103 protein-coding genes and 4 tRNA genes (1 of these 107 running past the window's edge) are annotated in these 115,343 nt (G+C 34.9%); 48 read left to right on the forward strand and 59 right to left on the reverse strand.

The window, feature by feature from the left end; translation table 11 throughout:
• Together AAEO57_RS05345 and AAEO57_RS05350 are read left to right on the forward strand one after the other, a co-directional pair.
• Positions 1-218, forward strand: a 218-nt coding sequence (locus AAEO57_RS05345) for a hypothetical protein (protein WP_341690289.1), incomplete at its 5' end; no start/stop codon positions are given.
• 90 nt (positions 219-308) lie between these two features.
• Positions 309-950 carry an O-methyltransferase gene (locus tag AAEO57_RS05350; protein WP_341690291.1) on the forward strand — a complete coding sequence of 214 codons (642 nt, stop codon included), beginning with the start codon at positions 309-311 and terminating at the stop codon, positions 948-950.
• A 326-nt stretch (positions 951-1,276) separates the two neighbouring features.
• Here AAEO57_RS05350 and AAEO57_RS05355 read toward each other — a convergent pair whose 3' ends face one another.
• The 8 genes from AAEO57_RS05355 to AAEO57_RS05390 form a co-directional block, all read right to left on the reverse strand.
• A complete protein-coding gene (locus tag AAEO57_RS05355) occupies positions 1,277-1,840 on the reverse strand; it encodes a phosphatase PAP2 family protein (RefSeq protein ID WP_341690293.1) in 564 nt (187 codons plus the stop codon).
• Between the two features lies 1 nt (position 1,841).
• Complete coding sequence (locus tag AAEO57_RS05360) at positions 1,842-2,189, reverse strand: Sec-independent protein translocase subunit TatA/TatB (RefSeq protein WP_341690295.1); 348 nt, start codon at positions 2,187-2,189, stop codon at positions 1,842-1,844.
• A 104-nt stretch (positions 2,190-2,293) separates the two neighbouring features.
• A complete protein-coding gene (locus AAEO57_RS05365) occupies positions 2,294-4,537 on the reverse strand; it encodes a M1 family metallopeptidase (protein ID WP_341690296.1) in 2,244 nt (747 codons plus the stop codon).
• A gap of 155 nt (positions 4,538-4,692) precedes the next feature.
• The gene (locus AAEO57_RS05370; RefSeq protein ID WP_341690297.1) at positions 4,693-5,199 is read right to left on the reverse strand and encodes a DUF6702 family protein; all 507 of its coding nucleotides are present in this window, start codon (positions 5,197-5,199) and stop codon (positions 4,693-4,695) included.
• Positions 5,196-5,951, reverse strand: coding sequence for a BamP family beta-barrel-assembly machinery protein (gene bamP, locus AAEO57_RS05375; protein ID WP_341690299.1), 756 nt, complete (start codon positions 5,949-5,951; stop codon positions 5,196-5,198). Before bamP ends, AAEO57_RS05370 begins: the two co-directional genes overlap by 4 nt.
• The gene (locus tag AAEO57_RS05380) at positions 5,941-6,666 is read right to left on the reverse strand and encodes a carboxypeptidase-like regulatory domain-containing protein (protein ID WP_341690301.1); all 726 of its coding nucleotides are present in this window, start codon (positions 6,664-6,666) and stop codon (positions 5,941-5,943) included. Before AAEO57_RS05380 ends, bamP begins: the two co-directional genes overlap by 11 nt.
• Positions 6,653-7,345: a hypothetical protein gene (locus AAEO57_RS05385; RefSeq protein WP_341690302.1), complete on the reverse strand. Its 693-nt coding sequence runs from the start codon at positions 7,343-7,345 to the stop codon at positions 6,653-6,655. The genes AAEO57_RS05380 and AAEO57_RS05385 overlap by 14 nt, the downstream gene beginning before the upstream one ends.
• A 55-nt stretch (positions 7,346-7,400) precedes the next feature.
• On the reverse strand, positions 7,401-8,123 hold the full coding sequence (locus AAEO57_RS05390; RefSeq protein ID WP_341690304.1) for a carboxypeptidase-like regulatory domain-containing protein: 723 nt from the start codon (positions 8,121-8,123) through the stop codon (positions 7,401-7,403).
• Between the two features lie 208 nt (positions 8,124-8,331).
• Here AAEO57_RS05390 and pepE point away from each other — a divergent pair, with 208 nt between their 5' ends.
• On the forward strand, positions 8,332-9,039 hold the full coding sequence (gene pepE / locus AAEO57_RS05395; RefSeq protein ID WP_341690305.1) for a dipeptidase PepE: 708 nt from the start codon (positions 8,332-8,334) through the stop codon (positions 9,037-9,039).
• A 45-nt stretch (positions 9,040-9,084) separates the two neighbouring features.
• Here the strand turns inward: pepE and AAEO57_RS05400 are convergent.
• Both AAEO57_RS05400 and AAEO57_RS05405 read right to left on the reverse strand, forming a co-directional pair.
• A tRNA-Gly gene (locus tag AAEO57_RS05400) sits at positions 9,085-9,157 on the reverse strand.
• A 91-nt stretch (positions 9,158-9,248) separates the two neighbouring features.
• Positions 9,249-9,321: transfer RNA gene (locus AAEO57_RS05405), tRNA-Gly, on the reverse strand.
• Between the two features lie 135 nt (positions 9,322-9,456).
• Between AAEO57_RS05405 and AAEO57_RS05410 the strand changes: the two genes are divergently transcribed.
• Entirely contained in the window at positions 9,457-9,903 is a 447-nt protein-coding gene (locus AAEO57_RS05410; protein ID WP_341690306.1) for a GNAT family N-acetyltransferase, read from the forward strand.
• Entirely contained in the window at positions 9,896-11,476 is a 1,581-nt protein-coding gene (locus AAEO57_RS05415; protein WP_341690307.1) for a L,D-transpeptidase family protein, read from the forward strand. The genes AAEO57_RS05410 and AAEO57_RS05415 overlap by 8 nt, the downstream gene beginning before the upstream one ends.
• Here the strand turns inward: AAEO57_RS05415 and AAEO57_RS05420 are convergent.
• A complete protein-coding gene (locus AAEO57_RS05420) occupies positions 11,465-12,187 on the reverse strand; it encodes a murein L,D-transpeptidase catalytic domain family protein (protein WP_341690308.1) in 723 nt (240 codons plus the stop codon). The genes AAEO57_RS05415 and AAEO57_RS05420 overlap by 12 nt on opposite strands.
• 458 nt (positions 12,188-12,645) lie before the next feature.
• Here AAEO57_RS05420 and gpmI point away from each other — a divergent pair, with 458 nt between their 5' ends.
• Positions 12,646-14,163 carry a 2,3-bisphosphoglycerate-independent phosphoglycerate mutase gene (gene gpmI / locus AAEO57_RS05425; RefSeq protein ID WP_341690309.1) on the forward strand — a complete coding sequence of 506 codons (1,518 nt, stop codon included), beginning with the start codon at positions 12,646-12,648 and terminating at the stop codon, positions 14,161-14,163.
• 180 nt (positions 14,164-14,343) lie between these two features.
• Here the strand turns inward: gpmI and AAEO57_RS05430 are convergent, their stop codons facing one another.
• Positions 14,344-15,597, reverse strand: a complete 1,254-nt coding sequence (locus AAEO57_RS05430) for a DUF445 domain-containing protein (RefSeq protein WP_341690311.1) — start codon at positions 15,595-15,597, stop codon at positions 14,344-14,346.
• A 199-nt stretch (positions 15,598-15,796) separates the two neighbouring features.
• On the opposite strand from AAEO57_RS05430, the gene map reads away from it, so the two are divergent.
• From map to apaG, 6 genes are all read left to right on the forward strand, one after another.
• Complete coding sequence (gene map, locus AAEO57_RS05435) at positions 15,797-16,615, forward strand: type I methionyl aminopeptidase (protein WP_341690313.1); 819 nt, start codon at positions 15,797-15,799, stop codon at positions 16,613-16,615.
• A gap of 66 nt (positions 16,616-16,681) precedes the next feature.
• Positions 16,682-17,086 carry a GxxExxY protein gene (locus AAEO57_RS05440; RefSeq protein WP_341690315.1) on the forward strand — a complete coding sequence of 135 codons (405 nt, stop codon included), beginning with the start codon at positions 16,682-16,684 and terminating at the stop codon, positions 17,084-17,086.
• 40 nt (positions 17,087-17,126) lie between these two features.
• Positions 17,127-17,900 (forward strand): class I SAM-dependent methyltransferase, encoded by a 774-nt coding sequence (locus AAEO57_RS05445; protein WP_341690317.1) that lies wholly within the window; start codon positions 17,127-17,129, stop codon positions 17,898-17,900.
• A gap of 113 nt (positions 17,901-18,013) precedes the next feature.
• Complete coding sequence (locus tag AAEO57_RS05450; protein WP_341690319.1) at positions 18,014-20,908, forward strand: DEAD/DEAH box helicase; 2,895 nt, start codon at positions 18,014-18,016, stop codon at positions 20,906-20,908.
• Between the two features lie 74 nt (positions 20,909-20,982).
• Entirely contained in the window at positions 20,983-22,236 is a 1,254-nt protein-coding gene (locus AAEO57_RS05455) for a type IX secretion system plug protein (protein WP_341690321.1), read from the forward strand.
• 81 nt (positions 22,237-22,317) lie between these two features.
• Entirely contained in the window at positions 22,318-22,704 is a 387-nt protein-coding gene (apaG, locus tag AAEO57_RS05460) for a Co2+/Mg2+ efflux protein ApaG (protein WP_163408655.1), read from the forward strand.
• A 1-nt stretch (position 22,705) separates the two neighbouring features.
• On the opposite strand, the gene pdeM is transcribed toward apaG, so the two are convergent.
• The 4 genes from pdeM to AAEO57_RS05480 all read right to left on the reverse strand — a co-directional run bounded on the left by pdeM (position 22,706) and on the right by AAEO57_RS05480 (position 28,574).
• Entirely contained in the window at positions 22,706-23,338 is a 633-nt protein-coding gene (pdeM, locus tag AAEO57_RS05465) for a ligase-associated DNA damage response endonuclease PdeM (RefSeq protein ID WP_341690324.1), read from the reverse strand.
• Between the two features lie 6 nt (positions 23,339-23,344).
• On the reverse strand, positions 23,345-25,804 hold the full coding sequence (locus AAEO57_RS05470; RefSeq protein ID WP_341690326.1) for a ligase-associated DNA damage response DEXH box helicase: 2,460 nt from the start codon (positions 25,802-25,804) through the stop codon (positions 23,345-23,347).
• A gap of 103 nt (positions 25,805-25,907) precedes the next feature.
• Complete coding sequence (locus AAEO57_RS05475) at positions 25,908-27,509, reverse strand: ATP-dependent DNA ligase (RefSeq protein WP_341690327.1); 1,602 nt, start codon at positions 27,507-27,509, stop codon at positions 25,908-25,910.
• Complete coding sequence (locus AAEO57_RS05480) at positions 27,510-28,574, reverse strand: ligase-associated DNA damage response exonuclease (RefSeq protein WP_341690329.1); 1,065 nt, start codon at positions 28,572-28,574, stop codon at positions 27,510-27,512.
• Positions 28,575-28,752: 178 nt separating this feature from the next.
• Between AAEO57_RS05480 and pruA the strand changes: the two genes are divergently transcribed.
• Positions 28,753-30,381 (forward strand): L-glutamate gamma-semialdehyde dehydrogenase, encoded by a 1,629-nt coding sequence (gene pruA / locus AAEO57_RS05485; protein ID WP_341690331.1) that lies wholly within the window; start codon positions 28,753-28,755, stop codon positions 30,379-30,381.
• A gap of 125 nt (positions 30,382-30,506) precedes the next feature.
• Here the strand turns inward: pruA and AAEO57_RS05490 are convergent, their stop codons facing one another.
• Both AAEO57_RS05490 and rsmG read right to left on the reverse strand, forming a co-directional pair.
• Positions 30,507-31,922, reverse strand: a complete 1,416-nt coding sequence (locus AAEO57_RS05490; protein ID WP_341690333.1) for an alkaline phosphatase — start codon at positions 31,920-31,922, stop codon at positions 30,507-30,509.
• Between the two features lie 144 nt (positions 31,923-32,066).
• Positions 32,067-32,696 (reverse strand): 16S rRNA (guanine(527)-N(7))-methyltransferase RsmG, encoded by a 630-nt coding sequence (rsmG, locus tag AAEO57_RS05495; RefSeq protein ID WP_341690335.1) that lies wholly within the window; start codon positions 32,694-32,696, stop codon positions 32,067-32,069.
• A 107-nt stretch (positions 32,697-32,803) separates the two neighbouring features.
• Between rsmG and AAEO57_RS05500 the strand changes: the two genes are divergently transcribed.
• Complete coding sequence (locus AAEO57_RS05500) at positions 32,804-33,898, forward strand: fatty acid desaturase family protein (protein ID WP_341690337.1); 1,095 nt, start codon at positions 32,804-32,806, stop codon at positions 33,896-33,898.
• Positions 33,899-33,971: 73 nt separating this feature from the next.
• On the forward strand, positions 33,972-35,162 hold the full coding sequence (locus AAEO57_RS05505; RefSeq protein WP_163392636.1) for a pyridoxal phosphate-dependent aminotransferase: 1,191 nt from the start codon (positions 33,972-33,974) through the stop codon (positions 35,160-35,162).
• 55 nt (positions 35,163-35,217) lie between these two features.
• On the opposite strand, the gene AAEO57_RS05510 is transcribed toward AAEO57_RS05505, so the two are convergent.
• On the reverse strand, positions 35,218-36,270 hold the full coding sequence (locus tag AAEO57_RS05510) for a serine hydrolase domain-containing protein (RefSeq protein WP_341690341.1): 1,053 nt from the start codon (positions 36,268-36,270) through the stop codon (positions 35,218-35,220).
• 269 nt (positions 36,271-36,539) lie between these two features.
• Between AAEO57_RS05510 and AAEO57_RS05515 the strand changes: the two genes are divergently transcribed.
• From AAEO57_RS05515 to AAEO57_RS05560, 10 genes are all read left to right on the forward strand, one after another.
• Entirely contained in the window at positions 36,540-38,411 is a 1,872-nt protein-coding gene (locus AAEO57_RS05515) for a rhamnogalacturonan lyase (RefSeq protein ID WP_341690343.1), read from the forward strand.
• 317 nt (positions 38,412-38,728) lie between these two features.
• Entirely contained in the window at positions 38,729-39,184 is a 456-nt protein-coding gene (locus tag AAEO57_RS05520) for a ferritin-like domain-containing protein (protein WP_341690345.1), read from the forward strand.
• A gap of 126 nt (positions 39,185-39,310) precedes the next feature.
• Positions 39,311-39,901, forward strand: coding sequence for a hypothetical protein (locus tag AAEO57_RS05525; RefSeq protein ID WP_341690347.1), 591 nt, complete (start codon positions 39,311-39,313; stop codon positions 39,899-39,901).
• Positions 39,902-40,042: 141 nt separating this feature from the next.
• Positions 40,043-41,911: a peptidase U32 family protein gene (locus tag AAEO57_RS05530; RefSeq protein ID WP_341690349.1), complete on the forward strand. Its 1,869-nt coding sequence runs from the start codon at positions 40,043-40,045 to the stop codon at positions 41,909-41,911.
• 434 nt (positions 41,912-42,345) lie between these two features.
• Complete coding sequence (locus tag AAEO57_RS05535; protein WP_341690351.1) at positions 42,346-42,834, forward strand: hypothetical protein; 489 nt, start codon at positions 42,346-42,348, stop codon at positions 42,832-42,834.
• The gene (gene purT / locus AAEO57_RS05540) at positions 42,831-43,991 is read left to right on the forward strand and encodes a formate-dependent phosphoribosylglycinamide formyltransferase (RefSeq protein WP_341690353.1); all 1,161 of its coding nucleotides are present in this window, start codon (positions 42,831-42,833) and stop codon (positions 43,989-43,991) included. The genes AAEO57_RS05535 and purT overlap by 4 nt, the downstream gene beginning before the upstream one ends.
• Before the next feature lie 2 nt (positions 43,992-43,993).
• Complete coding sequence (locus AAEO57_RS05545) at positions 43,994-44,314, forward strand: DUF6370 family protein (protein ID WP_341690355.1); 321 nt, start codon at positions 43,994-43,996, stop codon at positions 44,312-44,314.
• Complete coding sequence (locus AAEO57_RS05550; protein ID WP_341690357.1) at positions 44,314-44,889, forward strand: Crp/Fnr family transcriptional regulator; 576 nt, start codon at positions 44,314-44,316, stop codon at positions 44,887-44,889. The genes AAEO57_RS05545 and AAEO57_RS05550 overlap by 1 nt, the downstream gene beginning before the upstream one ends.
• 779 nt (positions 44,890-45,668) lie before the next feature.
• Entirely contained in the window at positions 45,669-46,385 is a 717-nt protein-coding gene (locus tag AAEO57_RS05555) for a pirin family protein (protein ID WP_341690358.1), read from the forward strand.
• 196 nt (positions 46,386-46,581) lie between these two features.
• Entirely contained in the window at positions 46,582-47,115 is a 534-nt protein-coding gene (locus AAEO57_RS05560) for a YceI family protein (protein WP_341690359.1), read from the forward strand.
• Between the two features lie 332 nt (positions 47,116-47,447).
• On the opposite strand, the gene fabD is transcribed toward AAEO57_RS05560, so the two are convergent.
• Together fabD and AAEO57_RS05570 are read right to left on the reverse strand one after the other, a co-directional pair.
• Complete coding sequence (fabD, locus tag AAEO57_RS05565; RefSeq protein ID WP_341690360.1) at positions 47,448-48,323, reverse strand: ACP S-malonyltransferase; 876 nt, start codon at positions 48,321-48,323, stop codon at positions 47,448-47,450.
• Positions 48,324-48,396: 73 nt separating this feature from the next.
• Entirely contained in the window at positions 48,397-48,759 is a 363-nt protein-coding gene (locus AAEO57_RS05570; protein ID WP_341690362.1) for a DUF983 domain-containing protein, read from the reverse strand.
• Between the two features lie 183 nt (positions 48,760-48,942).
• On the opposite strand from AAEO57_RS05570, the gene AAEO57_RS05575 reads away from it, so the two are divergent.
• On the forward strand, positions 48,943-49,827 hold the full coding sequence (locus AAEO57_RS05575; protein ID WP_341690364.1) for an AraC family transcriptional regulator: 885 nt from the start codon (positions 48,943-48,945) through the stop codon (positions 49,825-49,827).
• An 87-nt stretch (positions 49,828-49,914) separates the two neighbouring features.
• Here AAEO57_RS05575 and AAEO57_RS05580 read toward each other — a convergent pair whose 3' ends face one another.
• Together AAEO57_RS05580 and AAEO57_RS05585 are read right to left on the reverse strand one after the other, a co-directional pair.
• On the reverse strand, positions 49,915-51,348 hold the full coding sequence (locus tag AAEO57_RS05580) for a rubredoxin (protein WP_341690366.1): 1,434 nt from the start codon (positions 51,346-51,348) through the stop codon (positions 49,915-49,917).
• A 98-nt stretch (positions 51,349-51,446) separates the two neighbouring features.
• A complete protein-coding gene (locus AAEO57_RS05585; RefSeq protein WP_341690368.1) occupies positions 51,447-54,965 on the reverse strand; it encodes a molybdopterin-dependent oxidoreductase in 3,519 nt (1,172 codons plus the stop codon).
• Between the two features lie 274 nt (positions 54,966-55,239).
• Between AAEO57_RS05585 and AAEO57_RS05590 the strand changes: the two genes are divergently transcribed.
• From AAEO57_RS05590 to AAEO57_RS05610, 5 genes are all read left to right on the forward strand, one after another.
• A complete protein-coding gene (locus tag AAEO57_RS05590; protein ID WP_341690370.1) occupies positions 55,240-55,947 on the forward strand; it encodes a Crp/Fnr family transcriptional regulator in 708 nt (235 codons plus the stop codon).
• 380 nt (positions 55,948-56,327) lie between these two features.
• The gene (locus tag AAEO57_RS05595; protein WP_341690372.1) at positions 56,328-57,779 is read left to right on the forward strand and encodes an alginate export family protein; all 1,452 of its coding nucleotides are present in this window, start codon (positions 56,328-56,330) and stop codon (positions 57,777-57,779) included.
• A 28-nt stretch (positions 57,780-57,807) separates the two neighbouring features.
• Entirely contained in the window at positions 57,808-59,022 is a 1,215-nt protein-coding gene (locus tag AAEO57_RS05600) for a CmpA/NrtA family ABC transporter substrate-binding protein (RefSeq protein WP_341690374.1), read from the forward strand.
• A gap of 155 nt (positions 59,023-59,177) precedes the next feature.
• Entirely contained in the window at positions 59,178-60,065 is an 888-nt protein-coding gene (gene ntrB, locus AAEO57_RS05605; RefSeq protein ID WP_341690376.1) for a nitrate ABC transporter permease, read from the forward strand.
• Between the two features lie 101 nt (positions 60,066-60,166).
• The gene (locus tag AAEO57_RS05610; protein ID WP_341690378.1) at positions 60,167-60,973 is read left to right on the forward strand and encodes an ABC transporter ATP-binding protein; all 807 of its coding nucleotides are present in this window, start codon (positions 60,167-60,169) and stop codon (positions 60,971-60,973) included.
• A gap of 65 nt (positions 60,974-61,038) precedes the next feature.
• Here the strand turns inward: AAEO57_RS05610 and AAEO57_RS05615 are convergent, their stop codons facing one another.
• From AAEO57_RS05615 to nirB, 11 genes are all read right to left on the reverse strand, one after another.
• The gene (locus AAEO57_RS05615) at positions 61,039-61,809 is read right to left on the reverse strand and encodes an alpha/beta hydrolase (protein ID WP_341690380.1); all 771 of its coding nucleotides are present in this window, start codon (positions 61,807-61,809) and stop codon (positions 61,039-61,041) included.
• A 198-nt stretch (positions 61,810-62,007) separates the two neighbouring features.
• Positions 62,008-62,631 (reverse strand): class I SAM-dependent methyltransferase, encoded by a 624-nt coding sequence (locus AAEO57_RS05620; RefSeq protein WP_341690382.1) that lies wholly within the window; start codon positions 62,629-62,631, stop codon positions 62,008-62,010.
• An 88-nt stretch (positions 62,632-62,719) separates the two neighbouring features.
• Entirely contained in the window at positions 62,720-63,445 is a 726-nt protein-coding gene (locus AAEO57_RS05625; protein WP_341690384.1) for a hypothetical protein, read from the reverse strand.
• A gap of 134 nt (positions 63,446-63,579) precedes the next feature.
• Positions 63,580-63,945, reverse strand: a complete 366-nt coding sequence (locus tag AAEO57_RS05630; RefSeq protein ID WP_341690386.1) for a hypothetical protein — start codon at positions 63,943-63,945, stop codon at positions 63,580-63,582.
• A 189-nt stretch (positions 63,946-64,134) separates the two neighbouring features.
• The gene (locus tag AAEO57_RS05635; RefSeq protein WP_341690388.1) at positions 64,135-65,523 is read right to left on the reverse strand and encodes a CmpA/NrtA family ABC transporter substrate-binding protein; all 1,389 of its coding nucleotides are present in this window, start codon (positions 65,521-65,523) and stop codon (positions 64,135-64,137) included.
• 263 nt (positions 65,524-65,786) lie between these two features.
• Positions 65,787-67,265 (reverse strand): MFS transporter, encoded by a 1,479-nt coding sequence (locus AAEO57_RS05640; protein ID WP_341690391.1) that lies wholly within the window; start codon positions 67,263-67,265, stop codon positions 65,787-65,789.
• A gap of 97 nt (positions 67,266-67,362) precedes the next feature.
• Positions 67,363-68,022, reverse strand: coding sequence for a response regulator (locus tag AAEO57_RS05645; RefSeq protein WP_341690393.1), 660 nt, complete (start codon positions 68,020-68,022; stop codon positions 67,363-67,365).
• Positions 68,023-68,181: 159 nt separating this feature from the next.
• On the reverse strand, positions 68,182-69,987 hold the full coding sequence (locus tag AAEO57_RS05650) for a PAS domain-containing sensor histidine kinase (RefSeq protein WP_341690395.1): 1,806 nt from the start codon (positions 69,985-69,987) through the stop codon (positions 68,182-68,184).
• Positions 69,988-70,053: 66 nt separating this feature from the next.
• Positions 70,054-70,638, reverse strand: a complete 585-nt coding sequence (locus tag AAEO57_RS05655) for a DUF4202 domain-containing protein (RefSeq protein WP_341690397.1) — start codon at positions 70,636-70,638, stop codon at positions 70,054-70,056.
• 33 nt (positions 70,639-70,671) lie between these two features.
• Positions 70,672-71,049, reverse strand: coding sequence for a nitrite reductase small subunit NirD (gene nirD, locus AAEO57_RS05660; RefSeq protein WP_341690399.1), 378 nt, complete (start codon positions 71,047-71,049; stop codon positions 70,672-70,674).
• Positions 71,050-71,311: 262 nt separating this feature from the next.
• On the reverse strand, positions 71,312-73,822 hold the full coding sequence (nirB, locus tag AAEO57_RS05665; RefSeq protein ID WP_341690402.1) for a nitrite reductase large subunit NirB: 2,511 nt from the start codon (positions 73,820-73,822) through the stop codon (positions 71,312-71,314).
• 259 nt (positions 73,823-74,081) lie between these two features.
• Between nirB and AAEO57_RS05670 the strand changes: the two genes are divergently transcribed.
• On the forward strand, positions 74,082-74,870 hold the full coding sequence (locus AAEO57_RS05670) for an META domain-containing protein (protein WP_341690404.1): 789 nt from the start codon (positions 74,082-74,084) through the stop codon (positions 74,868-74,870).
• Positions 74,871-74,924: 54 nt separating this feature from the next.
• Here the strand turns inward: AAEO57_RS05670 and AAEO57_RS05675 are convergent, their stop codons facing one another.
• Positions 74,925-76,058: a DegT/DnrJ/EryC1/StrS family aminotransferase gene (locus AAEO57_RS05675; RefSeq protein ID WP_341690406.1), complete on the reverse strand. Its 1,134-nt coding sequence runs from the start codon at positions 76,056-76,058 to the stop codon at positions 74,925-74,927.
• Positions 76,059-76,192: 134 nt separating this feature from the next.
• On the opposite strand from AAEO57_RS05675, the gene AAEO57_RS05680 reads away from it, so the two are divergent.
• Both AAEO57_RS05680 and AAEO57_RS05685 read left to right on the forward strand, forming a co-directional pair.
• Positions 76,193-77,422: a 3-deoxy-D-manno-octulosonic acid transferase gene (locus tag AAEO57_RS05680; RefSeq protein ID WP_341690408.1), complete on the forward strand. Its 1,230-nt coding sequence runs from the start codon at positions 76,193-76,195 to the stop codon at positions 77,420-77,422.
• Positions 77,423-77,762: 340 nt separating this feature from the next.
• Positions 77,763-77,990, forward strand: a complete 228-nt coding sequence (locus AAEO57_RS05685; protein ID WP_163408711.1) for a PG1828 family lipoprotein — start codon at positions 77,763-77,765, stop codon at positions 77,988-77,990.
• A gap of 107 nt (positions 77,991-78,097) precedes the next feature.
• On the opposite strand, the gene AAEO57_RS05690 is transcribed toward AAEO57_RS05685, so the two are convergent.
• The 4 genes from AAEO57_RS05690 to mutS all read right to left on the reverse strand — a co-directional run bounded on the left by AAEO57_RS05690 (position 78,098) and on the right by mutS (position 81,569).
• Positions 78,098-78,472 (reverse strand): DUF1508 domain-containing protein, encoded by a 375-nt coding sequence (locus AAEO57_RS05690; protein WP_341690723.1) that lies wholly within the window; start codon positions 78,470-78,472, stop codon positions 78,098-78,100.
• Positions 78,473-78,626: 154 nt separating this feature from the next.
• Positions 78,627-78,712, reverse strand: a tRNA-Leu gene (locus tag AAEO57_RS05695).
• A 12-nt stretch (positions 78,713-78,724) separates the two neighbouring features.
• Positions 78,725-78,800, reverse strand: a tRNA-Gly gene (locus AAEO57_RS05700).
• A gap of 162 nt (positions 78,801-78,962) precedes the next feature.
• Positions 78,963-81,569, reverse strand: coding sequence for a DNA mismatch repair protein MutS (mutS, locus tag AAEO57_RS05705; protein WP_341690412.1), 2,607 nt, complete (start codon positions 81,567-81,569; stop codon positions 78,963-78,965).
• Between the two features lie 159 nt (positions 81,570-81,728).
• Here mutS and AAEO57_RS05710 point away from each other — a divergent pair, with 159 nt between their 5' ends.
• Positions 81,729-82,160, forward strand: a complete 432-nt coding sequence (locus AAEO57_RS05710) for a DUF1573 domain-containing protein (RefSeq protein ID WP_341690414.1) — start codon at positions 81,729-81,731, stop codon at positions 82,158-82,160.
• An 80-nt stretch (positions 82,161-82,240) separates the two neighbouring features.
• Positions 82,241-82,777, forward strand: coding sequence for an RNA methyltransferase (locus AAEO57_RS05715; RefSeq protein WP_341690416.1), 537 nt, complete (start codon positions 82,241-82,243; stop codon positions 82,775-82,777).
• Positions 82,778-83,039: 262 nt separating this feature from the next.
• Here AAEO57_RS05715 and folK read toward each other — a convergent pair whose 3' ends face one another.
• Positions 83,040-84,170: a 2-amino-4-hydroxy-6-hydroxymethyldihydropteridine diphosphokinase gene (gene folK, locus AAEO57_RS05720; RefSeq protein WP_341690418.1), complete on the reverse strand. Its 1,131-nt coding sequence runs from the start codon at positions 84,168-84,170 to the stop codon at positions 83,040-83,042.
• Positions 84,171-84,305: 135 nt separating this feature from the next.
• Between folK and sppA the strand changes: the two genes are divergently transcribed.
• From sppA to AAEO57_RS05735, 3 genes are all read left to right on the forward strand, one after another.
• Positions 84,306-86,063, forward strand: coding sequence for a signal peptide peptidase SppA (sppA, locus tag AAEO57_RS05725; protein WP_341690420.1), 1,758 nt, complete (start codon positions 84,306-84,308; stop codon positions 86,061-86,063).
• Between the two features lie 9 nt (positions 86,064-86,072).
• Entirely contained in the window at positions 86,073-87,020 is a 948-nt protein-coding gene (locus tag AAEO57_RS05730) for an alpha/beta hydrolase (RefSeq protein WP_341690422.1), read from the forward strand.
• A gap of 160 nt (positions 87,021-87,180) precedes the next feature.
• Complete coding sequence (locus AAEO57_RS05735; RefSeq protein WP_341690424.1) at positions 87,181-89,805, forward strand: AsmA-like C-terminal region-containing protein; 2,625 nt, start codon at positions 87,181-87,183, stop codon at positions 89,803-89,805.
• Positions 89,806-89,848: 43 nt separating this feature from the next.
• Here the strand turns inward: AAEO57_RS05735 and AAEO57_RS05740 are convergent, their stop codons facing one another.
• The gene (locus tag AAEO57_RS05740) at positions 89,849-90,931 is read right to left on the reverse strand and encodes a glycosyltransferase family 9 protein (RefSeq protein WP_341690427.1); all 1,083 of its coding nucleotides are present in this window, start codon (positions 90,929-90,931) and stop codon (positions 89,849-89,851) included.
• A 227-nt stretch (positions 90,932-91,158) separates the two neighbouring features.
• Positions 91,159-91,953 carry a DUF2797 domain-containing protein gene (locus AAEO57_RS05745; RefSeq protein ID WP_341690429.1) on the reverse strand — a complete coding sequence of 265 codons (795 nt, stop codon included), beginning with the start codon at positions 91,951-91,953 and terminating at the stop codon, positions 91,159-91,161.
• A gap of 245 nt (positions 91,954-92,198) precedes the next feature.
• Between AAEO57_RS05745 and AAEO57_RS05750 the strand changes: the two genes are divergently transcribed.
• The 3 genes from AAEO57_RS05750 (at position 92,199) to AAEO57_RS05760 (ending at position 94,955) form a co-directional block, all read left to right on the forward strand.
• A complete protein-coding gene (locus AAEO57_RS05750; protein ID WP_341690431.1) occupies positions 92,199-93,707 on the forward strand; it encodes a GH3 auxin-responsive promoter family protein in 1,509 nt (502 codons plus the stop codon).
• 129 nt (positions 93,708-93,836) lie between these two features.
• Positions 93,837-94,442: a hypothetical protein gene (locus tag AAEO57_RS05755; protein ID WP_341690434.1), complete on the forward strand. Its 606-nt coding sequence runs from the start codon at positions 93,837-93,839 to the stop codon at positions 94,440-94,442.
• 69 nt (positions 94,443-94,511) lie between these two features.
• On the forward strand, positions 94,512-94,955 hold the full coding sequence (locus AAEO57_RS05760) for a hypothetical protein (RefSeq protein WP_341690436.1): 444 nt from the start codon (positions 94,512-94,514) through the stop codon (positions 94,953-94,955).
• Positions 94,956-95,217: 262 nt separating this feature from the next.
• On the opposite strand, the gene serB is transcribed toward AAEO57_RS05760, so the two are convergent.
• From serB to AAEO57_RS05800, 8 genes are all read right to left on the reverse strand, one after another.
• Positions 95,218-96,447 carry a phosphoserine phosphatase SerB gene (serB, locus tag AAEO57_RS05765; RefSeq protein WP_341690438.1) on the reverse strand — a complete coding sequence of 410 codons (1,230 nt, stop codon included), beginning with the start codon at positions 96,445-96,447 and terminating at the stop codon, positions 95,218-95,220.
• A gap of 157 nt (positions 96,448-96,604) precedes the next feature.
• Positions 96,605-97,051, reverse strand: coding sequence for a VOC family protein (locus AAEO57_RS05770; protein ID WP_341690440.1), 447 nt, complete (start codon positions 97,049-97,051; stop codon positions 96,605-96,607).
• A gap of 267 nt (positions 97,052-97,318) precedes the next feature.
• Entirely contained in the window at positions 97,319-97,756 is a 438-nt protein-coding gene (locus AAEO57_RS05775; RefSeq protein WP_341690442.1) for an SRPBCC domain-containing protein, read from the reverse strand.
• A 2-nt stretch (positions 97,757-97,758) separates the two neighbouring features.
• Positions 97,759-98,166, reverse strand: a complete 408-nt coding sequence (locus tag AAEO57_RS05780; RefSeq protein ID WP_341690444.1) for a VOC family protein — start codon at positions 98,164-98,166, stop codon at positions 97,759-97,761.
• A 230-nt stretch (positions 98,167-98,396) separates the two neighbouring features.
• Positions 98,397-98,801 (reverse strand): SRPBCC family protein, encoded by a 405-nt coding sequence (locus AAEO57_RS05785; protein ID WP_341690446.1) that lies wholly within the window; start codon positions 98,799-98,801, stop codon positions 98,397-98,399.
• A gap of 21 nt (positions 98,802-98,822) precedes the next feature.
• On the reverse strand, positions 98,823-99,230 hold the full coding sequence (locus AAEO57_RS05790) for a DUF1801 domain-containing protein (RefSeq protein WP_341690449.1): 408 nt from the start codon (positions 99,228-99,230) through the stop codon (positions 98,823-98,825).
• Positions 99,231-99,635, reverse strand: coding sequence for an SRPBCC domain-containing protein (locus AAEO57_RS05795; RefSeq protein ID WP_341690451.1), 405 nt, complete (start codon positions 99,633-99,635; stop codon positions 99,231-99,233).
• 21 nt (positions 99,636-99,656) lie between these two features.
• A complete protein-coding gene (locus AAEO57_RS05800) occupies positions 99,657-100,067 on the reverse strand; it encodes a VOC family protein (RefSeq protein WP_341690453.1) in 411 nt (136 codons plus the stop codon).
• Positions 100,068-100,197: 130 nt separating this feature from the next.
• Here AAEO57_RS05800 and AAEO57_RS05805 point away from each other — a divergent pair, with 130 nt between their 5' ends.
• Entirely contained in the window at positions 100,198-101,163 is a 966-nt protein-coding gene (locus AAEO57_RS05805; protein WP_341690455.1) for a GlxA family transcriptional regulator, read from the forward strand.
• Positions 101,164-101,302: 139 nt separating this feature from the next.
• Here AAEO57_RS05805 and AAEO57_RS05810 read toward each other — a convergent pair whose 3' ends face one another.
• The 6 genes from AAEO57_RS05810 to AAEO57_RS05835 all read right to left on the reverse strand — a co-directional run bounded on the left by AAEO57_RS05810 (position 101,303) and on the right by AAEO57_RS05835 (position 107,054).
• Positions 101,303-101,926 (reverse strand): murein L,D-transpeptidase catalytic domain-containing protein, encoded by a 624-nt coding sequence (locus tag AAEO57_RS05810; protein ID WP_341690458.1) that lies wholly within the window; start codon positions 101,924-101,926, stop codon positions 101,303-101,305.
• Between the two features lie 131 nt (positions 101,927-102,057).
• The gene (gene clpX, locus AAEO57_RS05815; RefSeq protein ID WP_341690460.1) at positions 102,058-103,290 is read right to left on the reverse strand and encodes an ATP-dependent Clp protease ATP-binding subunit ClpX; all 1,233 of its coding nucleotides are present in this window, start codon (positions 103,288-103,290) and stop codon (positions 102,058-102,060) included.
• Between the two features lie 157 nt (positions 103,291-103,447).
• The gene (clpP, locus tag AAEO57_RS05820) at positions 103,448-104,122 is read right to left on the reverse strand and encodes an ATP-dependent Clp endopeptidase proteolytic subunit ClpP (RefSeq protein WP_035685605.1); all 675 of its coding nucleotides are present in this window, start codon (positions 104,120-104,122) and stop codon (positions 103,448-103,450) included.
• Positions 104,123-104,449: 327 nt separating this feature from the next.
• Positions 104,450-105,775, reverse strand: coding sequence for a trigger factor (locus AAEO57_RS05825; RefSeq protein WP_341690466.1), 1,326 nt, complete (start codon positions 105,773-105,775; stop codon positions 104,450-104,452).
• 116 nt (positions 105,776-105,891) lie between these two features.
• Entirely contained in the window at positions 105,892-106,236 is a 345-nt protein-coding gene (locus tag AAEO57_RS05830) for a phage holin family protein (RefSeq protein WP_341690468.1), read from the reverse strand.
• Positions 106,237-106,289: 53 nt separating this feature from the next.
• Positions 106,290-107,054 (reverse strand): alpha/beta fold hydrolase, encoded by a 765-nt coding sequence (locus tag AAEO57_RS05835; RefSeq protein ID WP_341690470.1) that lies wholly within the window; start codon positions 107,052-107,054, stop codon positions 106,290-106,292.
• A 189-nt stretch (positions 107,055-107,243) separates the two neighbouring features.
• On the opposite strand from AAEO57_RS05835, the gene AAEO57_RS05840 reads away from it, so the two are divergent.
• The gene (locus AAEO57_RS05840; protein WP_341690472.1) at positions 107,244-108,617 is read left to right on the forward strand and encodes a hypothetical protein; all 1,374 of its coding nucleotides are present in this window, start codon (positions 107,244-107,246) and stop codon (positions 108,615-108,617) included.
• A 49-nt stretch (positions 108,618-108,666) separates the two neighbouring features.
• On the opposite strand, the gene AAEO57_RS05845 is transcribed toward AAEO57_RS05840, so the two are convergent.
• The 3 genes from AAEO57_RS05845 to AAEO57_RS05855 form a co-directional block, all read right to left on the reverse strand.
• Entirely contained in the window at positions 108,667-109,521 is an 855-nt protein-coding gene (locus AAEO57_RS05845) for a DUF4249 domain-containing protein (protein ID WP_341690474.1), read from the reverse strand.
• Positions 109,522-109,525: 4 nt separating this feature from the next.
• Positions 109,526-111,751, reverse strand: coding sequence for a TonB-dependent receptor plug domain-containing protein (locus tag AAEO57_RS05850; protein ID WP_341690476.1), 2,226 nt, complete (start codon positions 111,749-111,751; stop codon positions 109,526-109,528).
• Positions 111,752-111,879: 128 nt separating this feature from the next.
• Positions 111,880-112,593 (reverse strand): pyridoxine 5'-phosphate synthase, encoded by a 714-nt coding sequence (locus tag AAEO57_RS05855; RefSeq protein WP_341690478.1) that lies wholly within the window; start codon positions 112,591-112,593, stop codon positions 111,880-111,882.
• Positions 112,594-112,709: 116 nt separating this feature from the next.
• On the opposite strand from AAEO57_RS05855, the gene AAEO57_RS05860 reads away from it, so the two are divergent.
• The 4 genes from AAEO57_RS05860 to AAEO57_RS05875 form a co-directional block, all read left to right on the forward strand.
• Positions 112,710-113,369 carry a CBS domain-containing protein gene (locus tag AAEO57_RS05860; protein ID WP_341690480.1) on the forward strand — a complete coding sequence of 220 codons (660 nt, stop codon included), beginning with the start codon at positions 112,710-112,712 and terminating at the stop codon, positions 113,367-113,369.
• 102 nt (positions 113,370-113,471) lie between these two features.
• Complete coding sequence (locus AAEO57_RS05865; protein WP_341690482.1) at positions 113,472-114,359, forward strand: NAD kinase; 888 nt, start codon at positions 113,472-113,474, stop codon at positions 114,357-114,359.
• A gap of 174 nt (positions 114,360-114,533) precedes the next feature.
• Complete coding sequence (gene porG / locus AAEO57_RS05870; protein ID WP_341690484.1) at positions 114,534-115,217, forward strand: type IX secretion system protein PorG; 684 nt, start codon at positions 114,534-114,536, stop codon at positions 115,215-115,217.
• A 1-nt stretch (position 115,218) separates the two neighbouring features.
• Positions 115,219-115,343, forward strand: partial view of an isoprenyl transferase gene (locus tag AAEO57_RS05875; RefSeq protein ID WP_341690725.1) — the beginning only. Its footprint extends 616 nt past the window's final position; the window shows 125 of its 741 coding nt (coding positions 1-125); the start codon lies at positions 115,219-115,221; its stop codon lies off the right edge, out of view.

The raw sequence follows: 115,343 nt of genomic DNA on the forward strand, positions 1-115,343 counted from the left end.
TAGATAAAGTAGAAATGGAATTTCTATTGATGGCTATTGGACACAATTTTAGAAAAATGGTGGCAAATAACAATAAAAAGCATAATACTCATATAAAATTTTCTATGCGAGTTCGAAATAGAGGTGTAGAAGTCGAAATCTACCTTTTTAAAATCAAAACGGAATATTTTTTCATAAAACAACCAACGCAAAATCAATCCCTAAAATTTGCTGCATAAAAAAGGCTGCCCTTTTCGGACAGCCTCTTTTATACCCAAAAGTGAGCTTATATTTTGTATTTTTACAGTCAAATTCGAATACACTACACGATGCATTTTATTTCACAAGACTTAGAAGATTATATTGAGCAGCATTCTGAAAACGAACCGGAATTGCTGGCAAAACTAAATAAAGAAACTTACCAGAAAATCCTTTTGCCAAGAATGCTAAGCGGTCATTTTCAGGGGCGTGTTTTAAGTATGCTCTCTAAATTGATCCGACCGGTGAATATTTTAGAAATTGGAACTTACACAGGTTATGCTGCTTTATGTCTCTGTGAAGGAATGCAGGAAAGCGGACAACTTCATACGATTGACATTAAAGAAGAACTTATTGATTTTCAGCGTAAGTATTTCGATGCATCACCATGGGGAGCACAAATTTTTCAGCATTTAGGCGAAGCAATCCATATTATTCCGAATCTGGATGTGAAATTTGATTTGGTTTTTATTGATGCTGATAAAGAAAACTATATTAATTACTGGGAAATGATTGTTCCTAAAATGAACAAGGGCGGAATCATTTTGTCTGATAATGTGTTGTGGAGCGGAAAAATTCTGGAACCGGTGCACCCAAATGATGTAAGTACCAAAATACTTTTAGAATACAATTTGCTTTTGAAAAATGATCCAAGAGTCGAAACCGTTTTATTACCAATTCGCGATGGATTGACAGTGAGCAGGGTTTTATAATTTTTTTTGAGGTGCTAAGTTTCTGAGGTGCTAAGTTTCTAAGTTTCTAAGTTTTCTGTCTAGTTTGTCATTTCGACGAAGGAGAAATCACACTTGCGAATCAACAAAGATTGGCAAATTTCTTTGCGGAGTTTCTTGTGTGATTTCTCCTTCGTCGAAATGACAAGATTTTCGTTAATCTTCAACTTATTCTAACTAAATCAATAATCAATTTACTAATATATTCTCCTGAAAACAAGCACCCTAGCCTGGATGGAAGCGACATCCTTTTGTGCCGGAGTTCGGCGCAAAAGATATAGCGGACAGCCGGAAATAGCTCCCGAAAATTATCCCGGAAAATACTTTGGCTTTAAATTTTGATAGACTTTGAAAATCAAAAATCCGAAAAGCGCTCCAAAGAAATACCCCGTAAGAATGTCACCCGGATAGTGCAAACCTAAATAGATTCGGCTATAAGCAAAGATTAACGGCCATAAAAAGATAAATCCAAGGTATTTAAAATGGCGTTTTAGAACCAGAAATAAAAATGTAGCTACAGCCATTGTATTGGCAGCGTGACCGGAGAAAAAACTATAAGATTTTCTGGATTGAACTACCCTGATTATGGTATTGATTTCAGGATTATTACAAGGTCTCAAACGCTGAAAAGTAGTTTTAAAAAGATTAGTTGTCTGATCTGTAAAAGCAATTAATACTGCAATAAAAAGCAATAAATACAAGGTCTGTTTTCCACCTATTTTTTTGTAAATAAGATAAAACATTAATAAAAAAACCGGAGTCCAGTTTAATTGGCTCGTGATAATCAGCCAAAATTTATCGTATGTTTCAGAACCTAAACTGTTAAGATACACAAGTAAACTGGTATCTATTTCCTGTATTTTTTCAAGCATATTATCTTTGGCGTTTTATAGGTCCTGAGAGTGAATCGATATCTTCTTTTACTTTGTCAATTTCTGTTGCAGTATCTCCTAAAAGATTTCCGGAATCTCCCAAAATATTGGTTTTTGCATCATTAATCTGAGCATTGATATCGCCCGTTATGCTGGTCAGTGATTTTGTATCAAGACCATTTTCCTCTGCCCCTTTTTGGATTTCGCTTTTAATGTCGTTTGTTGCATTTTTTAACTGCGCCATCGCTTTACCCATTGTGCGGGCAATCTCAGGCACTTTGTCTGAACCAAAAAGCATTAGTACTATAAACAGTATGAAAACTAATTCTCCTCCTCCTATACCAAACATAACTTATTTTTTTGTGTGCGACAAATATATTAAATTTTGAAGCGGTGTGTTCTAAAAAATAACTTAAAAAAAAGACTCTATTTCTAGAGCCTTCTAATTTATATTTAATCAAATTTTGATTTTTCTTCGGTTTTTGGCCATGAATTATTGGTTACATCGATATCCGCAGTCAGTAATTTTGGATCTACCTGAATACTTTTGATCACTTTTGAAGTTGCATATACTTTTTTGGCTGACTCATTGCCTTTTCTCCAGATTTGAGCAGGATATTGATAATTATCTTTTGAACCATCTTCATAAGTGATTTCAACCAAAATTGGCATAATCATTCCGCCTGGTTTATTAAATTCTACTTCGTAGAAATATTTCGGCGATTTCATACCTGCTTTTTCCTCTGCTGTAAAAGTTTGGTCTACATAATCTGCCAATGGCTTGAATTCTTCTACTTTTAGAGCTTTTTTCTTAGATGAGTTAACTTCGGCATTATCCCCGGAAACTAAATAAACAAAAGGGCCTTTTTCGTAACCAAATCTTCCTTTTCTAACTTTTACATCTTTTAAATCTGCTGTTGCAGTTTCAGAGACATAATATTGTTTCACCTCTTTGATTCCAATATCTACGAAGTCTGTTGAATAAAACCATCCTCTCCAAAACCAGTCTAAATCTACCGCCGAAGCGTCTTCCATTGTTCTGAAGAAATCTTCGGGAGTTGGATGTTTGAACTTCCATCTGTTCGCATACGTTTTAAAAGCATAATCAAACAATTCTCTTCCCATAACCACTTCTCTTAAAATATTAAGACCCGTTGCCGGTTTTCCGTATGCATTGTTCCCAAATTGATGAATAGTTTCAGAATTTGACATAATTGGTTCCAGAAACTTCTGGTCTCCGCTCATGTACGGAACAATATTTCTTGCAGGCCCGCGTCTTGAAGGGAATTTTGGATCTAATTCCTGCTCTGCCAGATATTCTAAAAATGAATTCAAACCTTCATCCATCCAGGTCCATTGACGCTCATCCGAATTTACAATCATTGGAAAGAAAGTGTGTCCCACTTCGTGAATTACAACACCAATCATTCCGTTTTTAACTTCTCTGCTAGTTACGCCATTTTCGTCAGGACGACCAAAATTCCAGCAAATCATTGGATATTCCATCCCCTGATCTTCAGCAGAAACTGATACTGCTTTTGGGTACGGATAATCAAAAGTATGAGAAGAGTAACTTTTTAAGGTATGTGCTACTACCATTGTAGAGGTTTCTCCCCAAAGCGGATTGGCTTCTTTTGGATAAACCGATTCTGCCATAACAGTTCTGTTTCCAATTTTTACAGCCATGGCATCGTAAATGAATTTTCTTGAAGAGGCAATTCCGAAATCACGTACGTTTTTTGCACTAAATTTCCATGTTTTTTTCTTTTCAGAAAAGCCTTTTTCAGCAGCTTCAGCTTCAGCCTGCGTTACAATTACAACCGGCTTGTCAAATGATTTTTGAGCCTGTTCGTAACGTTTTACCTGTTCTGGCGTGAATACTTCTGCTCTGTTTGTCAATTCTCCTGTTGCATCAATAACGTGATCAGCAGGAACTGTAATATTTACATCAAAATTTCCAAAAGGAAGCGCAAATTCGCCGCTTCCCCAGAACTGCATATTTTGCCAGCCTTCTACATCATTGTAAACTGCCATTCTAGGATAAAACTGAGCGATTACATATAATTTATTACCGTCTTTTTCAAATAATTCATAACCGGAACGTCCTCCTTCTTTTCTGTAATTATTGATATTATACCACCATTTTATAGAAAATGAAATCTTTTCACCCGGTTTTAAAGGTGAAACCAAATTAATACGCATCATGGTTTCGTTGATTGTATACGACATTGAAGTTCCTTTAGCGTCTTTTACATGTTCGATATTAAAACCACGTTCTAAATCTTTCTTTAAGTATTTATTTGAAAAACCTTCCAGAGGCAATACCTGATTGATTTTTTCGCCTTCTGCCAAACTAGACTGTGTATTGGCTTTTGCCTGATTCTGATCTAACTGAATCCACAAATATTCTAAACTATCAGGTGAATTGTTTGAATAAGTAATAGTTTCAGATCCTTTTAATTTAGAGTTTTTATCGTCTAATTCAATATCTATCTTATAATCTGCCTGTTGCTGATAATACGCAGGACCAGGAGCGCCTGATGCTGTACGGAACATATTTGGTGTAGCCATCAAATCATACATCTGACTAAACTTGTTTGTATCATACTTTCCCTGTTGTTTCGGAGCTGCAGTTGTGTTTTTTTCCTGAGCCACTAGCATAGCCGGAAAAAGCAATAATAATGAAAGTCTTTTCATGTGTAGAATTTATTCTTTTATAATGGTCATATGTAATTCGCATATTCTCATTGGTAGTTGCGACCTACTTTTGAATGATGCTCATTTCATAAATATTTTTTGGAATTTTTTGAAGCCGTGAAAATAGCAATTAAAACAACAATTTTACATGTCCATTAATACTTTAACACTTCTTTCCTTGAAGATTCTGTAAAAAGAACACTTCTTTTAGTGCCAAATGCTGAAATATGTGTAATATTTTGCTGTTCAGCACTCCAATCTGTCAGGATAGTGTTCGAAATTTCTAAAGTTTTAAATTTTTCAACACCTGTTATTCGGGAATAACACACCAAAACATCGTCAGCTTCGAGTTCTTTAGACAAAAAACTAATTGTTTTTGCCTGACCGTTTATTTTGATAGAGAAATTTTCTGAAAGATATTTTTTTAGCAAATCAATATCTACAGCAGTTTCTTTTTCGGTTCCTAAAAAAGTCTTTTTATTGTATTTTTTTTCGATTCCCTTATTCAGGTCATCCACAAATATTCGGGAAGTAATCTGAATCATTTTTTTTTCAGCTGCATAATTCACCTGAAAAACGCCCATGTAGAATTTATGGAACGCAAAAGACGAAAGGGATAAAAATAATATTCCGATTAAGAAATAAAGCGTATTCTTTTTCATTTCTGATTCAACTCTGCCTTTTTGAATTCTTTGTTTTTATTGATCATAAAATCCATCAATTCAAACTTTTGGTCTGTTTTTAAATGTCTTTTGGATTCAGCGTCATTAGAACAGTACATTAAAAACAAATCTATTTCATCTTCCTTTAACCCTAGCGTTTTTGTAAAAAAATCAGGTGTAAAATTATCTTTAGAATATGCCACAAAAGCAATATCACTTACAACCTCTTCTTCAACCTCTTTATCTTTGCGGAGCAGCTTTTTAACATCTTTAAAAATTCGGACAAAATCAGTTCCGTATTTAATCGTCTGATTTGAATACATTGTTGTGTTTTTAGCAGTTGATTGTTTGTCATCTTCAAATTGCGTATCAACAAAGCGCTGCGAACCACCGTCAAGAGAATTAATTTTTAATTCCTTATGAACCAAAACCTCTTTCAGCTCCACATTTACTAAATCTAAAGGCACCAAAAAAAGTGTTTCAGCACAATCTTTTTCTGTCAACACAATTTTTTTGGACTGAAAAGCCATCCCTGTAAACAATAAAGTATCTTTAGGTCTCGCCAGAATATCAAACAAACCATTCGCACCAATAAACGTTCTGGTCTTGGCATTTATATTCATCACATTTCCGGTTTCAATAGGAAGAGAACTGTTAACTACCTGTCCATGTAATGACTTTCTCGAATTAGTCTGCCCTATTATCAATTGACAAAACAAACACATTACAAATATTCCGAATTTATTTTTCATGTTCTATAATTGTTAGATATTCCTGTGCTAAACCAGTTATCAAGAACATACTCATGGTTTTGTTCTTTCTATCCAAAGATAGCGAAAATTCAGGATTATCTACACAATAAAGCTGAAATCCTTTAATGTGTTCTGAAGGAATTTTAAGACGTTCTGTATAATATGTTTCTTCAAAAAGATATTCCAGTTTTCGAAACAGCATTTCTTTCTTCTCGACTTTTGCTTCTTTTTTCAGCATTGAAGCTCTTCCTGAAATAGCATTCAGTACTTTATCTACAGAAGTTGATGTGGCGGTGTAGATTTTTCTCTCGGCAGGAGTGTATTTTTTTTGTCCTCGGGGAATAATTCCGAGGTTTTCTGCAGTGATATTGGCGTTTTCATTTACAACTACCTCTTTCAGTTCCATTTCTTTAGCTGTCATCCTAACCACAAGAGCCCCAGCGCTAAGATCCTCTACAGTAACCCTGTATTTCAGAGCATTTAGATTAACAGCAGAAAAAACCAACACATCTCCTTCCCGCACCATCATAGAAAACTTTCCATTTTCACCAGAAACCGTTGCGACCTGGGTTGTGTTATTAATGATATTCACTCCTTCAACCTGAGTGGACTGCTCAAAAACCTGACCCAAAATTTCTTTGGATACAGCCTTTTGCCCAGATGCAATTTGAACAACCAGCAAAAACAGAAAGAATAAAATATTATTTATTTTCACTTGAAATTATATCATTGTATTTTAAAGCCAATTCACTCATATGGACAGCCAATTTTGTTTTATCTTTTTTCTCCAAAAGAGTTCTTGCATATTCATTTTCTACAATATAAACCTTAAACCCATTAACATACTCAAATGGTATTTTTAAGTAATTAACGTAATAAGAATCCTCGAACAGATAGCCTAATTGCTCAATATAACCTTCCCTTTTTTCAACCTCCACATATTCTTTTAACTTTTTAGTTCGTCCATTGATTTTATTAATAATCGGGTCAATATCCATAGAACCTCCTAATAAACCCAATAACGAAATAGCCTTAAAATCTCCTGCAGTCGCCAACTTTCGTTCTGCAGGGCTATATTTTTTTTGACCTTTTGGAATAATCCCCAAATTTTCGGCGGTTATAGCCGAATTTACAATTACTTCATCTAATCCCACTTCCTTAATCGTCATGCCAATCGAAATCTTCTCAGAATCAAAATCTTCATTTGTAATTCTGTATTTAATCGGATTTAAATTAACTGCAGAAAAAACCAACACATCTCCCACTCTCACCCTCATCGAAAATTTTCCGTTTTCATCCGAAACTGTAGCAACCTGAGTTGCATTATTGATAATATTTACACTTCCAACAGAAGCAGACTCCACAAAAACCTGACCCAAAATTTCTTTTGACACCTTACTTTGACCAATACTGATCTGGACAAAAAAAAGAAAAGCTATATGCAAAATACTATTTTGCCTCACTTGCCAATATTTCTTTGTATTTAACTGCTAATTCTCCCAATAAAAACTCGGTTGAAGTTTTATTTTTAGAATTTAAAATCGCTGTAAACTTATCATTTTCCACAACGTAATACTCAAAACCTTTTACATATTCAAGAGGAATTTTAAGCCTGTCTACAAAATGATCCAACGGAAACATGTTTTCCAAAAGCTTCATGAAAAACTCTTTTTTCTCCACTGCCACTTCTTTTTTTAACATTGCTGTACGGCCAGAAAAAAAATTCAACAACGGATCAGCAGAAATAGAACCTCCAGCCATTGTGCCAGCATTGGCAGTCGGGTTTAAAGCTGTCGCAGTACGCAATTTTCTCTCAGCCTCTGTATAGCTTTTTTGTCCAGAAGGAATAACACCCAAAGCCACAGCATTAATATTATCGTATCGTTTTATGATTACTTCCTGCAACTGATGCATCAGAAGACTCAATTTTACAGTAAAATTAAGACTTGAAAAATCCTCTGTTTTTAATACAATCCTATTTTCTTTAAACTGAATTGAAGAAAAAACAAGCATATCACCATTTTTTGCCATAATTGAAAATGAACCATCTGCTCCGGTTGTTGTCATGGCCTCAGTCTCTGCATTAACCACATACACCCCTTCCAAATCATTTGTATTCGAAATGATTTTTCCGTTTAAAACAGTGCGCTCGTTATTTTGAGACCAAATCATCTGACTCAAAAACATAACTAAAAAACAGAGATTTTTGTTAATCAAAATAAAAAAGTTAGCATTAATCTTAAAAGTGTAAAAATATCCTAATGTGCTCCAAATTTAATACTAAGAGCATGGTAAAAATATGTTAATTTAAACCTTGTTTTTAACACCTAAAATAGCCTTTTTTAATATCTTTAAACCTAAAAAAACGAGTCAGACTTTTATGAAAAATATTATTATTGCCAGTACTTCCACATTACACGGAGGCAGCTATTTAGAATATTTACTACCCGCTTTGCAATCGCATTTTAAAAACTGCAAGAGCATTTTATTCATACCTTATGCGCGTCCGGGAGGAATTTCTCATGACGAATACACCCAAAAGGTTTCATCAGCTTTTGAAAAGCTTCACATTTCAGTAAAAGGAATCCATGAATTTGAGAATGCGGAAGACGCCATACTAAATGCAGAAGGTATATTTACAGGCGGAGGAAATACTTTTCTACTGGTTTCTCAGCTGTACAAAAACAATGTTATGCAACTTCTTTCTGAAACCGTAAAAAAAGGAACTCCTTATTTAGGTACAAGTGCAGGAAGTAATATTTGCGGTCTTTCGATGCAGACTACAAACGACATGCCTATTGTCTATCCTCCGAGTTTTAAAACATTAGGATTAATTCCTTTTAACCTCAATCCTCATTATTTAGACCCCGATTTACAATCTAAACACATGGGAGAAACCCGCGAAACCAGAATAAAAGAATTCCATGCTTTTAATTCTATTCCGGTATTGGGATTAAGAGAAGGAAGCTGGCTGGAAGTAAAAGGAGAAAAAATAACTTTGAAGGGAGACCTATCGGCACGTTTATTTCTGCAGAATCAGGAACCAACTGAATTAAATCCTGAAAGCGACCTGAGCCATTTAAAATAATTTTAAAAATAAAAAACCTCAAACAAATGTTTGAGGTTTTTGAAGAGCGAAAGACGAGGCTCGAACTCGCGACAACCAGCTTGGAAGGCTGGAGCTCTACCAACTGAGCTACTTTCGCATTATGTGGGCGCAAAGATAAATAATTAAATCGTTTAAAAAAACTAATCTCAAAATTATTTACTTTGAGTCCGGATCTTATTCCGGCTTAGAGCGAAAGACGAGGCTCGAACTCGCGACAACCAGCTTGGAAGGCTGGAGCTCTACCAACTGAGCTACTTTCGCATTACTGTGGTGCAAATATAGAAAATAAGTTAAGTTCAAAACAAGCTTTTTTGAAAAAAAAATTAATTAAAAATCACTATTTATAGTAATCCGTTTAAAATTAAAAAGTTATAGCTTTGTTTTTTTTATTCCACTATGCAATCTATTAAAGAAATATCTGCCCACGAGACTTACATTGTCAGACAACCTGTCCTCCGAAAAGGAAAACCTCTTACAACATGTTTTTTTGAAGGGGACAATCTGCAAAGTACACATCATTTTGGCTTATTTGAAAGTCAAAATTTAACAGGAATTATTTCGTTATTCCTAAAACACAACCCTATATTTGCAGAAAATTTACAGGCACAAATCAGAGGCATGGCTATTCTCGAGTCCCACCAAAAAAAAGGTTTTGGGGAAAGATTGATTAAACACTGCGAAGAATACTGCCTGGCAAACCAGTTTGACCTAATCTGGTTTAATGCAAGAGAATCTGCTGTTGGATTTTATAAAAAAATGGGATACGAAACCACGGGAAGCTCATTTGAGATCCCTGAAGTCGGGACACATTATTTAATGTACAAAAAACTAAAAAATGAATAAACTTTACGTTCTGTTGCTTCTTAGTCTTTTTATAAGCTGCAAAAAGAAAAATCAGGATATACCTCAAATCGAAAAACCTTTGCCTGCTATTGTCATTACAGATGCTAAATCTATTTCTATCGATACTGTCTTAATAAATAGTTTCAAAAGCAAAATGCTTAAACAATTCTATCTTTCCTCAGACAATAAAACAATCTGGGGAAACCCGGCTAAAAGATCTTACATTTTATCACAATTAAAAAACTCAGAAGAATTAGGCTTAAATCCAAATGACTATCATGTAAAAAAAATGAAAAGCTTTGAGGTCCGATTCAATATCCTGAGCGACAGAGAACTTGCCGAATATGATTTATTACTAACACATAATTTTGAAAAGTACATTATACATTTATATGAAGGAAAACTGAATCCTAAATACTTATATGGTAACTGGGCACTCGAAGACAAATCTTTTGATGTAAATACTGCCCTGGTAAAAAGTTTTAATCGCAATACAATTGACAGTCTGGTTCAGAATATCCAACCAAAAACCCAAACGTATAAACAATTGCTACAGGCTTTAAAACTCATTAACAACTTTCCGGAAGACGACATCAGCACTATTGGATTTACCGAAAAAATCATATTAAACGACACGAATTCCTCATTGATAAATATCAAAAAAAGGCTTTTGTACTGGAATGACATGTCTGGCAACGACAATCTAACAGAAATCTACGACCAAAAAACATTTGAATCAATCAAAAAATTCCAGGCCCGTCACGGATTACCGGCTGATGGTGTTATTGGAGCAAGCACTATTCATGCCCTCAACTTTTCTAAAGAAAAAAGAAAGCATCAAATTATCGCCAATCTGGAACGCTGGAGATGGTACCCTAATGAACTTTCAGAAAATTATTTTATTATTAATATTCCTAATTTCAGCCTGCATGTTGTAGAAAACCAGGATACAACCGCCGTTAGAAATGTAGTTGTCGGCACAAGTAAAAGAAGGACACCAGTTTTAACCTCTACTCTTAAAAGTATTGTTTTTAATCCGACATGGACAGTTCCTCCTACTATTTTAAAAGAAGATGTGGTTCCTGCGATGAAACGCAACCGAAATTATTTAAAAAATAAAAATATTACCATTTACGACACTGCCGGGCATGTAGTTGATCCTGCAAACTGGAACATCAATAAACCCCGCAAGTACAGATACATTCAGAGCCCCGGGTATTATAATTCCCTGGGATTAATAAAAATTATGTTCCCAAATAATTATAGTGTATATCTACACGATACGAACCACAGAAATTACTTTGAAAGAAGCAATCGCTCCCTAAGTTCAGGTTGTGTACGCGTAGAAAATCCGCTGGAATTGGCGCAACATATTTTAGATGATTCTAAAAACTGGCCAAAAGAAAGAATCGATACTATTATTGCCAGTAAAAAAACAACTACCACTAAGATTACCAAAAAATACAAATTGTATCAATGGTACTGGACAGCCTGGAGCGAAAAAAATGAATTAATTTTCAGATATGACGTTTATGATCTTGACGAAGATTTGTATTCTAAATTAAGAAAATAACTTTTCGCCCATCATAAAACTTCTTGACGGATGATAGATATACAAACATGATTTGCCTTTTATTGCCTGAATAATCTCATTGGTCAATTCAACAGGAATAGCAGGACAGCCCTGGCTTCTTCCTAATCTTTTATGATCTCTGACAAAAGATTCAGAAACATAATCGGCACCATGCATTACAACGGCTCTTTCGCGGGCATTATCGTTTACCCCTCTTTCCAATCCGTCAAGACGAAGGGACATACCATGTTTTCCCTGATAAATTTCGCCGGTTGCATAAAACCCTAAGCTGCTTTTATTAGAGGAATTAACGTTTGAAAATGCAGTAGCAAACTCTTCTCCGGTATTTCTGCCATGAGCAACAAGAGACTGGAATAAAATAGTATTGGTAGTTAGATCAATAACCCAAAGACGTTTCAAAGTTGATGACAAACTAAAATCAATGAGTGTCAGAACATCTTTATGAATCACTCCTTTTTCTTTCAATAAATAAAAACCTTTTAAGGCTTCAGAAAAAGTTTTCAGTTCAGGCAACGCAAAATTGTTGGCGTTCAATGCGTGATAAATATTTTCAATCTTAGCATCAACAGTAGGTTTTTCAACACTTACAATGCTTTTGGCTGGAACTTTTATAGTTTCAGCATCATTTTTAGAATCTGTACCGAAAGACAAAAACAAAAATAAAACTATAGGAAAAATTCTATAAATCATTGATTAAGTTTAGGTTACACTTTATTCGAGGCTTGACAAATGTATAATTAATTTGGAATTTCAAAAATTTTTATCACTAATTTTGGTGATATTTGTTCAAACTTTAACAATAAAAGAGCCCAAACGTTAAGATATAGCGAAAAACTGTTGTTTTTTAATCAGAATTACGCTGTTTAAAAAATGCAACATTCTAACTGAAAAGAAATTCAATTTTTAAAAATACAATCAACAGACACTTAAGAAGAATCTACTTTTAACAAAAAAAAACAGATTTTTAGACACCTACACCACTCTTTCAAAGGGAGAAAACTAAAATCAGTGTGCATTAATTTTAAAAAACAAAGGGTTCTTTAACTAAATTATTATTTTTTGATAGCGTTCATTTTATAAAGCATAATTGTAACAATCGTTTCTTGCGTATTTTATAAATGGTTTATCTTTGCCAAAAACAAAAACCAATGAACAAAAAAGTAATCCTTATGATTTTAGACGGTTGGGGAAAATCTCCCGACCCTAAAGTATCTGCAATAGACAATGCAAATGTTCCTTTTATAAACAGCCTGTATCAAAATTACCCAAGCGCCCAGCTTCGTACCGACGGATTAAATGTTGGTTTGCCGGAAGGACAGATGGGAAACAGTGAAGTTGGCCACATGAACCTTGGTGCCGGAAGAATCGTTTATCAGGATTTAGCCAAAATAAATTTAGCTGTAGCACATAAAACACTTGCAAAAGAACAGGTTCTTATTGATGCTTTTACTTATGCTAAAGACAATAATAAAAAAGTACACTTTTTAGGATTAGTTTCTGACGGGGGAGTTCACTCACATACTTCGCATTTACGAGGACTAATTGATGCTTCTCAGGAATATGGATTAGATCAGGTTTACATTCACGCTTTTACCGATGGCCGTGATGTTGATCCAAAATCTGGAGCAAAATACATTCAGGATTTAGAAAACCATATTAAAGATACTCCTGTAAAAATAGCTTCAATTATAGGACGTTATTATGCAATGGATCGTGATAAAAGATGGGAACGTGTAAAACTAGCTTATGACTTAGTGGTAAACGCAACCGGAACACCTTCAACAAATGCTGTCGCAAGTATTCTTGACAGTTATTCAAAATATATTACGGATGAGTTTATCGAACCAATTGTTATGGTTGACGAAAACGAAAAACCATTAGCTACAATTGTTGAAGGTGATGTGGTAATCTTCTTTAATTTCAGAACAGACCGTGGACGTGAATTGACTGAAGCGCTTTCTCAGCATGATTTTCATGAGCAAAACATGCACAAACTAAACCTGTATTATGTAACATTGACAAACTACGATGAAACATATCAAAACGTAAAAGTAGTTTACAATAAAGATAATATAACGGAAACTCTTGGCGAAGTTTTAGAAAAAGCTGGTAAAAAACAAATCAGAATTGCTGAAACAGAGAAATATCCACACGTTACTTTCTTCTTTTCAGGAGGTCGAGAAACTCCTTTTGAAGGTGAATCCCGAATCCTGAGAAATTCTCCAAAAGTGGCAACTTACGATTTACAGCCGGAAATGAGTGCTTACGAATTGGCCGACGCTCTTGTTCCTGAACTGAACAAAGGTGAAGTGGATTTTGTTTGTTTAAATTTCGCAAACGGTGATATGGTTGGACATACCGGAATTATGGAAGCGGCAATTAAAGCCTGTGAAGCTGTTGACGCCTGTGCAAAACAGGTTATAGATGCTGCTCTTGCTAATAACTACACCACTATCGTAATTGCCGATCACGGAAACTGCGAAACAATGATTAACCCTGACGGAAGCCCAAATACAGCACACACAACAAACCCGGTGCCTATTATTTTGGTTGACAAAGAATTAAAAAATATTCAAAATGGTGTTTTGGGAGATATTGCTCCTACCATTTTAGAATTAATGGGAATTCCTCAGCCTGAGGCAATGACTTGTCATTCGTTACTATAAAAACTAATTTTCTATATAAAAAAGAGGCAAATTTTTAGAATTTGCCTCTTTTTGTTTTTAAGCATTCTTGTCATTTCGAGGAACGAGAAATCACACTCGAGAATCGACAAAGATTGGCGACATAGTTTGCGGAGTTTCTGGTGCGATTTCTCGTTCCTAGAAATGACAAAATTGTGGAAATCAAACAATAAAACAATGATAAAGCTGCTCAACTCCATAAATTAGAAGTCCAATAAATCCCCCAACCAAAGTTCCGTTGATTCTGATATACTGAAGATCTTTTCCGATTTCTAATTCTAATTTTTCTGAAACTTCTTTCCCGTCCCAGCTTTTTACGGTGGAGGAAATCAAATCCCCAATTACTTTTTTATTATTCAAAAGAACAGAAAGCAAATCATTTTTAATGAAATTATTGATTTTATCAACCATTATAGCATCTTCTTTGAGTCCGTTTCCAAAATTCTGAATCAGGCCTGAAATGTTTTTTCGAATTGAAGACTCCTCTCCTTTCTCTAAATCGTTTGTAATTGATAATTTAATTTCGTCCCAGATTCCGTTAATGTAATCCTGCACTTCTTTCTTTCCGGCAAAACCAACAATCAGATTATTGATTTTGATTCGCATTTCTTCTGAGTTTTTCACTTTATTCAAAAAATCAGAAATATAATCGTCAATTTTAATTCTAACCGCGCTCTCCGGATTTTTTGCCTCATCAAGAAATTCCTGTAAACCGTTAAAAATACCTTCTGTAATGCTTTTATCCGCCAGACCAAAACTCAAAAAAGGTGTCGACTGTTTTACTTTCTTCCTAATTAAATCTTTATTATCACTTAATTCTGCACTCATTACTTCGAGAAGATTCGTGAGTAACTGATCTTTTACATTTCCTTTCTGCAAAGGTTCTAATGCAAGCGCTACCCAGTCTCCAAAATTGATTGCTTGTAATTTTTCCTTAAACTGAACCTGAATAAATCTTTTTATATCCTCGTCTTTTATTGTTTTTAAAACCCCCGGAATAATATTTAAGGCTATAACATCAGCAAATTTATTGGCATTTTCTTCCAGCGAAAGCCAATCAGAAGCTTTAGTGGCAAAATTGAATTCGTCTAATTTAATTTCTAATTTTTCCCGGTTCAGAAATTCTTCTGAAACAAAATTACCGAGATTCTCTCCTATTTCATTTTTTTTGGTCGGAATAATTGCTGTATGCCAAATCGGGATTCCTAGTGGATGACGAAACAAAGCCACAACAGCAAACCAATCAGCAATTCCGCCCACCATTGCCGCTTCGCTAAAAGCCTGCAGCATCGGGATTTTAAAATAAATGGCAATAATAAACAGAAGTACTGCAATACCCAAAAGGCCCAAAGCATTTCGCTTCATTTTTCTGAGCGCTTTTACTTTGTCTATATCGTGATCTGTAATTGTTTCCATGACTATGATGTTTTATTACTAATTTACGGTTTTTTGCTGAAAAATTTAAGTTTATAAAGGTTTGCCTCGAATTACATGAATTTTTTCTTTTTAAAAACTAAAATATTAATTCGCATGAGTTCGTAAAATTCGTGGCAAAAAAAATCCCATAAAAATCACATGAAAAGTTGTACTTTTGCGAACTGAAAATCTGAAAAATATGATTATCCAAAAAACGAGAGAGGAAATCGAATTAATGCGCGAAAGTGCTTTGATCGTATCAAAAACATTAGGAATGATTGCTTCTGAAATTAAAGAAGGAGTAACTACATTATATCTTGACAAATTAGCTGAAGAATTTATTCGCGATCATGGTGCGGTTCCAAGTTTTCTTGGTTTGTACGATTTTCCGAATTCACTTTGTATGAGCCCGAATGCTCAGGTTGTTCATGGAATCCCTAATAATACACCTCTAAAAAATGGTGATGTTATCTCAGTAGATTGCGGTGCTTTCAAAAACGGCTATCACGGTGATCATGCCTATAGTTTTGAAATTGGCGAAGTTGCTCCTGAAACCAAAAAACTTTTACAGGTAACCAAAGAATCTCTTTACGTAGGAATCAGGGAATTTAAAGCAGGAAATCGCGTAGAAGATGTTGGAAATGCAATCCAAAAATATACAGAAGCTCACGGATATGGAGTTGTTCGTGAATTAGTAGGTCACGGATTAGGTCAAAAAATGCACGAAGCTCCCGAAATGCCAAACTACGGAAAGCGCGGACGTGGAAAACTTTTTGTTGAAGGAATGGTGGTTGCCATTGAACCCATGATTAACATGGGAACTAAAAACATCAAACAGCTTAAAGACGGCTGGACAATCCTGACTGCTGATGGAAAACCAAGTGCTCATTTTGAACACGATGTTGCCCTAATTGATGGAAAACCTGAAATTTTATCAACTTTCTATTACATCTATAAAGCATTAGGTATCGAAAGCAACGAAGAAGATGAATTCAGAAAAGTGCCATTAGTATTGTAGTTATAGCGCAAAGATTCACAAAGATATACGCCGAGATACACAAAAATTTATTTATACGCCTTTAAAATGTATTTGGAAAATGAAATATCGCAAGATGAACTAAATGCTATCTCATATAAAATTATAGGTTTAGCAATTGAAGTTCACAAACAATTAGGGCCGGGTTTATTGGAATCAGCTTATCAGGAATGTTTGTATTATGAAATTATGAATTCAGGTTTAATTGTTGAAAAACAAAAAGCTTTACCGATAATTTATAAGGATATAAAATTAGATCACGGATATAGGATAGATTTGCTAATTGAAAATAAAATTGTCATCGAATTAAAAACAGTTGAGGCTTTTAAAGATGTACATTTTGCGCAGATATTGACTTACCTAAAACTGGGTAATTATCCATTAGGATTGCTTATTAATTTTGATTCAAAAATATTAAAAAACAACATAAAAAGATTTATAAACACTTTGTGAAGCTCTGTGCCAACTTTGTGTAACTCTGTGAAACAGCCCCATGAAAAAACTATTCAAATTAGTACTTAATACAATCCCCCGTCCATTATTAATTCGTTTGAGTTATGTGGTGCGCCCAATTTTAGCTTTATCATTAAGAGGAAGCAAATTTACTGATCCTATTGATGGAAAAAGCTTTAAATCGTTTTTGCCTTACGGATACGGGAAACAGCGTAACAATGTGCTTTCGCCTAGCACGCTTTCCTTAGAGAGACACCGTTTGCTTTGGCTGTATTTAAACGATCAGACCGATTTTTTTACAGCACCGAAAAAAGTATTGCATTTTGCTCCGGAACAGGCATTTTATAAAAGATTCCGCAAGCAGAAAAACCTGGATTACACCACAACCGATCTACTTTCGCCTTTGGCAGATGTAAAGGCAGATATCTGTAATTTACCTTTCAAAGACAACGAATATGACGTTATTTTATGTAATCACGTTTTAGAACATATTCCGGATGACACTAAAGCGATGCAGGAATTATACCGTGTTTTAAAACCGGGCGGAATGGCCATTTTACAGATTCCACAAGATTTATCCCGTGAAGTTACTTTTGCAGACGATTCGATTACAGATCAAAAAGAACGTGCAAAAATCTTCGGACAATACGATCACGTTCGTGTTTACGGACGCGATTATTTCGATAAACTAAGAAGCATTGGTTTTATTGTTATTGAAGAAGATTACACTAATAAAATTGCACCCGAATTGGTTGAAAAATACTGTTTGGCAAAGGGCGAAATTATTCCACTTTGTTTTAAACATGAAAACTAATTTTTTTTCACCATATAAGTGATATAAGTTCATTTAAAAAGCGTTTTCAAAATAGAAATAATTTGAAAACGCTTTTTTTTACCCAAATTACAAGCCAAACAAATCCCTAAAACTTGGAATCTACAAAATCATTTCAGTTCTGTTTTGACATCAGTTTTGAAAAAAATCTGAATGCCTATATCCCTACAGCTTATATTGTTGAAAATACCAGTGAAATTAAATATCTGGACAAAAAAGCAACCAAAACTATAATTGAAAGCTATGGTATTGATTTCGAAAATTTAAATCCCAATTCAAAAAGAATACTAACAATCTGTGAATCTCTAAAACCTGAATTTATTTTCAAAAAATTCAGTGCCAAAATCAAATCAGCCAAAACGATTGCCGATCTGCAGAAAGATTCTAAAATGGATTTTGCGATTCGCCAACATTTAAAACTAAACTTAAGTACGTTTTACGATTTGATTGTAAAGGAACAATTTCCTCTATCCATCAATTTAGGTCCTGAAAAAGATTTTTATAGATCCAGAGTCGGCGTTGATCCGCTTGATTTTGAACCCCAGATTCAATTTGACAAACATTCAGAAGGTATCACTTATACCCTTTCATTAAAAGAAGACAAAACTACTTTTTTACCTATGAATAGGAGTATCGAAATTCTGTTGGATGAACCGGGCTGGCTGATAATTGATAAAAAACTAGGACAATTAAAAGAACTGAATGCTAAAAAACTCACTCCGTTTTTAAAGAAAAAATCAATTGAAATTCCATCCAAATTGGTTGATGATTATTTTAAAGGTTTTATTCCTGCAATAGCCAAAAAAATTGATATTGAAGCTACTGGTTTTGAAATGGAAGTGCGTGATCAGATAATTTCGAGTACCATTCAGCCTGTTTATGATTTCTTTAAAAACTGTTATTATCTCAATCTTTATTTTGATTACAACGGATATGTTTTTGACGCCGGCAAAACTAAAAAAACACATTCTTTTGTTGATTTCAGCATCGCTAATGAACCCAAAATAATTCAGTTTAAAAGAAGTGCCGTCGAAATTTTATACACAAAAAAATTACTTGAAATTGGTTTAGTAAAAGTCAAAAATGAACTGTTTGGACTGGAAACTGAATCCAATGATCCTTATATCAATATCCAATTAATTATTGACCATAAGGAAAAGCTTGAAAGTTTAGGTTTTACAATCCAAAATCTAAAACTTGAAAGCAAAGAAATCATTACAGAAAGTAATACGATTTCAATTTCTAAAGAAACCAAAGCAGATTGGTTTGATATTAAAATAATCGTTACTGTTGGTAATTATAAAATCAATTTCAGTGAAATTATTCCGAATATAAAAAGCAAGGAAAGACTTTTTATGCTTCCTGACGGAAACTACTTTTTGATTCCGCTGGAATGGTTCAGCAAATATGGTTCTTTAGCAAAACTGGCAAAAACAGAAAACGGAGCTTTACTTTTACGCAAAAGTAATTTCACCGCTTTAGACGGAATTTCAGAAATTGATAATGATGTAATTTCTCATGCTGAATATACTGCTTCAGATTTACTTAAAGCAACTTTGAGACCGTACCAAATTGACGGTGTAAAATGGCTTTTGGGGCATTTCAATTCAAATCTGGGGGCCTGTCTTGCTGACGACATGGGACTTGGAAAAACATTACAAACTTTGGCCGTTTTGGTTTCAGTTCAGGAGCAATTAGGTTTTACAACCAAAACAACCAATTTTGATTTGTTTGCAAACGAAACGACTGTAGAAAGAGAGCCGCTTAAAGCTCTGATAGTGCTGCCTTCTTCGTTAGTTTTTAACTGGTTTAATGAGGCTGGAAAGTTTACGCCACACTTTTCAAAAATGCAATATGTGGGTAATGACCGGAAATTATTAGCACACAAACTGGATTCAACCGATTTAATTTTTACCAGTTACAGTATCGTTCATCGTGATATTTCTATTTTAGAAAAATACAATTTCCGTTATCTGATTTTAGATGAAAGTCAGTATATCAAAAACAAAAATTCTAAGATTTTTAAAGCGATTAATAAAATCAACACAGGACATAAAATTGCCTTGAGCGGTACCCCTATCGAAAATTCGCTTGACGATTTGTGGTCGCAGATGCAGTTTATAAATCCGGATATTCTGGGTAGTTATGCTTTTTTTGTGGAAAATTTCAAAAATCCTATTGAGAAAAAGCAGAATGAAGAAGTTTTAACTGAATTAAAAAATCTCATCCAGCCTTACATTTTAAGAAGAACCAAAGAACAGGTTTTAAAAGATCTGCCGGAATTGACAGAGCAGGTTTATTACTGTGACATGGATCCTGAACAGGAAAAATTATACGAAAAGGAAAAATCCAAGGCTCGTAATTTCCTGCTTAAAACTGATGGTTCAAGTCCTGATAAAATCAGTATTATCAATACTTTGATGAAACTTAGACAGCTCAGTAATCACCCGAAAATGATCGATTCAGATTCAGAAATTGATTCCGGAAAATATATTGCTGTCACAAATTATCTGGAAAATTTAGTCAAGGCAAAACAGAAAGTAATCATTTTCAGCTCCTTTGTTACCAATTTGAATTTTTATACTGACTGGTGTAAAGAAAACAAAATAACATTTTGTGAAATTACAGGAGAAACACCTGCAGCCAAAAGAGAACAACAAGTAAAACTGTTTCAGGAAAAAGAGGAACCTTTGTTATTTTTTATTTCGCTTAAAGCAGGAGGCGTTGGTCTGAATATTACCAAAGCTTCTTATGTTTTGTTCTTAGATCCATGGTGGAATCCTTTTGCAGAAAAACAAGGAGTGGGACGAGCTCATAGGATTGGTCAATTGAATAAGGTAAATGTGATTCGTTTTATTTCAAAAAACACGGTGGAAGAAAAGATCATCAGGCTTCAGGAAAACAAAAAACTGTTGTCTGATTCCCTTTTAGAAGAAAGCTATATTAATGACGAACTCGAAGGCAACTTAGCCTATATTTTGGGTTCTTAGTAGTTAAATCCAATAGAATGGCATCTTTTTCGTTATATAAAATTGTTATATTTACAATCTTACAATATATTAAGATGCCGAAATTTTTATATACAAGCTTTGTTTTTCTTTTCATTTTCACTTTAGCGAAAGCTCAGGAAAAAGAAATCGATCCTCCTTATAATATCAAAACTGTTTCTTTTGTTCAGAACGGCAGCAATGTAGTTCCTATATTTGAATTGGGATCATCATTTCAATTACAGTTTGATGATTTGTTTGGCAACGAAGCCAATTATTACTTTGAGGTGATACATTGCGATTACAACTGGAAACCTACTGATATTCCGAAAACAGATTACATTCGCGGTTTTGACAATCAAAGAATTACAGATTATTCGAATTCTTTCAATACCCTTCAGAGTTTCTCACATTACCGGCTTTCTTTTCCTAATCAGTTTGCTACTCAATTGCGAATTTCAGGGAATTATATGTTGAAAATCCTAAACGAAGACAGAGAAGTTGTTTTTTCAAGAAAATTTATTTTATACGAAAATCATTCAACTGTTGGAATCGTTATGAGACGAAGCCGCAGCCTCAACGATATAAATTACAAGCAGAATCTTGAAATTGCTATACTTTCTAACGACATTGTTTTTCAGACGCCATTACAAAATGTAAAAGTGCTTTTACTTCAAAACGGAGATTTTAACACCGGGATTAAAAACATTCCTCCACAATACACCATCGGAAACCAGCTGATTTACAAGTACGATAAAGAAACACAATTTTGGGGTGGCAATGAATTTTTATATTTTGAAAATAAAGACATCCGGGCCGCTAATAATAATGTTGCAAAAGTAGGCAGCAATAATGACGTTTACAGTTCCTATTTATATACAAATCAAGCCAGAGCGAACCAAATATATACCGTTTATGAAGATGTTGACGGAAATTTTGTTGTTAAAAACATTAATGGCCTGAATCAGGAAATTGAAGCCGATTACGCCTGGGTATATTTTTCACTTTCAGCCCCAACATTCAGGTTAAACAAAGACATTTATATTACAGGGATGTTTAATAATTACAGCCTTTCTCCAGAATATAAAATGGACTATAATGCTGATAAAGGGATTTACGAAAAAGCAGTCATGATTAAGCAGGGATTTACCAATTTTCAATACAGGATTGCTGACAAAAAAGGCGTAATCGATTTTGAAAATGCTATTGACGGAAACTTTTATCAGACTGAAAATGAATATACCGTTTTAGTTTATTATCGCGAAAGTACAGATCGCTACGAAAGGGTTATTGGTAAAGGCAATGCTAATTCCTTGAATATTATTAACTAAACATTCTAAAAAAGGATTCCAATCGAATCATTTTTTTTCGTAAATTTGCAAATATAACACTCACATATATACTGCTTTAGTATGGTTTCTCAAATAACAAGAGGCATAAAAATATCTGTTTTGACTAGTTTTGAAGGCACTTACTTCAAAAACTATAAGATTCATTTTGCCTTTAGTTACGTTATTACAATCGAAAACCACAGTAAAGATTCGGTACAGTTAACATCCCGTCACTGGGAAATTTTCGACTCTTTAAACGACTTAGAAGTGGTTGACGGAGAAGGCGTTATAGGAAAAAAACCCGTTTTAAAACCAGGAGAAAATCACACATATAGTTCTGGCTGTTTATTATCATCTCCTTACGGAGCAATGAAAGGTCATTTTAATATGATTAATTTTACTACAACCAAAATATTTAAGGTTATAGTTCCTACTTTTAGAATGTGTGCTCCTTTTGCACTGAACTAATTCAGTTTTTTATTTCGATTACCTCATCTTTTGCAATTACATATACTTTATCTTTTTCTTCGGGAATCAGATAAAAGTTACCTGTAAACGCTCCAAAAGCTGGAAAGATTAATTGATTTGGTTTTCTAAAAAAGCACGACAAACCCAGAAATTGTTTTCCCAATCCTTTTAGTTTAATCCCTGGATGGATGTGTCCGCACAAATTAAAAAAGTTTTCTCTTGTTGAAGGATGATGCGTCAACAAAAAGCCATCAATTATAATTTCTGAATGAATTTCAATATTTAAATCTGTATAATGTTTTTTTGAAATAACATCATGATTCCCTTCTATCAAAATAAGCTGCTGAGTAATTGTCTTGGTCCAGTCTGAAAATAAATCCCACTCGTTGTTCATTTTACTGTGGAATAAATCGCCAAGGAAAATAATCGTTTCAATATCAAATAATTCCAGAATATTGTTTAACCGGTTAAAATTCTCCGGAATCGCTTTCTCCGGAATCGCCATTCCGTGTTTTCTAAAATGCGAGACTTTACCCAAATGCAAATCTGATATTAAAAGTATTTTTTTTTCTTCCCAGAAAGCCGCACCGCAAGGATGTAAAATAAAATTTTGCTTGTTGATTGTAATTTTCATATTCTATTATTTCATGTAACTCGCTGTCATCTTTTTGATTCTTTCTGCTAATGTTTCACTGGATAATTTCTCTCTTAATCGGTCTGTGATGATTGGAAAACTGAACGGAGTTGGCTTTTTACATTGTTTCCAAACGATGGTTTGCCGATTCACTCTTTCCAAAGCCTGAATCAAACGCCCTTCTTCCAGCTGATGTTCAAATGTTTCTGAATAAGCCTGCTGCAGCAGTAAATTATCGGGCTCATAATCCCTAAAAACTTCAAAAAGCAGTTGCGAGCCACTCTGTAAATGTTTGGTTTTTACTGGTCTTCCGGGCATTCCGGTAAATACCAATCCGGCAATTACGGCGATATCCCTGAATTTTCTTCGCGCCATTTCGGTCAGATTTAGACTTTTTTGCAAATCTTGATGTACGTGTTCTGTTGAAAACAAATTATTGTCAAAAACAGACTGCATGTCAATTTCCTGGTCGGAAAGCAATTCAAATCCGTAATCATTATAGGCAAGAGAAAAAGTAATTGGAGACAATAAACTAATACGATATGACAAAATACTCGCTAAGGCTTCATGCACAAACCGACCTTCGAAAAGGTAAAAAACAGCATGATACCCTTCTCTGGTTTTGAAAGTTTCAATTAAAAATTCATCATCAGAAGGTACAATACTTTCTTTTCGCTGTCTTGCAAAAATAGGCTGTAAAGCTTTTAATTCAGGAGTTAGCTCATCACTATTTGCCGCATACAATTCATCCCGAAGCAATTCGCTCATTTGTACCGATAATGCCATACGTCCGCCCATCCAGCTTACGGTTCGGGATTCTTTTTTGGGATCTGCTTTTCGTACCAATACCTGCATGTTTTTTACACGAAATAATTCCAATCTTTTTCCGGCGAAAGTAAAAACATCTCCAGGCTGTAGTTTTGAGGCAAACCATTCCTCAATATTTCCTATGTAACCACCGCTTAAAAACTTGACATTTAATGACGCATCTCCAACAATAGTTCCTATCTGCATTCTGTGATGCATCGCAATCAGTCGGCTGTTGATTTTAAAACGTCCGTCTTCTTCGATTTCTACTTTTTTGAATTCATCATAGGCCTGCAAGCTTTGACTTCCATTGGTTATGAAGTTCAGAATCCAGTTCCAGTTTTCTTTGGTTATGTTTTGATAACAGAAGGTTTGTTGGACTTCATCAAAAATTTCATTCGGAAAAAATCCATCAGAAACAGCCAAAGTATTCAGATATTGCACTAAAACATCCCAACTGTTCAAATACGGAATTCGGTCTTCAACAATGGTTTTGGCAACCGCTTTTTTCAGTGCTGAAGCTTCAATTAGTTCAATGGCATGTGTAGCAAGAAAATAAATTACACTTTCTTTTCCGGGTTGATGACCGCTTCGTCCTGCTCTTTGCAGAAAACGGGCAACACCTTTTGGCCCACCCACCTGAATGATGGTTTCAACAGGAGCAAAATCAACTCCTAAGTCTAAACTAGAAGTACAGACTACAACTTTTAATTCTTCATTTCTAATCGCATTTTCAACCCATAAACGTGTTTCCCTGCTAATGCTTCCGTGGTGCATCGCCATATCTCCGGCAAACTCCGGATATTTCTCCAATATCGCCTGAAACCACATTTCGCATGCAGAACGCACATTGGTAAAAATTAAAGTGGTTTTGCTTTTGCGTACTATTTTTGCCACCTCATCAATTAGATGCAGTCCCATGTGACCACGCCAAGGATAACTGTCCATTTTGTCGGGCAATATCGAAAGAACTTTTATTTTTTTGTTGATATGGGCTTTAATCAAAACCGAATTTTGATAGGCTTCAGAATTTAATCCTAATAATACTTGCTGTGCTAATTCCAGATTTCCAATGGTAGCAGAAATTCCCCAAATTCGTATTTTTGGAGCAACTGTTTTTAATCGGGATAAAGCCAGTTCCATTTGAACACCACGTTTAGTTCCTAATAATTCATGCCATTCATCGACCACAATTGCAGAACAACTGGCAAAAGTTTTCGAAAATTCTTTGGATGCCAAAAGCAATTGCAGACTTTCGGGTGTGGTAACCAACAGATCCGGCATTTTTTTGCTTTGCTTTGTTCTTTCGCTTTGAGAAGTATCACCAGAACGAATTCCGACAGTTAATGGCAAATCTAAATCCGTAATGATTCGTTCTGCGGCTTGTTTTATTTCTACAGAAAGTGCTCGCAAAGGCGTAATCCAAATCGCTTTTAAACCGGGTTTATGCTTGGTTTTATAATTCGGATTTTTCTTCATGTAATCGAGAACTATTGGAAACCATAAGGCATAGGTTTTTCCGCTTCCCGTTGGCGCGTTCAACAATCCGTTTTTGCCTTGCAGAAATGCTGTCCAGGTCTGGGTTTGAAAAGGAAATGCTTTCCAGCCCTGATCTTGAAACCAGTTTTCTGCAATGGTATATAGTTCGTCTCTGTTCATTTTTTTATAAGGTTCAAAGTTGCAAAGGCTCAGAGGGACAAAGCTTAGCTGTTTCCTAAAGTTTTTTTCTTTGAAACTCTGTTACTTTGTCCCTTTGAACCTTTTATGAAATCATACTCTTCAAATCTTCAATTGAATTAGCATCCTCAATTTTCTTGTCCTGCCGCCATCTCAAGATTCTTGGAAAACGGGTTGCGATACCGCTTTTATGTCTTTTTGAAAGTGCAATTCCTTCAAAACCAATTTCGAAAACCAATTGAGGTGTTATACTTCGCACAGGGCCAAATCGTTCCAGCGTATTTTTCTTTATGAAATCATCTACTTTTCTGAATTCGGCATCGGTTAAACCGGAATAGGCTTTTGCAAATGTGACTAATTCCCGTTCGCCGTTGTCATTGGTCTGCCAAAGTGCAAAAGTATAATCGGTAAAAAGATTTGAACGTCTTCCATGTCCGCGCATCGCATAGGTCAAAACGGCATCAATTACCAAAGGTTCTATCTTCCATTTCCACCAATCGCCTTTTTTTCTTCCTACCTGATACGGTGAATTGTTGCGTTTTATCATCAAACCTTCGCTTTTCATTTCGCGGGCACGCATTCTTTCCGCTGCAACATCTTCCCACGAATGAAGTAAAACTCTTTCTGATAATTGAAAATGTGGCGTTTTATCTTTTATCGAATCATATAATTGTTCTAATAATAATCTTCTTTCGGAATAAGGTATGTTTCGAATATCTTTGCCTTCCCATTCTAAAATATCGTATGCTTTTAAAATTACGGGAACTTTTTCCAATAAAGATACAGAAATAGTTTTGCGGCCAATTCTGGCTTGTAAATCGTTAAATGTTCCAATTTCCTTTTCGGGAAAAGCTAAAATTTCAGCATCAATCACCGTTCCGTTTGGAATAATTCCGACGAAAGATTTAAACTCCGGATATTTATCGGTTACGAGCTCCTCTCCTCTTGACCAGACATAAATTTCGTTTTCACGAATGATAGTTTGCGACCGGATTCCGTCCCACTTATGTTCTATTGACCAGTCTTCGGGATTTCCTAAATTATCCACTTCTCCTTCAATTGGATACGCGAGATAAAAGGGATATGGTTTTGATAGATAATCACTACTTTTTTCATCCAGAATTAATTCCTGAAACGTAATTGTGTTTGGATCCCAATTTCCCATTAATTTATACGCCAATGCATCTTCGTCAACATCTTCTGCTTTTGATAAGGCACGGGTCATTAATTTTTGGCTAACGCCGATTCGTAAACTTCCGGTAATTAATTTGGTAAAAACAAAGCGTTCATAATAATTGAGAGCCAGCCAATTTTCATGTAAATATTCTTTTTTCTCAATATCTGATTTCTTTTTTAAGGCAATAATTTCCTGCAGATATTCGGTTAAACTTTTATCCGAATGCTCTTTTGTGGTTGGAATAATCAAAGCAATAGTTTCCGCCAAATCGCCCACAATATGATAACTTTCCTCAAAAAGCCATAGCGGAATATTGGCCAGTTCATTTGCCCAAATTCGCAATAAGGTTGTATTGACAGGCCTTGGCGGACGACGATGAGACAAAATAGCGATTGTCCATACTTTATCCTCCGGCGATGCATTTTTAAAATACGTCGTCAGCGCGTCGACTTTTACGTTCGTTTTATTCGAGCTGTCGAGGGTTTTTATAAGCTGGGCAAAATTTTTCATCTACAATTCCTTATTTTCAGTAATGTCCGGAGTTTCATTTTGTTCAAATACAACTTCCTTTCCATCTTTTTCCATTTCTGCCGCTTCGCCTTCGTATTGTGTTTTTTCGGTTCTGGCGTCGTAACCCAATTCTCTTAAATATTTGGAGAAAATATCCGTATAACCGTGTGTGCCGATTACTCTTTCTGCTCCGGTTGATTTGATACTATCTAGAAGTGAATACCAATCGCAATGATCGCTCAACACAAAACCCTTGTCAATGGCACGTCTTCGTCTTGCGCCTCTAAAAGCCATCCATCCGCTTGCTGAACCAGTTACAAAAGGTGTCATTTTTCTAATCCAGATACTTCCATGCGCACTTGGCGGAGCGAGCACAATATTTCCTGCAAATTCTTCTTTTTTTGTTTCTCTTGTCACTAAGGTTGTGGGTGGAAAATCTACCATCGGACGTAAAACATTCGTCATATTCTCGATTGCGCCATGCGTGTATATTTTACCAATATCTGTGTCTAAATATTTTAAAAGCCGTTGCGCTTTGCCTAAAGAATAGCCAAAAAGAATGGACGTTTTTCCCTCCGCTTTATTTTCTGCCCACCAATTATTGATTTCTGTAATTACTTCTGCCTGAGGAGTCCAATTGAAAGCTGGCAATCCAAAAGTACATTCGGTTATGAAAGTGTGGCATTTTACGACTTCATAAGGAACCGAAATTCCGTCATCTTCTGTTTTATAATCTCCTGTAAAAACCCAGACTTCGCCTTTGTGTTCTACCCGAATTTGAGAGCTTCCTATAATGTGTCCGGCAGGATGCAATGAGAATTTCACATTATTGATGACAAAGGTTTCTCCCCACTCTTTTCCGGTCACATTTATTTCACCCAATCGATGACGAATTATGGGCACATTGGTACGATGTGTTATATAATTTTGATGTCCCCAACGGGAGTGATCGGCGTGACCATGTGTAATAATAGCATTTTTTACCGGCCTCCAGGGATCGAGATATACATCGGCCTGTTGACAGTAAATTCCTTTGTCGTTAAAAACTAAAAGCGGAATTTTCATAGTATAAAAAATTGAAGCAATTCAAATTTAAAACTTTATACAAACAGACATTTTACAGTTTGATGGCATTAGTTTATTAAATTACAACATTTTAATATTGTATTGTGATATAATCAAAATAACCTTTGTACTTTTGCCTAAAATTAAACAATTCGTAATTTTAAAAATATCTTATCCCATGTTAAAAGGATTTTTTAATGTACCTAAAGCGGTCAACGAACCGGTAAAAGGATACGCACCAAACTCACCGGAAAGAGCAGCTGTTCAGGCAGCTTATACCACAATGTGGAATTCTCAAATCGACGTTCCTTTGCATATTGGAAGCGAAGAAATCAGAACCGGAAACACAAGAAACATTACAGCTCCACATGATCACCAGCACGTTGTTGGAAAGTATCATTTGGCTGAAAAACAACATATCGAAAAAGCGATTGCCAACGCTCTTGAATCAAGACACGCATGGGCAAATATGGCATGGGAACAACGTGCGGCTATTTTCTTAAAAGCAGCTGAACTTATTGCAGGACCATACAGAGCACGTATTAATGCTGCCACTATGATTGGTCAGTCTAAAAATATTCACCAGGCAGAAATTGATGCTTCTTGTGAGCTTATTGACTTTTTACGTTACAACGTAGAATTCATGACTCAGATTTACGCAGATCAGCCAAAATCGGACTCAACAACGTGGAATCGTTTAGAATACAGACCTCTTGAGGGCTTTGTTTACGCAATCACGCCATTTAACTTTACGGCTATTGCTGCCAATCTACCGGCAAGTGCTGCGATGATGGGTAACGTTGTGGTTTGGAAACCAAGCGACAGCCAGGTGTTTTCTACAAAAATTATCCTTGATGTTTTCAAAGAAGCGGGAGTTCCGGATGGCGTTATCAATGTCGTTTTTGGAGATGCCTTAATGATTACGGATACTGTTTTGGCAAGCCGTGATTTTGCAGGTGTTCACTTTACAGGTTCTACTCATGTATTTAAAGATATCTGGGCAAAAATTGGAGCAAACATCCACAATTATAAAACATACCCAAGAATTGTTGGAGAAACTGGTGGTAAAGATTTTATCATTGCTCACCCAAGTGCCAACGTAAAACAAGTGGTTACGGGAATCACACGTGGAGCTTTTGAATTCCAGGGACAAAAATGTTCTGCAGCTTCAAGAGTTTACATTCCACAAAGTTTGTGGCCAGCTGTAAAAGAGCAGTTAATCACTGATGTAAAATCAATGAAAATGGGCTCTCCTGAAGATTTTGGAAACTTTATTACGGCAGTTATTCACGAAGGTTCTTTTGATAAATTAGCGAGCTACATCGATCAGGCTAAAAAAGATGCTGATGCTGAAATTATCATTGGAGGAAACTACGATAAATCGGTTGGATACTTTGTAGAACCAACGGTTATTGTAACGACAAATCCAAAATATACTACAATGGAAACCGAATTATTTGGACCTGTTGTAACTATTTATATTTATGAAGATGCAAAATGGGAAGAAACTTTAGAATTGGTTGATACTACTTCTGAGTATGCTTTAACCGGTGCTGTTTTCAGCCAGAATCGTTATGCGATTGAAACCGCTACTGTAAAATTGCAAAATTCAGCAGGTAACTTCTACATCAACGACAAACCAACCGGAGCTGTTGTTGGAATGCAGCCTTTTGGTGGTGCAAGAGCTTCAGGAACTAACGACAAAGCAGGTTCTGCACTGAACTTATTGCGTTGGGCTTCTCCTAGAACGATTAAGGAAACTTTTGTAACTCCTGAGGATTACAGATATCCTTTCTTGGGAGAATAGTCTTAAAGTCGAAGGTCAAAAGTCTTAAATAAAGGACTTTTCAATATAAAAAAGCCGAATCTTAAATTTAAGATTCGGCTTTTATTTGTTTTTTTTGGTTGATGTAAATTGAATAACCCAGACGATTAAAATTTATTCTCCACTTCCGCAGCTTGCAGCATTAGATAATGCAGGTCGGTATTTTTTACGAAAGGTTTTAAAAGTTCACTTCCCGGACCAAACATTGCCAGTTCTACGTAATCAGCAGAGTGATCCATACTGATCCAGCCAACAGAATTTATTTTCCCCTGCATTTCTGCAAAAGCTTTATAGGGTAATTTTTTGTAATTATACAAACCATCTTCTTTGTGTAATCCGTCATAGTAGCCTAATACATATTTTGCCTCTTCATCAGTAACCGAATGACCGTTTGCTTTTTCAATAATTTCCTTTACCTGAGCAACGGAAGATTGCGGTTTTATCTGATTCAAAATCCATTCGTTGGTCTGAGTGTATTTTTGGATACTGTCGAAATTATCATTGGCATTTTTTCCGTAAATAATTCCCGGATTTGCATTTCCGTGATCTGTTGTGATGATTACTAATGTTTCTTTGTCTTTTTCAGCAAAATCAATCGCCACTTTTACAGCTTCATCAAATTCGATCTGATCGTGAATCAAACCTGCAATATCATTCCCGTGCGCAGCCCAGTCTACCTTTCCGCTTTCAATTTGCAACACAAAACCATTTTTATGGTCTTTCATTCTGTTGATTGCTTTTTGAGACATTTCAGCAAGGCTAGGAACAGTGGTTTTTAAGTTTTCATCACTGTTTCTGTCCACATAATACGGAAGTCCGTCATCTGCAAACACACCCAGAACAGGTTTAGAATTGGATGCTGCATCCATTTCAGATTTGGTTTTTACAACCTGATATCCTTTCGATTTAAAAGCGGCATACATGTCTTTTTTATCTTTTCGTAATTCCGGACTGAAATAATTGGCTCCGCCTCCCATCATAATGTCAAAACCCAATTCTAAATATTGTTCGGCAATATCCTCCTGTGCATTTCTACTTTTGCTGTTCACACAAAAACCCGCCGGAGTGGCATGTGTAATAGGAACTGTAGTTACACAACCTGCCATTTTTCCTGATTTTTTAAACTTCTGCCAAATCGGTAAATGTGGTTCTCCGTTTGGACTTACATTAAGCGCTCCGTTATTTACACGAAAACCTCCTCCCCATGAAGAACTCGCAGCAGAAGAATCGGTTACTATAGAACTCGCAGAGGCTGTATCCATCAAAGCTCTTGAAACCTTATTGTCTTTATACAATTGCATCCAGTTAGAACCTTTGCCTGTTTTTCTGTTCAGAAACAAATCGGTCATATTAAGCGTCCCGGTACTCATTCCGTCACTAACCAGTAAAATGATATTTTTTGCTTTTTTGTTTTTATTTACAGACTCTAAATCCAAAACATTTGCAGAACCCTCAAACGGATTCATAATTGCCGCCCCTATCGTAAACAATGAGCCGTTTCTAAAGAACTTCCTTCTATTCATTATAACTTTATTTAAGTATTTTCAAAGATAAAAAAAATGGAACAGCTACAAATTATCATTAAGTTATGATTGCTTTTGTAGCATAAAAAAACCGATAACAATTTAAGTAAAATGCTATCGGTCTTTTATATGTAGAAATAAAAATTAAGGCTGAAATTTCAATGGCAAATGCACTACTTTTTTGGTTTCAAAAAACTCATCTTCAAAAATTGTAGACAAATCATATAAAGTAGCTTTTGGGAAATCTTTTAACTCTTCGGTCAAATCACCACCTTTTAAATAGAGAATTCCGTTTTTCAACGTGTGTTTGTGCTGCTTCTTGATTTTATCATGAATCCAGGAAACAAAATCCGGCATGTTGGTTACGGCACGGCTTACTATGAAATCGAAATCTCCTTTTACCAGTTCGGCTCGTTTTTGTTCTGCTTTTACATTTTTCAGTTCCAAAGCATCTACAACGCCCTGAACTACTTTTATTTTTTTGGCAATCACATCTATCAGATAAAAACGTGTTTCCGGAAAAAGAATCGCTAACGGAATTCCCGGAAAACCACCGCCTGTTCCCACATCCAAAACAGTTGCCCCGGGTTCGAATTTCATGATTTTGGCAATTCCAAGAGAATGCAAAATGTGCTTGGTATATAAGGAATCAATATCTTTTCTGGAAATAACATTGATTTTTTCATTCCAGTCATGATATAAAAAGTCTAATTTTTGAAATTGTTGAATTTGAATGTCGGTCAAATCAGGAAAATACTTCAGAATCTCATCCATTGTTGTAAATTTTTAACAAAAGTACTACTTTACGATTGAAATATTTAACTCAATTTTGCAAATTGAAAATTTATAATAATTACCTTTGACAACTATTTAAAATTAATATGAATAATACCGCACCGACATTTTCAAAGCAGGACAATCTGAAGTTTTTCAGAACGCTTAACTCACGGGTAAACAATTACTTCAAAGAAAATAATATCCCAAAAACCGGAAACTGGAAGCTGCACTTAAAAGCTATTATTCTTTTTACCATTTTCCTAACCCCGTATTTTTTAATTCTCGCGCTTGACATGCCTTTCTGGGCGCAATTATTATTGAATATTTTGATGGGTATCGGCATGGCCGGAATTGGAATGAACGTTATGCATGATGGGAACCATGGTTCTTACTCTTCAAAATCATGGATCAACAAAATAATGGGTGGCAGTATTTATGTTTTAGCCGGAAATGTATACAACTGGCAGGTTCAGCACAATGTTTTGCACCATACTTACACCAATATTCACGGGCATGATGAAGATCTTGACGCCGGAAGAATCATTCGTTTTACACAAAATGCAGAATGGCACCGTTTTCATAAATTCCAGCATTATTATTCATTCTTTTTATATGGTTTACTAACCTTTAATTGGGCTTTGACTACCGATTTTAAACAGATGAAAAATTATCTGAAAAGAAAATTATCTTATGGAGCACCACAAAGTCCAACCAAATTATGGACTGTTTTGGTTATTACAAAAATAATTTACGTAATCATCTGGATGGCTTTACCTATGTTACTGGGAGTAATCTGGTGGAAAGTTGTTATTGGTTTTTTTGTAATGCATTATACAGCTGGATTAATCCTAAGTATTGTTTTTCAATTGGCACACGTTGTAGAAGAGACCACCAATCCGATTCCAAATGAAGAAGGAGAAATCGAAAACACCTGGGCTATTCACCAATTGTACACTACAGCTAATTTTGCTCCAAAAAACAAAATTGTAAACTGGTTTACAGGTGGTCTGAACCATCAGATTGAGCATCATATTTTTCCAAATATCAGTCACATCCATTACGGAAAAATTGCTGAAATTGTAAAACAGACAGCAAAAGAATGCAACTTGCCTTATCATGAATTCAGAACCATGAGAGGCGCCGTACTGGCTCACTACAAGCATTTGAAAGATCTTGGAGCAAAACCTGAATTCGCATAATCTAATTAAAATCTATTAATAATAACCTCTCTTAAAGAAAACAGCAAATTTAAGAGCAATTAAATTTTTTATAATGAACCATATTCTTTCAGACAGAATTAACAATTTAGCAACTTCGCAGACTTTAGCGATGGCTGCATTAGCCCGCGAGCTAAAAGCACAGGGAAAAGACATCATCAGTTTAAGTTTAGGTGAACCTGACTTTAATACACCTGACTTCATTAAAGAAGCTGCAAAGAAAGCAATCGACGATAACTACAGTACATATTCTCCTGTTGACGGATATCAGGATTTAAAAGAAGCTATCTGCAGAAAATTCAAAAGAGACAATGGTTTAGAATACAAACCTTCTCAAATCGTAGTTTCTACAGGAGCAAAACAATCTTTATACAACATTGCTCAGGTAATGTTAAACGACGGTGACGAGGTAATTTTACCAGCACCTTACTGGGTTTCTTATTTCGAAATCGTAAAACTTTCTGGCGGAGTTCCGGTTGAAGTTCCAACTTCTGTTGAAACAGATTTCAAAATCACTCCGGAGCAATTAGAAGCTGCAATCACGCCAAAAACGAAAATGATGTGGTTCTCTTCTCCATGTAATCCATCCGGATCTGTTTACAGCAGAGAAGAATTAACAGCTTTGGCTAAAGTTTTAGAAAAACACCCAAATATTTACGTAGTTGCAGATGAGATTTATGAGCACATCAATTTCTCTGGAACTTTCTGCAGTATTGGTTCTATCCCAGGAATGTTAGAAAAAACAATCACTGTAAACGGAGTGGCAAAAGCATTCGCCATGACAGGGTACAGAATTGGTTATATTGGAGCACCGGAATTCATTGCAAAAGCGTGTACAAAAATTCAGGGACAAGTAACTTCCGGAGCAAATTCTGTAGCTCAGCGTGCTACAATTACAGCTGTAGATGCTGACCCAAGCGTATTAAACGAAATGGTTCAGGCTTTCCACGGACGTAGAGATTTAGTAGTTGGATTATTAAAAGAAATCCCGGGTGTAAAAATAAACGTTCCGGAAGGAGCTTTTTACGTTTTCCCTGACGTTTCTTCTTTCTTCGGAAAAACATTAAAAGGACACGAAATTAAAGATGCAAACGACGTTTCAATGTATCTTTTGGCAGAAGCAAATGTTGCAACAGTAACTGGAGACGCTTTTGGAAATCCAAACTGTATTCGTTTCTCTTACGCAACAAGCAATGATATTTTAACGGAAGCATTACGCAGAATCAAAGAAGCTTTGACTGCGTAAGCATTAAAATAATTAAATTTAAAAGGGTGTTTTCCAGAAAGAAAACACCCTTTTTTTAGTTTATTAAAAGTCCTGCAATATCCTTTGTAATCGAAGTCGGAGAATTACAATCACAATTGCTCAAGCCAACAACATAAATTTGTTCCGAAGGTTCATAGACTCCCATAGACTTAAATCCAAAGATACTTCCTCCATGTTCGTGCACAATTTTGTTTTTTATTTTTTCAATGTGCCAGCCGTACCCATAATCTATTTTTTTACCATTATTCAATTGGTAGTTTGTAAATGCCTTCTTTGTAAAAGCATCATTTAATAAAACATTATCGTTTATGGCGTTTTGCCATTTTAATAAATCGTCTACAGTAGACATGATCGCTCCCGAAGCAAACGGAATTGAAAAACTAATGTAATTTGCATTCATAAATCCATCCCGCTCACGATAACCCGAAACCCTGTTTTTAATTACTTTTTCATGACTGGCGTAAAAACTATTTTTCATTTCGGCTTTTTCAAAAATATGTTTCGTTATGAATTCTTCGTAAGTCTCCCCTGAAACTTTTTCAATAATATACCCCAAAAGCACATATCCTGAATTACAGTATTTATATTGTTCGCCTGGCTTAAAATCCATAGGTTCATTCTTAAAAAAATCAACCAGCTCTTTCGGCGACAAATCTTCTCTGGCAATATTTTTAATTGACTTCATAGTTGTAAAATCTTTAATACCTGAAGTATGGGTAAGCAAATGATGAATTGTAATCAAATTTCCCTGCGTTGGGTAATCAGGTATAAACTTCGTGATTTCATCATCCAGCTTCAACTTTCGTTGTTCGGCTAACATCAAAATTGAAACCGCTGTAAATTGTTTGGTCATCGATCCAATTTCAAAAACAAATTCGGGTTTCATTTTAATATCCCTTTCCAAATCTGCCATTCCAAAAGCTTTCCGATAAACAACTTTTCCTTTTTTAACAGCTAAAAAAATGGCTCCCGGGTTTTCAGGTTTAAATTTAGAAGTAATCAAACTATCAATTTTAGATTCTAAATTTTGAGAAAATCCAGCCTGAAAAATTAAAAGAAGAATTAAAGATTTTAAAATTGTTTTCATTTAGTGGTTGAATTAATGATTGATGTTTACTTTGACGAGAAAATTCAACATCAGGTTACAATTTAAAATTATATAGGCGCATCACTCTATCCCTAACTTAAACCAGTTTACAAAAAGTACATGGGAAAAGAAAATCTGTTGAAATTTATTTTCTTAACCTTTCAGATTTTCCATTTCAGAGGCTTTTTTATTGGCATTAATTTTGTGACAAAGCACTGCAAATCAAATCTTAATTAACAACCAAAAACTAACCCATTTCACCAAATGCCATGAACCAACCAACCAAATCAAATTCACTCAAAACTTTACCACTTCTTCTTTTTCTCTTAACAGGAATCATTTCTTCAACTTACGCTCAGCATACCTTAGAAAAGCTCAATCGCGGACTCGTCGCAATGCGCTTAAATCCTAATGAGGTTTACATCAACTGGAGAATGTTAGGAACTGAACCCACAAACGTAAGCTACAATTTATACTGCAATGACAAAAAAGTAGCCGAAAGCCCTTTTACCACAACGACCAACTTTACGCACAAAATTGCCACAGACGAAAAATATTATATTCGGGCAATAGTTAATGGAATTGAACAGCCCGCTTCAGAAACCATCACAGTATGGGCAAATCAGTATTTGGATATTGCCATGCAGATACCTTCGGGAGGAACTACTCCTGACGGACAGGCTTATACCTATAGTGTAGGCGATTGCAGCGCAGGCGATGTTGACGGTGACGGACAATACGAAATATTTGTAAAATGGGATCCGTCTAATGCTCATGACAACTCTCATAAAGGATACACAGGCAATGTATTTATCGACTGTTACCGTTTAGAAGGAACACATCTCTGGCGAATTGACTTAGGGAAAAATATCCGGGCAGGAGCTCATTACACGCAATTTATGGTGTATGATTTAGATTCGGATGGCAAAGCCGAAATGGCATGCAAAACAGCCGATGGAACCATCGATGGAACTGGGACCATTATTGGTTCAGCTACCGCAGATTACAGAAACACAAACGGATATATTTTAGAAGGGCCTGAATTTTTAACCTTTTTTAACGGATTAACAGGCAAAGCAATGGCTACTACTAATTATTTACCTGCACGCGGAAACATTAAAGACTGGGGAGATGGGTATGGCAATCGAGTAGATCGTTTTATAGCCGCAGTTGCGTATCTCGACGGTTCAAAACCAAGTTTGGTAATGGGTCGCGGCTATTACACCAGACTGGTCCGAGTGGCCTGGGACTGGAGAGATGGCAAGCTTTCTCAGCGATGGATTTTTGACAGTAAAGATTCTAAAAACAGTGCTGCATTTGGACAGGGAAACCACCAAATGACTGTGGGAGATGTTGATAATGACGGCAAAGATGAAGTTTTTAACGGGACAAGCGCTATTGATGATGACGGAACAAAATTATATGCCAACGGCTTGGGTCATGGCGACTCATTGCACATGACAGATATGGATCCCGATCGTCCTGGGCAGGAAATCTGGCAATGCCATGAAGATGCATCAAGTTACAAAACATACGGGCTTGAATTTAGGGATGCCAGAACTGGAGAACCTTTATGGGGAGTTAAAGGAGAAGGCCAGGATGTGGGTCGTGGCAATGCTGCCGATATTGATCCCCGATACAAAGGTTATGAATGCTGGGGAGCCGTAGGCAATTTATATGACTGCAAAGGAAATCAGATCAGTACTTCAAAACCGTCCATGAATTTCTCTATCTGGTGGGATGCCGATTTAAACAGGGAATTACTAAACTCAAACAGAATTGACAAATGGGATTACATCAATTCAAAAAGCATCAATTTACTTACTGCTGCAGATCATAAATCAAACAACGGAACCAAAGCAACACCTTGTCTGAGTGCTGATCTTTTTGGTGATTGGCGCGAAGAAGTTATATTTCGCAGAACAGACAATTCTTCTATTAGAATTTATACTACCAACATTCCAACAACACATAAATTATATACTTTGATGCACGATTCTCAATACAGAACCGCTATTGCATGGCAAAACTCAGCTTACAATCAGCCGCCTCATCCCGGCTTTTATCTGGGCGCAGATATGGAAGCACAAAGACAGCCCAATATTGTTACTCCAAAACCTGAAAAAGATTCTTCAAAATAATTCGCCTAAATAAATATCAAAAGTCTTAGAAATTCTAAGGCTTTTTTTATGGGCGTGTCCCTGCGGGTCGGGCTATCCGTTGCAAGTCCTCACCTTCCTCCGTCAGGCTCCGGGCTTTCCACTTCTATCCCTCACGCAATACGGGTAGTAGAAACATTATTTTTCAAAGAAAAAATTCGCCGGAATCTGCATGAACTATTTTTATACTTTCAAAATTCCCATTCCATAATATTATAAAAACCAGAACATAATCCTGTAAAAAAGAACGTGTTATAAGTTCCATCTTTGTAATATATAAATTTTAAAAATCATACGTCATGATACATACAGATGAAACTACAAAAGAAGCAGTTAAAACTTTAGAAGGATTAATTTCAATTCTGGAAGACGGAAAACTGGGCTACACTAATGCAGCCGAACATGTAGAAAATCCTGCAATCAAAACAGATTTCCTGGAATATGCACGAGAAAGAGCCTTGTTTATTGTTGAATTACAAGACGAAATCAACAAACTCGGAAAATCAACAGACACCTCGGGCGGAGGGCCATTAGGCGCCTTACACCGCACCTGGATCGACATTAAATCATCCTTTACAGGAGGAGATACCGAAGCAATCATCAACGCCTGCGTTACGGGCGAAGAAGCAGCTATCGAAAAATACAAAATGGCTTTAGAAGAAAACCATTTAGAATACAATCAGATTTCGGTTATTTCCAAACAATTGAACAGTATTCAAAATGCGTTATCACAAATTAAAATGAGAGTGAATTAATCGATCGATCGATTCATGCTTTTTTTTGAGAACTGCCTGATCTTCGGATTTGGCAGTTTTTTGTTTTTATAAAAAATTGAAGAATAAATCTTACTTTCGCGCCTTTATTTTAAAAACAAAATCTTTATGAAATTAACTTTACTCCGTTTTATTTTTATTATTTCCATAACATTATTTTCAAACCAGATAAAAGCACAGACAACAGGTAAATCCATAAAAGCTTCTATAGGTTATGGGGCAAGCAGTTCTTATTATACTGAAGACTATGGAAGTCAGGATGAAGTAGATGTTATGGGAGGCGGACTCTATCTTCAAGGTGAATATATTATAGGAATAAAATCCTGGTTTAGCGTAAGACCTTATGCAGGTTTCATTTTTGAATCTGTTGATAAAAATCAAAATATAGAAAATCAACCTCATTATAAAGTTACTACTAATGCTTTTCTGGTGGGAGGAAAAGTTCGTCTTTGTGCTCCAATACCATGGGTTGCACCATTTATTGAAGGTGGTCTTGGGGCTTCGGCTGGTAAATTCGAGACTTTTACACCAAATGTTAATTTCAACAAAAGCGATGTTTTACTACATATCCCATTTAGTATAGGATTAGCTGTGGGTAGAAATCATAGTTTTGAAATTGGGATTTCAGGCTACTTTCATCCAGCTGCAAAACAATCGACTGGAGTATTTGCTGTCGGATATAGTTTTCCTTTAGACTAAAGAATATAAATCTCGCTTATCATCATTCGATATTAAGTTAACAATTTCAAAAAAATCGCTTCAGCATTAGTAATCTCAAATATTTTATAAGACCTTTGCACACTTTTTTTCGTGAATACCACAAAAGCTAAAGTTTTAGAAATGAAGAAGAAAATAGAAATATTAGCTCCGGCCAGAGATTTAATCGGCGGAATGGCCGCTATTAACAGCGGTGCAGATGCAGTATATATTGGAGCACCACAATTTGGAGCCCGATCTAATGCAAACAACTCTATTGAAGATGTTGCTGCTTTAGTAAAATATGCACACTTATTTAACGCACAGGTTTTTGTGGTTATTAATACCATTTTGTATGATAACGAGTTAGAAACGTGTCGAGCTATGATCTGGGAATTATACGATATTGGTGTTGATGCACTGATTATTCAGGATATGGCAATTATGGAAATGGACTTACCTCCTATCGTACTTCACGCCAGTACACAAGCCAATAACCGTGACGCAGATAAAATTAAATTTCTTAAAGATGCCGGAATCAAACGTGTGGTTTTAGCGCGCGAATTAAATCTGCATCAAATTAAAACAATATACGACCATGCTGATGTTGAATTAGAGTTTTTCGTAACCGGAGCTTTATGTGTTTCTTTCAGCGGAAACTGCTATATGAGTGTGGCCAACGGAGAACGCAGCGCCAACCGTGGTTCCTGCGCTCAAAACTGCCGTTTACCTTATAATTTAATCGACGGAAACGGCGAAACTTTAATCAAAAACAGCCACTTACTTTCGATTAAAGATTTAGATGTTTCAGATCAGATTCCGAATTTAATTGAAGCCGGAATCGTTTCTTTCAAAATTGAAGGAAGATTAAAAGACGTTGCTTACGTTAAAAACAACGTTTCTTATTTACGCCAAAAATTAGACAGTTATTTAGAAGGAAGCGACAAATACACCAAAGCTTCATCTGGAAAATGCACTTATACTTTTGATTCTACATTGAGTAGAACGTTCAATCGTGGTTATACCGATTATTTCGTTAACGAAAGACATAGCTCTATTGGTTCCTGGGAAAGCCCAAAATCAAAAGGACAGTATATTGGTAAATTAATTAGAACTGTCGGAAACGCTTACGAAATCGAAAACGGTGAATTATTAAACAACGGCGACGGACTTTGCTTTATCAACGAAAATAATGAAGCAGACGGAATCTACGTAAACAAAGCCGAAAACGGAAAAGTATATCCAAACGTTCTAAAAGAAATTAAAGACGGAACTTTCATCTATAGAAATAACGACGCTGCTTTCATCAAAATTGTTGAAAGAGAAGACAGTGCCATCCGTAAAATCGGAACTACTCTATTGCTTACCGAAAACGAAAATGGTTTCGAATTAATCGCAACCGACGAAGACGGAAACGTAAGTACCATAAAATTAGAGCACCCGAAAGAAAAAACAAAAACAGGCGAATCGATTGAAGAAAACATAAAAATTCAATTGGCAAAAACTGGTTTTACACCTTACAGCGCCGATGAAATCAATGTGATGTTTTCTGAAAACTGGTTTCTTCCTATTTCAAAAATTAACGAAATGAGAAGAAATGTTTTCGAACAATTATCAGAAATTCGTTTGGCAAATTACGTTCGCGAAGAGCACCAATTGGTAAAAACGTCACATCCATATCCAGAAACCAAATTGGATTTCATGTACAACGTTTCAAACAAAACCGCTCGTAAATTCTACGAACGCCACGGCGTTACCGAAATCGAAAAAGCATTCGAATTGCAATGGGATCCGGGAAAATCTCGTGTAATGACAACCAAATATTGCATCAAATACGAATTGAAAAAATGCCCAATACACCAAAAAGACATCGTAGGTGTTAAAGTAAAAGAACCTTTGGTTTTAAAACAGGGTGAATTGGAATACAAACTAAAATTCAACTGCAAACCCTGCGAAATGGAAATCTGGGAAAAAGACGCTGAATTTGAAATTGAAGAAGATCATTTTCATTGATTTTACCGCAGAGATTCGCAAAGATTAATTTTAAATCTTTGCGAATTTTTTATTTTGGGCGTGTCCCTCCGGGTCGGGCTATCCCTTACAAGTCGTCGCACTTCCTTCGTCAGGCTGTGGGCTTTCCACTGCTATCCCTCACGCGAACGGGTTAACAAGAAGTTTTCGTTTATTAATAAAACAATTATTCACAATACAATTCTCCACAATCTTGTCATTTCGACGAAGGAGAAATCTTCGCAAGTAACTCCGTTCCAATAAGCCAATCTTTGTAGAGCTACTCGTGGAGATTTCTCCTTCGTCGAAATGACAAACTGCATGGTTACTTTATCCTTGAAATTAAAATGTCACACAAAATAAATCCGCCGAATCTCCAAAATCAGCTCGAGAATAAAACTCATTTTATTTATCTTTACTCTTCAAAATAAATTTAAATGGAATCAAACAAAAATATTCAAAAACATGCAATTATTGCTGGAATTTTTGTGACCGCTTTTTTTCCACTTTTAATTTTTTCAAAAAGCCTTTTCATCGACTTATGTATACAAATATGTGATTTTGGTGTATTTTGGAACCCAATATTTTGGGGAATTCTATTTCCATTATTTATTGTATTCCTTTTTTGGAATACCTCAAAGAAACTTTATTATTCATTAAATCAAATCACTTATTTCCAAGCTTGTTCTCAATTTTCTTTTGGAGTAAGTTTAAAATTAATATTAGCTCTTTTCACACTTTATATAGTCGGATTATTTTTTAACGGAATATCTGTTACATTGAGTGTACAACTTTATAACAAAATTCTGTTTTCGATACTGATGATTTTAGCCCTATCATTTGTATTAATGATTCTAACTTTTATAAGCAGTTTGCTAATTGTAAAAGCAAGCCAAAACACCCAAACTTTAAATCAAACAAAATGAAAATACTACTCCTAGGTTCAGGCGAATTAGGCAAAGAATTTACTATTGCTGCACAACGAATCGGACAAACCATAATTGCAGTTGACAGTTACGAAAATGCCCCGGCAATGCAAGTCGCACACGGTTTTGAAGTCATCAACATGCTGGACGGTGAAGCTCTTGACCTAATCGTAGCCAAACACCAGCCAGATTTCATTGTTCCAGAAATAGAAGCCATTCGTACCGAACGTTTTTACGATTACGAAAAACAAGGTATTACTGTTGTTCCTTCAGCGAAAGCGGCAAACTTTACTATGAACCGTAAAGCAATCCGGGATTTAGCTGCAAAAGAACTTGGATTAAAAACGGCAAAATACCAATACGCAACTTCCGCAGAAGAACTGCAAAAAGCCGTTCAGGAAGTCGGAATTCCGTGTGTGGTAAAGCCCTTAATGTCTTCTTCCGGAAAAGGTCAATCTACCATTAAATCTGAAAATGATATCGAAAAAGCGTGGCAATATGCCGTTGCGGGTTCACGTGGTGACGTAATTGAAGTGATTGTAGAAGCTTTTGTAGATTTCCATTCTGAAATTACCCTTTTAACGATTACTCAAAATAATAATCCAACTCTATTCTGTTCGCCAATTGGTCACAGACAAGAAAGAGGCGATTATCAGGAAAGCTGGCAACCCGCTTTGGTTTCTGAAAAAGATTTGTATGAAGCGCAGGATATGGCCGAAAAAATTACTGAAGCCCTTGGCGGAGCCGGACTTTTTGGTGTTGAATTTTTTCTGACTAATGAAGGCGTTTATTTCTCGGAACTTTCACCTCGTCCGCATGATACGGGAATGGTAACTTTGGCAGGAACGCAGAATTTCAACGAATTCGAATTGCATTTAAGAGCCATTTTAAGTTTGCCAATTTTTGAAATTACTTTAGAAAAAGCTGGTGCAAGTGCCGTAATTTTAGCCTCAGAAGATTCTGCAAATCCAACTTTTAGCGGAATCGAAAAAGTGGCAGCTTTACCCAAAACCGATTTCAGGATTTTCGGGAAACCAACTTCAAGACCTTATCGCAGAATGGGCGTTGTTTTAAGCCATGACACACTTTCGACCCCAATTAACGAAGTAATAGAACGCGCCAAAGAAACGGCAAAATTAATCACTGTAAATTCTTAACCATGAAAAATATACTTTTAGCGACTTTCCTTTTTATTGGAATCGCAGTACAGGCACAAGACAAAAAGAAATTTGATAAACCTACAATCGTAGAAGCTTCCTGTGGAGAATGTCAATTCGGAATGAAAGGCAAAAGCTGTGATTTAGCAGTACGCATTGACGGAAAAAGCTACTTTGTAGACGGTACAACGATTCATGACCACGGAGATGCACATACTGAAAAAGGTTTTTGCAATGCGATCAGTAAAGCTTTAGTTACCGGAGAAATCGTAAACAATAGATTTAAAGCCACTTCATTTAAACTAATAGAAGATAAAAAATAATGGCATTAATTCTTGAAAATATTGCCAAACACGTTTCACTGACTCCTTCAGAGCAAGAACTTTTTTTATCCAAATTAGAAACGAACACCTACAAAGCCAAAACCATTTTATTGAATGCCGGTGAAGTCTGTAAACATTCGTATTTTGTCAATTCAGGTATTTTAAGAAGTTTCAATATCAACGATAATATTGTAGAACATGTTCTTTCTTTCGCTTGCGAAGGCTGGTGGATGAGTGATATGTACAGTTATTTTTCGCAAAAGCCAGGACAGCTTTTTATTGAAGTTCTGGAAGAAGCAGAAGTAGTTTCGTTATCCAAAGAAAATCAGGAACAATTATATCTTGAAATTCCAAAACTTGAACGTTTTTTCAGAATTTTAATAGAAAACTCATTGGTTGCCAATCAACAGCGATTGATGGACAATTTAAGTTTACCTGCGGAAGAGCGTTTCGAGAAATTCTGTGCTAAATACGGAACACTGGTGCATAAAGTGCCTCAAAAACAAATCGCGTCTTTCATTGGCGTTACTCCTGAATTTTTTAGTAAAATGAAAGCGAGGCTTTTGAAGAAATAGTTTTACCATTAAGACATTAAGTTAAAAAAAAGTTTTTCTAAACACATTAAGAACACAATGAAATGTTTTGCTTTATTAATACTCTTTCTTATCAACTTTAGCAGTCAGGAAAACAATAAACTTAGAGGCAGTTATTATTGTATTGTGGAAAATGAATATTATCACATTCAGAAAAATAAAATTACATTTAACGATAGTACTTATGTGTTCGACAACAAGTTTATCCCTAAAGGCAAAATCTCATACAAAAGCATAATTGTATTAGATAGCTTTATCAACCCGGATTTAATCGTAAGTATTTTTAAAAATCAAATAACAAAAGATACTATTCAATTTTCTGTTCATAATAGGAAAGATGGAGGCAACTATCTTGACATAGCTTCTGCAAAAGGGAGATTCATTAAAATAAAATGAGGGTGCTTAAATTTCACGAAAGCACATATGTTTTCTTTGCAATAATAAATACTTCTGAAAACAAAATTTCTAATACAGCCCTGATAGCAGCGACATCCTGTTGTTGCGGGGTTCGCAGCAACAGATATAGCGGATAGCAGGACTAAGGGCCTTGTTATAAATTACTTTTCTGCTACAAAAATCAAAATTTCCAAAAATTGGCGAGCTGCTTACGGAGATCCTTCCTTCGTCAGGATGACAAGATTGGGAAAACCTTAGAATCTTAGCCACTCAGAACCTCAGAATCTTTTCTTAATCTACATTAAGTGCTTTTCGTGTATGTTGAGGGTATCTTTGTACTATAAAAATAACAAATACACAAAATCATGGAAAATATAGTATTGCACAAAGCAGAAACAAGAGGAAATGCAAATCACGGATGGTTGAACGCTTATCACAGCTTTAGTTTTGCAAGCTGGTACAATCCGGACAGAATTCAGTTTGGAGCGCTTCGTGTTTTGAACGATGACACAATTGCAGGCGGAATGGGTTTTGGAACACATCCGCACGATAATATGGAAATTATTACCATTCCGCTAGAAGGTGATTTGGCTCACAAAGACAGTATGGGAAATACTGAAATCATCAAAAATGGCGATGTTCAGGTGATGAGCGCCGGAACCGGAATTCAGCATAGTGAGTTTAACCCGAATGCAGATCAGCAGACTAAATTGTTACAAATCTGGCTGTTTCCAAACAAAAGAAATGTTACGCCACGTTACCAGCAAATTACTTTGGATGTTGCAGACAGACATAATAAATTATCTCAGATTTTATCTCCAAATGCAGATGATGAAGGCGTTTGGATTCATCAGGATGCGTGGTTTAACATGGGGAATTTTGATTCAGGAATAGAAACAGAATACAAAATCAAAAAAGAAGGAAACGGCGTTTATGCTTTCATCCTAAAAGGAAACGTAACCATCAACGGTCAGGAATTAAACACCCGTGATGCGGTTGGTATTTCAGGAACTGATACTTTAAATATAAAAGCCAATACAGATGCTGAATTTTTATTGATGGATATTCCAATGAACTATTAATTCAGGATTTAAATCATTTTTTCAAAACGACAAACAAGTTCTTAATGGCTTGTTTGTCGTTTTTACTTTTAATTAAATATTTACATATCAAATAATTACATTTTAATTATTTCTTAATCTAGGTTAAGTGCTTCAGGACAACTGTCACCGTAACTTTGTCTTATCAAAATGAAATTAATATTTAAAAAATAAAATTATGGCAACTACAAAATGGTCAATTGACGCAACTCACTCAGAAATTGGTTTTAAAGTAAAACACATGATGTTTACTAATGTTTCAGGAAAATTTTTAACTTACGATGCAACCATCACAACAGAAGGTGATGATTTTGAAAATGCTGCAATTGAGTTTTCAGGTGATATCGCTTCTATCGATACAGCTAATGCAGACAGAGACAATCACTTAAAAAGTGCGGACTTTTTTGATGCTGAAAACCATCCAAAATTGACTTTTACTTCTTCATCTTTCAAAAAAATCAATGACGAGAAGTACGAACTTACTGGAGATTTAAATATCAGAGGGGTTGCAAAAACAGTTGTTTTTCCGGTTGAATATAGCGGAATCCTGACTGATCCATGGGGAAATACAAAAGTAGGTTTGAGTATTGAAGGGAAAATAAACCGTAAAGACTGGGGCTTAAACTGGAACTCTGCTCTTGAAACCGGTGGTGTTTTGGTTGGCGAAGAAGTGAAACTAAACATCGAATTGCAATTTGCTAAACAGGCTTAAGCAATTCAAATCAGATTCAATGTAGCACTATTATTCAAATACATTTTATATGAATCGTTCCTAAGGAACTCTGTTTTTCATTGTTTGCTTTCAACGGATTAAAATCCGTTGCTACAATATTTTCGAGCCTATGGCTCTTATGAAAAATTCCGTAGGAATGACTTGTCTTATAGCAACGGATTTTAATCCGTTGGAAATGTAAGATTGTAAAGAGCAGTTCCATAGGAACGATTCATATAGTTCAGGTTTCTTTTATATAACAAAACCCTTCTTAAAATTTTGTCTAAGAAGGGTTTGTTTATTTTTGAATACTTTACTTTATAAACTAAATTTTAAGCATTCGCCGTAGCAGCTTCTTTATCAATTTTATTGATTAGACCAGCTAATACTTTTCCTGGACCAACTTCAGTAAATAAAGTAGCACCATCAGCGATCATTTGTTGTACAGACTGTGTCCATTTTACAGGAGCAGTCAACTGGATGATTAGGTTCTTTTTAATTTCGGCTGCATCAGAAACTGCATTTGCCGTTACGTTTTGATATACTGGACAAATTGGAGTAGAGAAAGTAGTCGCTTCAATAGCGGCTGCCAGCTCTTCTCTTGCAGGTTCCATCATTGGCGAGTGAAAAGCGCCTCCAACAGGTAAAATCAAAGCACGTTTTGCTCCGGCAGCTTTCATTGCTTCACACGCTTTTTCAACCGCAGATGTTTCTCCTGAAATTACTAATTGTCCAGGGCAGTTGTAATTTGCAGCAACGACAACTCCGTCAATAGAAGCACAAACTTCTTCTACAATATTATCCGCAAGTCCTAAAACTGCTGCCATTGTTGAAGGTGTAATTTCGCAGGCTTTTTGCATCGCCAAAGCGCGCTGTGAAACTAATTTTAAACCGTCTTCAAAAGATAAAGTTCCGTTGGCAACTAAAGCTGAAAATTCACCTAAAGAATGTCCTGCTACCATTTCAGGTTTGAAATCATCTCCTAAAGTTTTTGCCAGAATAACCGAATGTAAAAAAACGGCAGGTTGTGTTACTTTAGTTTCTTTTAGTTCTTCGGCAGTACCTTCAAACATGATATCTGTGATTCTGAAACCTAAAATTTCATTGGCTTTTTCGAATAATTCTTTTGCCAATGGTGATGTTTCATATAAGTCTTTGCCCATTCCTGTAAATTGTGCGCCCTGACCCGGAAATACGTATGCTTTCATTTGTCTAATTTATTTTTTGTTTTTTTTTGAAATTGAAAATTAGTTTCAATTGAAAGGCAAAAATAGCATTTTTTTAGCTCGTATAATCCTTAAAAATATAAATCCATGCTAATCTGGAGAATCGAAGATTAAAAGAAGTAAGCAGGATAATGACAACGGCAATAATCGGTATAATTCTTAAATCGAACGTATTTTCAAAGAAAAACTGAGCGATACAATACGTTGCAATTCCCTGAGCTACTGTCAGACCATAATTTACATACATGGCACCAAAGAAAAAACCGGGTTCTTTTTGAAATTTATAATGGCAGTGACTGCATGTTTCATTCATTTTTGGAAAGCCAAAATTCAGGAAAATATTCTTGTCTTTAAAAACTTTCCCTTTATGACAAACCGGACATTCGTTACTTAAAATATGAGTTAATGCGCTAGACATGATATTGTTTTTTTATATTTATACAAAGGTAAATAAGATTCTTTTGAAACCTTTTTTATATCTTCGCCACTTATAGCACAATAAAGACATATTTGAATTAAACTATCAAATAAATAATATTCTAAAATCTAAATTCTAAATTGGGAAAGGTAATTTTATAACCAAAATAAATATGATCCGCGTATGAAGAAATATCCCATTTATAGTGTAGAAAATTTTAGCTGTAATGATATTCATCGGGAATTTTATGTGAATACATTCAAGGAGCATTTAAAAAGCCACAGTTTTGTTGAAGAACCGCATCGGCATGATTCGCATCTGATGGTATTTTTTACTGATGGATCCGGAATGCACGAAGTCGATTTTGACCGTTTTGAAATTAAAAAAGGAAGTTTATTCGTCCTGCAGCCCGGACAAATGCACCATTGGAGTTTGTCTGAAGATATTGAAGGCTTTGTGATTATATTTTCGCAGGAACTTTATAATTTATATTTCGGACAGAAAAACATCAATGATTACAACTTTTATCATTCGATTCACAATCGTCCGGAAATACTTTTTGAACAAGAAGAAATGCCGAAAATTTTGCCTTATTTTAAATTATTGACTGAAGAAAATAAGCAACAGAGTAACTTTCAATTGGATAAAATGCTGAATTTACTGGATTGTATTCATATCGAAATTGCACGAAAATACGAAGAAACCTATTCACACAAAACGCATTCGTATAATGTGAAAATAAGCGTTTTTGAAAAGCTTTTGGAACAACATTTTAAAAAAGAAAAATCACCCTCTTTTTATGCTGAAAAGTTAAACATCACCCTGAAACACCTCAACCGGATTTGTAATGAAATTTTACAAAAAACAGCTACCGAGGTGATTATGGACCGGGTAATTCTTGAAATCAAACGGATGCTGACTGACAAACAACTGGCAGTAAACGAAGTTGCATCGGCTATTGGCTATGATGATTACTCTTATTTTTCAAGAGTTTTCAAAAAACAAACAGGAATCTCTCCAACAGCTTTTCGGGAATTGAAAAAATTAAAAAAAATACAAACAATTTAATGTCAGACTGAGCGGAGTCGAAGCCCTCGTTTTCATAAGCCTTCGACTCCGCTCAGGGTGACAATTGTAAAACTAAACTACAAACAATTAAGTTGTAACCGTTTCTAAAATTTTAAAATTGCTTTTAGGCGCTTCACATAGGGAACAACAATAAGTTTCGGCTAAATCTGTGAATAAAATACCTTTTGGAACATTTTGACTTTCATCCCCATATTCCGGATTGTACAACGAAAGGCATTCCTGACATTGGTAGATATCTAATTGTGGTTTTTCTTTTTTCTGATTATTTTCAACTGTTTCAGGAACTAAATTCCCTAATTCTTCAAAGTATTTTCGGCTCAATTCAATTAAAATGGTTGGTAGTTCCAGCTTGTCAATATCTTGTGAATGCACAATATATTCTCTTGTATTCGGGTCGAAATTCTTTGCGAATAGGACATTATAAGTATCACGGATTTTAATCGATTCCAGATCTTTAGGCAGCTCATTTTTTTCAATTACAATAGAAGTGAAATAATGACCTTCGCGATTGTATTCAGAGATACCGAAATTTAAACCGTAAGTACTGATGTCAAACTGATCCAGTGTTCTTACTAAAAAGGTTTTCAGGTTCAGAGCCCATTCCATTGCTACGGGTAAATGCCAGTTTAGTTCTAAAAGAGAATGACGCACATTGATTCCTTTTTTTCCTAAAAATTTCTCCCATTCCAGTTTTCTGTCTTTCGGGATTCCTTTTATAATAAACGATTTCCACGGCGTGATACATATTTTACCGATTTTGCAATCGAAACATAAATCGCACATTTCTTTCAGAAAATCCAAATCGTAGAGATTATTTCTCCAGTACAACCCAAGCCAATACTGGTCGATTCCCATTCGATTCATCCCTTCGTAATACGGAAATGGATAAAAAGGAACATTCAAAGGTTTATCAATCGTTCTGTTGTTGGTATCCAGAGCTTCGGTAACCAGACTAAAAATGAGGTCGATTCCACAAGATTCTTCGGTAGTAACAATACGTTCGATTTCGTAATAAATCGTTGCAATGTCCCAGCTGTAAATCAATACCGGATAGACTTCCATACGCTGCCACTTCGGCAAACGAATATATAAATACCAATAATCTTCATGCTCAGAAGCTATGAAATTAAGGTGTCCTGTAAATAATGGAACCAGTTGCTGCTTAGGATCGTTGATGTTTACCTTAAGCTTCGGCTGATCTTTAAATTGTTCTAAAATATATAAAAACTTATTTCCGGTCAGCCAGTTGGTATTTCTGAAAATATCTGTAGAAACATAAGACGAAACGATATTATTGCCGCTCTTTTCATCGGGAAAAACAAAATGATGTTTCCCCATTTTTTCTTTATCCAAAGCTTTAAAGCCTTTTGGAAAAATAATATCCTGTCTTGAACCAAATGAAATTGAATCCAAACCCTGATCCATTGCCATATTGACCACTTCTCTAAGTTCTCCCGGCGAAATAACACCTCCTTTTACTATTAATCTCGTTAATTCCATGTTCTTATAGTTTTTTTAGTTTCAAGTTTCAGGTTTCAGGTTATGTTCGATGCGCTTAACTTAAAACCTGAAACAAAGAAAACCTGAAACAAAATTTTTTAAACCTTACATTTCGCTAAAATCTCTTTAACCTCTGTTTTACAGCTTCCGCAGCCTAATCCGGCTCCGGTATTTTTACATAAATCAGTAAAATTATTTACTCCGCTTTTTATTGTTTCTTCGATGTTTCCCGCACCAACCTGGCTACAGGAACATACTAATTTCCCAAGGACAGGTTTGGCGTTTGAACTTCCTCTAAGCAATAAATTTCGTTTTTCAGACAATTCGATTTTGCTTTCAATCATAGTTTTGAATTCGGCAAACTCGTTTTTGTCACCCATCAAAATAGCGCCTACCAATAAGTCATTTTTAACGATACATTTTTTGTAGTAGCGCTGTTTCAGATCAGAGAAAACAATTTCCTCATACGAATCGTCGTTTTCGGGAATTTCTACTTCTCCGATACTGCACAGATTAATATCTTCTAATTTCAGAATGTTCATTAAAATTGAACCTTTGTAGTAACTGCTGATATCTCCCGCAAGAAAGTTAGCAAGAATATCGGCCTGCTCTTCAGCCGCAGATGTGATTCCGAAAAGTCTGTTATTAAATTCGGCTATCTCGCCAATGGCATAAATATCCGGATTTGAAGATTGCAGATACTGGTTCACTTTTACTCCTCGTCCGCAAGAAAGCCCGGTTTCTCGTGCAATTTCAATATTCGGAATAGTTCCGATCGTGTATACAATAGCATTTGCGGTAAGGATTCGTCCACTTTTCAAAGCGATTTCAAGTTCGTTTTCATTATCGGTTTCAAAAACGGTACTCACCTCATTATCAAAATAAATCTGAATATCACGAAGCTGTACTTCTTCTGCCAGTAATTTGCTGGAAATTCGGTCCAGCTGGCGCTCCATCAATCTGGAAGCCCTTTGTATGATAGTTGTTTTTACTTTTTTATGTTTCAGTGCTGCTGCCAATTCGAGCCCTAATAAACCTCCGCCAACGATTACAACATGCTGTTCTTCAGGCGGTAAATTAGTATTATCAAGATGTCTTTTTAAACGGTCGGCATCTTCTTTTTTTCTTACGGTAAAACGCCCAGGCAAATGTAATTGCGCATTTTCCGGCACAAAAGGACGGCTTCCGGTAGCCAGAATTAATGAATCATAAGAATGTCTGTCACCATTACTATCAATTATCTTTTTTTCGGCAGCATTAATTTTACCAACAGCAACACCGGCATTCATGGTAATTTTCAATTTATTTAATGCTTCTCCGTCTTTCACTTTTAACAATTGCTCCCAGCTGAATTCTCCGGTCATATATTCCGGAAGCAATACACGATTGTAAAACGGATTTATTTCATTAGAAAAAACCACAATTTCATCAGTAGAATTGAATTCACGATAATTCTGTATGAAACGGAAAGCTGCTGCTCCTGCTCCCACAATCGCAATTTTCTGAAAAGGTTTTACATATTTGGTAATAGCAACTGTGGTATATTTAAAATCAGGCTCTTTTGAAATCGGGTCAACTAACGTATTCGTTAAATTATTGGTTCTGTTCAAATCATTTTCAAGCTGTTTTCCCCAATGCATCGGCAGGAAAACCACTTTTTCCTTGATTGCATCGGTAACTTTTGCTTTTACTCGAACCTCTCCGTTTTTACTGGTTACCGTTACGATATCACCATCTTTAATATCATTTTTAAAAGCATCAATCGGATTTATCTCGAGCACCGGACTTGGTGTATGTGTCATTAACCTCGATACCTTGCCCGTTTTGGTCATCGTATGCCATTGGTCGCGAACCCTTCCTGTGGTAAGGATAAACGGAAATTGAGGTGTTGGCTGCTCAGACGTATTTTCAATAGATGTGGGTAAATTAAAAATCGCTTTTTGAGAAGGTGTATAGAATTTTTTATCCGTAAAAAGACGAGGTGTTCCTGGATGTCCGTAATCCGGAACCGGCCATTGAAAAGTTCCCTCGGTTTTTAATCGGTTATAATTTAAGAATGAAATATCAATATTAGTGTTTTTGGTCAGGGCACAATGCTCTTTGTAGATTTCTTCGGCATTATTGAAATTAAAACCGTTAAAATTCATTTTTTTAGCAAAACGAATTAAAATTTCGATATCCGGAAGCGCTTCTCCCGGCGGATTTACTCCTTTTGGCAAATACGAAATACGACGTTCAGAATTGGTCATCGTCCCTTCTTTTTCCAGCCATCCGGCAGCAGGCAGTAATAAATCGGCATATTTAGCCGTATCCGCATTATGCGAAATATCCTGAACCACCACAAATTTGGCATTTTGCAATGCTTTTTCGACACGACGTGAATCAGGTAAACTTACTAACGGATTGGTGCAGATAATCCAAACTGCTTTCATTTTACCTGACTCCAGTGCTTCGAACATTTCGGTTGCGGTTAAGCCCGGTTTTTCTGATATTGAGTCAACCCCCCAAAAATCGGCCACTTCTTTTCTATGCTCCGGATTAGCCAAATCTTTATGGGCAGCCAGCAAACTAGCCATTCCACCTACTTCTCTTCCTCCCATTGCATTAGGCTGGCCAGTTAAGGAAAAAGGGCCTGAACCTGGTTTACCCACCTGACCTGTCAGAAGTGATAAATTCAGTAAAGCTGTATTTTTATCTACCCCTACCGCACTCTGATTTAGGCCCATCGCCCAAAGAGAAATAAATCCTTTTGCTTTTCCGATGGTATCAGCAGCAAGTTTAATATCGTTTACTGAAATTCCGCATAATTTTGATGCTTTTTCCAGTGATGTGTTTAAAACTAAATCTTTATATTGCTTAAAATTTTCAGCATTGTTTTTTACAAAATCATGATCTACATATCCTTTTTCTATGATTCGTTTTGCGATTGCATGATACAAAATAATATCTGAACCCGGAATAATCTGCAAATGCAAATCGGCGAAAGCGGCAGTATCAGTTCTTCGAGGATCAACTACGATAATTTTTACTCTCGGATTATTTTCTTTGTGTTTTTCAAGCCTTCTGAACAAAATTGGATGACACCAGGCAGGATTCGCCCCAGTGATTAAAAACGTATCCGCCAGTTCGATATCATCATAAGCAATTGGCACAGAATCTTCTCCAAATGTTTTTTTGTATCCGACCACGGCAGAACTCATACAAAGTCTGGAGTTGGTATCGATATTATTCGTTTTTAAAAATCCTTTTACTAATTTATTTACCAGATAATACTCTTCTGTTAAACACTGACCCGAAATATAGAATCCAACACTTTCCGGCCCGTGTTTTTTTATGATAGAAGAAAAAACAGCCGCAGCACGATCAATTGCAGTATCCCAGCTTACACGCTCCAAAGGATAGGATTTGCTGCCGCGCATTTCCGGATACAAAATTCGGTCTGAAGTATCGTTTACGACATAATGTAAATTTCTTCCTTTAGAACACAGCATTCCTTTATTTACAGGATGGTCTTTGTCTCCGTCAACCATTACACCATTTTTCGGATCGTTTGTAACGATAATTCCGCAGCCAACGCCACAATAGGAACAGGTAGTTTTGATTTTTGTGTTTTGCATCCTGGTTCTTTTTAAATACTACAATTGCTATCTTTTAACAATGTTTCAGATAAATCACTTATTTAATCACATACAAAAATAAGTATTTTTACGTATAAATACTTATTTTATCAATTTATTTTTCTATTTTTGATTCAAAATAAATAAGGAACGGAAAATTCGTTTGTATATAAGTAATTAGTGATTAGTCCTTAGTAATTAGATCTAAAAAGATCTACCGAATCAAAGCTAATCACTAAGGACTAATCACTAAGTACTAAAAAAAGCTATCCACATGAAAGAAGAATTGGCCATTTGTGATACGTGCGCAAACGAAAACTGTTTCATAAAAAAACACCTGCACCTGGAGCAGATGCAACAGTACGTTTCAAAAAAACACAGTTTTATCTGCAAAAAATCACAACAGTTTATTATTGAAGGAGCCCCTCTTCAGGGACTTTATTTTATCTGTAAAGGAAAAGTAAAAACCGTCAAAACCGGAATCAATGGTCGTGAACAGATTGTTCGCTTAACTACAAACGGAGATACTATTGGATTTCGTGGTTTTGGCACCAGCAAACGCTATCTGATTGGTGCTTATGCGCTTGAAGACACTATTTTATGCAATTTCAGCAATGAAACGATGATGGACATTCTTAAAAATGTTCCTGAATTCACATACGCATTAATGTTGTTCTATGCCGACGAATTAAACAAAAGCGAAAACAACATTCGAAAAATTGCCCACATGAATGTGCGAGAACGTGTAATTGATTTGCTTTTATACATTCACAAAAAATTTGGACAGAATAATAACGGTTTAATAGAAATTGAATTATCCCGAAAAGAAATCGCCGACTTTGCAGGAACTACCGAAGAACAGGCTATACGCATACTTTCAAGCCTTAAAAAAGAAACTCTTATCAAAACAGTTGGAAAAAGAATTGGTTTATTGTCTCCTTCTAAACTGCAGTCTGAGATAATGGAACACAAATACTTCTAAGATTTAAATCGCTTCCAAAAACTTCTTCTTTAGTAAAAACACTTATTTTAAGTATTTTAAACAATACACTTAGAAAAAATTCTACGTATATTTTGAAGTTAATTATAGCTTTATAGGCTAAAAATCTTCAAAATAGCATTTTATTTTCATTTATTTCCCTCCTATTTTTTATTAAATCATAGTTATAATCTTTAAAATAAGTAATCCAGAACCCCTTATTTCATAGGTACTATTTTAATATTTATGCGATAACGCAGTTAATAAATTGATTTTGAAACGTTTTTTTCAGATAAAAAAAGAGGTTTTTATATGGTAAAAACATAATACTTAAGTATTAATACGTATGTAAGTTTGCTTCATACTAATCAAAACAAATAATTATGTTTCAATTAACCAACTTTAAACCTACCACGCAGATTTCAAAAAAAGAGCGTTTTTTTAATACAAAGATTTCAAAATCGATTTTATTAGGATTTGCTATTACATGCCTTTCTCAATACGAAGCAAAAGCACAATTTACACTTACAGGTCAGGTTAGACCTCGTGTAGAAGTACGTGCAGGACAAGGAACTTTACAGCAAGAAGGAGACAAAGCTGCTATTTTTACAAGCCAAAGAACAAGATTATCAGCAGGATATTCAGGATATCGTTTTAAACTTTTTACAACTTTACAAGATGTTCGTGTTTGGGGACAAGACGCTTCAACGATTAACAGAACAACTACTGAAGCCAATAACGGAATTTTACTTCACGAAGCCTGGGCAGAAATTTCTTTAGTAGACACACTAAGTACGATTCAGAATTTATCTGTAAAAGCAGGACGTCAGGAAATTGCTTATGATGACCAAAAAGTTCTGGGAAGTTTAGACTGGTTACAACAAGGGAGACGTCACGATGCGATTATCCTTAAATATGCCAACAAAGGATGGATTGCAGATATCGGGGCTGCTTTTAACCAAAATAAAGAACTGAATACAGGAACAGTGTATAACGGAACCAACCCGGCATACGGCGCAGGCACAAACGGAATTGGAACAATGTACAAATCGTTTCAGTACGCTTATATCGGTAAAAAATTCTTCTTCGGAGATCTATCTTTTCTCTTCTTTAAGGATGATTTCAACAAATATACTAACGTAACATCTGGTACACCTCCGGTAACTGTAAAAGTAAATGGCGAAGGAGTTTGGAGCAGAAATACTACGGGAATTTACTATAACGTAAACGCAACCCGAAAATTAAACTTCATGGGAAGCTACTACTATCAGGGAGGTCGCGATAAAGACGGAAGATCTTTAAATGCTAATTTATTTTCTATCACCTCAACATATCAAATTGGAAGAAAATTATTTATAGGTCCGGGAGTTGATTATTTATCAGGTGATGACGGAACCAAAACGGTAACCGCTGATTCTAAAAACAACCGTTTTGATCCATTGTACGGAACACCACATAAATTCTGGGGAAGTATGGATTATTTTTATGCAGCCAACGGATTTGGAAAACAAGGTTTACTGAATTATTTCTTTAAAATAAAATACAATGCCAAAGACAATCTGACTTTAGCTTTAGATGTACACGGATTCGAATCGGCGAATACATTATCTAATGGTGCAGGAGGAGAATTAAACTCTTATCTGGGGACCGAATTAGATTTAACAGTAAAATACAACCTGACCAAAATCATCAATCTTGAAGCAGGATATTCATTCATGCAGGCTACAAATTCAATGGCTTCTGCAGCAGTTAAAAACGTTGCCAACGCTGATTTATCTCCTCAATTTGCCTACATCATGCTAAACATCAAACCAAATTTCCTTGCAAAAAAATAATTTGAAATAACTTTTAAATCTGTTCAAAATGAAAAAAGTAAACACATACACCAAAACTATACTGACTTTACTGGTAGTCCTTATAGCTTCCTTTACGGAAATAACAGCGCAGAACGACCCGGTAAAACTAGGATTTATTCCGCTAACAGACTGCTCCCCGATTGTAATGGCAAAAGAATTGGGATTGTTTAAAAAATACGGCGTTGAAGTCGTAGTGACCAAAGAATCTTCATGGGCAAATGTTCGTGATAAAATTTTAACCGGAGAATTAGACGGAGCGCACTGTCTGTATTCAATGCCGTTTTCGGTTTACACAGGGGTAGGAGGAAAAGCAGGTTCTGAAATGAAAATCGCCATGATGCTAAATGTAAATGGCCAGGCGATTACACTTTCTAAAGATTTTTGCGGAAAAGTAGGCTTCAAACAAATGAATAAAGTGGCTCCGGTTGTGGCTGCAAAATTAAAGGCTGAGAAAGAAGTAACTTTTGCCATGACTTTCCCTGGAGGAACACACGATTTGTGGTTGCGTAACTGGATGGCAATTGCAGGAATCAACCAAAAAACATCAAAAATCATAACGATTCCGCCTCCGCAGATGGTAGCTAATATGAAGGTTGGAAATATGGATGGATTTTGTGTTGGAGAGCCTTGGGGCGGAGTTGCGGTAAAACAGGGAATTGGTTTTACACAGGTAGCCTCTCAGGATATTTGGAAAGACCATCCTGAAAAAGCTTTGGTTGTCAACAAAGAATTCAGCGAAAAACGCAGAACCGATCTTGTAAAAGTAATGAAAGCGGTTTTGGAAGCCTGTATTTGGTTAGACAATCCTGCCAACCGTAAAAAAGCAGCAGGAATCATTGGAAAAGCTCCTTATGTAAATGCTCCTGCAGATGTGATCGAAAACCGATTAATGGGTAATTACGACTTAGGATGTAATCAGGGAACTCAGGTTTATGCTAAAGATTATATGCTGTTTCACAAAGGCGGAGCGGTAAATTATCCTCGTAAATCACATGCAATCTGGGCCATGGCACAGTTTGTACGATTCGGAATGCTAAAAGAAGCCCCTAATTATAAAGCGATTGCAGATAAATTAATATTACAGGATTTATACGAAGAAGTAGCAAAAAGCATGAAAGTAAAAGTTCCAAATGATGATATGAAACCTTTCGCATTAACAATGGACAAAACGGTTTTTGACCCTTCAAATCCTGCAGCTTACATAAAAGCGGCTAAAAAATAAGTGCTTACTAAGTTTATTTGTGCCACAGATTTCATGATTAAAAGGTTACACTTTAAACCTACTTAAAGCTCTTTAATCCGGGAGAATCATTTTAATCTGTGGTTAAATTAACTTCATTTCATAAATATAATTTTCAAATTTTAAATCATAATGCCATGTCAGATAAAGATACATTAACATTAAGTGATATTACCGGTCAGGCTGAGGTTTTGACTTCGGAAAACATCAATGATTCAGTAAAAAGTGAGAAGTTTAAACTATTCATTAGTCAATTTGCAGAAAAATTAAAATCGACAGCATTAGCCGGAATCGGGATCCTGTTTTTTATAGGCTTCTGGAGTTTACTAAGCATTTATACCAAAGACGCTCTTCCTGGACCTTTGGCTACTTTTACCGTTTTGAAAGAAATGCTGAGCGATCCCTTTTACGATTATGGTCCGAATGACAAAGGAATCGGATTACAGTTATTCAATTCGATAAAAACCGTTTTGTCCGGATTTTTATTAGGCTCTTTAATAGCGATTCCAATTGGAATTTTGATGGGAGCGAGTACCATCTGCAAACAAATTTTCTATCCAATTGTACAGCTTTTAAAACCGGTTTCGCCTTTGGCATGGTTTCCAATTGGTCTTGTGGTTTTTAAAGATACCGGAATGGCAACCATTTTTATCGTTTTCATCACATCATTGTGGTCAACTTTAATCAATACTTCTTTCGGAATAGCTTCAATTCCGCAGGATCATAAAAATGTGGCAAAAGCTTTCGGATTTTCAAAAATGCGTTATTTAACCAAAATTTTAATTCCGTATAGTTTGCCTCACATTATTACCGGATTGCGTTTGAGTATCAGTGTTGCCTGGCTGGTAATTGTTGCCGGAGAAATGCTTTCGGGTGGAGCAGGAATTGGATTTTTTGTATGGGACAGCTGGAATGCCCTGAGTCTGGAAAAAGTAATTTCGGCCATCATCATCATCGGAATTGTGGGACTTCTTTTCGACAAATTATTCACTTTTATTGAGAGCAAAGTGGCTTATAAAGCCTAAAAAAAGGTTCTGAGGTTCTAAGTGGCTAAGATACTAAGTTTTTTCACTGGAACTTGAAACCTGAAACCTGAAACTTTTTAAAAACTTAAAACTAAAACATCATGAGTTATTTAGAAATAAAAAATTTAGAAATATCGTTCCCAACTCCAAAAGGAAAATATATAGCTGTTCGAGATATTAATTTATCTATTCAAAAAGGAGAAATCATCTCTATCATTGGTCATTCAGGTTGTGGAAAATCAACGATTATGAATGCTATTGGCGGAATGCTGACGCCAACCGGCGGTTCTGTAGAATTGGCCAATCAAAAAATAAAAGGACCGGGACCGGATCGTGGCATTGTTTTTCAAAACTACTCACTTTTGCCCTGGCTGACTGTTGAGGAAAATATTTTCCAGGCTGTTGATTCGGTAATGAATGTTTCTAAAAAAGAAAAACACGAAATCGTGATTCAGAACCTGAAAATGGTGAATTTATATCAACACAAAGACAAATTACCGGGACAGCTTTCGGGTGGAATGAAGCAGCGTGTTGCCATTGCAAGAGCTTTCGCAATTAATCCCGGTGTATTGCTTCTGGACGAGCCATTTGGCGCTTTGGATGCACTGACAAAAGGATCTATGCAACTGGAAGTTTTAAAATTATGGAACCTGAACAACCGCGAAAAAACAATTGTAATGATTACGCATGACATTGAAGAAGCTTTGTTTTTATCAGACCGAATTGTGGTTTTGAATGATGGTCCTGCTTCCACAATCCGTGAAATTGTTGAAGTACATTTACCAAGACCAAGAAACAAAATTGAAATCGTAAAAATGCCTGAATATATCGCCCTAAGAGACCGATTATTACATTTATTGACGGATAAATTCTCTATTGAAGATATGGGAATGACTTATAAAAATTAGTTTTAAGTTTAGTTAGTTTATATTGTAGAGACGCACCGCTGTGCGTCTCTATTTGTATGTATAAATTATAAATTGTTGTACCAATTCAAAATATAATCAGCGACTTCTTTCCAGCCTTTTTCGCCGCAGATATAATGACTTTTGTCATCAAAAATCTTTACATCAACTTTGCTGCCAGGATGTTTGTATTTACCGGCAATCTTTTTCGTTAATTCTGGCGGAAAAATTGTGTCCTTTCCTCCTCCGATAAACAAAATCGGTTGATGTGATTTTTTGAAATCTGCGTTCGAAAAAGATTTTAATAATGTTTCCTGTCCAATTTTTCTGCTTTCAGGAACCGCAATTAAATCATACGCTTTGTCTTGTTCAGATTTAGGAAGTGTATTGAAAAACGCTCTGTTGTACCAGTCTCTTGTTCCTAAATAATACCCTTTACTGGCAAAAAAACTAACAGCAGGCCAAACAATTTTTACCGTAGAAAATGGCGGAAAAACATTTTTTGGCGGCGCTCCGTCTATACTTACCGCAGCATCCACTTTACCCAGATCCAGTAATTTCTGTACTGCAAGACCAGCCATTGAATGCCCGATAACAAGTGGTTTTTCTGGCAGTGTATCAATAAGTTCTGCGATGTTCATTACGACATCTATAAAACCTGTTTCAACAAGTTTCGGATGAATATTTTCCCGAAGTTCGGCAGGATTTCCTTCATGACCGGGATTGGGTGGTGCATAAACCGTATACCCTTTTTGCTCAAAATACAGTTTCCAATCTGACCAGCTACTATCATTCACGAACATGCCGTGTACTAATACAATTGTTTTTGATTTTGCCATTATAAAGTTGTTTAAATTTAGTATTCTTTAATCCAAAAATTGGTAATACAAAATGAGAAACGCCTTTTAAAAAAATTAGGCCGACGTTAATTGATAGTTTTTTTATTACGAAAATACAAATTAAAACAACAAACAAAACACTGAAAAACAATAAGTTAAAAATAAAAATCTAAATAAATTTATATTTTACACCTCACATTATTTTTTCCTCCCAACAAAACGAATCACAGAGCCTTTACCGTTATGAAACAAACCTTCGTTCAGTTCAATTTCTTTTTCTTCCAATTCGATAATTTCATAATCAGGAAAATCAGATTTAATTTCTTCAATAGAAAATAAGGATTCAATATCTTTTGGACCGCCAACTTTATCATCTTTCGCCAGATATTCAAGATGTTTTTTGCTGAAGGCTTCAAAAATTACGATCCCGCCCTTGCGTAAATATTGCTGTAACGTTTTATGAATAGCCGATTTTATTTCTGCCGGAAAATGTGCATAAATTAAGGCAATAGCATCAAATTGCTCTGCCTGATAATTCAGGAATTCTAATTCCCCAACCTGATAATTTATCATTACATTATTAATCTCAGCCAGTTTTAATGCTTTGTTTTTTCCTTCGGTGCTAATATCAAAAGCTTCAGCAATCCATCCTGACTTAGCAGCAAAAACAGCATTTCGGCCTTCTCCTTCTGCCGGAAAAAGGATGGTTCCGGGGTTTAATTTTTCGAGCTGTTCTTTCAGATAATTGTTAGGTGTTGTGCCATACGCAAATTCTTCATTGCTGTAGCGGTCATTCCATCTTTGAGTCCAGGGGTTTGCCATTTTATTGCGTTTATTTTTATCATACCTTTTCATGCTTTATCCATAAAGTTCTCCCATCCTAAAATAACTGTGAGGTTTTACTTTTATATTACTTGAAAATAATGGGGATTTTTTGGGTTGCAATTTCTCCTTTAAAAATCTCTACATTATTTTCTCTGAAATTAGACAGAATATCTTTTGGTAGAATTTTCTCTATATCATCTTTTAGTTTGTACTTCAGACGAAATGTATATCTTTTCTCAGGATTTAATTTAAAATAAATAGGCCTTCTTAAATTCTCTTCTGTATCTTCAACTACAAATGGAAGAGGCAACGATGTCAGAAAAACATACTTTTCTTTAGCAGGAATAACCACCCACTGGTCATAAAAATTCACATTTTTACTTTTTAAATTATAGCCCATTTTTTTAAACAATACTTCTTTTTCATCCTCAATTTTAAAGTGTTGTTCAAGTAAACTAAACAATTTACAACTGTAAGAAGGGTCAATTAATGGTTCGCTTTTCCCTAATACATTACTTTGTTCATCTTCAATAATTATATCTAAATTATATATATCAGATAAATTTAAATTTTTAATAAAAAACAAATACTTTTTATCTGTATTATTAGATAATTCAAATTTTACAACATTGGTAAAAGCATACTTTTCTTTTTCGCTATTAAACACAGAATGATTATAAAAAGATTCTATTGTATCTATAGAAAAACCTTTACTTACAATGTCCTTGTTCATTAATTTTAGCTCCATTTTTTTTTCTTGACAAGATGCCAATAGAATGAATAATAGAACTACCAAAATCTTATTTTTCATTTCATTTATCTTTGAATATTATTAAAAATATAGGGTAAATTTGTATACTAAAATTAGTAAATCCTGAATTTCAAAAAAAAGAGCTTCTGAAATCAATCAAAAGCTCTTTCTTTTATTACTCTATATTTTTAATCTTAACCAACAAGTGTTGTCATACCACTATTTATGTCAATTTCTGCAAAATTATGTTTTCCCATAACGATAAGCAGCTTGTTTGCATTATATCCTACATATCGTATTTCAGGATTTCCTTTTTTTGGTTCTCCGCAAACAGAAATTACATTGGTCTGCCATTTCAATTTGCTTCTTTTATAAGCAGATATTGTTTGCAGGTCGTTTTCGACATAATACACAATGTTGTTTTTTTTAATTCCTCTTTTTTGGGTTCTTGCAAAATTTATTTCTGAATTTTTTGAAATTAAAGCCTCATTGAATTTTTCAGCAATACCAGTTTGAGTGACAAAAAAGGTTAACATGGATAATTTTAGAAATGGTTTCATTTGGATAGAATTTGGGGTTCATAATCGATTCAAATATAAATAATTAAAGTATATAATACGTATTTATTAAGTCAAAAAAAAATACCCTTTTCCGAAATAGGAAAAGGGTAAAATATATAAGTGAATTTTGAAGAAAAAATATTTTTTCCAGCTAATTTTTTTTGGATTCACTGAAATAACTCCATACTACTAATCCTTCAGCCCGATTTTAAAACCTTTAATATATTCCAGAGGCTTTTTTCCGTCATACATCATATTATCAATAAATTCGGTAGTTGCAGGTTTATAACCATCTGTTACAGGAATTTCTGTTTTTGCAAGGAAACCTTCTTCTAATAATAGTTTGGCTGCATTCATCCAGATTTCAGGTTTATACACTTCTTTGATTTTAGAATGGTACCATTCATTTGTTTTAGGTTCTGCAATCTGCCCCCAGCGTTTCATTTGAGTCAAAAACCAAATCCCATCAGAATAATACGGATAGGTTGCGTTGTATCTGAAAAACACATTAAAATCAGGTACAGATCGTATGTCTCCTTTTTCGAATTCAAATGTTCCCAGCATCGAATTGTCAATAACTCTTTTTTCTCCGTCAACATAAGCCGATTTTGACAAGATGCGGGTGGCTTCTTTTCTGTTTACAGGATCATCCAGCCATTTCCCTGCTTTAATCAAAGCTTTTGTAATAGCAATAGTTGTATTTGGGTATTTTTCGACAAATTCTTTCGTCATGACAAATACTTTTTCGGGATGGTTTTTCCAGATTTCCCTACTCGTTACAACCGGCACCCCAATTCCCTGATCGACAGCCTGCTGATTCCATGGTTCTCCCACACAATACGCATTTATAGTACCAGCCTGCAAAGTTTCCGGCATTTGAGGTGGTGCTGTTACATTCAGCAATACATCTCCGCCTGTGGTTCCTTTGCTTCCCTGGATATTATTATTGTTATAAAATCCCGGATTGATTCCTGCAGCTGCAAGCCAATAACGCAACTGATAATTATGATTGGAATAGGCTGAAACAACTCCGACAACAAAAGGTTTTTTCTGCTTTTTATACATATTTAAAACCGGCATCAATGCACTTGCCGGTATCGGATGTACAGGTCTGCCATACTCCTGCGGAATACTGTCCACAATTTTTGACCATACGTCTTTTGATACCGTAATGGCATTACCGTTTAAATCCATAGAAAATGTTGTAACCAAAGCTCCCTGCCTGCCACAGCCTACTGCTGCGGCTATGGGCTGTCCGGCTAACATTTGCGCACCGTCTATTTGCTGATCGAGAACTTTATCTAAAATATCTCTCCAGTTTGCCTGTACTTCTAATTTCACATTTAAGCCTTCAGCTTCAAAAAAGCCAAGGTGTTTCGCAACAGCCAAAGGTGCCATATCGGTAAGCTTTATGAATCCTATTGTTACATCTTTTTTTTCTAACGCTAATTTTTTGGTTGTTGGAGGATCTATTGTTCCGGATTTAAAAAATGCCCTGTTTGTATTTTCTCCTTTAAAACTAAAAACAATAAAGGATACCATAACAAGCAAAGACAATCTAAGTAATGTTGATTTCATACTGACTGATTTTTAGGTTAAAAAATAATTTGGATTGCCCGAAGAGGCGAGCATTACGAATTATTGTAAAAAAAATAATTCATGTAAAAACGACATCTATCGTTCAGGAGATAATTTGGTATAAAAAAGAGTTCCTGAGAAAAACTCAGAAACTCTTTTTGATGTCCTTTTTAGAATATCAAAAAGGAGAAAAAAATAGAACAGTTTGGCTATAGCCTAATTCAAATAACTAAATAAAATATGAATTAAAAAAATATAAAAAACTATTGTCTATCGATAACACGGGCTAATACCGGCTGTTTTTCGTTCATAATTTTAGTAATTGTATAATGCATCCAAATCAGACAGATAACAGAAAAAACTAAAATAAATATCCATGAACTAGACCAGATTCCGGTAGCCGTTAGCAGGTAACCAAAGATAATCGGCCCAAAGAAACCGCCTAAACCTCCAATCATACCAACCATTCCACCCACTACTCCAACTTCGGTAGGGAAATATTCAGGAATGTGTTTGTAAACAGCTGCTTTTCCAATTCCCCATGCAATTCCAATTAAAATTACCAGTACTAAGAAAACCCACATATTGGCGTCAAATTTTATTACAGTAATTCCTTTTGCAAGCAGTTCTTTTTTCTTTACAGGCTGGTTTTGCTCTACCACAACCTGCTGCCACGATGTACTTGTTGGAAAAATAGCGTTTTCAGCAGTATTTTCTTTTCTTTGTGCAATAGCAAAATCAGTATCCCCGATTTTAACATTCTGATCTGTTACAGAAGTAATTGTTCCTTTTTTGGTAGCCAAAACACCTGGTCCGGTTGTGGTAATTTCCATTTTCGGAACCATTAACAAAGCACTTAAAACAACCGAAGAACTCAATACCCAATACATCACTTTTCTGGCACCATATTTATCTGACAAATATCCTCCAAAAGCTCTAATCACACCAGATGGCAAACTGAACATTGTTGCAAACAAACCTCCCATCACCAGACTTGTCTGATATACGTTCATGAAATTTGGCAATAACCATTGCGAATAAGCCACAAAACATCCGAAAACTAAAAAGTAATATGCTCCAAAACGCCAAACTCTGGCACTTTTTAAAGACTGAAGCATTTGAGAAACTGATTTGGTACTATTTTCTACTTTTTTATTTTTTGTAAATAGTAAAAATGCTATTCCAATTACCAATAATGCAACTGCGTAAATTACAGGAAGAATTTTCCAGCCATTTTGAGGATCTTCTATTGAAAAATGATTTAATAATGAAGGAGCTAAAAAAGTAGTAATTGCGGCACCGGCATTACCCATGCCAAAGATTCCTAATGCACGTCCCTGCCATTCTTTCGGGTACCAGATAGAAGTAAATCCTATTCCGACAGCAAAACTGGTTCCTACTAATCCGAAAAAGAAGCTTAATATTGCAAACATTGCAAAACTATCTGCTAAAGGCAATAAAAACAACGGAATAGAACAAAGTAAGAGTAATAATGAAAATACGTATTTCCCTCCAAATTTATCTGTAAGAATACCTATTGGCAAGCGCATCACAGAGCCTGTCAAAATAGGAATACCTAACAACCATCCTACCTGAACAACACTCCAGTTAAAGATACCGTTGTCTACTAAAAAAGTTACTAAAACGCCATTTAATGTCCAGCATGCAAAACATACTGTAAAAGCCAGTGTGTTTAAAAATAAAATCTTGTGAGATTGCGATAGTGAATTCGTATTTTTCATTGTACTTATATTTTTCAACAAAAATAAGTACTATAACGTAGTTAAAAACTGCGAAAACGCAGTTTTTGAAAAATATTTAAGTAAATATACTTAGTTTTTACAACAAAGAGTATTCCGTAGCCTTATTGGAAAGTTCCATTAAGTTTTTGACTTTTAGTTTTTTCATCAAATTAAAACGATGAACTTCTGCAGTACGCTTACTTATTTCTAAAGCTTCAGCAATTTCTTTATTTCCTTTTCCTGACAACAAAAGAGCCAAAATTTCTTTTTCTCTTTTGGTAATCATCATTTCTTCACCTAAACTTTGCTTAGGCTCTGCAGAAAGAGACGAAGTCGTCAGCTGACCAATTAAAATAGAAGAGATGTCACCGCTAAAATATTTTCCGCCATTTGACACGTTATGCAAAGCTTTCAAAAATTCATCTTTACTTGAACCTTTCAGTAAATAACCATCGGCTCCGGCTTTTATAGATTTCAAAACATATTCTTCCGATTCGTGCATCGAAAGCATAATGATTTTAATTTTATTATTTTCGCTTCTAAGTTTTTCTACTACCTCAATACCTGTAAGATTAGGCATCCTGATATCTATTATAAGTAAATCGGGATTGTGTGCAGCAACAACTTCAAGTGCATCTGCACCATCTACTGCCTCTCCTACAACCTCTATATTTGCTTCATTTTCAAGCAAAGATTTTATTCCATCCCTTACAAAAACATGGTCGTCTGCCAATACTACACGAATATTATCACTCATATTTTACTTAATTTTAATTCTGATTTTTTACGTATATTCATCTATAAGAAAGGGCTAAGATACGTAATTTTTTCAAAGTCAATTTCAAAAATCAATAGCAATCCTAATTTCCTCTAAACATTTTAATTGTTATTGATTTTGCAATTGTTATTGTCATTGTTAAATAGGGATATTAAAAGTAATTCTAGTCCCTTCTCCCGGAATCGAGTTTATAAATGCACGACCATTAATATATTGTATCCTTTCCTTCATAAACAAAAGCCCCATTCCTGATTCGCTGTTTCGTTTTTTCTCAACCGCAGCCTTGTCAAAACCTTTTCCGTTATCGTCAACAATAACACTCAAAAGGGTTTCACTATGAGAAAGCTGCACAATAATATGAGTCGACTCAGCATATTTTATCGCATTATTGATGGCCTCCTGAGTGAGACGGTAGATATTTATTTCTATCAAAGAGTCTAAGCGCTGATCAAAATCGGTTTTATTGTAAAACAAAATCTCTTTTCCTGTTAGTTTTGAAAGCTCCTGAGTCAGTTTTGACAATGACGAAACTATTCCGTGATCACTTAATTCAGGTGGCATCAGGTTAAAAGTTGCCGTTCTCACTCCCTTTATTATATCAAGCGATAGTTTTTTCAGATATTCTATTTTCTGTGCCGATTTTTCCTTGTCATCCAGATTAATACTTTCCAGACTAAATTTTAATCCGGTCAGCATTTGTCCTATTCCGTCATGAATTTCTTTGGCGATGCGATTTTGTTCGTTCTCCTGATTTTCAACAATTTTGCTCGAAATAATTTTTTGCTGATTGATTTTTTCAGTACTATTTTCAATATTCAGACGCTCCACTTCCTGTTGAGCTTTTTTACGCTCGGTAATATTAAAACAAACAATTAAAAGTTCGAGTTCATCTTTTTTTATCATCACCGGAACCATTGACAAATCCAGCCAAATTGTCTGATCTTCACGGTTAAGTATTTTTATTTCACCCTGCCAGCCACTTCTTTGTTTCTCAAAAATAATACGATCTATGTTACGCTGTTCTTTTTCATCAACCGTTAAAACCTGCGAGAACGTTTTATTCGATGAAAATTTGGTATAATTTAAAAGTTTTGCAAATTTTTCACCTACGTGAATGATAGAGCCGTCAGGTGCAATACGGCAATAAAGCAAAGTGTTTTCCATCGCATAATTCAGCGATTTCAATTCTTTTACCGAATTTTCCTTAATCTCACTGATAACTTCTGTGTCATAAGCCAGTTTTAAGGCTTTCTTTTGTGACGATAAAAGTTTAGCGATAAGCTTTTCAATTTTTTTATTGGTCGGCTTAAAAATAAAAAAGAACTCCAGAATCAGCACCAGCAATGTAAATCCGAAAATCCAGTATTCTGTTTTTCGCTGTTCTGTTACTTTTTCATGTGCTTCAATATCGTACTGGCTAACAATTTCATTCATTTTCGAAAGAAAAACACTTTCATTTTTAAGAATTACTGAAACCAGTTTTGGATTCACTTCAGGATTACTTTTTTGCTCCAGATTCAGCAAAAACAGTTCTGTTGATTCCACAACAGCTTCAAAATTAGGTTTTATCTCAAGATATAATTGCTTTAGTCTTTCGCTTTTTTCTTTTGGAAAAGAGAGACTATCACTGCCATTTTCTAAAGCATCCTGATTAATTTTCCATAGGGATAGTAAACTCCTGAGATGGGCTATTTCTTTTTTTGGGGAAGCATCCGAAACAAAGTTTAAAATCAAAACTTCTTTCGTAATTCTTTGACTCAGCATTCTTTGCTTTCCTGAAATATTGATAATTTTAGAATCGCTGAGTTGCTGTTTTAAGTTATACTGAATTAAAAGCTGGCTTAAAATAACAGTTATAGCAATAGTCCAGAGTGCAAAAAAATACAAACGCCGTAAATTTTTGAATGTAATTTTTTCTGCAACTTCCAGATTGCTTTTTTTCATTCGAAGACAATATTTGTTTTTATCAGGAAAAGGAATCTACTTTCGCTCACTTCATAAAAAATCAGCTTACAATCCTAAAGATGCTTTGATCAGATTTAAGTTTTCTTCGGAATAATTGATTTTCAGGGCTTCCTGGTGTCCTTTTTCAGACATTTTATCCCATGTTTTTTTGATGATATTTTTGAGTTTTTCATCATCATGTTTTTCTACAAAAGGTTCTAAATAATAATCCAGAAATACCAGACAAATTACATCTTCAAGTAATTGTGTTTCTGCATCTTTTTTAAGAAGTTTTTTTTCAATTAAAAAAGAAACACGATCAATAAAAGTTTGCTCATACCCCGCTCTTTCCAGAATTTCAGCAGTAGTTTTGGCATGAAATTTTTTCAGATCTTCCCGCCATCTTAAGTACCCTACACGATCCATTGGATAAGATTCGCGTGCTACTTTCCAGCGGCAGATGTGCTGTGCTTTTGAAGCAATCTGAACCTCTTCTGAAGCTTCAGGACAAAATTGCATCAGCTTTTCATACATCCTGTTTGAGTATAAAAGCTCTTTTGGATATTCAATATTCTGATCTGTCTCTATGTTTGGATCCTGCGAATTTTCAGCATCAATCCATTCGCTTGCTTTTTGAAAACGTGTACTCATTTTTTTGAAAATATATTTTCAAATATACGCAGATTAATCTAAAAAGCCAACGAACACTTCGCCTTCAACAATTTTAACCGGATATGTTGCAATTTTCAAATCATCGCCATTCAGGTTTGAACCATCTACCAGTGAAAACGTTTTTTTGTGCATTGGACAGGCAATTTTAGGGACATCATCTGCAGACCCTGTCATTCCTCTTGACAACACCATTTCCATTTTGTGCGGACAGGCATTTTGACAAGCATACCACTCATTACGGCGTGCAAAGTTAAAAACCGCAATTTGTTTGTTTTTATATTTGATGCAACCGCCACGGTTAGTTGGAAAATCACTCACATTACCGGCTTTGAACCATATTTTAACATCGCTTAGATGTACAGTTTCGTATTGGTTTAAAATTTCTTCCATTTTGGTTGTATTTTATAATCTGTATTCTTATCCCTCTTTTTACAATCAAGAGAGTTTGATGGCGCAGTAAAAAAGAGGGTAAGAGGACAGCAATCGTTAATTCTGTTTTTTATTTTTTTTTGAACACATAGGAACATAGACTTTAATTATCGGAAAAGGAACTCCAAAAGAAACCCGTTTCTCACACATAGCTATTTTGTATGATTGTAACAATATCTTTTTGAGTTTATAAAATCTATGTTACTATGTGTCAATATTCAATTTATGACCAGGCTTTTGGCATTTTTTGATCTCTCATCGGAACAAAAGTTACATTATCATCCTTTTCATCTGAGTTCACAAAGTGACTGAAACGTTTCAATAATCTTGGTTTTTCAAGAACCTGTTTCCATTCACACTCAAATGTATTTACCAAAGTCTGCATTTCAGCTTCCAAAGTTTCACAAATACCTAAACTGTCTTCGATAATTACTTCTTTTAAGTAATCTAAACCACCTTCCAGTTTTTCAAGCCAGGTTGATGTTCTGATCAGCGGACCTGCCGTTCTGATATAATACATTAAAAAGCGGTCCATATATTTAATAACAGTTTCTTTGTCAATTTGTTCAGCAAGCAAAACAGCATGTTTCGGATTAGCTCCACCGTTTCCGCAGATGTATAAATTCCATCCGCCTTCTACTGCGATTAAACCAAAATCTTTTCCACGAGCCTCGGCACATTCACGGATACAAGCCGAAACACCACCTTTTAGTTTATGCGGAGAACGAATTCCTTTATATCTGTTTTCCAATTCGATTGCAAAACCGGCACTGTCATCCATTCCGTAACGGCACCAGGCATTTCCGACACAGCTTTTTACAGCTCTAAGGGATTTTCCGTAAGCATGACCACTTTCAAAACCATTATCGATTAATACTTTCCAGATTTTAGGAAGATCATCCAAATGCGCTCCGAACAAATCGACACGCTGTGCTCCGGTAATTTTGGTATATAAATCAAATTGCTTAGCGACTTCTCCAATAACGATTAATTTTTCGGCAGTAATTTCTCCTCCGGCAACTCTTGGCACAACTGAATAAGTTCCGTTTCTTTGAATGTTAGCCAAAAATCTGTCATTAGTATCCTGAGTAGTAACGTGTTTATTAGCAGTATCGTTGTAAATACTAGAGAAAATTGAGGCAATTACAGGCTTACAAACCTCACACCCATCACCTTTTCCGTGATGATCGATTACATCATAAAAATTCTCGTATTTATTAATTTTAACTAAATCAAACAATTCCTGACGTGTATAACTAAAGTGTTCACAGATAACATCTTTTACTTCTTTACCCATCGATTTCTGAGCTGCTTTTACAAGATCTGAAACCATTGGTTTACATCCTCCACAACCTGAAGTTGCTTTGGTAAGTTTTACAACATCTGAAAGGCTTGAACAGGTTTCATCAAGAATAGAACAGCAGATTGCTCCTTTTGTCACATTCTCGCAAGAACAGATTACCGCAGTATCCGGTAAATCCATTACACCTACAGCAGAACTTTCAGAACCGTCTCTTGATCCTAAAATCAGATCTTCAGGATTTTTAGGCAAAGCCATTCCGTTGATGTAAATCTGGAAAAGCGAATTATAATCACTAGAATCACCTACTAAAATCCCACCTAATAAAGTTTTAGAATCTTTAGTTACATTAATTCTTTTATAAACTCCTGATAATTTATTTTCATAAATAATAGCGGTTACCTCATCATTTTCGATAAAAGGATCACCAAAACTCGCAACTTCAACACCAATCAATTTCAATTGTGTCGACATATCGATGGTTTCTCTCATGGTTTTAGAACCATTTAAGATCTGCTCTGCAGCCACATCGGCCATTTCGTACCCCGGAGCAACCAGTCCGTAAATCATTTGATTATATAAAGCCACTTCACCAATCGCATAAATAGAAGGATCTGATGTCTGCATTTGATTGTTTACCACAATACCGCCACGCAAACCAACTTCAAGTCCCGAAACTCTCGCCAGCTCATCACGCGGTTTAATTCCGGCAGATATAACCAACATGTCTACTTTTAACAATTCATCATCAGCAAACATCATTCCCGTTATGCATTCCTTTCCGTCGATATATTGTGTTGCTTTATTAAGATGAATTCCAATATTCAATTCCTCTATTTTTGACTGCAACATATCGCTCGCTCCTTTATCTAACTGTCTAGGCATCAGACGAGGCGCAAACTCAACAACATGCGGATTCAATCCTAAATCACGAACCGCTTTTGCTGCTTCAAGTCCCAACAAACCTCCACCCAAAACAGCAGCCTCAGTAGCCCCTTTTTGTTTTATTTTTTTAGCATACGCCATGATTGCATCAAGATCCTCAATAGTTCTGTATACAAAAACACCTTCTTTTTCTACCCCGTCAATCGGCGGAACGAAAGCCGCAGACCCCGTTGCAAGAACTAAGTAATCGTACGTATGTTTTTTATCTAAATGTGTGTGTATTGTTTTTTCTTCTCTGTTAATATCTGTAATTAATTCAGAAGTATTCAGCGTAATATTGTTTTCTGCGTACCATTCGCTTGTTGACAATGATAAATCATCAGCTGTTTTCCCTCCAAAGTATTCGCTCAAGTGAACGCGATCATAAGCACGTCTAGGTTCTTCACCAAATACGGTAATCTGATACTTTTCCTGTCCTGACTTTGCGATAAACTTTTCGCAAAATTTGTACCCAACCATGCCGTTTCCAACTACTATTACTCTAATCATGATTTCTTTAATTAAGTATTACTACGCAAATATACGTATTTATACTTATACAAAAATACTTATTACGTAATTTTTTCATTAATTAGAATTTTTCTAAATACGTATTTTATCGTATCCCCAGTAAGTAAGGGCTGTTTGAGCTGTAACCCAAATTTAAAAATTCTGCAACCTGTGATATTTTTCCTAAATTTGAGTAACCAGCCGTTACTTATCTATCTGATTTTATATTTGATAATGATTTAAATTTTTAAAAAACTCAATGAAAAAGTACTTCATTTTAATCATCATAATTTCTTTTGCCTACAATTGCAAAACCGTCAACCCAAAAGACTCCAATTTAAAAGAGATAAATAACAATTCTTCAGAAAAAAAGTCCGATGAAGATCTTACTATTTATTTTAAAGCAACAGGAAATAAACCTTTCTGGGAATTGAAAATAAGTCCGGAACAAATTATCTTTACATTACTGACCAAAGAAAAGAAAACCCTTGCATTCTCATCTGCAAAACCTACAAGAGCAATGGATGCGAATATCAAAACCTACAAAGTAAAAAACACAACAGCCAGTCTGGCAATTTCTATTCAACAAATAGATTGTCAGGATTCTATGTCCGGAATTATTTCACCTTATAAAGTTACTGTTGAAATCAAAAGCAATTCTGACGGCTCTTTAAAAAAAGTGGAAGGATGCGGAAAATACATTACCGATTACCGCCTGCATGACATTTGGGTTTTAGAAGAATTAGATGGATATAAAGTTTTTACAACCGATTTTCAGAAAGAATTGCCCCGCATTGAGATCCACGCTGCAGAAAACAGATTTATGGGATTTGGAGGCTGCAACTCAATTAACGGAAGTTTATTTTTCGAAAACGATCTCCTTCGTTTTAACAATATTATTTCAACTTTAATGGCGTGCCCCGAAAATAATAAGGAAGACAAATTCATTAAAACACTTCAAAGCACCACTACTTATTCGATTAAAAACAACCGACTCACACTTTCCAATCCTTCAGGAAAACTTTTGGTTTTAAAGAAAGTAGATTAAAAAAGAAACCCCAAATCAGTTAGATTTGGGGTTTTATTTGTTTTCAAAATTAAATTATTTAGCCAGAAATTCTAAAACAGAATCTGTTATAAATTTAATTTGCTCATCATCAAGCTCAGTATGCATTGGCAATGCAATTACTTCTTTCACCAATTGATTAGTTACCGGAAACTGCTCTTCTTTATAACGTGAATCCACATAAGCTTTCTGAGAATGCAAAGGAATTGGGTAATAAATTGCACATGGTATTCCTTTATCCAGCAAATGCTGCATTAAAGCATTTCGGTCTGCATTTAAAATTCTTAACACATATTGATGAAAAACATGATCATTTCCATTTGCATCAAATTCCGGCGTGACAATCTTTTCGTTGCCTGCAAAAGCAGCGTTGTATTTGGTTGCTGCCAAACGACGCGATGCATTGTACTCATTCAAAAGAGGTAATTTTGCATTCAACACACCTGCCTGAATACTATCCAGACGTGAATTCACCCCCACAACATCATGATGGTAACGCTCGTACATTCCGTGGTTTACAATTCCGCGAATAATATGCGCTAGTTTATCATCATTTGTAAAAATTGCCCCCCCATCACCATAACAGCCTAAATTTTTAGACGGAAAAAACGATGTTGCTGCAACGTGACCAATTACCCCAACCTTAGTTTTTGTTCCTGATTTAGAAACATAATCAGCTCCAATCGCTTGTGCATTATCTTCAATTACATATAAATTATGCTCTGCTGCAATTTCCATAATAGCATCCATATTGGCGGCACGCCCAAATAAATGCACCGGAACAATTGCTTTTGTTTTTGGCGTAATAGCTTTTTTAATCGCATCAATATCAATATTCATATTATGCAAATCAACATCTACCAAAACTGGGGTCAGCTGCAATAAAGCAATAACTTCTACAGTAGCTGCAAATGTAAAATCAGCTGTAATAACCTCGTCACCAGGCTTCAAATCAAGCCCCATCATAGCAATCTGCAAAGCATCGGTTCCGTTTGCACAAGGAATCACATGTTTCACACCCAAATACTCTTCAAGGTTTTTTTGAAACTGATGAACCAACGGACCATTTATATAAGTATTAGTATCTAAAACTTCCTGAATAGAAGCATCAACAGTAGATTTTATTTTTTCGTATTGACTCTTCAAGTCAACCATTTGAATTTTTTTCATTTATCTTTCTTATTTAAATCCAAGATATGCCTTTAAAGCAAAATCTTTAAAACGAGAAGCAAAAATAGTTATTTAATACCTTCGAACAATGAAAATAATCGAAAGAAACGTAATTTAGCACCAAAAATAAACAGATGCTTTATCTATACAATTTACTCGTCATCATTGCTGGTTTTTTCCTTAAAATAGCAGCGTTTTTTAGTCCAAAAATGAAACTTTTTGTAAATGGACGAAAAAATGTTTTTGCCATTTTAAAAGAAAAAATAAAACCTGAAGATAAAACAATCTGGTTTCATTCGGCTTCACTGGGTGAATACGAACAGGGGCTGCCGGTAATTGAAAAAATCAAAGAAAAATACCCGACACATAAAATCATTGTAACTTTCTTCTCACCATCCGGCTATGAAGTTCGTAAAAACAATAACATCGCCGATGTAACCATTTACCTGCCGCTTGACACCAAAAGCAACGCTAAAGAATTTTTAAAATTAGCACATCCGGAATTAGCATTTTTCATCAAATATGAATTTTGGCTTAATTATTTAGAAGAATTAAAAAAGCAAAAAACACCTGTTTATTTAATTTCCGGTATTTTCAGGGACAACCAAATGTTTTTTAAATGGTATGGGGGATTTTACAGAAAAGCATTAAAAACTTTTACTTATTTTTTTGTTCAGAATGAAGATTCCAAAAACAAAATAAAATCAATAGGATTTCACAACGTAATTGTTTCCGGAGACACCCGTTTTGATCGTGTAAATGCCATTTTAGAAAGAGACAATTCACTCAGTTTTATCGAAACTTTCAAAAACAATCATCCACTGATAGTCATTGGAAGTTCCTGGCCAAAAGACGAAACTCTATTAACAGAATATATCAATCAGGCTCCTTCTTCAGTAAAGTTTATTATAGCTCCGCACAACATAAAACCAGACCAAATTGAAAGTCTGAAAAATGCGATTACAAAAAAAACGATTTTGTTTTCCGAAAAAGAACACAAAGCTTTAGCTGAGTATAGTGTTTTCATTATTGATACCGTTGGATTACTAACTAAAATATACAGTTACGGAACTATTGCTTACGTAGGTGGCGGATTTGGAAATCCTGGTATTCACAATATTTTGGAACCCGCTACTTTTGGAATTCCAATTGTTATTGGCCCTAATTATTCAAAATTCGCTGAAGCAATTGAATTGGTAAACCTGAAAGGATGCATGGTTATTTCTAACCGAGAGGAACTAAAACAGACCTTTGACCGTCTGCTTTCTGACGAAAATTACCTAAGAGAAAAAGGAGAAATTTGCAGGTTATATATTCAGAACAACAAAGGGGCAACCAATACGATCATAAAATCCATTAATTGAAATACTAAATTGCCTAAATTAGATTTTACAAACTTCATTTTCTAAAAAAAACAACCGTAAAAGATTTTTCCGATAAAAAATAATCAATCAAAAAACAAAACAAAACACAAACAAACCAATTGAAATAGCCAAATCTTTTTTAAATATTCAACGAAACACAAAATTTACAAAAAAAACAACAATACGCTTCTTTTCAGTAGTTTTGGCACATTAATTGATAAATAAGAACATCGAGTGACGAAGGAAAATATTTTAAAAAAAAAATAAAAAAATATTTTACATATTAAAAAATTTATATCTTTGCCTCGAATTAATAATTAACCTTTTATAATAAAGTAAGATGAAAAAAGTATTTTTAAGTTTAGCTGTTGTTGCTGTTTTAACTGTTGTATCTTGTAAAAAAGCTGACGCTGCAGCTACTGAAGGAGCTGTAGATTCTACTGCTGCTGTTGTTGATTCTGCTGCTGCAACTGTTGATTCTGCTGCTGCAACTGTTGATTCTGCTGCTGCAACTGTAGATACTGCTGCTGCAAAAGTTGAAGAAGCTGCTAAAGAAGTAAAAAAATAATTAGAACCCAGTTCTAAAAATTTTAAAACCATCCAATGTGATGGTTTTTTTTTTATTACATTCTTAAAACACAAAAAAAAGCGTCTGCCATTTGCAAACGCTTTTTTTTATTCCATTTCATCCTCAACAGCTATCTCATCTTCAAAAACCAATTCATTGGAAGAGAAATCCAAAATCTCCGCTTTTGAAGCATAAGTCACAATCTCTTTTATCCCTTTCTGAAGAAGCAATTCTGTAGTGTATTTTCGACTCGTAGCAAAATGAATATCCCCCAGCATCAATTTAAAAAAATACTTCCCACCAGAACCTTTAAATTTTAAAAATTTTGCAAGCTCAATATTTGCTTTAAATTTTTCAATATCCTCTTCACACTCAAACCTCAATTCATAACTCAAACTTGTAAATATCACCTTCCCTTTCCTTGAAGTAAAAACAAATTTATACTCATCATTAAATCGCCTGCTGATTACAAAAGCCCCCATATTGATTGTTGATTGTTGATTGTTGATTGTTGATTGTTGATTGTTGATTGTTGATTGTTGATTCAACACTAACAACAAAATAAATTTACGGCGTAAATTTATTTTAATCAAATTTACACAATAAAAAAAGCCTCTTCTTTCGAAGAGGCTTTTGTACTCAGAGCGGGACTTGAACCCGCACGAACATTGCTGTTCACTGGATTTTAAGTCCAGCGTGTCTACCAATTTCACCATCCGAGCATTGTATGGTTTTGGAGCGAAAAACGGGGCTCGAACCCGCGACCTCGACCTTGGCAAGGTCGCGCTCTACCAACTGAGCTATTTTCGCATTTCAAATTCTATTTAAGAACTGCAACACTTAACTTGTTTCATATTGCGAGTGCAAATTTAGGACATTTATTCAATTACACAAGCGTTTTTTCAAAAAAAAATATACTTATTTTATAACGCTCTGATAACCTAAAGTTTAAATTTGAAAATTTTAAGAATTTTATTTTTTAACCAGCATCCTTTTGATCTCATTCAGTTTCATCAGAGCCTCTACCGGTGTAATAGCATTAATATCGAGGTTTAAAATCTCTTCTCTTATCTCTTCAAGCAAGGGATCATCCAAATTAAAGAAGCTCATTTGCATTTCATCGTTGGCTGATTTTATTCCATTCAGAGCATCACTCGAATGGTTCTTTTCTAATTTTTTCAAAAGTTTTTGTGCTTTCGTAATAACCAACTGAGGCATTCCTGCCATTTTAGCCACATGAATCCCGAAACTGTGCGCACTCCCGCCCTTCACCAGTTTTCGTACGAATAAAACAGTGTCTTTCAATTCTTTTACCGCCACATTAAAATTCTGGATTCTCAGCATCGATTCTGTCATCTCATTTAATTCATGGTAATGGGTTGCAAAAAGCGTTTTGGCTCTTCCCGGATGTTCATGCAAGAATTCAGCAATCGCCCATGCAATCGAGATTCCGTCGTAGGTACTGGTTCCACGTCCGATCTCATCTAACAACACCAAACTTCTTTCTGAAATATTATTCAAAATAGAAGCCGTTTCGTTCATTTCGACCATAAACGTAGACTCACCCATCGAAATATTATCTGAAGCTCCAACCCTTGTAAAAATTTTATCCACAATTCCCATTCTGACACTATCAGCAGGGACAAAACTTCCCATTTGAGCCAAAAGCACAATCAAAGCAGTTTGCCTTAAAATAGCCGACTTACCAGACATGTTTGGTCCGGTAATCATAATAATTTGCTGTGTTTCTCTATCTAAGAAAACGTCATTTGCAATATATGGCGTTCCAACAGGCAATTGTTTTTCGATTACAGGATGTCTTCCGTTTTTGATATCTAGTTCAAAAGTATCGTCAATTTCAGGACATACATATTGATTTTCGACAGCCATTTGCGTAAACGAACACAAACAGTCCAGCTGCGCAATCAAATAAGCATTCATCTGGACTGGCTTGATATAAGTTCCAATCCATGCTACCAACTGCTCGAAAAGATCTGTTTCAATTTTATAAATCCTCTCTTCCGCTCCTAAAATTTTAGTTTCATATTCTTTTAATTCTTCCGTAATATAACGTTCAGCATTTACCAGAGTCTGCTTACGAATCCATTCTTCCGGAACTTTATCTTTGTGTGTATTTCGAACTTCGATATAATATCCAAAAACATTATTAAAAGAAATTTTTAACGAAGAAATTCCAGTTCTCTCTGACTCTCTTTTTTCAATTCCTTCCAAAAATTCTTTCCCGGAAGTCGAAATAGCGCGTAATTCATCTAATTCCTGACTGATTCCCCCTGCAATTGCATTTCCTTTTGAAATGGCAACCGGCGCATCCTGGTTTAAAGTAGTTTTAATTTTTTCGCGGAGCAAATCACAAGCATGCAAACTGTCTCCGATAACTTTTACCGCTTCCTGAGGACTTTCGAGCGCAAGTGTTTTTATAGGAATAATGGCATCCAAAGACTCTTTCAAATAAACAATTTCACGGGGTGAAACCTTACCTGCTGCTATTTTAGAAATCAAACGTTCTAAATCCGAAATTTGCTTAATCTGATATTGAATATTATAAAGGATTTCAGGATTCGATTTCAGATAAGCCACAACTTCATGGCGCCCTTTTATTTTATTAGCATCTTTTAAAGGCAGTGCCAGCCATCGCTTTAACAAACGCCCTCCCATCGGAGAAAGTGTTTTATCAATAACATCTAAAAGTGTAACCGCATTCGGATTATAACTATGATACAATTCTAAATTTCGGATAGTAAAACGATCCATCCAAACATAAGCATCTTCTGCAATACGCTGAATTGCCGTAATATGCTGAATACGATTATGCTGCGTCTCTGATAAATAATATAAAATTGCCCCGGAAGCAATAATCCCCTCTTTTAGCTCTTCAACTCCAAAACCTTTTAGAGAAACCGTTTGAAAATGTTTTGTCAAAGTTTCTAAAGCATAATCTTCTTTGTAAATCCAGTCTTCCAGATAAAAACTGTGAAAATCATCCCCAAAAGTATCCTTGAAATTGCTTTTATTATTTTTGGGTACCAGAACTTCACTTGGATTAAAATTCTGCAATAATTTATCAATGTATTCGGCATTTCCCTGAGCCGTTAAAAACTCCCCTGTAGACACGTCCAGAAAAGAAATTCCGATATTTTTATTAGCAAAATAAACTGAAGCTAAAAAATTATTTGTTTTTGACTGTAAAACCTCATCATTTAAGGAAACCCCAGGAGTTACGAGTTCTGTAACACCACGTTTCACAATAGTCTTTGTCATTTTCGGATCTTCGAGCTGATCACAGATCGCTACCCGGAGTCCGGCTTTTACTAATTTTGGCAGATAGGTATTAACAGAATGATGCGGAAAACCAGCCAAAGCTGTTTCGGTATCTGAACCTGCGCCTCTTTTGGTCAATGTAATCCCAAGGATTTTAGAGGCTCTGATAGCGTCTTCCCCGAAAGTTTCATAAAAATCCCCTACTCTGAAAAGCAAGCACGCATCAGGATATTTCGCCTTAATTTCATTATACTGTTTCATCAATGGTGTTTCTTTCACCACTTTCTCTTTCGCTGCCAAATTAATTATGTTTTAAATGAAAATTACGACAGCGAATTTAGGATATTTTGAAGGAATATCGCTGGTGTCAAAAATTAAAATATTTTAAGAAATTTTTAAGTGCAGATATGAGAATTTTACATAGATTTGTTTCATAATTAAAACAAAGACGCTTAAAAGATGAAAAAAATAATTTTATTCGCTATGTTAGCTGTAGCTGGTATTACAGCTTCTAACGCACAAAGTACAAAAAAAGCTAATACAGCAAAAGTTGCTAAAGTTCAGGGAGCAGGAATGGTTTTTGAAAACGAAACAATTGACTACGGAACTATCGCTTTTAAAGCTGATGGTAACCGCCAGTTTGTTTTTGTAAACAACGGAACAAAACCATTAATCATTACGAACACTCAGGGATCATGCGGTTGCACCGTGCCAAGTACTCCAAAAGAACCAATTGCTCCAGGTGCAAAAGGTGTAATTGGTGTAAAATATGCTACTGACAGACCGGGTGCATTTACAAAAACGGTAACGGTTACTTCTAATGCTGAAGGACAACCAACAAAAATCCTTACTATTAAAGGTACTGTTCTACCAGAACCGACAAAAAGCTAGTAAAAAAAACAATAAAAATATTCAAAAAGCTTCCTTAACTTTGGAAGCTTTTTTTATGACCTGAATTCAATCAAACGCAAATGAGAAAACTTGAAAATAGTGAGCTGGACAGAAAATCCATTGATGATTTTAAAAAATCTGAGAAAACACCCCTGATCTTAGTATTGGATGATATTCGCAGTTTACACAATATAGGATCTGTATTTAGAACTGCCGATGCTTTTTTAGTAGAAAAAATCATCTTATGCGGCATCACAGCTACTCCTCCGAATAAGGAAATACACAAAACAGCTCTTGGTGCGACTGAAACTGTGATCTGGGAACATCATGAAAATGTTTTGGAAGTAATTGAAAATCTAAAAAAAGAAAATGTATTAACTCTTGCTATCGAACAAGTAGAAAGTGCTGTTTTTCTTCAGGATTTTAAAGTAGAGAAAAATCAAAAATATGCATTGGTTTTCGGAAACGAAGTTTATGGAGTTGCTCAGGAAGCCGTAGCTATTTGTGATGGCTGCATTGAAATTCCACAGCTGGGAACCAAACATTCATTAAATATATCAGTTAGTGCCGGAATTGTAGTTTGGGATTTATTCAAGAAAATCAACTGGAATTTATGATTTATATACAAATTAGCACTTTTTAAACAAAAAAGTTTAATAGCAGTATTTATTTTAGAACTCTCTTAACTATTTCTACCAAAGGGTTTTAATGATAATGAATTGATCTCCTAGATGTATCTAAAAATAGTAATTTGATTAATTTTTATTGCAACAACAATCAACTAACCACTCTGAATTTAAGAAATGGAAAAGAGGTAAAAGATTTAATTTGAGAATTGGTCAATTAGAAAATGAGATAATTATCAAATTGGCACATTATTTAAATTACCCTTTGAATTTCATTCAGTATAAAGAGATAATCTTCGTGGTTTTTCACAAAATCACGATCAGAAACGTCGATTATCAGCACGTTTAAATCTGTTTGGGATTTAATATATTCTAAATAGCCGTTATTGATTTTATCCAAATATTCAGCAGAAATATTTTGCTCATAATTTCTCCCTCGCTTCTTAATATTCTGAAGTAATCTGTTTGTATTTTGATACAAATACACATACAGATCAGGCTTTGGCATTTCTTTATAAATAATATCAAATAAGTTGCGATACAAACGATATTCATCTTCAGCAAGTGTGATTTTAGCAAATATCAAAGACTTGAAAATATGATAATCTGCAATTACAAAATCTTTAAATAAATCAAATTGCGCCAAATCATCGGACAGTTGCTGATAACGATCTGCCAGAAAAGACATCTCCAGCGGAAAAGCATATCTGTTTTGATCCTTATAAAATTTTGGCAAAAACGGATTATCTGCAAAACGTTCCAAAACAGTTTTTGCATTAAAATCTTCAGCAATTTTTTGAACCAGAGTAGTTTTTCCAGCCCCTATATTTCCTTCAAAAGCAATGTAATTGAAGTGCTCTAACGGAATTTCCTGCAAGGGACTCTTCAACTCCTGAACCATTGTACAAACACTGTTGTCCGAAGTAATAGAAATTAACTCTGAAACTGTTTTCTGAAAAACGGGATGTTTCCAGTCTAACTCCAAATCCTTCATTGGCAGTAAAACAAAATTTCGGTTTTGCATTAATGGATGTGGAATCTGAAGTTTTTCCGATTCGATAATTTCATCGTCATAAGCAATCAAATCAACATCAATAATTCGGGATTGGTATCCTTGCTGATCAGAACGAATTCTTCCCAGTTTTTTTTCAACTTTTAAAGCCTGACTGAGTATTTTCTGTGCTGAAGAAAAACTATGCAGCAGCAATGCACAATTGTAAAAAGCATCGCTTTCGAATCCCCACGCAGGCGTCTCGTATAATTTTGAAACCCGGATTACGGTTCCCACTTCCTGATGTATCAAATTAATACAACTTTGAATGTTTTCTAACCGATTTCCCTGATTGCTTCCTATAGATAAAACGACCTGATGCTGTGATTTCATAATTATGCAAATTAACTAAAACTATTTTAGAATTAACAATATATTTGTGATACAGGTTCTGGCTACGATTTAAAATCGCTTATCAAAATCTGTAACGAAACATTTGTTTTTGCTACTTATTAAAAAAATATACTTATGAAATTTCTAGGAAATGTAGTTGCCACTGTAATTGGTATTTTTGTTTTTATCATGCTGTTCTTTTTTGGAATAATCCTGATTGGAGCTATTTTTGGAGGTGATGACAGCGTTACTGTCAAAGCTGATTCGGTTATTGAACTGGATTTAAAAGACATCAAAAATGATTATGCCGGAAAATACAAAGACCCCTGGGTTGGTGTTTTTTCTGATCAAAAAGAGATTGGACTTACTGATGTTATCAATGCTATTGAAGCAGCAAAAACTGACGATAAAATCAAAGGGATCTCCATATTAAATGACGAATCATCGTTAGGACTGGCACAGTATAAAGATTTAAGAAATGCGCTGGAAAGCTTCAAAAAATCAGGAAAATTTGTCTGGGCTTACGCCAATATGTATACCCAAAAAGAATATTATCTGAACTCGGTAGCCAATACTGTTTATCTGAATCCGGCAGGAGATCTGGATTTTAAAGGACTTTCATCAGAAGTAATGTTTTTTAAAGATTTTCAGGAAAAATCAGGTATTCACATGGAAGTTATCCGCCATGGAAAATATAAAAGTGCTGTTGAGCCTTTTCTTGAAAATAAAATGAGCGAAGCCAACAGAGAGCAAATAACAGCTCTTTTAAATTCTATTTGGGCAACTGTTGTGACCGATATTTCGAAAAGCCGTAATATTCCGGTTACCAAACTAAACGAAATCGCAAACGGATTACTGGCAAGAACTCCAGAAATGGCAAAAGCCCAGCATCTGGTTGACCTTGTTGCCTATGAAGATGAATATCACAACGCCATCAAAAAAGCCTTAAAAGTAAAAGGAGATGACGATTATAATAAAATTTCGATTTCAGATTACACTCAAAATAATATCACTACCGCTTTAGCCAACACGGTAACCGATCAGATTGCCATTATCTACGCTCAGGGCGAAATTGGAAGCGGTGAAGGCGATGTTAATCAAATTGGTGAAGGTTCTATGAGACGATCTTTGCAGGAAGCCAGAAAAAATGAGGATGTAAAAGCGATTGTTTTAAGAATTGACAGCCCGGGCGGAAGTGCCCTGACCTCTGATTTGATCTGGAGAGAAATTGAAATTACTAAAAAGGTAAAACCTGTTGTAGTTTCTATGGGTAATTATGCTGCATCAGGAGGGTATTACATTGCCTGCAACGCTAATAAAATTTTTGCCGAAAAAAACACAATCACAGGATCAATCGGGGTATTTGGTGTTCTGCCGAATTTTAGTCCGTTGGCAAATAAATTAGGAATCAATACAGAGCAGGTAGAAACACATGAAAACTCAGCTAACTACAGCCCGTTTGTACCTGTTGATGAAAAATTCAAAGCTTTTACATTAGAAAGTGTTGAGCACATTTACAAGACTTTTGTAACCCACGTTGCAGAAGGCCGAAAAATGACTTTTGCTCAGGTAGATGAGATTGCTCAGGGAAGAGTATGGTCTGGTAGCGAAGCTTTAAAAATTGGTTTGGTAGACAAAATTGGAGGATTAAATGATGCCATTGCTGAAGCTGCCAAAATTGCCAAAATAAAATCGTACAGCACACAAAATTATCCTGAATACGATAAAACTTTAAACGACCTTTTGAACGGATTACCTTTTGCGAAATCAAAAGAATCATTTATAAAAGAAGAAATTGGTGAGGAAAATTATATTCTTATCGAACACATCAAAAGACTTCAAAAATTAAAGGGCGCTCAGGCCATAATGCCTTACAGTATCAGTATCAAATAATCTCAGGAAATGAATAAAATAATTCTTCTTCTAACCGTTTTTATTCTAAGCTTTGTAAATGCTCAGGATAAAAAAGAATTCACTTTTAAGGAATCGCCGGCTGTATTAAAAATAAACACCGACCAGTTACTCGGCACGCTGACAATGCCTGATGTATCCAAAAAATGCCCGGTAGCTTTAATCATTGCCGGTTCAGGCCCAACAGACAGAAACGGTAATAACCCGATGATGAAAAACAATTCGCTAAAAATGCTTGCTGAAGCTTTAGCGAAACACGGAATTGCTTCATTACGTTTTGACAAAAGAGGAATTGGTGAAAGCAAACCCGCGGCCAATTCGGAATCGGGTCTGGTTTTTGAAAATTATACGGAAGATGCAAAAAGCTGGATAAACTTCTTAAAACAAGACAAACGTTTTTCTAAAGTAGTTGTAATCGGACATAGTGAAGGATCCCTAATCGGAATGATTGCCGGAGCAAAAGCAGACAAATTTGTTTCGATTGCAGGAGCCGGAGACAGTGCTGATAAAATTTTAAAAGCACAAATTTCTTCCAAAGGAATGAAACAGATTGAAGACATGACGTTTCCTATTATTGACAGTCTGAAGAGTGGCAAAACAGTAAAGAATGTTGACCCCATGCTCAATTCGCTTTTTAGACCAAGCGTTCAGCCCTATTTAATTTCATGGTTTAAATACAATCCACAGACAGAAATTAAAAAATTAAATCTTCCTGTTTTGATTATTCAGGGAACAAAAGATTTACAAGTAACAGTAAAAGATGCGGACAATTTATCCAAAGCCAATACCAATTCTGAATTACTGATTATAGACAACATGAACCATATCATGAAAATTATCGAAGGAGACCAGCAGGCAAATTTAGAAAGCTACAACAACGAAACCCTGCCCATTTCTGAAACGCTGACTTCCAAAATAGTCTCATTTATCCAGAAATAACAATAAAAATTAAACTGAATCCGTTTGAAATAGTAAACTCAAACGGATTTTTTTATTGATTTTATCAAAAAATTACCAAAAAGCTCCGGTATAAAAAGCTATTTTTGCTACAGTCATTTATCATTTTTTTGTCTATTCAAACCCCAAATATTAAATAGTTATGTCAAAGAAAATTTTAAAAATCACAGGAATTGTACTCGTAGTTTTGGTTGCTGCCTTATTTGCTGTTCCTTATCTTTTCAAGGATCAGATCAAAGCTAAAATTGCTGAGGCAATCAATAAAAGTGTCGATGCAAAAGTAAGTTTTGCAGATGCTGATTTAAGTTTGTTCAAAAACTTTCCAAATGCTAATGTCTCGATTGAAAAGCTTGTTATTATCAACAAAGCACCTTTTGAAGGCGACACTCTGGTTTCATTGGGAGAGCTGAATTTAAAAATGAGTATCAAAGAACTTTTTAAAGGAAAAGAAGAACCTTTGAACATTGAGGGAATCAGTTCTCAAAACGGTTTAATTAATATTATTTTCAATAAAGACGGAATTGGAAACTTTGATATTGCTTTGAAAGATGAAAAAGAAACCAAATCAGAAGGCAAAAGCGATCCTCTTTCGTTAAAAATACAGAACTATAAAATTGAAAATTTCACTTTCAGATATATCGATCAGGGTTCTAAAATAAAAATGGTTATCGACAGTCTGAATCACGAAGGAACAGGAGATTTTACCAATTCTAAACTGGATTTAAACACAAAAACGACAGCGAACGTATCTTTGGACATGGATAAAATGAATTATCTTAAAAATGTAAAACTGACTTTGGATGCTGTTTTAGGAATTGATCTGGAGAAAAGTAAATATACTTTTAAAGAGAACAAAGCTTTAATCAATCAGTTGCCTTTAGAATTTGACGGATTTATTCAAATGGCAGAAAAAGCTCAGATTTATGATTTAAAATTTAAAACACCAACCTCATCGTTTACCAATTTCTTAGGTCTGATTCCTTCGGCTTATGCAGCAAGTCTTGAAGGTGTAAAAACAACCGGAGATTTTACTGTTGCTGGTTTTGCAAAAGGAGAATTAACAGACACAACGGTTCCGAAATTTAATATAGAAATAGCATCCAATAATTCTTCTTTTCAATATCCGAACTTACCAAAATCGGTTCAGAATATCGTAATTGACACCAAAATCATCAATGAAACAGGGATTTTAAACGATACTTACGTAAATCTGGACAAACTTTCATTTAGAATCGATCAGGATGTTTTTAGCGCCAAAGCGAATATTAAAAACATAACCGTAAATCCTATTGTTGAGGCTGCTTTAAAAGGAACCATCAATCTGGCAAACCTTTCAAAAGCGTATCCAATTAAACTGGATAAGCCTTTAGCAGGTATCCTGAAAGCTGATGTAACAACAAATTTTGATATGGCATCGGTAGAAAAAAGCCAATACCAAAATATCAAAAATGCGGGAACAATGAGCCTGTCCGGATTTAAGTATACGGATGAGAATAACAAATCAATGAATATCAGTACTGCGGTAGTTGAGTTTAACCCTAGCAAAATCAACTTAAAACAGTTTAATGCCACTACCGGAAAAAGTGATATTGCTATTAACGGAATCTTAGAGAATTTCTATGGTTTTATGTTTAAAAAGCAGGAACTGAAAGGAAACTTCAACATGAGTTCAAACCAATTGGCAGTTGATGACTTTATGACTACAGGAGAACCTGCAAAAACTACAACAGCAAGCGGAGAAGAAAAAACCGAAACAAAAGCAGCTGCAAAACCTGCTGAAGCGATGAAAATCCCTGCATTTTTAAATTGTACTTTGAATGCAAAAGCAAACACTGTTTTATATGACAATTTAAAACTGACTGCCGTTTCCGGAAAATTAATCATAAAGGATGAAAAAGCTACTTTAGAAAACTTTAAAACTTCTGTTTTTGGAGGAACAATCGGTTTGACCGGTACAGTTTCGACAAAAACTAAAGTACCAACCTTTGATATGAATTTAGGATTTAATCAGGTAGATATTGCGCAGACTTTTACCCAATTGGATATGATGAAAAAAATTGCACCAATTGCGGGAATTATTAATGGTAAACTGAATTCGACAATCAAATTAAACGGAAATTTAGATGCCAATGAATTAACTCCAAACCTAACGTCACTTTCTGGAGATTTATTAGGACAATTACTTTCGACTACCGTAAATGCAAAAAATTCGACTTTACTAAATGCTTTAGGTTCAAACATTAAATTTATCGATATGAACAAGGTAAATCTGAACGACATAAAAGCTGCCGTTACTTTTGATAACGGAAAAGTAAATGTAAAACCTTTTGACATCAAATATCAGGACATTAAAATTACAGTTGGCGGAACTCACGGTTTTGACCAAACAATGAATTATAATTTAAAACTAGATGTTCCTGCAAAATATTTAGGTACAGAAGCCAATGCTTTTCTTTCTAAACTTTCTCCGGCTGATGCTGCTAAATTGCAAAATATACCGATTTCAGGTGTAATTACAGGTAATTTTACAAATCCAAAAGTGGCATTAGACACTAAAGCAGCGATTAACAATCTTACCAATCAGGTTGTGAGTCAGCAAAAGGAAAAACTTACCCAAAAAGGTACAACAGCGCTTACTGATTTGCTTAATAAAAACACCAAATCAAAAGACACCACCAAAACCGCTACTGAAAGCAAGCCAAAAACTAATGAAGAAGTCAAAACAAAAGCAAGTGAATTACTGAATGGCTTGTTTAAGAAGAAATAAATAACACAAAAGGTCAATCTTACCCGGATTGACCTTTTGTTTTTTAAATCGCTTTAGAATATACCCGTGATCTTCCACTGCTTAAAATAGAGTCGAAGGTTTTAAAATAATCTTTTTTCGAATAATTATTTATATCTATTCCTACGCTGTTATTGGCGTAAGGTTCATATTTTTTTAAATCAGAAACAGAGAATAATCCCGCTGTTGGCGTATGAACAGCACTGGATAAATGCATTATTCCGCTATCTGCGCCTATAAACAAATCAGCATTTGCAATTACAGAGCCTATTTCACGAACGTTTTTGCTGTAAAATGACGGTGCTTTAAACCCAATCTGCGAAACATTTTCTATGGGCAGAATTTCGATGATATTATAATTTTCATATTCCGATTTTAATCCCTCGTAAAAATCCTCCCACCAGGATGTAGACAAACATTTTGCGCCTGTTGCGTAAGTAAACACACAGATTGTTTTTTTATCGTTGTCAGTAGTCAGACTATTTAATTTTTTATTTCCTTCAGCAACTTCCAGAGGAGTCAGTTTAAGATCTAAAGGAGCAATGCATTCCTCTCTTTTTTCGAAACCTAGCTTAGTCAGATAATCCCTAAAATGATAAATTGGATATTTGGCAATATGCGCATAATCCCCGTAATATAAGTTAGCAGAAAAAGGGATGTCTCCAAAAAACTTAAATTTAGAATTAGAAAATTTTGTAGCCAGACGACCAGAGGAAGAACGATGATCTACATTTATCGCAATATCATATTTGTATTTTTTCAAAGAAATCCAAACAGAAAAATATTTAAATAAATTTCTAAAAGGCTTTTTTGGCAGCTCGATTATCCTGTCTACAGAACTGTAATTTTCGAAGATAATAGGTGCTAAACCACCTTTTACAAACAAATCTATTTTACAATTGGGAAATGTTTTTTCGAGTTCCTGCACAAAAGGGGTAATCAGTAAAAGATTTCCTAATCTCGCGTTTGGTCTGCAGATTATAACTCTTTTAATTTCATCCTTATTCACCAAAGTAATACCTTCTTCCTGACTGGTTTTCCCGATATTCCTGGTTAGACCGTGCATGAAGGCACGCCTCAAAACATTTATTTTACTTAATATTCCCATTTTATAAATAATTAAACGATTGTAAAAAACGAACCCTTTTGTACTCACAAAATTAAATTCTAATTTTGGCTGAAATTAGAATTTTGCAATAAGTAATGATTATAAAATTGTAATGAAATGTTTCAATATTACCATATTAAACATTTAATTATCAAATATTTAAAGATATAAAAAAATGCTTTGTAAAATTACAAAGCATTTTTTTATTAGTCGACCCCTCCTAAAAACTATACTAAAATCGTAACAACGTATCCTTCAGACCCTCTGACATTAAAAACAGTTCCGTTTTCAAAAATCAGATACTGGCCTTTAATTCCGGTGAGTTTACCGCTAAACGATGGTGTTTTATCTAAATTCAAACTTGTCACTTTTGCAGGATAAATCAAAACCGGATAATTTAATTCGTATAAATCGTTTTTTTGATTATAAAAATATTCTTTTGTTTCTTCCGGAATCAGATTTTCAATTTTAACCTTTTCAGCAACCAGATCGAAAGTCTCAGTTGTATGCTGAAGCATTTTTCTCCAATTGGTTTTATCTGTGTAATAATTTTTTAAGGCTACCTCGGTAATTCCTGCCAAATATCGATTCGGAACCTCAACCACAGCAATTGCCTGACTTGCTCCCTGGTCTATCCATCTGGTTGGCACTTGTGTTTTACGGGTTACTCCTACTTTTATTTCGCTGGTTACAGCCAAATAAACCACATGAGGCTGTAACTGCACTTTTTGTTCGTATTCTAAGTCGCGGTCTGCGATTCCTAAATGCGCCGTACTTAGCTCAGGTCTCATAATCCAATCTCCGACAGCCGGGCTTGAATAAAAACAATCGTAGCAAAATCCCTGACGAAATATTTTTTTCTTTTTACAGCAATTCAAACACTGGTAACCTGCAAAATTGATTTCGATTTCCTTATTCAGTAACTGATTCATGTTTAGAAAACTATCTTCAAAAACCAGATAATATTGAATTGGATCACCGATTTCGGTCTGCATTTTGGTAAGTACTCCTTCGTATGTCATAAGATTGTTTGTATTGCTGCTTTTGATAATTTAAGGCTTGTCTGGATTATAAATTTTAACATTATAAATCATTTTTTCAAGCGGAATCTTTATTCTAAATAAATTGTTTTTTGCAAAAAAACACTATTTTTGAATAGCTACAAAGTTACGTTTTGTCTGTTGATATTCAAATTTTAAATTTCCGGCATTTACATTAATAGTAAAAATTGATAATTTAAAAATCTAAATTCTTAAATAAATTCTTCATGCCTTTATCCATAATAAATTCTTTTGCTTCCTGGGTTCTCAAACAAAGAATACATCAAATTGAACTTTTTTTAAAATACCCAAACGAAGTTCAGGAAGAACTGCTGCATAATTTATTGACAGCTTCAGAAAATACGATTATTGGAAAACAATATGATTTTGCATCGATCAACTCTTATAAAACTTTTGCAGAAAGAGTTCCGGTTTCGGGGTATGAAGAATTACAGCCGCTAATTGAACGCACACGTCAGGGAGAACAGGGCGTTTTTTGGGAAAGTCCAATAAAATGGTTTGCAAAATCCAGCGGAACCACTAATGCCAAAAGTAAGTTTATACCCGTAAGCAACGAAGCCCTCGAGGACTGCCATTACAAAGGCAGCAAGGATTTGCTTTGTATGTATTTAAATAATAATGAGGATTCGGAATTGTTTGTCGGGAAAAGCCTTCGACTGGGAGGAAGTTCTCAGATTTACGAAAACAACAATACTTTCTTTGGCGATTTATCGGCTATTTTGATAGAAAATATGCCAATTTGGGCCGAGTTCAGCAGCACCCCAAGCAGCAAGACTTCGCTGATGAGTGAATGGGAAACTAAAATTGCTGCCATTATCAACGAAACCAAAAACGAAAATGTAACCAGTTTTGCAGGCGTTCCGTCGTGGATGCTGGTTTTGATGAACAGGGTTTTGGAAGACACAGGAAAAGGAAACTTACTGGAACTTTGGCCAAATCTGGAAGTGTATTTTCACGGAGGCGTGAGCTTTTCTCCTTACAAAGAACAATACAAGAAAATCCTGCCAAGCAAGGATTTTAAATATTACGAAATATATAATGCCTCTGAAGGCTTTTTTGCTATTCAGGATCTGAATAATTCGAGCGATTTATTGCTGATGCTGGATTACGGAATCTTCTACGAATTTATTCCGATGGATACTTTTGATACTCCAAACCAAAAAGTAATTCGTTTGGCAGATGTGGAACTGAATAAAAACTACGCCATTGTTATTACTACCAATTCCGGATTATGGCGATATTTAATTGGCGATACCGTGCGCTTTACCTCATTAAATCCATATAGAATTCGTGTTACAGGAAGAACCAAACATCATATTAATGTTTTTGGTGAAGAATTAATGGTCGAAAATACCGATCAGGCGATTGCCAAAGCTTGCGAAATCACCCAAACTGAAGTTATTGATTATACCGTTGCCCCTATTTTTATGCAAGACAAAGAGAAAGGCGCACACGAATGGATGATCGAATTCAAACAAAAGCCTGCTGATGTTGGGCTTTTCCAAAAAGTGCTTGATGAAACGTTACAGACTTTAAACTCTGATTACGAAGCGAAGCGTTACAATAATATGACTTTAAACCCTTTGGTGATTAATGTTGCCCGTGAAAATTTATTTTACGACTGGCTGAAAGAAAGAGACAAATTAGGCGGACAGCATAAAATTCCTAGACTTTCGAATCAGAGGGATTATTTGGAGCAGTTGAAGGAGATGTAGAGTTTCACAATTCTAAAAGTGATTTTTACGAATTAACAAGAATCGATTTAATATACTTCCAAACGTTAGTTGATTAATGTAATCAACATATTTTATTTCTTTTAAGAAAGATTTTTAAAAAACACCCATATGAAAATTGTAAAAAAATTAATGTTTTTGTCTTTAATATTCGTAGCAAATGTTAGTTTTAGTCAGAACATTTTCAAAAATGAAAGTATTGGATTTAGTATTGAAGAACCTGAAAAATGGATAAAAGCAAAAGAAGGTCAAACTATTGAAAATTTAAAAAGCAACATAAAATTAGATGAGAAAGTTGTTGCGAAATTATTAGAACAAAACAAAGGAACAATTCAAGTTGTTACTTATTTCAAATATCCAATCGAAACAACAGCTGGAATTATACCCACTATAAAAGTCAACTTAAGAAGTAATCCGCATAAAAATTTTTCTGATTTTAGAAAAAGTATTGAAGAAAGTTTTATTGGTATTAAAAAAGTTTTTACTGATTTTAAATATACTAATGAACCTACGGAAAGTGTAGTTGACGGCAAAAAATGTATAACTGCCACTTGTATTTACACACTAACTGGTAAAGGAGGAAGTGAAAAAGTTAAAATCAAAGTGTATGCTATTCCTATAAAAGACCAATTTTATCAAATTACATTAATGGACACTGAAGATGACAACAACACAGAGTTGTTTCAAAAAATTGTTAATACAATAGTGATTAAATAATAAACTGCAATGAACAATCTACTCTATCCATATTATTCTCTTAAATTATGGCTTGATTCGGTTATTTTTTTGGTTATTTCCTTTTCGCTGATTTTATTAACTTTATTTAACAGTAATCAACCTTTTGGAATTATATTAGCTTTTTTCTTAATTATTTTAACAAAAAATCGCGTACAGAAAACAATTAAAAATTTATATCGAAGTTTAAAAAATCAACCCGCAATTGAACTGACTGAAGCATATTTCTTCGATCATATAAATAACATTAAAATTTATTGGCACAATATTGACAAATTAAGTGTAATTTCAATCAGAGGAAATACCTATGCAAATTTTATTCTGAAAGATAAAAATGAATATGCCAAACAGTTAAATGGATTTCTTTCAAAAATTTTATTTAAACTCCCTGATCCTGAAGGAATCGCTACAAAAACCGAGATAAGTTTAGTTAAAGGAAGAAATGAAGATATTTACAATTCTATTTGTAAATTTAGAGAAGCTAAGAAACTCTAATAATTTATAAACCATTAATTCCACTAAGCCCGCATGAGGGATAGCAGTGGAAATCCTTTTTGTTTTTTCTTTAAAAACAAAAAGATTGCAACGAATAGCCCGACCCGCTTTTTCCGGCGGGGCATGCCCATAAAAAAACCTTAGGTCAAATGATTATGAACTAAGGTTTTTATTTTACTTTGTCAGGCTGAGCGGAGTCGAAGCCCTTTTGAGTTCTTAAGCCTTCGACTCCGCTCAGGATGACATTACGTTATTCTATTTTTTACATCATATCGATATATCGGTCGTGGTATCCTAATAAATACAACACACCATCAAGACCTAAACTAGAAATCGAATTTGAAGCGCTTTCTTTAACTTTTGGTTTGGCGTGAAAAGCGATTCCTAGACCGGCAAGGTTAATCATTGGCAAATCGTTGGCTCCGTCTCCAACCGCAATAGTTTGGTTGATGTGGATTCCTTCTTTTTCGGCAATGGCGGTCAGATATTCTGCTTTCTTGAGACCATCTACAATATCACCTATATATTTACCGGTTAATTTTCCGTCTTTAATTTCTAACTGATTGGCGTGCACATAATCGATACCCAGTTCTTTTTGCAGGTATTCTCCAAAATAAGTGAATCCCCCGGATAAAATTGCGGTTTTATAGCCGTAATATTTCAACGCTTTCATTAAACGATGTGCTCCTTTTGTGATCGGTAAATTTTCGGCCACTTTTTGTAAAACATCTTCGCTCAAACCTTCCAGCAAAGCCATACGCTTTTTGAAACTTTCGTTGAAATCAATTTCACCGTTCATAGCAGATTCTGTAATCGCTCTTACCTGCTCGCCTACTCCGTTTAGTTCGGCCAATTCGTCAATTACTTCTGTCTGAATTAAAGTTGAATCCATATCGAAGCAAACCAAACGTCTGTTTCGTCTGTAAATATTGTCTTCCTGAAACGAAATATCAACATCAAGCGTTCTTGAAATTGCCATAAAATTGGCGGTCATTTCGATCTTGTTTACAATTTCTCCGGTAACGGATAACTGGATGCACGAACGCGGATATTCTTCTTTTTCAACAACAGAAGTCCTTCCTGTTAATCTGATAATGGAGTTAATGTTCAGGTTTTGATCTGTCATTATTTTAGTCACAGCAGCCAACTGTACAGCCGTTAATTTTTCTCCCAAAATATTAATGATGTAACGCTGATTGGATTGTGATTTTACCCAGGTTTCGTAATCTTCGACAGAAATCGGAATGAATTTAACCTTTACTTCCAGTTCGTAAGCTTTAAACAAAAGGTCTTTTAAAACAGGTCCAGAACTTGAACCAGCTTCGATTTCGAATAAAATTCCTAAAGATAATGTGTCGTGAATATCAGCCTGACCTATGTCTAAAATAACGGCATCATAAGCCGCTAATACTGAAGTTAAACCTGCTGTAACCCCCGGTTTGTCGTGTCCTGAAACTTTTAATAAAATAATTTCCTTATCTTCTTTTGCCATTTTATCCTTATTGATTTAAGAAGCGACAAAAATCGGCAATCTATTGTTGATATAAAAGTAAATTGTTTGTTTTTATAACCAAAAAACACAAATCAATGTGCTTTTTCGAGTAATTTAACAATTATGTTCCGGTATTAAAATAACCTAACTTTTTCACTTATTTATTTGGTTCACTTACATCAAAATTCACCATCCAGCTTATACCGAATTTATCTTTGAACATTCCGAAATAGGCACCCCAAAAGGTTTTGTTCATCGGCATAAAAATAGTTCCTCCAGCTGAAAGTCCGTTGAAGATTCTGTCTGCTTCTGCTATACTTTCAACATTGACTGAAACTGAAAAGTTACCGCCAAAAGCTACGTCACCGGATTGTTCGTTGCTGTCGCTTCCCATCAAAATAGTATTTCCAATTGGAAGGGAAACGTGCATTATTCTGTTAGCGTCTTTTTCTGAAAATTCGGCACAGCCTCCGTCTTCTGCAGCCGGCATATCTTTAAATTTTCCGATATACGGAAATTCTCCTCCAAAAACTGATTTGTAAAACAGAAATGCCTCTTCGCAATTTCCGTTAAAAACTAAATAGGGATTTACTGATGTTGCCATGATTTGATATTTTTAATGTTTTTATATTTTTCCGTTGGATGAAATTAAAATAAGTGTCAGGCTGAGCGGAGTCGGAGCTCTTTTGAGTTCTTAAGCCTTCGACTCCACTCAGGATAACATCAATTCTTTACGTTATAAATGATGTTTTACTTCCTATTTTATACTTTAATTCATTTTTTAAATCAATTTCACCCAACGGGTTTTTATATTATTATTTTTATTGTCATTGCAATTGACATTGATTTTTGCAATTGACATTTGATATTTTTATTCCTCCGAAAGTTCCTTAACTGATTCTAATCCTTTTGGAAAAGCATCTTTAAAATAGTCAATATGCTTTTCGATTACATCCACATACGAAACCAGATCTGTAAATTCACCATCGGGAATTAAACGGTAAGTTTCCATATAACCGCTCCATTTTTCGGTTTCTTCGTTAAGAGGCTGTTCCTTGAAGTCTTTTATCTCTCCAATATGCTTAAAAGCCATATATTCATTTGGAACTTTCTTTTCGATAATACTATTCATCCCTTCTCCTCCGGGAGACATAAAATGTATTTTATCACCTTCATTCCAGTCACTTACTGCATAGGAACCTTCGCAAAAAGCGCCTGTCCATATTCTATACGTTTCATCATCCCATAAAACAGACCAGATTTTTTCCGGCGATGCTTTGATTCTGATTTTAAATTCTAATGTTTCCATAATTACGATAATTTACTAAAATCCATAAATAAGACACTCCATCGATGGCCGTCTAAATCTGCAAAACCACAACCGTACATCCAGCCCTGACTTTCTGCCGGAGGAGCAAAAACAGTTCCTCCAGCATCCTGTACTTTTTTGGCAAATTCTTCTACTTCTTGTCTGCTCTCGGCATCAATCGAAATCAAAACCTCAGAACCCGAATTAGTATCTGTAATACCGTTTTGTGAAAAACCTTCAAAAACCGATTCTTCAAAAAGCATCACTACAAAATGTCCTTCACCTACGATCATACAGGTAGAGTTTGGTGTATCATGTTGTTCATTGAACGAAAAACCTATTTTCCAGAAAAAATCTTTCGCCTTTGCCACATTTTTTACGGGCAGATTCAACCATATTTGTTTTGTCATTTTTTTTTGAATTTTGTTGGTTAGATATTTATTTATTTTTTACCATATAAGTGATATAAGTTCATTTAACTTTGGGCTTTAGTTTTACAATTGTCATCCTGAGCGGATTCGAAGGCTTATGAAAACGAGGGCTTCGACTAAGTTTATCCTGAGCGAAGCCGAATGGACTCAGACTAACATTGAGTTTTTAAATATTTTTTTTAACATATAATTTAAGCTAATCTTTGAACCTAATTAGCTTCTGCGTAATTTTTAAAATTATCCAGAATTGCCTGCCAGCCTGCACGCTGCATTTCTTCCGGGTTTTGGGTCTCAGGATCAAAACTTTCGATTATTTCAACTCCTTCACCGGTTTCAGTAAAAGTAATTTCAACCTTTCTGCCATCTGCCATTACATATTCAAGCGCTTCGTTTGGTTTTACCAAAGTAAATTCGCCTTCAAAGTCAAAACTCATACTGCCGTCTTTTGCCGCCATAGTCGATTTGAATTTTCCGCCTTCTCTTAAATCGGCTTCTGCATAAGGAGTGTGCCAGTCCGGAGACGCAAAGCTCCATTTTGTAATATGCTCCGGAGAATTCCAGAAATTCCAAACTTTTTCTATTGATGCCTTGATTGTTGCTTTTACTGTAATCATTTTGGTTTTTATTTAAATGTTTTATTGATTTTTAGCTGCGTTTATCCATTCGTTTATAATTTTTTCCAGTTCTGTTTTTCCATTTTCAATCTCCTGGCTGTTTTTAAAAGTTATGATGGCCCTGTCGTTTTCTTTCCAGACTAGCATTTTACTTTTATTGGCAATCAATTTATCTTTGGACTGCTCTTGTTTTTTTGCGCCTCTGTGAAAAATCAGTTGCACTTTTGTAGTTATGGGATGAATCCTCATTGTAAGTCTGTCTTCATTTTCAAAACAATAGTTGGGTGCATTCCATTTTATGTTTTCAGTCAGATCTTTATTTGATGCTAAAATGTAATCTCTCAATTCTTCAATTTCGTTTCTGAATGGATGATTGAGTTCATTCAGAAATTCAGTTACTACTTTACTTTTATTTGATTGCTTTACCATTTAATTTGCTTCAGCATATTTTTTAAAATTATCAATAACCCCTTGGCAGAATTCTTTTTGCTCACTTGCTGGATGGGCCTTTTCAGGTTCAAATATTTCTATAATTATCACTTTATCACCCTGACTTTCAAACTGAACACTTCCTGTTCTATTATCAACAAGCTGATATTCAATAACTAAAAATTTGTCAACTTTAGTATAAATCCCTTCATAATCAAAAGAAATAGTTCCGTCTTTTGTCGCAATTGTATACTTGAATTTACCTCCGGCCTTCACATCATTTTCTACAGCTGGCGTATGCCAGTCATCAGTAGGATTGTTCCATCTCTGAATATGTTTTGGAGTCGTCCAGAATTCCCAAACTTTTTCAATTTTTGCATTAACACTGGTTTGTACTGTTATCATATGAATACCTAGATTAAAGGATTAGCCTTCTTGCGGAATCTGGCTTTCATCCATACAGAAAATCTCCCAGTGATGTCCGTCTAAATCAAAAAAATCTCTTTGATACATCCAGCCATAATCTTTAGCTTCATTGTGTAGTTTACCGCCCGCCTGAATAACTGCTGTAATAATTTCATCCACCTTGTCCCTACTTTCAACAGAAATAGCGGCAATCATTTCTGTACTTGTTGTTGTATTGCAAATTTCTTTTTGAGTAAATGTTTTAAAAAATTCTTCTATCAAAAGCATGGCAAATATATTTTCACCAATTATCAGGCAGGTTCCTTTTTCATTTGTAAATTTTGGGTCAAAAGAAAAACCCAACTGTGTAAAAAATGCTATCGACTTATTTAAATCTTTTACAGCAAGATTTAAGAAAATTTTTGTTCCCATATTTATAAAATTACAAATTATCTGACACAAATTTAAAATTTCAAAACCAGCTTTAAACGACAATAAAAGTCAACTTTAGGGTCATTTGAGACAAAATATATATCTTCGTAATATTGAAAAATCAAAAATCATGAGTAAGAAAACAGGTTTAATTGTACCTCACGACTATAAATTATTGAGCATCGCTGCAATTTTAGAAGTTTTTGAAACAGCTAATAAATTAAGTAAGGAAGCTGAAAACCCTTTTGAAATAATTCTTTTTCAATCGGATGAGCAAATCAATGAAAAACATTTATTTGGTTATGAAGTAAATTCAATTGAGGATTCTGATGAAAATTTAGAACTCATTTTGATTCCGGCTTTTTCTACCGATGATATGAGTGAAATGATTAAGAAGAATCGAAAATTTATTCCGTGGCTTCAAAAACATCATCAATCCGGGGCCGAACTGGCCAGTTTTTGTACCGGTGCATTTTTATTTGCTGCTTCGGGCTTACTGAACGAAAAACTGGCGACCACGCACGTTGATGCCTGTAGTGCTTTTACAAAAGCTTTTCCGTTAGTAAAATTAAAACCCGAAGAAACACTCACCGCAGATGGAAGTTTATACACCAGCGGCGGCTCTACCTCAACGTTTCATCTATTAATCCTTTTGGTTCAGAAATATTGTGGAAACGAAATCGCTGTTCAGATTGCAAAAATATTTTCAATTGACTTAAACCGATACAAACAAAGCTATTTCAGTACTTTCAGACCCAATCATTTACATAATGACAGTTTGGTTGCCCGATTGCAGCAAAAAATTGAAAATGAATACAGTACAATAGAAACTTTAGAAGAAATCACCAAAGATATTCCGACAAGTACACGAAATATGACACGCCGTTTCAAACAGGTTACCGGAATTCCGCCTATCGAATATCTGCAAAATATAAGAGTGGAAAGTTCAAAAAAATACCTGGAACAAACCCAGCTTTCGATTTCAGAGATTATCGAAAAAACGGGTTACAATGACCCAAAAGCGTTTAGAAAAGTATTTTATAAAATGGTTGGAATGAAACCTATCGAATATCGCGAAAAATTTAGGGTTCAGTAATTTCAGGAGCAGAAATTATCCTTTTCAGAAGACGCCTTGTCCTGCTCTCCACTATATCTGTTGTTGCGAACCCCGCAACAACAGGATGCCGTTTCGATCAGGGCTAAACGAGAATATTCGTTTTCATAACATCAAAAACTTAGGACTTAATAATCCACATCAAAACTTTTTTGTTGGTTTTCAAAAGTTCGTCTATTTCTTTCATGCTTTCGTTAGAAACTGCGGGACAGCCCCAGCCCTCAGGAGTTCCCTCAGGAAAAACTTCATTGTCAGGAATTGCTTCCCAGGAATGTAATACTATAGCACGGTTTAGAGCATTAGAGTTCGATTTATCCTTTCCTTTTAAAATATAATTGACTTTAATTCCCCATTGACTTACTCCACGATCTAAAATCACATATTTACCCAACGAAGAACAATGCGAATCAAATTCATTGCTAATTGGTGCATCCTTTCTCGAAGAAGTCCTGCCCCATTCATTAGCACCACAGCCATGACTTACCATGTAGGATTTTGATATTTTTTTATCTTTAAAATTATATATAAAAAATCTTTTCAAACCTGAATGCACGCCTAAATCAATCAAAATGAATTTATCCTGATTCAGATTATTTACCTTGCAATATTGCTTCGCTTCTTTGTAATAATTGTCATAATTAATTTCAACTCTGGACTTTTCTTCTGAAATTATTTCGTTTATATCTCTATTTTCAGAAGTAATTGTTACTTTTTTTTCTTTATTACAAGAGAAAATTAAACTCATACAAATTATAAAAATCATTTTTTTCATATTGCAATTTACATAAAAAGACAAACGAAAAACAGATCGAAAAAAGCATAAAAAAAACCTGCTCAAATAAATGAACAGGTTTTAGAAAAAATAGTATTTAATATTTATGACGCAATTTCCATGCGCTTCAATAAATTTTTACTCAGCGTATGTTCTGCATAATCCTTATCAATTGATAAAACTTTATCATCAGAACTTGGCAATTCGTACATAGCATCTGTCAAAATTGCTTCGCATAACGAACGCAATCCACGTGCTCCTAATTTATATTCTAAAGCTTTGTCTACAATAAAATCTAAAGCTTCATCAGTAATACTGAATTCTACTTCATCCATCAAAAACAGCTTCTGATATTGTTTTACCAATGCATTTTTAGGCTTCGTTAAAATGGCACGCAATGTTTCTCTGTCTAAAGGATCCATGTGCGTTAAAACCGGTAAACGGCCAATAATCTCCGGAATTAAACCAAAATCTTTAATATCTTTTGGAATAATATACTGAAGCAGATTGTCTTTGTCGATATTGTCTGTGTTCTTAGAAGTAGAATATCCAACTGCCTGACGGTTTAGACGTTTTGAAATAATACGCTCAACACCATCAAAAGCTCCTCCGGCAATGAAAAGAATGTTTTGTGTATTTACCTCAACAAATTTCTGATCCGGATGTTTACGCCCTCCTTTTGGCGGTACGTTTACAACCGTTCCTTCTAATAATTTCAATAATGCCTGTTGAACACCTTCTCCGGAAACATCACGTGTTATCGACGGATTATCGCTCTTACGGGCAATTTTATCAATTTCGTCAATAAAAACAATTCCTCTTTCGGCTTTTGCTACATCATAATCAGCTGCCTGCAACAAACGTGTCAAAATACTTTCAACATCTTCTCCAACATATCCGGCTTCTGTAAGCACAGTTGCATCAACAATTGCCAAAGGAACATCTAACATTTTTGCAATAGTTTTGGCTACCAATGTTTTTCCTGTTCCTGTTTGTCCCACCATGATGATGTTACTTTTTTCAATCTCTACTTCATCGTCTAATTGCTGCTGCATTAAACGTTTGTAGTGATTGTAAACCGCAACCGACATTACTTTTTTAGTCTGGTCCTGACCAATTACATACTGATCCAGAAAGGCTCTTATTTCTTTTGGCTTCTTTAAAACAAGATCACCAGCCAGTTTTGCACTTCCACTGGACTTTAATTCTTCAAGTACGATTCCGTGTGCCTGTTCAATACACTTATCACAAATATGGGCATTGATACCAGCTATCAATAAATTAGTTTCTGGCTTTTTTCTTCCACAAAACGAACATTCTAATACTACTTTTGCCATTCTTTATTTAAGTTACTAAGCTGCAAAGATACTAAGTTTTGAGTTTTTTAAATTAAAACTTTAAAACTTAAATCTTTACAGCTTAACATTTTTTGTTTAAAGTTTAAAGTTTCAGATCCCCCGAAGCAACTTGAAACCTGAAACCTGAAACTAATTTTTAGCTTCTTCTTAATACTTCGTCAATCATTCCGTATTCTTTTGCTTCGTCAGCTTTCATCCAGTAATCACGCTCACTGTCTTTGTGTACTCTTTCAAAAGACTGTCCTGAATGCTGCGAAATGATGTTGTATAATTCATCTTTCAGTTTCAACATCTCGCGTAAGTTGATTTCCATATCTGTTGCAACACCCTGTGCTCCTCCCGATGGCTGGTGAATCATAACTCTTGAATGAGGCAGAGCCGAACGTTTTCCAGCTGCTCCTGCACATAATAAAACGGCTCCCATAGAAGCTGCCATTCCTGTACAAATTGTAGCCACATCCGGTTTGATGTATTGCATTGTATCGTAAATTCCAAGACCTGCATAAACGCTTCCTCCCGGAGAGTTTAAATAGATTTGAATATCTTTTGAAGCGTCAGCACTCTCCAAAAACAATAACTGAGCCTGAACGATATTAGCAATCTGATCGTCGATTCCTGTTCCTAAAAAGATAATTCTGTCCATCATTAATCTTGAAAAAACGTCTAACTGAGAAATATTCAACTGACGCTCCTCTATAATATATGGAGTCATGTTTGTCGGGTTCATCGCCGCCACGATTTTGTCATAGTACATTGCGTTTACTCCCTGGTGCTTTGTAGCAAATTTCTTGAATTCTTTACCGTAGTTCATATTTTTAGTTTAAAGTTTGAAAGTCAAAAGTCATAAAGTGACTTAATCCGATAAAACAAAGTTCATACCTTTTTCTAAAGGATGCCAATTTGTCTGAAAATCTTTCTCTTGTTTCAGGTTTAAAGTTTCAAGTTAAATACAGACAACGTGAAACTTAAAACTTTCAACAAAAAAAGAACGTCAATAGAAGAAAAACTTCCATTGACGCTCAAATATAACTTTTTTTATCTTTCAGTTTCTGTAATAAAATCTTAATTTTTAAAATCACGTTAATGAAGTATGCTTCTTAACTTTCGACTTTACAACTTTCGACTTTCAGACTTAAATTTATTCTCCGTAAGAAGCGGCAATAAATTCTTCGTAAGTAACCTCTTTTGTTGTCGGATTTGCTTTTTCCTTAAATACATCTAACAATTTGGCTGCTACAACCTGCTCAGAAAGTCTTTTTACCTCATCCTGATTAGATAAAACTCTCGCTACAATTCCTTCTACTTCTTCTGTAGTTGGATTTGTTTGTCCAAACTGAGCCATTTGTTGTCTGATCGCGTTTGATGTAAAAGCTTTCAAATCTTCAAAAGTAATTTGAATATTGCTTTGAGCTAATGCTTTTCCTTCGATCAATTGAAAACGTAAACCTTTTTCAGATCTTGCGTATTCAACTTCTGCTTCTTCTGCAGAAAGTTTTTTCTCTCCAACAGTCTGCAACCATTTTTTAAGGAATTCAGCAGGTAAATCGAATTTTGTGTTTTCGATTAAGAAATCCTGAACATCCAATAATAATTTTTGATCAGCCTGCTGTGCAAATTGCGCTTCAGCATCCTCTTTAATTTTAGCTTTCAAATCTTCTAATGAAGCTACTTTTCCTTCACCAAAAAGTTTATCAAATAACTCCTGATTTAGTTCAGCTGGCTCAGAAACATTGATTGCTTCAATTGTAAAAGCTACATCAACTGCTAAATCATGTACATTATCGTGAGGAACTTTTAAGTAATCCATTAATTGATGATCGTCTTCAAATAAACCTTTTGTGTTTACAGTCACTACATCACCAACTTCTTTACCTACAAATAAATCGGCTGTTTTTTTATCTTTAAAAACTGATAATGAAAAAGTTGTTTTGTTTTCAATTCCGTTTTCTGCATTTACGAAAGTTCCTGTAACATCAGCATCAGATGTGATTTTTTCAACTGGATTTGCTTTTCCGAATTGTTTTTGGATACGCTCAACTTGTCCGTCGATTAATTTATCATCAGCAGTAACGATATATTTTACGATATTGTTTTTTGCTTCTAAGTCAATTTCGAAATTTGGCACTAAACCAATTTCGTATTCGAAAGTTAATTCTTCAGCATCCCAATTAAAATCTTCGTTTACTTTTGGAAGTGGAGTTCCTAAAAGATTTAGTCTTTCAGACTGAATATAACGCTCTAAAGCCAAATCAACTACTTTTTTAATCTCTTCCTGCTTAATAGCTTTTCCGTACTGTTTTTCAACAAGATCTTTAGGCACTGCCCCTTTTCTAAATCCTTTTACCTGAGCTAAAGGCATTTTTTCGTTTATTCTTTTTGCTACCTGACCTTTGTAATCCATATGAATAACGTTCATTACAATTGTCTCATTAACAGCGTCTATTGCTACTCTTTTAATATCCATCTTCTTCTTTAATTTACATAATAAAATTGGGTCGCAAAATTATAAAATTTTTGCAACCCAACCAAGTTTTTAATGTATTGTATTTGAAGCAGTTTTAACCTGCTTTGGTTTCCTTCTTATTTATCGTCTCCTAATATTTTATATGTGATAGACTGAAGAATTGACAGAATAACACTGAATACTAATGCTGTCCAGAATGAATCGACTGCAAAACCACCTACAATTTTAGTACACAACAAAATAATTATGGCATTTATTACCAATAAAAATAAGCCAAGCGTAACAACTGTTACAGGAAGTGTCAATACTACCAAAATCGGCTTTATAAAAACATTCAGCAATCCCAAAACTACTGCAACAATGACAGCCGTTCCAAAACTGGCAACAACAACACCACTTAATAAATTAGACAACAACAAAACCAAGGCAGCGGTTACAAGAAGTCTGAGTAATAATTTCATAGTTTTTCCAGTTTAAAATTTATTTAAAAGTACTAAAATTTTCATCATTTTAATTATTCCTTTAAAAATGTAGCGGTAAGCTCAAAAAACATTTTAGGGTTTTCAGCATGAAGCCAGTGCCCAGCACCGGGAATTGTTTCTAATTGTAAATTTGGGAAATGCTCCTTTATTGCATCAACATCTGAATCTAAAATATAACCCGATTCTCCGCCACGAATAAACAATGTCGGTTTATCAAAAACCAACTCCTCTGGCAGCGGTTTCCCAATAGCATCCAGATTGTTATTGAAAACTTCAAGGTTAAAACGGAAAGCCAATTGACCTGGCTCTTTCCAATATAAATTTTTCAACAAAAACTGACGTGTTCCAAAATCAGTAACATATTGAGAAACTATTTCTTCAACATCCGCACGGCTTGGTTTTACCGAAAAATCAACTGCGTTTAATCCTGCCAAAATATCCTGATGATGCTGTTTGTAAAATTTAGGACCAATATCTGCCACAATAAGTTTATCTACAATTTTAGGATGCGTTGTAGCGAAAAGCATTGCTACTTTTCCACCCATCGAATGTCCTAAAATATCAATATTTGTTAATTGATTTTCTTGACAGTATTCGTAAACATCCTGAACCATAGCCTCGTAACTCCACTCGTCTGAATGAAAGCTACGACCGTGATTTCTTAAGTCTAAAATATGAATCTGAAATCCGGCTTCGACATATTGTCCGGCAAGTGTTTTCCAGTTATCAGACATCCCAAGAAAACCATGCATAATAATGAAAGGTTTTCCTTCTCCTTCTATTTTTGAGTATAACATTATATTAAATTTTAAAACTTTTACAAATGTAAAAAGTTATTTATTAACAGAATAACAATAATGTTATGATAAATAATTTATTAAAAAAAAGTTTACAATTTTATAGCCATTCATGTCCTGCCAATAATTGAAAATTGTATATTCGCACTCTAAAATTTTGAATTTATCCGTTTAATTAAAAATCAACTCATGATTAAAAAATTATTTTTACTATCCGTAATTATTTCTCAACTTACAATTTCATGTTCCAGTGATGACAACAATGAAAATTCATCAGAGCAAACACTAGAAGAACAAATTGCTAACATTATTAAACAACCTTACTCTAAATTAACTCCTACAGAGCAAAAAGTTAAACTAGAGGCTGAAGCTAACGAAATGCTTGTTCAGTTAGACAAAACCAAAAAACTAAGTGCAATTGATGCTATTGAAAATTTAAGCAGATTATTAGGCATTAATTCTGTTGATATTTTCGGAGGAAAAAACGGTAATGAAGTAGAAGACATTTTAAATGTTTCTGGTGTATATGGTATTTACACTTGGAATAATACTCAAAAAATATGGATAAAAACAACTTCATCTACTGAATTAAAATTTATTTTTCCTGCTAAAGAATCACTAACTATAAACAACGCAACTTTATCTACAAAAAGCACATCTTCTGACATAAAAGTAAATATTACAGATACTTACGGAAATTATTTTTATAATGATGAAACCGGAGAATATGAAATTACAGACGATGTAAATGATCAAATCTTTTTGCCTGCATCAGTTGATGCCGTTTTAACAATTGACAATACTCCAGCAGCTACATTTACACAAACTGCAAAATATTCTAACGGAAAGGAAATACCTAATGAATTTGCATATAAAATGGCATTAAGTGAAGGGTATAGCTGGGAAATGAGTGGTGTTAAAGCAACTAATAACACTTCAAAAGCTACCCTTACATATAATGGAAAAAATTTACTTTCATTCAATGCAGGAAGCACAGCAAGCATTGATGATTTATTAAATGATGATCAATTAACTCAATACAGAGGAAAAGCAAATGGTTTGGTACAAATCTTAGACAATTTTGTTATTGTTGCTGATATGGATTTAGCTACTGCCGCATCAGATGAAGCTGCTCTAGAAAATACCGTAAAATATCCAGATTATCCAGATTATGAAAGTGCCAATGCTAATTTCAAAGCATACTATACAGCTTTAAACACATACCGCCAAAAACATTCTTCAGGAAGTGCAGCCAGTTTCAATAAGAATTCTAAACTAATCTTAGTATCTAAAAAGGATGGTACTAAAATAGCTGACATTGTTGTACGCTCAGAAAAATCAACTGATTCTTACACATTTAACTTACCTTTATGGGTGAAATACGGCAATAGCGGATATTGGTCATGGGGTGATGGTGAAACTTTTACAGAAGAATTTTACAATGAGATTTACTACCTAAAATTCAACGACAACACTGAAGTAGAGATGAGTGTTTATTTCTCAGCAGGATTTGAAAATTTCCAAACAAAATTTGAAGATTTCATAAAGTCTTTTGAAGACTAAAACTGTTTGACAATTTAGTAAAGCCGATTTGAAGCAATTCAGATCGGCTTTATTTTTTAGGTGGCGTCGTAACAATTATTGTGCTTTGTCCATAACCAGCCCAAATACCAATTCCTCCTTTTATGTTTGATTTTAAACTTGTATTAGACGGATAAATCGGGTTCTTACTGTTTACAATTTCATTTTGCCAACTGTTCCAAAAATCCAAAGCTTCCTTAGTCTGAGTTCTTAATTTAACATAAATCAAATCTCCATCTGCGAAATAAGGCTCAAATTTTGTTTCCGGAAACAAAAGTGCTCCTCTGTTTATCTGTACAGAAACCGATGACGATGTAAAATTTTTATCATCCAGATTACCATAAAAAGAAGGCACAAAAATAGGTTCTTCCCCATCAATTTTTGTCGCTATCTGGTAATAATTTTTCTCATTGACAGGATCATCAAATTTCACAAAAACATAACCTGTAGTATCTGTCGGGCTTTTTTTTATGTATTCGGCACTTTTAAGCGAAATAGATTTCGGAATTATTGTAAGCGCTTCGACCACCCTATCCAAGTATTCGATTTTTAGAGAATATTCTTTTCCTGCCTCTCCTCTGAGCATACTGCCATAATAAACAAACGGCGGCACTCTGTTCTTGTCATTTTTTACTCTTAAGACCTCTGAAGTTTCGCCATCTGAAATTGTAATTTTTGCAGATCTTATTACATGACTTAAAACACTTGTAGAATCAATTGTACCCGTTACCGGAATACTTGTTGACAATAAAACATTTGCAAAATCGCCTTCTTCAATCCACCCCTCTACCACTATTTTAGATTCCTGACTTTGCTGAATAGAAAAATCATTATTAGAACAACTTATAACCACTAAGCCAAAAAGAAATAATAAATATTTTTTCATTCTTTTAAAATTTAAATCTCCAGCTAACAGAAGGCAAAATTCTATACAAAACTTTATTTTCCTGAGTCACCACTACTTTATCCTTGTTTTCATTCGCCTGAACATCCAAAACTACATAAATTGGATTTTCAATATTAAAAGTATTATAAACAGAAAAATTTAAAGCACTTTCTTTTTTAAACGTTTTTATAAAATAATAATTTACCGAAAAATCTGTTCGGATATAGTTGGGCATCTGTGCGTTATTGTATCCAGAATACTCCTTAACCGGATTATTATTTATAAAATACCATGAAGTTGGCATTGTAAAGCGGTTTCCTGAACTAAATATCTGAGTAACTCCAAAATTCCATCTTGAATTTAAATCGTACATTCCTACTACCGAAAGATTATGACGCCTGTCATATTTTGCAAAATAAGTCTTCCCATTATTCAGTTCATCAAAATTTCGGTCAGACCAGCTTAATGTATAACTTAACCATCCATTAAATCTCCCTTTACTTTTACGCAGCATCAGTTCAAGCCCGTATGCTTTGCCTTCGCCTACATATAAATCATTTTTTAAAGTTGTAATTTCGTTAAATTGGGTTATCCCATACGGATATTCTAATAAGTTTTTCATAGAACGGTAAAACCCGCCTACAGAAGAAGTCCATCTTTTTGATAAATTTTGATTTGAACCGATCGAAAATTCATGAGATGATTGAGGTTTTATTCCATCAGAGCTTGCAATCCAAAAATCTGTAGGGATTCCGACACTAGAAGTTGTTATCAAACTCAGATACTGATATTGTCTGTTGTACGATGCGAAGAAAGAGTATTTTTCATTGGCAAGATAATTCAATACAATACGGGGCTGAAAATGCAAGTACGAATCTGATCCCGAATTATAATAATTAATCCGAAACCCTAAGTCGGCAGTTACTTTTTCAAATAGTTTTGGTCTCGCTGTTGCAAAAATTGCAGCCTCATTTGCATTAATTATTTTTTCAGAATTATTATTAACTGTAGTCAAATTTTCAACTTTAACTTTTTGTGGTTGTAAATTGTGATAAACATACTGAAACCCTGACTCGACAGGAATGTTTTTAATTGAATACTGAACCGCATTTGTAAAACCAAAATCTTTTACATACGATGAAACATCAAACTGAATTGTAGCCTGATTCATTTTTAAATCATTAGAATACTGACTAAAATAAACCGCATTTGACATATTAACGCTGGAAGAAAATGTCGTATTCAAAGAGGGAGAAACTGTAAAATTATTCCATTTCAAATTGGTCTGCAGGGCAAGAATTTCATCTTTAATTTTTAATTCATCACCACTAACAAAAGCATCAACTGCAAGCAAATTATTTTTTGAAATTTGGGATAAAAAGGTGAAGTTACCATCAGAAAAACCATAATTCATCTCCTGAACATTACTATTTTTTGATTCTGGTTTCATTACAGGCCCTAAAATCTCATCAACATAAGTTTTCCTTCCCGAAATATAAAGCCCTGTTTCATTATTGACCGGAACCTCAAAAGTCAATTGTGAGGCTAAAATTCCAATATTACCCTGAATTCCAAATTCAGGAGGCAGCTTTTTGTTAGAATTCAAAAGAGTCGTTGAACTCAACCGCCCACCATATTTTGCATTAGAACCTGATTTGTCAAATTCGACATTTTTTATATGATCTGCATTGTAAAAGGGAAAAATTCCCAATAAATGAGACATCCCATAAACTGGACTCCCATTATATAAAATAGCATTATGACCTGGATCGCCACCCCTAACATAAAAGTAACCATTTGCATCACCGGAATTTTGTACCCCAGGAGTTAACTGCAAAATTTTTATAACATCTGTAGTTCCTAATGCCGCAGGCAAAGAAGCCAAATCTTTTAAACTGAAAGACAACTTTCCTCCTTCCAGAGTATTTATTCCGTTTTTTTTATCATTTAAAATAATTACTTCATTCAATTTCGAGATGTCATTTTCTAATACAATTGACAACACAGTATCTCTTACAGGCTTAAAATAAATTGTTTTTGAAGTAAAAACGGTATGATTAATAATTATCGTTAAATTCTCTAAAGGAACATTTTGTGAAAAATTACCAAGTGAATCTGTAATAACTTTGTAATTCTGATTATTGGTCTTGAAAGAAATATTTGCGCCAATCAAGTTTTCGTTTTCAGAAGATTTTACATTTCCGGATATTCTGACGTTAGATTGCGCCACAATTTTGGAAAAACATAACAGAAAAAAGAGGATAGCAGATTTCAATACTTGATTTTAATAAGAAAAATGCGAAAGTAAACAATTATAACCCAAATAACATCAGGTTATAATTGTTTTAATTTTAATAATTATTTCAACTTATTCAGATACATATTAACCACATTATCCAAACCGAGATAAAGTGCTTCAGAAATCAAAGCATGACCAATAGAAACTTCTAGTAATCCCGGAATGTTTTGTTTGAAAAACTGAATATTCTCCAGACTTAAATCATGTCCGGCATTGATTCCTAAACCTAATTCATTTGCCAGTTCTGCAGCTTTTACATAAGGATCAATTCCGTTTTTATTTCCTAAATCGTATTGGTATGCAAAAGCTTCGGTGTACAATTCAATTCTGTCTGTTCCTGTTTTTTTTGCCCCTTCGATCATTTCCAAAACCGGATCGACAAAAATAGAAGTCCTGATTCCGTTTCTTTGAAATTCCTGAATAACCTCAGTCAAATAAGATTGGTTTTTCATGGTATCCCAGCCAGCAGAAGAAGTTATGGCTCCAATTGCATCCGGAACCAAAGTAACCTGATCCGGTTTACATTCTAAAACCAAATCGATAAAATTATGCTGAGGATTTCCTTCTATATTGTATTCTGTTGTAACAATCGCTTTCAAATCACGTGCATCCTGATAACGGATATGGCGTTCATCCGGGCGAGGGTGAATCGTGATTCCCTGACCACCAAATTTCTGAATATCAGCAGCAACCTTTAATAAATCAGGAACATTTCCCCCACGTGCATTTCTCAGGGTAGCAATTTTATTAATATTTACACTTAACTTTGTCATTTAAATAAATTATTAATTGTGGTAACATTATATTTGTAACGACAAAAATACAAAGTAAAACGTAGCGTTTTTTGCTATTTTTTGATTATTTTGCATCAAATATCTTCAAACGACTTATGACAGAAATCACCAACTATATCACCAACGATTTTAGAGCAATCGACAGTCAGGAAAGCATAGCATCTGTTCAGGACTTTTTTGCTGATTTGAATTTTTCTCATTTTCCGGTTTTGGAAAACGGAGTTTTTATCGGAAGCATTGCATCTGATGATGCTGAAACTTTTGATACCGATAAAAAAATAACGGATTATAAATATTCTCTTGAACGTTTTTTTGCCAGAAAATCGATGATCTGGTTAGACGTTCTTGAAGTTTTTGCCAAAAATCACACTAATACAGTTCCTGTTATTGACGAAAACAATAATTATATAGGTTATTATGAGATGGAAGATATCATGAAATTTTTTCAGGAAACACCATTTTTAAAAGAACCAGGTGCCATTATTATCGTTCAAAAAGGACTTCTGGATTATTCTATGAGCGAAATTAATCAGATCATCGAAAGTAATAACGGTAAAGTATTGGGGTGTTTTGTTTCTGAAGCCAATTTAGAAAACGTACGCATTACAGTAAAAATCGGTCTGGGAGCAATCAATGAAATTATCCAGACTTTTAGAAGATATAATTATGAAATCATATCAGAACATCAGGAAGACACTTATATTAACAGTCTGAAAGAACGTTCTGATTATTTAGACAAATATCTGAACATATAAAATTAGATAATCAGTCTATTAGATAATTACTGAACGCTCTGAACATTATCTAATTTCTAATTAACTCATTATATATATTGACTCATTCTCTAATTCAAAAAAATGAAAATAGCCATTTACGGACAGTATTACCAAAACAGTACCGAACCCATTATCAAAGATATTTTTGTGTTTTTTAACACCAACAATATCGAAATGGTCATTGAGGAAAACTTTCTGAAAATGCTTTATGAGAAACAATTAATCAAAAAAGAATACAAAACATTTTCTGCAAAAACACAACTTGATGACAGTTTTGAGATGCTGATCAGTATAGGTGGAGACGGAACGATATTAAGAGCAGCCACGTTAGCCCGTAATTCCGGAGTACCGATTTTGGGAATTAATGCCGGAAGATTAGGATTTCTGGCAACAGTACCAAAAGAAAGTATTGATGGTTTTTTACAATTTGTAATTGATAAAAACTATACTATTTCTGAAAGAACTTTACTAAGCCTGACCTGCGATCCAAAAAATGATGCCATAGAAGATGATTTGAATTTTGCAATGAACGAAGTTACGGTAAGCCGAAAAGATACAACTTCGATGATTACTGTCGAAACCTATCTAAACAACGAATACCTGAACTCCTATTGGGCAGACGGACTAATTCTTTCTACACCAACAGGTTCAACAGGTTACTCACTAAGCTGTGGCGGACCAATACTAACACCTGATGTAAAAAGTCTTGTAATTACCCCGATAGCTCCGCATAATCTAAACGCAAGACCACTGGTTATACCTGACGACACCGAAATCAAACTTCGGGTTTCAGGAAGAGAAGATCAATATCTTGTTTCTTTGGATTCCAGAATTGCCTCTATTAAAAACGAATCGGTTTTAACCATTAAAAAAACCGGTTTTAAAATAAAAATGGTTGAAATTCCAGGCGAAACTTTCTTAAAAACCCTGAGAAAAAAATTACTCTGGGGAGAGGATAAAAGAAATTAAACTTTTTTACCAATTCCAGTCATACGATATTGGTACCTTTTTTCGTTCTGCCTGTATCAAATCTTTATTAAATGTCTCAAAATCATAAGGTAAATTTAAAAAAAGACACATTTAACTAAAGGAACTTTGATTCGTATTGATAATTATTATATTTGCACGCAATTCTTGAATTAGATGAAGAAAATTTTTAATTTATTATTATGTTTTTTCCCCTTTATTACACTTAACGCTCAGATAAATGAGATTGGTGTTTTTCTTGGCGGAAGCAACTTTATTGGGGATGTCGGAAGCACTACTTATATTGCTCCTGAAAAACTTGCTTTTGGTATCCTGTACAAATGGAACAAAAGCCCCCGGCATTCATACCGTTTTTCGTACACCCAGTCTTCAGTTTCAGGAAACGATTCTCAATCTGAAGAATCAAGCCGAAATCAAAGAGGCTATATCTTTAAAAACAACATTAAAGAGCTTTCTGCCGGTTTAGAATTTAATTTTTTTGACTTTAATTTACATGAATCCGACTTAAAAGTCACTCCATATATATTTTCAGGTTTAAATTATTTTAAATACGACGAACTATATGTAGAAAACGGAGTAACAAAAAAAGACAAATCGTCTGGTTCGTTCGCCATACCTATTATATTAGGAATAAAATCAAACATTAGCCGGCACTTTGTTTTAGCGGCTGAAGCGGGTGCCCGATATACTTTTACAGACAACATAGACGGAAGTAATCCTGAAAATGATTTTTATGAAGCGAATCGTTTCGGAAACTTAAATAATAATGACTGGTATGTTTTTACCGGAGTCACCTTAACATATACTTTTGGACAAAAACCTTGCTATTGCGCAGAATAAAATGAGTTTATTAGAATCTATAGATAAGACAAATTTGCCACGCCATATCGCCATAATTATGGATGGAAATGGACGTTGGGCAAAACAACAGGGATATCTTCGTGTTTTTGGACATGAAAACGGCAC

The sequence above is a fragment of the Flavobacterium calami genome (assembly GCF_038290035.1).
Classification (GTDB): domain Bacteria; phylum Bacteroidota; class Bacteroidia; order Flavobacteriales; family Flavobacteriaceae; genus Flavobacterium; species Flavobacterium calami.

Bases quoted from the DNA above. Each gene is read 5' to 3' on its own strand.
- AAEO57_RS05365 (WP_341690296.1), bottom strand. From the start codon at position 4,537: ATGAAAAGACTTTCATTATTATTGCTTTTTCCGGCTATGCTAGTGGCT.
- AAEO57_RS05510 (WP_341690341.1), bottom strand. From the start codon at position 36,270: ATGAAAACAATTTTAAAATCTTTAATTCTTCTTTTAATTTTTCAGGCT.
- AAEO57_RS05785 (WP_341690446.1), bottom strand. From the start codon at position 98,801: ATGATTACAGTAAAAGCAACAATCAAGGCATCAATAGAAAAAGTTTGG.
- AAEO57_RS05640 (WP_341690391.1), bottom strand. From the start codon at position 67,265: ATGAAAAATACGAATTCACTATCGCAATCTCACAAGATTTTATTTTTA.
- AAEO57_RS05620 (WP_341690382.1), bottom strand. From the start codon at position 62,631: ATGGCAAACCCCTGGACTCAAAGATGGAATGACCGCTACAGCAATGAA.
- AAEO57_RS05610 (WP_341690378.1), top strand. From the start codon at position 60,167: ATGAGTTATTTAGAAATAAAAAATTTAGAAATATCGTTCCCAACTCCA.
- rsmG (WP_341690335.1), bottom strand. From the start codon at position 32,696: ATGGATGAGATTCTGAAGTATTTTCCTGATTTGACCGACATTCAAATT.
- AAEO57_RS05390 (WP_341690304.1), bottom strand. From the start codon at position 8,123: ATGATTTGGTCTCAAAATAACGAGCGCACTGTTTTAAACGGAAAAATC.
- AAEO57_RS05680 (WP_341690408.1), top strand. From the start codon at position 76,193: ATGCTTTATCTATACAATTTACTCGTCATCATTGCTGGTTTTTTCCTT.
- AAEO57_RS05600 (WP_341690374.1), top strand. From the start codon at position 57,808: ATGAAAAAAGTAAACACATACACCAAAACTATACTGACTTTACTGGTA.
- pepE (WP_341690305.1), top strand. From the start codon at position 8,332: ATGAAAAATATTATTATTGCCAGTACTTCCACATTACACGGAGGCAGC.
- AAEO57_RS05730 (WP_341690422.1), top strand. From the start codon at position 86,073: ATGAATAAAATAATTCTTCTTCTAACCGTTTTTATTCTAAGCTTTGTA.
- AAEO57_RS05455 (WP_341690321.1), top strand. From the start codon at position 20,983: ATGCCGAAATTTTTATATACAAGCTTTGTTTTTCTTTTCATTTTCACT.
- gpmI (WP_341690309.1), top strand. From the start codon at position 12,646: ATGAACAAAAAAGTAATCCTTATGATTTTAGACGGTTGGGGAAAATCT.
- AAEO57_RS05560 (WP_341690359.1), top strand. From the start codon at position 46,582: ATGGCAACTACAAAATGGTCAATTGACGCAACTCACTCAGAAATTGGT.
- pdeM (WP_341690324.1), bottom strand. From the start codon at position 23,338: ATGAAAATTACAATCAACAAGCAAAATTTTATTTTACATCCTTGCGGT.
- apaG (WP_163408655.1), top strand. From the start codon at position 22,318: ATGGTTTCTCAAATAACAAGAGGCATAAAAATATCTGTTTTGACTAGT.
- AAEO57_RS05675 (WP_341690406.1), bottom strand. From the start codon at position 76,058: ATGAAAAAAATTCAAATGGTTGACTTGAAGAGTCAATACGAAAAAATA.
- AAEO57_RS05590 (WP_341690370.1), top strand. From the start codon at position 55,240: ATGAAAGAAGAATTGGCCATTTGTGATACGTGCGCAAACGAAAACTGT.
- AAEO57_RS05755 (WP_341690434.1), top strand. From the start codon at position 93,837: ATGAAAATTGTAAAAAAATTAATGTTTTTGTCTTTAATATTCGTAGCA.
- AAEO57_RS05585 (WP_341690368.1), bottom strand. From the start codon at position 54,965: ATGCAAAACACAAAAATCAAAACTACCTGTTCCTATTGTGGCGTTGGC.
- AAEO57_RS05535 (WP_341690351.1), top strand. From the start codon at position 42,346: ATGGAATCAAACAAAAATATTCAAAAACATGCAATTATTGCTGGAATT.
- AAEO57_RS05355 (WP_341690293.1), bottom strand. From the start codon at position 1,840: ATGCTTGAAAAAATACAGGAAATAGATACCAGTTTACTTGTGTATCTT.
- AAEO57_RS05505 (WP_163392636.1), top strand. From the start codon at position 33,972: ATGAACCATATTCTTTCAGACAGAATTAACAATTTAGCAACTTCGCAG.
- AAEO57_RS05805 (WP_341690455.1), top strand. From the start codon at position 100,198: ATGAGTAAGAAAACAGGTTTAATTGTACCTCACGACTATAAATTATTG.
- AAEO57_RS05825 (WP_341690466.1), bottom strand. From the start codon at position 105,775: ATGGATATTAAAAGAGTAGCAATAGACGCTGTTAATGAGACAATTGTA.
- porG (WP_341690484.1), top strand. From the start codon at position 114,534: ATGAAGAAAATTTTTAATTTATTATTATGTTTTTTCCCCTTTATTACA.
- purT (WP_341690353.1), top strand. From the start codon at position 42,831: ATGAAAATACTACTCCTAGGTTCAGGCGAATTAGGCAAAGAATTTACT.
- AAEO57_RS05670 (WP_341690404.1), top strand. From the start codon at position 74,082: ATGAAAAAGTACTTCATTTTAATCATCATAATTTCTTTTGCCTACAAT.
- AAEO57_RS05550 (WP_341690357.1), top strand. From the start codon at position 44,314: ATGGCATTAATTCTTGAAAATATTGCCAAACACGTTTCACTGACTCCT.
- AAEO57_RS05715 (WP_341690416.1), top strand. From the start codon at position 82,241: ATGAGAAAACTTGAAAATAGTGAGCTGGACAGAAAATCCATTGATGAT.
- sppA (WP_341690420.1), top strand. From the start codon at position 84,306: ATGAAATTTCTAGGAAATGTAGTTGCCACTGTAATTGGTATTTTTGTT.
- AAEO57_RS05530 (WP_341690349.1), top strand. From the start codon at position 40,043: ATGAAGAAGAAAATAGAAATATTAGCTCCGGCCAGAGATTTAATCGGC.
- AAEO57_RS05625 (WP_341690384.1), bottom strand. From the start codon at position 63,445: ATGAAAAATAAGATTTTGGTAGTTCTATTATTCATTCTATTGGCATCT.
- ntrB (WP_341690376.1), top strand. From the start codon at position 59,178: ATGTCAGATAAAGATACATTAACATTAAGTGATATTACCGGTCAGGCT.
- map (WP_341690313.1), top strand. From the start codon at position 15,797: ATGATTATCCAAAAAACGAGAGAGGAAATCGAATTAATGCGCGAAAGT.
- AAEO57_RS05830 (WP_341690468.1), bottom strand. From the start codon at position 106,236: ATGAAATTATTACTCAGACTTCTTGTAACCGCTGCCTTGGTTTTGTTG.
- AAEO57_RS05650 (WP_341690395.1), bottom strand. From the start codon at position 69,987: ATGAAAAAAAGCAATCTGGAAGTTGCAGAAAAAATTACATTCAAAAAT.
- AAEO57_RS05545 (WP_341690355.1), top strand. From the start codon at position 43,994: ATGAAAAATATACTTTTAGCGACTTTCCTTTTTATTGGAATCGCAGTA.
- AAEO57_RS05525 (WP_341690347.1), top strand. From the start codon at position 39,311: ATGAAATTAACTTTACTCCGTTTTATTTTTATTATTTCCATAACATTA.
- fabD (WP_341690360.1), bottom strand. From the start codon at position 48,323: ATGAAAGCATACGTATTTCCGGGTCAGGGCGCACAATTTACAGGAATG.
- AAEO57_RS05440 (WP_341690315.1), top strand. From the start codon at position 16,682: ATGTATTTGGAAAATGAAATATCGCAAGATGAACTAAATGCTATCTCA.
- bamP (WP_341690299.1), bottom strand. From the start codon at position 5,951: ATGAAAAATAAATTCGGAATATTTGTAATGTGTTTGTTTTGTCAATTG.
- AAEO57_RS05420 (WP_341690308.1), bottom strand. From the start codon at position 12,187: ATGATTTATAGAATTTTTCCTATAGTTTTATTTTTGTTTTTGTCTTTC.
- clpP (WP_035685605.1), bottom strand. From the start codon at position 104,122: ATGAACTACGGTAAAGAATTCAAGAAATTTGCTACAAAGCACCAGGGA.
- AAEO57_RS05685 (WP_163408711.1), top strand. From the start codon at position 77,763: ATGAAAAAAGTATTTTTAAGTTTAGCTGTTGTTGCTGTTTTAACTGTT.
- AAEO57_RS05630 (WP_341690386.1), bottom strand. From the start codon at position 63,945: ATGAAACCATTTCTAAAATTATCCATGTTAACCTTTTTTGTCACTCAA.
- AAEO57_RS05580 (WP_341690366.1), bottom strand. From the start codon at position 51,348: ATGGAATTAACGAGATTAATAGTAAAAGGAGGTGTTATTTCGCCGGGA.
- AAEO57_RS05490 (WP_341690333.1), bottom strand. From the start codon at position 31,922: ATGAATAGAAGGAAGTTCTTTAGAAACGGCTCATTGTTTACGATAGGG.
- AAEO57_RS05575 (WP_341690364.1), top strand. From the start codon at position 48,943: ATGAAGAAATATCCCATTTATAGTGTAGAAAATTTTAGCTGTAATGAT.
- AAEO57_RS05570 (WP_341690362.1), bottom strand. From the start codon at position 48,759: ATGTCTAGCGCATTAACTCATATTTTAAGTAACGAATGTCCGGTTTGT.
- AAEO57_RS05860 (WP_341690480.1), top strand. From the start codon at position 112,710: ATGACAGAAATCACCAACTATATCACCAACGATTTTAGAGCAATCGAC.
- AAEO57_RS05865 (WP_341690482.1), top strand. From the start codon at position 113,472: ATGAAAATAGCCATTTACGGACAGTATTACCAAAACAGTACCGAACCC.
- AAEO57_RS05770 (WP_341690440.1), bottom strand. From the start codon at position 97,051: ATGGCAACATCAGTAAATCCCTATTTAGTTTTTAACGGAAATTGCGAA.
- AAEO57_RS05790 (WP_341690449.1), bottom strand. From the start codon at position 99,230: ATGGTAAAGCAATCAAATAAAAGTAAAGTAGTAACTGAATTTCTGAAT.
- AAEO57_RS05445 (WP_341690317.1), top strand. From the start codon at position 17,127: ATGAAAAAACTATTCAAATTAGTACTTAATACAATCCCCCGTCCATTA.
- AAEO57_RS05415 (WP_341690307.1), top strand. From the start codon at position 9,896: ATGAATAAACTTTACGTTCTGTTGCTTCTTAGTCTTTTTATAAGCTGC.
- AAEO57_RS05690 (WP_341690723.1), bottom strand. From the start codon at position 78,472: ATGGGGGCTTTTGTAATCAGCAGGCGATTTAATGATGAGTATAAATTT.
- AAEO57_RS05855 (WP_341690478.1), bottom strand. From the start codon at position 112,593: ATGACAAAGTTAAGTGTAAATATTAATAAAATTGCTACCCTGAGAAAT.
- AAEO57_RS05845 (WP_341690474.1), bottom strand. From the start codon at position 109,521: ATGAAAAAATATTTATTATTTCTTTTTGGCTTAGTGGTTATAAGTTGT.
- AAEO57_RS05515 (WP_341690343.1), top strand. From the start codon at position 36,540: ATGAACCAACCAACCAAATCAAATTCACTCAAAACTTTACCACTTCTT.
- AAEO57_RS05350 (WP_341690291.1), top strand. From the start codon at position 309: ATGCATTTTATTTCACAAGACTTAGAAGATTATATTGAGCAGCATTCT.
- AAEO57_RS05555 (WP_341690358.1), top strand. From the start codon at position 45,669: ATGGAAAATATAGTATTGCACAAAGCAGAAACAAGAGGAAATGCAAAT.
- AAEO57_RS05635 (WP_341690388.1), bottom strand. From the start codon at position 65,523: ATGAAATCAACATTACTTAGATTGTCTTTGCTTGTTATGGTATCCTTT.
- AAEO57_RS05800 (WP_341690453.1), bottom strand. From the start codon at position 100,067: ATGGGAACAAAAATTTTCTTAAATCTTGCTGTAAAAGATTTAAATAAG.
- AAEO57_RS05810 (WP_341690458.1), bottom strand. From the start codon at position 101,926: ATGAGTTTAATTTTCTCTTGTAATAAAGAAAAAAAAGTAACAATTACT.
- AAEO57_RS05795 (WP_341690451.1), bottom strand. From the start codon at position 99,635: ATGATAACAGTACAAACCAGTGTTAATGCAAAAATTGAAAAAGTTTGG.
- AAEO57_RS05780 (WP_341690444.1), bottom strand. From the start codon at position 98,166: ATGACAAAACAAATATGGTTGAATCTGCCCGTAAAAAATGTGGCAAAG.
- AAEO57_RS05475 (WP_341690327.1), bottom strand. From the start codon at position 27,509: ATGAAAAATTTTGCCCAGCTTATAAAAACCCTCGACAGCTCGAATAAA.
- nirB (WP_341690402.1), bottom strand. From the start codon at position 73,822: ATGATTAGAGTAATAGTAGTTGGAAACGGCATGGTTGGGTACAAATTT.
- AAEO57_RS05500 (WP_341690337.1), top strand. From the start codon at position 32,804: ATGAATAATACCGCACCGACATTTTCAAAGCAGGACAATCTGAAGTTT.
- AAEO57_RS05360 (WP_341690295.1), bottom strand. From the start codon at position 2,189: ATGTTTGGTATAGGAGGAGGAGAATTAGTTTTCATACTGTTTATAGTA.
- AAEO57_RS05615 (WP_341690380.1), bottom strand. From the start codon at position 61,809: ATGGCAAAATCAAAAACAATTGTATTAGTACACGGCATGTTCGTGAAT.
- AAEO57_RS05835 (WP_341690470.1), bottom strand. From the start codon at position 107,054: ATGTTATACTCAAAAATAGAAGGAGAAGGAAAACCTTTCATTATTATG.
- AAEO57_RS05745 (WP_341690429.1), bottom strand. From the start codon at position 91,953: ATGACATACGAAGGAGTACTTACCAAAATGCAGACCGAAATCGGTGAT.
- serB (WP_341690438.1), bottom strand. From the start codon at position 96,447: ATGGCAAAAGAAGATAAGGAAATTATTTTATTAAAAGTTTCAGGACAC.
- AAEO57_RS05480 (WP_341690329.1), bottom strand. From the start codon at position 28,574: ATGAAAATTCCGCTTTTAGTTTTTAACGACAAAGGAATTTACTGTCAA.
- AAEO57_RS05655 (WP_341690397.1), bottom strand. From the start codon at position 70,638: ATGAGTACACGTTTTCAAAAAGCAAGCGAATGGATTGATGCTGAAAAT.
- AAEO57_RS05430 (WP_341690311.1), bottom strand. From the start codon at position 15,597: ATGGAAACAATTACAGATCACGATATAGACAAAGTAAAAGCGCTCAGA.
- AAEO57_RS05595 (WP_341690372.1), top strand. From the start codon at position 56,328: ATGTTTCAATTAACCAACTTTAAACCTACCACGCAGATTTCAAAAAAA.
- AAEO57_RS05410 (WP_341690306.1), top strand. From the start codon at position 9,457: ATGCAATCTATTAAAGAAATATCTGCCCACGAGACTTACATTGTCAGA.
- AAEO57_RS05750 (WP_341690431.1), top strand. From the start codon at position 92,199: ATGCCTTTATCCATAATAAATTCTTTTGCTTCCTGGGTTCTCAAACAA.
- clpX (WP_341690460.1), bottom strand. From the start codon at position 103,290: ATGGCAAAAGTAGTATTAGAATGTTCGTTTTGTGGAAGAAAAAAGCCA.
- AAEO57_RS05775 (WP_341690442.1), bottom strand. From the start codon at position 97,756: ATGGAAACATTAGAATTTAAAATCAGAATCAAAGCATCGCCGGAAAAA.
- pruA (WP_341690331.1), top strand. From the start codon at position 28,753: ATGTTAAAAGGATTTTTTAATGTACCTAAAGCGGTCAACGAACCGGTA.
- AAEO57_RS05370 (WP_341690297.1), bottom strand. From the start codon at position 5,199: ATGAAAAAGAATACGCTTTATTTCTTAATCGGAATATTATTTTTATCC.
- AAEO57_RS05645 (WP_341690393.1), bottom strand. From the start codon at position 68,022: ATGAGTGATAATATTCGTGTAGTATTGGCAGACGACCATGTTTTTGTA.
- AAEO57_RS05470 (WP_341690326.1), bottom strand. From the start codon at position 25,804: ATGAACAGAGACGAACTATATACCATTGCAGAAAACTGGTTTCAAGAT.
- nirD (WP_341690399.1), bottom strand. From the start codon at position 71,049: ATGGAAGAAATTTTAAACCAATACGAAACTGTACATCTAAGCGATGTT.
- folK (WP_341690418.1), bottom strand. From the start codon at position 84,170: ATGAAATCACAGCATCAGGTCGTTTTATCTATAGGAAGCAATCAGGGA.
- AAEO57_RS05840 (WP_341690472.1), top strand. From the start codon at position 107,244: ATGATTAAAAAATTATTTTTACTATCCGTAATTATTTCTCAACTTACA.
- AAEO57_RS05520 (WP_341690345.1), top strand. From the start codon at position 38,729: ATGATACATACAGATGAAACTACAAAAGAAGCAGTTAAAACTTTAGAA.
- AAEO57_RS05735 (WP_341690424.1), top strand. From the start codon at position 87,181: ATGTCAAAGAAAATTTTAAAAATCACAGGAATTGTACTCGTAGTTTTG.
- AAEO57_RS05710 (WP_341690414.1), top strand. From the start codon at position 81,729: ATGAAAAAAATAATTTTATTCGCTATGTTAGCTGTAGCTGGTATTACA.
- AAEO57_RS05740 (WP_341690427.1), bottom strand. From the start codon at position 90,931: ATGGGAATATTAAGTAAAATAAATGTTTTGAGGCGTGCCTTCATGCAC.